Annotated in this window: 102 protein-coding genes and 1 tRNA gene (1 of these 103 running past the window's edge); 46 read left to right on the forward strand and 57 right to left on the reverse strand. The window is 68.3% G+C overall.

What is annotated here, in order from left to right:
* The coding region (locus C1706_RS04780) for a recombinase family protein (RefSeq protein ID WP_206660984.1) at positions 1-441 on the reverse strand (441 nt) is incomplete at its 3' end.
* 106 nt (positions 442-547) lie between these two features.
* On the opposite strand from C1706_RS04780, the gene C1706_RS04785 reads away from it, so the two are divergent.
* Positions 548-1,093: a hypothetical protein gene (locus C1706_RS04785; RefSeq protein WP_129458101.1), complete on the forward strand. Its 546-nt coding sequence runs from the start codon at positions 548-550 to the stop codon at positions 1,091-1,093.
* Positions 1,094-1,114: 21 nt separating this feature from the next.
* Here C1706_RS04785 and C1706_RS04790 read toward each other — a convergent pair whose 3' ends face one another.
* The 5 genes from C1706_RS04790 to C1706_RS04820 form a co-directional block, all read right to left on the reverse strand.
* Complete coding sequence (locus tag C1706_RS04790) at positions 1,115-5,170, reverse strand: Eco57I restriction-modification methylase domain-containing protein (protein WP_129458102.1); 4,056 nt, start codon at positions 5,168-5,170, stop codon at positions 1,115-1,117.
* On the reverse strand, positions 5,171-8,362 hold the full coding sequence (gene drmD / locus C1706_RS04795; protein ID WP_206660985.1) for a DISARM system SNF2-like helicase DrmD: 3,192 nt from the start codon (positions 8,360-8,362) through the stop codon (positions 5,171-5,173).
* Positions 8,363-8,527: 165 nt separating this feature from the next.
* On the reverse strand, positions 8,528-9,583 hold the full coding sequence (locus C1706_RS13970) for a DUF8606 domain-containing protein (RefSeq protein ID WP_164987432.1): 1,056 nt from the start codon (positions 9,581-9,583) through the stop codon (positions 8,528-8,530).
* A 278-nt stretch (positions 9,584-9,861) separates the two neighbouring features.
* Complete coding sequence (locus tag C1706_RS04815; protein WP_129458106.1) at positions 9,862-10,476, reverse strand: response regulator transcription factor; 615 nt, start codon at positions 10,474-10,476, stop codon at positions 9,862-9,864.
* Positions 10,473-11,588: a sensor histidine kinase gene (locus tag C1706_RS04820; protein WP_164987433.1), complete on the reverse strand. Its 1,116-nt coding sequence runs from the start codon at positions 11,586-11,588 to the stop codon at positions 10,473-10,475. Before C1706_RS04820 ends, C1706_RS04815 begins: the two co-directional genes overlap by 4 nt.
* Positions 11,589-11,681: 93 nt before the next feature.
* Here C1706_RS04820 and C1706_RS04825 point away from each other — a divergent pair, with 93 nt between their 5' ends.
* Complete coding sequence (locus tag C1706_RS04825) at positions 11,682-12,158, forward strand: HXXEE domain-containing protein (protein ID WP_129458108.1); 477 nt, start codon at positions 11,682-11,684, stop codon at positions 12,156-12,158.
* A gap of 48 nt (positions 12,159-12,206) precedes the next feature.
* On the opposite strand, the gene helR is transcribed toward C1706_RS04825, so the two are convergent.
* Positions 12,207-13,856, reverse strand: a complete 1,650-nt coding sequence (gene helR, locus C1706_RS04830) for an RNA polymerase recycling motor ATPase HelR (RefSeq protein WP_241653436.1) — start codon at positions 13,854-13,856, stop codon at positions 12,207-12,209.
* Positions 13,843-14,193, reverse strand: a complete 351-nt coding sequence (locus tag C1706_RS14515) for a hypothetical protein (protein WP_241653437.1) — start codon at positions 14,191-14,193, stop codon at positions 13,843-13,845. The genes helR and C1706_RS14515 overlap by 14 nt, the downstream gene beginning before the upstream one ends.
* A gap of 114 nt (positions 14,194-14,307) precedes the next feature.
* Here C1706_RS14515 and C1706_RS04835 point away from each other — a divergent pair, with 114 nt between their 5' ends.
* Positions 14,308-14,694, forward strand: a complete 387-nt coding sequence (locus C1706_RS04835) for a DivIVA domain-containing protein (RefSeq protein WP_129458109.1) — start codon at positions 14,308-14,310, stop codon at positions 14,692-14,694.
* Between the two features lie 23 nt (positions 14,695-14,717).
* Here C1706_RS04835 and C1706_RS04840 read toward each other — a convergent pair whose 3' ends face one another.
* A complete protein-coding gene (locus C1706_RS04840; RefSeq protein WP_129458110.1) occupies positions 14,718-15,266 on the reverse strand; it encodes an MOSC domain-containing protein in 549 nt (182 codons plus the stop codon).
* A 107-nt stretch (positions 15,267-15,373) separates the two neighbouring features.
* Between C1706_RS04840 and galK the strand changes: the two genes are divergently transcribed.
* The 8 genes from galK (at position 15,374) to C1706_RS04880 (ending at position 28,410) form a co-directional block, all read left to right on the forward strand.
* Positions 15,374-16,579 (forward strand): galactokinase, encoded by a 1,206-nt coding sequence (gene galK / locus C1706_RS04845; RefSeq protein WP_180316834.1) that lies wholly within the window; start codon positions 15,374-15,376, stop codon positions 16,577-16,579.
* A 64-nt stretch (positions 16,580-16,643) separates the two neighbouring features.
* A complete protein-coding gene (locus C1706_RS04850) occupies positions 16,644-17,687 on the forward strand; it encodes a LacI family DNA-binding transcriptional regulator (RefSeq protein WP_129458111.1) in 1,044 nt (347 codons plus the stop codon).
* Positions 17,688-17,780: 93 nt separating this feature from the next.
* Positions 17,781-19,913: a beta-galactosidase gene (locus tag C1706_RS04855; protein WP_129458112.1), complete on the forward strand. Its 2,133-nt coding sequence runs from the start codon at positions 17,781-17,783 to the stop codon at positions 19,911-19,913.
* Between the two features lie 7 nt (positions 19,914-19,920).
* Entirely contained in the window at positions 19,921-21,255 is a 1,335-nt protein-coding gene (locus C1706_RS04860) for an ABC transporter substrate-binding protein (protein WP_129458113.1), read from the forward strand.
* The gene (locus C1706_RS04865; protein ID WP_129458114.1) at positions 21,252-22,163 is read left to right on the forward strand and encodes a carbohydrate ABC transporter permease; all 912 of its coding nucleotides are present in this window, start codon (positions 21,252-21,254) and stop codon (positions 22,161-22,163) included. Before C1706_RS04860 ends, C1706_RS04865 begins: the two co-directional genes overlap by 4 nt.
* A complete protein-coding gene (locus C1706_RS04870) occupies positions 22,160-23,050 on the forward strand; it encodes a carbohydrate ABC transporter permease (RefSeq protein WP_129458115.1) in 891 nt (296 codons plus the stop codon). The genes C1706_RS04865 and C1706_RS04870 overlap by 4 nt, the downstream gene beginning before the upstream one ends.
* Before the next feature lie 109 nt (positions 23,051-23,159).
* The gene (locus C1706_RS04875; RefSeq protein ID WP_129458116.1) at positions 23,160-26,150 is read left to right on the forward strand and encodes a glycoside hydrolase family 2 TIM barrel-domain containing protein; all 2,991 of its coding nucleotides are present in this window, start codon (positions 23,160-23,162) and stop codon (positions 26,148-26,150) included.
* 25 nt (positions 26,151-26,175) lie between these two features.
* Positions 26,176-28,410: an alpha-galactosidase gene (locus C1706_RS04880; RefSeq protein WP_129458117.1), complete on the forward strand. Its 2,235-nt coding sequence runs from the start codon at positions 26,176-26,178 to the stop codon at positions 28,408-28,410.
* A 267-nt stretch (positions 28,411-28,677) separates the two neighbouring features.
* Here C1706_RS04880 and C1706_RS04885 read toward each other — a convergent pair whose 3' ends face one another.
* The 6 genes from C1706_RS04885 to C1706_RS04910 all read right to left on the reverse strand — a co-directional run bounded on the left by C1706_RS04885 (position 28,678) and on the right by C1706_RS04910 (position 33,882).
* Positions 28,678-28,881, reverse strand: a complete 204-nt coding sequence (locus C1706_RS04885) for a helix-turn-helix transcriptional regulator (protein ID WP_129458118.1) — start codon at positions 28,879-28,881, stop codon at positions 28,678-28,680.
* A gap of 3 nt (positions 28,882-28,884) precedes the next feature.
* Positions 28,885-29,190 carry a hypothetical protein gene (locus C1706_RS04890; RefSeq protein WP_129458119.1) on the reverse strand — a complete coding sequence of 102 codons (306 nt, stop codon included), beginning with the start codon at positions 29,188-29,190 and terminating at the stop codon, positions 28,885-28,887.
* Positions 29,191-29,509: 319 nt separating this feature from the next.
* Positions 29,510-29,776: an HPr family phosphocarrier protein gene (locus C1706_RS04895; protein ID WP_129458120.1), complete on the reverse strand. Its 267-nt coding sequence runs from the start codon at positions 29,774-29,776 to the stop codon at positions 29,510-29,512.
* 45 nt (positions 29,777-29,821) lie between these two features.
* Complete coding sequence (locus C1706_RS04900; protein ID WP_241653438.1) at positions 29,822-31,870, reverse strand: PTS fructose transporter subunit IIABC; 2,049 nt, start codon at positions 31,868-31,870, stop codon at positions 29,822-29,824.
* Between the two features lie 113 nt (positions 31,871-31,983).
* Positions 31,984-33,003 carry a 1-phosphofructokinase family hexose kinase gene (locus tag C1706_RS04905; protein WP_129458121.1) on the reverse strand — a complete coding sequence of 340 codons (1,020 nt, stop codon included), beginning with the start codon at positions 33,001-33,003 and terminating at the stop codon, positions 31,984-31,986.
* A gap of 111 nt (positions 33,004-33,114) precedes the next feature.
* Positions 33,115-33,882 carry a DeoR/GlpR family DNA-binding transcription regulator gene (locus C1706_RS04910; protein ID WP_129458122.1) on the reverse strand — a complete coding sequence of 256 codons (768 nt, stop codon included), beginning with the start codon at positions 33,880-33,882 and terminating at the stop codon, positions 33,115-33,117.
* 140 nt (positions 33,883-34,022) lie between these two features.
* Here C1706_RS04910 and ptsP point away from each other — a divergent pair, with 140 nt between their 5' ends.
* Positions 34,023-35,687: a phosphoenolpyruvate--protein phosphotransferase gene (gene ptsP, locus C1706_RS04915; protein WP_129458123.1), complete on the forward strand. Its 1,665-nt coding sequence runs from the start codon at positions 34,023-34,025 to the stop codon at positions 35,685-35,687.
* Positions 35,688-35,759: 72 nt separating this feature from the next.
* On the opposite strand, the gene C1706_RS04920 is transcribed toward ptsP, so the two are convergent.
* From C1706_RS04920 to C1706_RS04930, 3 genes are all read right to left on the reverse strand, one after another.
* The gene (locus tag C1706_RS04920; protein ID WP_129458124.1) at positions 35,760-36,806 is read right to left on the reverse strand and encodes a zinc-dependent dehydrogenase; all 1,047 of its coding nucleotides are present in this window, start codon (positions 36,804-36,806) and stop codon (positions 35,760-35,762) included.
* Between the two features lie 9 nt (positions 36,807-36,815).
* Complete coding sequence (locus C1706_RS04925) at positions 36,816-38,819, reverse strand: PTS mannitol transporter subunit IICBA (protein ID WP_129458125.1); 2,004 nt, start codon at positions 38,817-38,819, stop codon at positions 36,816-36,818.
* A gap of 160 nt (positions 38,820-38,979) precedes the next feature.
* Positions 38,980-39,612, reverse strand: a complete 633-nt coding sequence (locus C1706_RS04930; protein ID WP_164987434.1) for a pentapeptide repeat-containing protein — start codon at positions 39,610-39,612, stop codon at positions 38,980-38,982.
* A 169-nt stretch (positions 39,613-39,781) separates the two neighbouring features.
* On the opposite strand from C1706_RS04930, the gene C1706_RS04935 reads away from it, so the two are divergent.
* Entirely contained in the window at positions 39,782-40,501 is a 720-nt protein-coding gene (locus C1706_RS04935; protein WP_129458127.1) for a PadR family transcriptional regulator, read from the forward strand.
* A 111-nt stretch (positions 40,502-40,612) separates the two neighbouring features.
* On the opposite strand, the gene C1706_RS04940 is transcribed toward C1706_RS04935, so the two are convergent.
* From C1706_RS04940 to C1706_RS04965, 6 genes are all read right to left on the reverse strand, one after another.
* Positions 40,613-41,734 carry an ABC transporter ATP-binding protein gene (locus C1706_RS04940; RefSeq protein ID WP_129458128.1) on the reverse strand — a complete coding sequence of 374 codons (1,122 nt, stop codon included), beginning with the start codon at positions 41,732-41,734 and terminating at the stop codon, positions 40,613-40,615.
* Positions 41,731-43,494 carry an ABC transporter permease gene (locus C1706_RS04945; RefSeq protein ID WP_129458129.1) on the reverse strand — a complete coding sequence of 588 codons (1,764 nt, stop codon included), beginning with the start codon at positions 43,492-43,494 and terminating at the stop codon, positions 41,731-41,733. The genes C1706_RS04940 and C1706_RS04945 overlap by 4 nt, the downstream gene beginning before the upstream one ends.
* A 4-nt stretch (positions 43,495-43,498) precedes the next feature.
* Complete coding sequence (locus C1706_RS04950) at positions 43,499-44,569, reverse strand: ABC transporter substrate-binding protein (protein ID WP_129458130.1); 1,071 nt, start codon at positions 44,567-44,569, stop codon at positions 43,499-43,501.
* A 121-nt stretch (positions 44,570-44,690) separates the two neighbouring features.
* Positions 44,691-45,401 (reverse strand): response regulator transcription factor, encoded by a 711-nt coding sequence (locus C1706_RS04955; protein ID WP_129458131.1) that lies wholly within the window; start codon positions 45,399-45,401, stop codon positions 44,691-44,693.
* Positions 45,398-46,258 (reverse strand): sensor histidine kinase, encoded by an 861-nt coding sequence (locus tag C1706_RS04960; protein WP_129458132.1) that lies wholly within the window; start codon positions 46,256-46,258, stop codon positions 45,398-45,400. The genes C1706_RS04955 and C1706_RS04960 overlap by 4 nt, the downstream gene beginning before the upstream one ends.
* 33 nt (positions 46,259-46,291) lie before the next feature.
* Positions 46,292-46,858 carry a hypothetical protein gene (locus tag C1706_RS04965; RefSeq protein ID WP_129458133.1) on the reverse strand — a complete coding sequence of 189 codons (567 nt, stop codon included), beginning with the start codon at positions 46,856-46,858 and terminating at the stop codon, positions 46,292-46,294.
* Positions 46,859-46,918: 60 nt separating this feature from the next.
* On the opposite strand from C1706_RS04965, the gene C1706_RS04970 reads away from it, so the two are divergent.
* Both C1706_RS04970 and C1706_RS04975 read left to right on the forward strand, forming a co-directional pair.
* Positions 46,919-47,722, forward strand: a complete 804-nt coding sequence (locus C1706_RS04970; protein WP_206660986.1) for a TSUP family transporter — start codon at positions 46,919-46,921, stop codon at positions 47,720-47,722.
* Positions 47,719-48,627 carry a DNA-3-methyladenine glycosylase family protein gene (locus C1706_RS04975; RefSeq protein WP_241653439.1) on the forward strand — a complete coding sequence of 303 codons (909 nt, stop codon included), beginning with the start codon at positions 47,719-47,721 and terminating at the stop codon, positions 48,625-48,627. Before C1706_RS04970 ends, C1706_RS04975 begins: the two co-directional genes overlap by 4 nt.
* 121 nt (positions 48,628-48,748) lie before the next feature.
* Here C1706_RS04975 and C1706_RS04980 read toward each other — a convergent pair whose 3' ends face one another.
* From C1706_RS04980 to C1706_RS04990, 3 genes are all read right to left on the reverse strand, one after another.
* A complete protein-coding gene (locus C1706_RS04980; RefSeq protein ID WP_206660987.1) occupies positions 48,749-49,303 on the reverse strand; it encodes a DUF4870 domain-containing protein in 555 nt (184 codons plus the stop codon).
* Between the two features lie 102 nt (positions 49,304-49,405).
* Positions 49,406-50,086 carry a transglycosylase family protein gene (locus C1706_RS14765; protein WP_129458134.1) on the reverse strand — a complete coding sequence of 227 codons (681 nt, stop codon included), beginning with the start codon at positions 50,084-50,086 and terminating at the stop codon, positions 49,406-49,408.
* Positions 50,087-50,263: 177 nt separating this feature from the next.
* A complete protein-coding gene (locus C1706_RS04990) occupies positions 50,264-50,545 on the reverse strand; it encodes a cell division protein SepF (protein ID WP_129458135.1) in 282 nt (93 codons plus the stop codon).
* 128 nt (positions 50,546-50,673) lie between these two features.
* Between C1706_RS04990 and C1706_RS04995 the strand changes: the two genes are divergently transcribed.
* From C1706_RS04995 to C1706_RS05005, 3 genes are all read left to right on the forward strand, one after another.
* Positions 50,674-54,066, forward strand: a complete 3,393-nt coding sequence (locus C1706_RS04995; protein WP_129458136.1) for a PPi-type phosphoenolpyruvate carboxykinase family protein — start codon at positions 50,674-50,676, stop codon at positions 54,064-54,066.
* 256 nt (positions 54,067-54,322) lie between these two features.
* Positions 54,323-56,053 (forward strand): BamB-related PQQ repeat family beta-propellar protein, encoded by a 1,731-nt coding sequence (locus tag C1706_RS05000; RefSeq protein WP_129458137.1) that lies wholly within the window; start codon positions 54,323-54,325, stop codon positions 56,051-56,053.
* A 1-nt stretch (position 56,054) separates the two neighbouring features.
* Positions 56,055-57,248 (forward strand): hypothetical protein, encoded by a 1,194-nt coding sequence (locus C1706_RS05005; RefSeq protein ID WP_164987435.1) that lies wholly within the window; start codon positions 56,055-56,057, stop codon positions 57,246-57,248.
* 49 nt (positions 57,249-57,297) lie between these two features.
* Here C1706_RS05005 and C1706_RS05010 read toward each other — a convergent pair whose 3' ends face one another.
* The 4 genes from C1706_RS05010 to C1706_RS05025 form a co-directional block, all read right to left on the reverse strand.
* Positions 57,298-57,609 (reverse strand): AzlD domain-containing protein, encoded by a 312-nt coding sequence (locus C1706_RS05010; RefSeq protein ID WP_241653440.1) that lies wholly within the window; start codon positions 57,607-57,609, stop codon positions 57,298-57,300.
* A gap of 51 nt (positions 57,610-57,660) precedes the next feature.
* Positions 57,661-58,350, reverse strand: coding sequence for an AzlC family ABC transporter permease (locus C1706_RS05015; protein ID WP_241653441.1), 690 nt, complete (start codon positions 58,348-58,350; stop codon positions 57,661-57,663).
* Between the two features lie 72 nt (positions 58,351-58,422).
* Positions 58,423-58,746: a sulfurtransferase TusA family protein gene (locus C1706_RS05020; RefSeq protein WP_129458139.1), complete on the reverse strand. Its 324-nt coding sequence runs from the start codon at positions 58,744-58,746 to the stop codon at positions 58,423-58,425.
* A gap of 41 nt (positions 58,747-58,787) precedes the next feature.
* Positions 58,788-59,858, reverse strand: coding sequence for a YeeE/YedE family protein (locus C1706_RS05025; RefSeq protein ID WP_129458140.1), 1,071 nt, complete (start codon positions 59,856-59,858; stop codon positions 58,788-58,790).
* A 516-nt stretch (positions 59,859-60,374) separates the two neighbouring features.
* Here C1706_RS05025 and C1706_RS05030 point away from each other — a divergent pair.
* On the forward strand, positions 60,375-62,084 hold the full coding sequence (locus tag C1706_RS05030) for a BamB-related PQQ repeat family beta-propellar protein (protein ID WP_129458141.1): 1,710 nt from the start codon (positions 60,375-60,377) through the stop codon (positions 62,082-62,084).
* 12 nt (positions 62,085-62,096) lie between these two features.
* Here the strand turns inward: C1706_RS05030 and C1706_RS05035 are convergent, their stop codons facing one another.
* The gene (locus C1706_RS05035; protein WP_129458142.1) at positions 62,097-63,308 is read right to left on the reverse strand and encodes a glycosyltransferase; all 1,212 of its coding nucleotides are present in this window, start codon (positions 63,306-63,308) and stop codon (positions 62,097-62,099) included.
* A gap of 62 nt (positions 63,309-63,370) precedes the next feature.
* Here C1706_RS05035 and C1706_RS05040 point away from each other — a divergent pair, with 62 nt between their 5' ends.
* The 18 genes from C1706_RS05040 (at position 63,371) to C1706_RS14940 (ending at position 82,980) form a co-directional block, all read left to right on the forward strand.
* The gene (locus C1706_RS05040; RefSeq protein WP_164987436.1) at positions 63,371-65,257 is read left to right on the forward strand and encodes an NAD-dependent epimerase/dehydratase family protein; all 1,887 of its coding nucleotides are present in this window, start codon (positions 63,371-63,373) and stop codon (positions 65,255-65,257) included.
* The gene (locus C1706_RS05045; protein ID WP_129458144.1) at positions 65,257-66,561 is read left to right on the forward strand and encodes a F390 synthetase-related protein; all 1,305 of its coding nucleotides are present in this window, start codon (positions 65,257-65,259) and stop codon (positions 66,559-66,561) included. Before C1706_RS05040 ends, C1706_RS05045 begins: the two co-directional genes overlap by 1 nt.
* A 72-nt stretch (positions 66,562-66,633) precedes the next feature.
* On the forward strand, positions 66,634-67,014 hold the full coding sequence (locus C1706_RS05050) for a hypothetical protein (protein ID WP_129458145.1): 381 nt from the start codon (positions 66,634-66,636) through the stop codon (positions 67,012-67,014).
* A 181-nt stretch (positions 67,015-67,195) separates the two neighbouring features.
* The gene (locus tag C1706_RS05055; protein WP_129458146.1) at positions 67,196-68,125 is read left to right on the forward strand and encodes a 3-oxoacyl-[acyl-carrier-protein] synthase III C-terminal domain-containing protein; all 930 of its coding nucleotides are present in this window, start codon (positions 67,196-67,198) and stop codon (positions 68,123-68,125) included.
* Positions 68,126-68,332: 207 nt separating this feature from the next.
* Positions 68,333-69,439, forward strand: coding sequence for a PucR family transcriptional regulator (locus tag C1706_RS05060; RefSeq protein ID WP_129458147.1), 1,107 nt, complete (start codon positions 68,333-68,335; stop codon positions 69,437-69,439).
* A gap of 190 nt (positions 69,440-69,629) precedes the next feature.
* Complete coding sequence (locus tag C1706_RS05065; protein WP_129458148.1) at positions 69,630-70,349, forward strand: CoA transferase subunit A; 720 nt, start codon at positions 69,630-69,632, stop codon at positions 70,347-70,349.
* Positions 70,346-70,984, forward strand: coding sequence for a CoA transferase subunit B (locus tag C1706_RS05070; RefSeq protein ID WP_129458149.1), 639 nt, complete (start codon positions 70,346-70,348; stop codon positions 70,982-70,984). The genes C1706_RS05065 and C1706_RS05070 overlap by 4 nt, the downstream gene beginning before the upstream one ends.
* A 13-nt stretch (positions 70,985-70,997) precedes the next feature.
* Complete coding sequence (locus tag C1706_RS05075) at positions 70,998-72,404, forward strand: GntP family permease (protein ID WP_206660988.1); 1,407 nt, start codon at positions 70,998-71,000, stop codon at positions 72,402-72,404.
* A gap of 12 nt (positions 72,405-72,416) precedes the next feature.
* The gene (locus C1706_RS05080) at positions 72,417-73,178 is read left to right on the forward strand and encodes an SDR family NAD(P)-dependent oxidoreductase (RefSeq protein WP_129458150.1); all 762 of its coding nucleotides are present in this window, start codon (positions 72,417-72,419) and stop codon (positions 73,176-73,178) included.
* A gap of 21 nt (positions 73,179-73,199) precedes the next feature.
* A complete protein-coding gene (locus C1706_RS05085) occupies positions 73,200-74,387 on the forward strand; it encodes a thiolase family protein (protein WP_241653442.1) in 1,188 nt (395 codons plus the stop codon).
* Positions 74,388-74,580: 193 nt separating this feature from the next.
* On the forward strand, positions 74,581-75,651 hold the full coding sequence (locus C1706_RS05090; RefSeq protein ID WP_129458151.1) for a lactate/malate family dehydrogenase: 1,071 nt from the start codon (positions 74,581-74,583) through the stop codon (positions 75,649-75,651).
* Positions 75,648-76,127, forward strand: a complete 480-nt coding sequence (locus C1706_RS05095) for an ACT domain-containing protein (RefSeq protein ID WP_129458152.1) — start codon at positions 75,648-75,650, stop codon at positions 76,125-76,127. The genes C1706_RS05090 and C1706_RS05095 overlap by 4 nt, the downstream gene beginning before the upstream one ends.
* A 105-nt stretch (positions 76,128-76,232) precedes the next feature.
* Positions 76,233-77,498, forward strand: a complete 1,266-nt coding sequence (locus C1706_RS05100; RefSeq protein WP_129458153.1) for an MFS transporter — start codon at positions 76,233-76,235, stop codon at positions 77,496-77,498.
* 311 nt (positions 77,499-77,809) lie between these two features.
* A complete protein-coding gene (locus C1706_RS15040; protein WP_489687006.1) occupies positions 77,810-77,992 on the forward strand; it encodes a hypothetical protein in 183 nt (60 codons plus the stop codon).
* 4 nt (positions 77,993-77,996) lie between these two features.
* On the forward strand, positions 77,997-80,141 hold the full coding sequence (locus tag C1706_RS05105) for a glycoside hydrolase domain-containing protein (protein ID WP_129458154.1): 2,145 nt from the start codon (positions 77,997-77,999) through the stop codon (positions 80,139-80,141).
* A 463-nt stretch (positions 80,142-80,604) separates the two neighbouring features.
* Positions 80,605-81,120, forward strand: coding sequence for a hypothetical protein (locus tag C1706_RS05110; RefSeq protein WP_129458155.1), 516 nt, complete (start codon positions 80,605-80,607; stop codon positions 81,118-81,120).
* Positions 81,120-81,674 carry a hypothetical protein gene (locus tag C1706_RS05115; protein WP_129458156.1) on the forward strand — a complete coding sequence of 185 codons (555 nt, stop codon included), beginning with the start codon at positions 81,120-81,122 and terminating at the stop codon, positions 81,672-81,674. Before C1706_RS05110 ends, C1706_RS05115 begins: the two co-directional genes overlap by 1 nt.
* A 1,039-nt stretch (positions 81,675-82,713) precedes the next feature.
* Positions 82,714-82,980, forward strand: coding sequence for a peptidoglycan-binding domain-containing protein (locus C1706_RS14940; protein ID WP_431830687.1), 267 nt, complete (start codon positions 82,714-82,716; stop codon positions 82,978-82,980).
* 56 nt (positions 82,981-83,036) lie between these two features.
* Here the strand turns inward: C1706_RS14940 and C1706_RS14290 are convergent, their stop codons facing one another.
* From C1706_RS14290 to C1706_RS05165, 9 genes are all read right to left on the reverse strand, one after another.
* Complete coding sequence (locus C1706_RS14290; RefSeq protein ID WP_129458158.1) at positions 83,037-83,336, reverse strand: hypothetical protein; 300 nt, start codon at positions 83,334-83,336, stop codon at positions 83,037-83,039.
* A 410-nt stretch (positions 83,337-83,746) separates the two neighbouring features.
* Positions 83,747-86,281: a PEP/pyruvate-binding domain-containing protein gene (locus tag C1706_RS05135; RefSeq protein WP_129458159.1), complete on the reverse strand. Its 2,535-nt coding sequence runs from the start codon at positions 86,279-86,281 to the stop codon at positions 83,747-83,749.
* Positions 86,282-86,342: 61 nt separating this feature from the next.
* Entirely contained in the window at positions 86,343-87,230 is an 888-nt protein-coding gene (locus C1706_RS05140) for an alpha/beta fold hydrolase (protein WP_129458160.1), read from the reverse strand.
* A 61-nt stretch (positions 87,231-87,291) separates the two neighbouring features.
* Complete coding sequence (locus tag C1706_RS13975) at positions 87,292-87,549, reverse strand: hypothetical protein (RefSeq protein WP_164987437.1); 258 nt, start codon at positions 87,547-87,549, stop codon at positions 87,292-87,294.
* Positions 87,491-87,706, reverse strand: coding sequence for a hypothetical protein (locus C1706_RS13980; protein ID WP_164987438.1), 216 nt, complete (start codon positions 87,704-87,706; stop codon positions 87,491-87,493). The genes C1706_RS13975 and C1706_RS13980 overlap by 59 nt, the downstream gene beginning before the upstream one ends.
* Before the next feature lie 68 nt (positions 87,707-87,774).
* A complete protein-coding gene (locus C1706_RS05150; RefSeq protein ID WP_129458162.1) occupies positions 87,775-89,733 on the reverse strand; it encodes an ABC transporter ATP-binding protein in 1,959 nt (652 codons plus the stop codon).
* Positions 89,726-91,570: an ABC transporter transmembrane domain-containing protein gene (locus tag C1706_RS05155; RefSeq protein ID WP_129458163.1), complete on the reverse strand. Its 1,845-nt coding sequence runs from the start codon at positions 91,568-91,570 to the stop codon at positions 89,726-89,728. The genes C1706_RS05150 and C1706_RS05155 overlap by 8 nt, the downstream gene beginning before the upstream one ends.
* Before the next feature lie 474 nt (positions 91,571-92,044).
* Entirely contained in the window at positions 92,045-92,908 is an 864-nt protein-coding gene (locus tag C1706_RS05160) for an HAD-IIB family hydrolase (protein ID WP_129458164.1), read from the reverse strand.
* Positions 92,905-94,533 carry a helicase HerA-like domain-containing protein gene (locus C1706_RS05165; RefSeq protein WP_180316835.1) on the reverse strand — a complete coding sequence of 543 codons (1,629 nt, stop codon included), beginning with the start codon at positions 94,531-94,533 and terminating at the stop codon, positions 92,905-92,907. Before C1706_RS05165 ends, C1706_RS05160 begins: the two co-directional genes overlap by 4 nt.
* A gap of 82 nt (positions 94,534-94,615) precedes the next feature.
* On the opposite strand from C1706_RS05165, the gene C1706_RS05170 reads away from it, so the two are divergent.
* A complete protein-coding gene (locus C1706_RS05170) occupies positions 94,616-95,140 on the forward strand; it encodes a LytR C-terminal domain-containing protein (protein WP_164987439.1) in 525 nt (174 codons plus the stop codon).
* 30 nt (positions 95,141-95,170) lie between these two features.
* Here C1706_RS05170 and C1706_RS05175 read toward each other — a convergent pair whose 3' ends face one another.
* Positions 95,171-96,652, reverse strand: coding sequence for a potassium/proton antiporter (locus tag C1706_RS05175; protein WP_129458167.1), 1,482 nt, complete (start codon positions 96,650-96,652; stop codon positions 95,171-95,173).
* 148 nt (positions 96,653-96,800) lie between these two features.
* Complete coding sequence (locus C1706_RS05180) at positions 96,801-97,118, reverse strand: anion permease (protein ID WP_164987440.1); 318 nt, start codon at positions 97,116-97,118, stop codon at positions 96,801-96,803.
* Positions 97,119-97,234: 116 nt separating this feature from the next.
* Between C1706_RS05180 and C1706_RS05185 the strand changes: the two genes are divergently transcribed.
* Complete coding sequence (locus C1706_RS05185) at positions 97,235-97,909, forward strand: GntR family transcriptional regulator (protein ID WP_129458169.1); 675 nt, start codon at positions 97,235-97,237, stop codon at positions 97,907-97,909.
* 54 nt (positions 97,910-97,963) lie between these two features.
* On the opposite strand, the gene C1706_RS05190 is transcribed toward C1706_RS05185, so the two are convergent.
* Positions 97,964-98,191, reverse strand: coding sequence for an RNA-binding S4 domain-containing protein (locus tag C1706_RS05190; protein WP_129458170.1), 228 nt, complete (start codon positions 98,189-98,191; stop codon positions 97,964-97,966).
* A gap of 139 nt (positions 98,192-98,330) precedes the next feature.
* Here C1706_RS05190 and C1706_RS05195 point away from each other — a divergent pair, with 139 nt between their 5' ends.
* Positions 98,331-99,068: an HAD family hydrolase gene (locus C1706_RS05195; RefSeq protein ID WP_241653443.1), complete on the forward strand. Its 738-nt coding sequence runs from the start codon at positions 98,331-98,333 to the stop codon at positions 99,066-99,068.
* Positions 99,065-101,596, forward strand: coding sequence for a glycoside hydrolase family 65 protein (locus tag C1706_RS05200; protein WP_129458172.1), 2,532 nt, complete (start codon positions 99,065-99,067; stop codon positions 101,594-101,596). The genes C1706_RS05195 and C1706_RS05200 overlap by 4 nt, the downstream gene beginning before the upstream one ends.
* A 191-nt stretch (positions 101,597-101,787) precedes the next feature.
* Here C1706_RS05200 and C1706_RS05205 read toward each other — a convergent pair.
* The 4 genes from C1706_RS05205 to C1706_RS05220 all read right to left on the reverse strand — a co-directional run bounded on the left by C1706_RS05205 (position 101,788) and on the right by C1706_RS05220 (position 103,425).
* A tRNA-Ser gene (locus C1706_RS05205) sits at positions 101,788-101,876 on the reverse strand.
* Positions 101,877-101,939: 63 nt separating this feature from the next.
* Positions 101,940-102,269, reverse strand: coding sequence for an ElyC/SanA/YdcF family protein (locus C1706_RS05210; protein ID WP_129458173.1), 330 nt, complete (start codon positions 102,267-102,269; stop codon positions 101,940-101,942).
* Between the two features lie 10 nt (positions 102,270-102,279).
* Positions 102,280-102,729, reverse strand: coding sequence for a nucleoside deaminase (locus tag C1706_RS05215; RefSeq protein WP_129458174.1), 450 nt, complete (start codon positions 102,727-102,729; stop codon positions 102,280-102,282).
* A gap of 72 nt (positions 102,730-102,801) precedes the next feature.
* Positions 102,802-103,425 (reverse strand): tRNA adenosine deaminase-associated protein, encoded by a 624-nt coding sequence (locus tag C1706_RS05220; RefSeq protein ID WP_129458175.1) that lies wholly within the window; start codon positions 103,423-103,425, stop codon positions 102,802-102,804.
* Between the two features lie 110 nt (positions 103,426-103,535).
* Between C1706_RS05220 and upp the strand changes: the two genes are divergently transcribed.
* Positions 103,536-104,177, forward strand: coding sequence for a uracil phosphoribosyltransferase (upp, locus tag C1706_RS05225; protein ID WP_129458176.1), 642 nt, complete (start codon positions 103,536-103,538; stop codon positions 104,175-104,177).
* A 76-nt stretch (positions 104,178-104,253) separates the two neighbouring features.
* Here the strand turns inward: upp and C1706_RS05230 are convergent, their stop codons facing one another.
* The 6 genes from C1706_RS05230 to C1706_RS05255 form a co-directional block, all read right to left on the reverse strand.
* Positions 104,254-104,781, reverse strand: coding sequence for a prealbumin-like fold domain-containing protein (locus C1706_RS05230; RefSeq protein ID WP_129458177.1), 528 nt, complete (start codon positions 104,779-104,781; stop codon positions 104,254-104,256).
* A gap of 6 nt (positions 104,782-104,787) precedes the next feature.
* A complete protein-coding gene (locus C1706_RS05235; RefSeq protein ID WP_129458178.1) occupies positions 104,788-105,585 on the reverse strand; it encodes a hypothetical protein in 798 nt (265 codons plus the stop codon).
* On the reverse strand, positions 105,582-105,845 hold the full coding sequence (locus C1706_RS05240; protein WP_129458179.1) for a hypothetical protein: 264 nt from the start codon (positions 105,843-105,845) through the stop codon (positions 105,582-105,584). Before C1706_RS05240 ends, C1706_RS05235 begins: the two co-directional genes overlap by 4 nt.
* A 79-nt stretch (positions 105,846-105,924) precedes the next feature.
* Positions 105,925-107,022: a CPBP family intramembrane glutamic endopeptidase gene (locus C1706_RS05245; RefSeq protein ID WP_129458180.1), complete on the reverse strand. Its 1,098-nt coding sequence runs from the start codon at positions 107,020-107,022 to the stop codon at positions 105,925-105,927.
* Positions 107,019-107,918, reverse strand: a complete 900-nt coding sequence (locus C1706_RS05250; protein ID WP_129458181.1) for a DUF5808 domain-containing protein — start codon at positions 107,916-107,918, stop codon at positions 107,019-107,021. Before C1706_RS05250 ends, C1706_RS05245 begins: the two co-directional genes overlap by 4 nt.
* Positions 107,915-108,247, reverse strand: coding sequence for a PadR family transcriptional regulator (locus C1706_RS05255; RefSeq protein ID WP_241653444.1), 333 nt, complete (start codon positions 108,245-108,247; stop codon positions 107,915-107,917). The genes C1706_RS05250 and C1706_RS05255 overlap by 4 nt, the downstream gene beginning before the upstream one ends.
* Before the next feature lie 186 nt (positions 108,248-108,433).
* On the opposite strand from C1706_RS05255, the gene C1706_RS05260 reads away from it, so the two are divergent.
* Positions 108,434-109,108: a GNAT family N-acetyltransferase gene (locus C1706_RS05260; RefSeq protein WP_129458183.1), complete on the forward strand. Its 675-nt coding sequence runs from the start codon at positions 108,434-108,436 to the stop codon at positions 109,106-109,108.
* Positions 109,109-109,153: 45 nt separating this feature from the next.
* Here the strand turns inward: C1706_RS05260 and C1706_RS05265 are convergent, their stop codons facing one another.
* A complete protein-coding gene (locus C1706_RS05265) occupies positions 109,154-109,876 on the reverse strand; it encodes a glycerophosphodiester phosphodiesterase (RefSeq protein ID WP_164987441.1) in 723 nt (240 codons plus the stop codon).
* A 160-nt stretch (positions 109,877-110,036) separates the two neighbouring features.
* Between C1706_RS05265 and C1706_RS05270 the strand changes: the two genes are divergently transcribed.
* Positions 110,037-111,719 (forward strand): DUF885 domain-containing protein, encoded by a 1,683-nt coding sequence (locus C1706_RS05270; protein WP_129458185.1) that lies wholly within the window; start codon positions 110,037-110,039, stop codon positions 111,717-111,719.
* A gap of 2 nt (positions 111,720-111,721) precedes the next feature.
* The gene (locus C1706_RS05275) at positions 111,722-112,684 is read left to right on the forward strand and encodes a Gfo/Idh/MocA family protein (RefSeq protein WP_129458186.1); all 963 of its coding nucleotides are present in this window, start codon (positions 111,722-111,724) and stop codon (positions 112,682-112,684) included.
* Between the two features lie 66 nt (positions 112,685-112,750).
* Here C1706_RS05275 and C1706_RS05280 read toward each other — a convergent pair whose 3' ends face one another.
* Positions 112,751-113,524: a PIG-L family deacetylase gene (locus C1706_RS05280; protein ID WP_129458187.1), complete on the reverse strand. Its 774-nt coding sequence runs from the start codon at positions 113,522-113,524 to the stop codon at positions 112,751-112,753.
* Between the two features lie 55 nt (positions 113,525-113,579).
* Positions 113,580-115,136: an aspartate:alanine exchanger family transporter gene (locus C1706_RS05285; protein WP_129458407.1), complete on the reverse strand. Its 1,557-nt coding sequence runs from the start codon at positions 115,134-115,136 to the stop codon at positions 113,580-113,582.
* A 202-nt stretch (positions 115,137-115,338) separates the two neighbouring features.
* Between C1706_RS05285 and C1706_RS05290 the strand changes: the two genes are divergently transcribed.
* Positions 115,339-115,343, forward strand: the start of a protein-coding gene (locus C1706_RS05290) for a FadR/GntR family transcriptional regulator (protein WP_164987442.1). 691 nt of this gene lie beyond the right edge of the window; only the first 5 of its 696 coding nucleotides appear in the window; the start codon lies at positions 115,339-115,341; its stop codon lies off the right edge, out of view.

Below are 115,343 nucleotides of genomic sequence, written 5' to 3' on the forward strand. Positions count from 1 at the left end.
CGGACGACCTGCTCCGGGGTGTGACGCTTCCTGCTGTTCGTCATGATCTGACCAGTCTCCCTGCCCGCGACCGCGGGCAACAGGACGACTCTCATAACGACTGGACCTACGAAACGGGGTCAGCCCACCCGCGCTGCGCTGCTGCAGGGTCTCGTCGGCGTGGAGGAAGTCGAGCACTCGGCGGGCAAGCCGGTCGACCTTCCAGATGATCACCGCGTCAAAGTCGCGGGCGGCAAGTAATGACTTCCAACCGAGACGCTCCTCAGGGCGGTTCGCCGTCGCCGACACTCCATCGTCAACAAACTCACCGACGACCTCCCAGCCACGAGCTTCCGCATAGCGACGACACGACTGAAGCTGTCTGGCGATCGAGACGGATTCTTCCTTGGTGACACTGAGGCGGGCATAGAGAACGCATCGACGCACTTGCTTGAGGTTCATTCCCTCAGTCCATCGGCTCTCGTTGACCTCGCGCCACATCGCTCGTGTCAGCAAGACTGTGATGCCTCTTCGCGTGCGGACTGGACAGATTGCTAGCGAGGCATGTGTGGTCTTCGCCACTGATGCCTATGGCGACCAAGCCGTGCTCTCATCAAGCTTCCATCAACTCTGGGCAATTACGTATGGGTCGGGGATGCGGAATGATCCTCGCTATACGCCGACCGACGTGTTCGAAACGTTCCCGAGGCCATCGCTCACATCGAGTCTGGATCGCATTGGCCGTCAGCTAGACCACGATCGGCGGGAGATAATGCTCCGCCGAAACCTCGGCCTCACACGCCTGTACAATCTGGTTAACGATCCGACGCTTCGCGCCTCGTTAGACGACGACATCGCCAGGCTTCGTGCTCTCCATGCTGAACTTGATGAGGCAGTACTCGATGCGTACGGCTGGTCAGATCTTGAAATTGAGCACGGGTTTCATACCTATCGGAAGACGGGGCGGTGGACGCTCAGTCCATCGGCTCGCGCCGAGGTACTCGACCGCCTACTCGAAGAGAACCACTCCCGGTCTAGGCCGGAGCCGGACCCCAATGTCAACGCAAGGCCACTCCGACCTGGTGAGACGCAGGCGCAAACGCTGTTCGAGTAAGGGGGCCACCGCCGATCTGAACTAATCGAAAAGCCTGCCTCCGCTATCTTGCTTCACCCCTCGCGGCGAATCAATTCCTGCCTGATTCACGGATCCGGCGCGCCTGAAGTTCTCTTCGAGGAGTCGATCCACGATCTCGATTCGTGCGGCAGCGCCGACAGTCCATCGCTCGTTCTGGCGATAGGTGTGGAAGCCGTAATCGAGCGGAATATCGTCCCAGCCGTATGCCGCGACTGTGGCATCGTCGATCTCAACGTGAATCGTGCGAAGGCGTTCGATGTCCTTGTCGTCCACGATGCGGGAGTCGTGGACAAGGTTGTAGATCTTGGTGAGCCCGAGGTTTCGGCGGAGCATGATCTCTCGACGCTCTTCATCGAGCACAGTACCCACCTGCTCCATCCGTCGCGTCGTTGTCGGTCGAGGAAGTGTCAAGAACACGTCGGATGGCGAGTAGCTGAGGTCGTTCTTCATCGCTCCGGAGTACTTTCGTGCCCAGACGTAGTGTACGGAAGAGGCTAAGCATGCCAAAAGGGCTCGGCTGTCAGATGCAAAGACGACCACCTTGTGACTCGGGACCGACGCATTTGGGATGAACACTGGCTGAGCAGTGTTGCTGACCTGAGCGAGGACCAGCACTTCAGACAAATCTGCAGTCGCCTTACGGAGCGACGGCGCCCACGCCGCGAAGCGCCACCAGTAGTCCCGGCGGTGGGTGATCTTGAGTTTGGCTCGTTCGGGCTTCACCATCGTCAACACCCGCTCGTAGGGAAGTGGGTAGGTCGCCGCCTCATCCTGTTCTCTCGTCCCAAAGTCGATCACCCAACGAGAGGGAGAGTTGTCCGGGCGCGAGTTGAGATCCTCGCCGTTGAGGTACGGGAACAGCACCTCAGCGTTGCGTGCATCGGCGGCAATCCACTCTTGCGCCTCGTCTGGCTCCACGACGAAACCCATGCCCAGGACGTAGCAGCCGATGAAGGCCAGTCCAGCGTTCCCTACGAGACGCTCCGGTATCCCGTTGACTCGCCCAGTGGCCTCAAGGAGGGTACTGATCCGTCGAACGCTGACGTCATCCGCAACGCGAGGCAGTTCGTCGCTCACAGCGCCGCGGGTGCCCCACACTGCCGCGTACTCGAGGTTGGCGCTTGCCGCGGGCCACGACCGGCTCTGGATTGCGCGGGTGATGGTGAACCCGGCCGCAACCATTGCATCGAGGCCGATCTCACGAGAGTCGCCCTGCGCGACTGTATTCGTCGCGATGAGCCCGAGCGTGCCCTTCGCCTGCAAGAGCGAGGTCGCGCGCAAGAAGAAGTAGGCGACCAGGTCGGCACTTCCGCGGCGACCGCCCGCAATGACGTTTACAAACCAGTCGCGGACGTTGGTTCCCATCGCACCGGTCAGCTTTTGCCCGCCAAGGAACGGCGGATTGCCGATGATGGCGTCGAAGCCTCCGTGATCGACCATGACATCGGCTGCCTCGATGATCCAGTGGAGCGGCTTCCATCGGGTGTAGTCGGTCTCGACGGTCGGGGTGAGTCCCTCGTCGATCTTTGAGTCGAGCCAGATAGAGTCAGCTTCGCCACGAGCACCGGGGTATGCCCTGCGTGCCGCTTCGCGCAGATCTTCGTAGGCGGAATCGAGTGCACGTCCGGGCTTGCCGCCGAGCGCGATTCCGGTGGCGACGACGCCGTCGGCGAGCTTGCGAAGGTCGGCCGTGACCGCATGGAGCTGCGCGAGTTGCCGCCGCTTGGCAGCTGCGGATCTGGCCGGGCTGTCGTCCGGCTCGACCGGGGACGCCAGGCTCTCCCGAAGCTCGACAGCACGCTTGATGATCGAGTCGGTGTCGACCTCGAAGATGTCGAGCATGCCCTGCTGGCGGTTGGCCTTGTCCGGGTCGATGTGCATGGCCCGGAGCTGCCTGAGGTCAGTGAGTCCTAGCAGGGAGTTGCCGAGGAACACCTTGTCGTCAACGAAGGAAAACGGCAGGGCGCGGTCGAGGGAGACGAGCCAGAGCGAGAGCTTGCACATCTCGATGGCCATGGCGTTGATGTCGGCCCCGTAGAGGCATGTGGCAACCACCTCGCGGACCGCAAGGGTCCGCAGATCCTTGCGACTGACCCAGGAGGGGTTGTCGGAAACCCACGCCTCAACGAGCCGATCGGCGAGGAACCGAGCAGCAGCCACGAGGAACGCTCCGGAACCGCAGGCGATGTCGGCGACCTTGAGGTTGAGGATGTCAGCGGGCGACTTAAGCTCCCACTCGTCACGGCTCGCCGTCTGATGCGGCCCCGGGGCGTACACAAGCGGCTCGAGCGTGTACTTGACGACGTCTTCTGCGAGCGACTTTGGTGTGTAGTGAGCTCCGGCGTTCTTTCTCGATGGCGTCTCCCTGACTAGAAGCGCACCTTCGAGAACGACGAAAGGTCGCTTGCGCAGGTCGAGTCGTACGAGACCGAGCCAGGGCTTGACGCGTTCACGCAAGTCAAGGTCGTCGCCCACGGCCTGAGTGAGGGCACTGACAATGCCGGGGTCGACTGCCGCGTCGATGGCCTTGGCAATGGCTGCCTCGGAGGAGGGCTTCGCAGAGGGCTGGTCGGTGACAATCCAGGCGCGGATCGCCTTGGCAAGCTTCTTGCGGTCGCTGTTGTTCGCGGCGAGTTCCTCGAGCGTCACCAGCGGGATTTCTGGCTCCTCCCCCCGTGTGCCGAGAATGCCGAGCATCACGTCGGGAGCGACCGTCGCGGTGTAGCCGAGCAGACCCTCGTACATGTAGCCGATCTGTTCGACGTCGATGTCGCGGAACGAGATGCGTCGGGCCTCGCCCTTGATCTCGGCGATCTGCACGGCACGCAGCACGTGCAGCATGACACGGTCTGAGACGGTCACGCCGAGGGTGCCAACGTCGCTCGTCGCGGTCAGGAACGGGAATCGGGCCGGGTCGAACAGCGAGCCGCCGTAGGCTGGCATGCGCAGGTTCTCGAAGGTTGCGCCGCGGTAGAGAGCGTTGCTGGTGGCCAGCAGCCGGTGCCAGGTGAGGGAGGTGGCGTCGAGGGCTTCTTCACTCTCGGCCGACTCGCGGGCGACGAGCTGGTCGAGTTCGCCGGCGATGCCGTAGCCCTGGTCGAACAGCTCACCCTGCGGCAGCAGCCCGCGCTCTTCCGCGAACAGCAGAAAGACGACGCGCATCATCACGGTGACGGCGGCCTCGTAGCTGTCGTGCGGTCTGACCGGGAGCGGGTCAGGCAGACTGCGCCGCTTCGCATCGGCCGCAGACTCAGAGAAGGACTGGATGAGTAACTCGACCGCGCGGCGCACCTGGGCGCCCAGGGCCTCCGTGATCTCCTCGGCGGCAGCGACGGACTCCTCGAAGAGCACGGGGAGCCGTTCACTGGGATCGCCGCCGATGAGGTGTTGGCGTCCGATCAGAGCCAAGAACGCGTCACGAGTGCGAGGTTCCTCGGTCCAGGTGAGTGCGTCGACGACGCCGGAGGCGGCCATCGCGTTCTCGCGTGCGCACACGATCCCCCACCATCGGCCGTCGGTGACGACCCCGATCGGCACCCTGCTTTCGCGCAGCATCGCCTCGACCCGGTCGATGGGGTTCGCCGCCCACAGATCGCTCGGCACCTCGCGGAGGGAGTCGACCGGGTCGATGACGTGAACGATTGCGCCGATCCCTGTGGCTCCGTCGAGGGAAGCTTGCGCGCGGACGGTTACCGCACGGTTGGGCGACTGCGCAGTAACACCGGGGACATCACCCCAGGTAAGCGACTCCGCCCAACCTGCAACGTCGCGCAGCACCGTCTGGACCCACGTGTCGCGGACCGCACGGTAGTTGTCCAATGCGGCGTCGGCCCCTGGGCTGCGGTCATAGCCCTCCCAAGCAGACTCGAAATCCCTGCGAGCGTCGGACAGGGCCGCCTTGCGTGCCTCGGTGAGCTGCGGCATCCCTTCCGGCCAGACGCGCTTCAACGGCGGGATCGCAAGGAAGGGCCCCTCGGTATCCACGAGTTCGAGCCAGGTGCGGTGCAGGTCGGAGGCGCTTGTCGCGGGGCGTCCGCGTGCAGGTCGGCGTGCCATCTAGTCGAGCCACCCGTCTGCATCGTTGCGGGTGAGCGCGAAGACTACAGCGGCGGCAGTCGTGTGCGGTTTCACTTCGGCGTACCTATCTTTGATTGCGGCAATTTCGCGTGCCTCTTCATCACCGAGCTCGTCCAGACGGCGCTGCATCCCCTCACGGTCGCGTCGCCACTGACGTTCCTGGTCTGTGTCGGTGAACAGTTGGCCCTGCGCTTCGTCCTCCTCGGCGCGTAGCCGCGTGAGGGAATCGCGGAGGTTCGCGCGGAAGGCGGAGAAGATCTCCTGAGCGCGTTGCACGTCGGCGGCCTCGCGACGCTGAAGCTGCTCGGTCACCTCGGCCTGTTTACGTTCCGCCCGCGCCCGCATGGACTCCTCCAAACGGAGACGAAGCGGCGAGTCAGGAACGTTCCATAGGTCGCAGAGTTGATCCCGCACGCGGCCGTCGGCGAGGGCCAAGTCGTCATGGTCGAGCGCGGCGTCAAGTGCGGCCTCCGCCCGTTCCTCAGCCATGGCGCGTCGACCACGGAGTCGGACACCTGCCAGGAACACCTCTTCGTGGAGGCGGACGCCGCCTCGTCCGACGAGCACCATGCGCGTAACCGCCGCGACGAAGGACTCCTCAAGGTTATCGACGACGACCGCGCTCACTCGGCGCAGCGTGGAATCGATGCTCCACAGCGAGCGTCGAAGCAGGCGCTGCGCCTTCTGGACGATCGGGTGCCCGAGGTGCACGTACACGAGGTCGGGGCGGCCGTCGGCGAAGGCCGGGTCGAAGGTGATCGGCCGAAGCACACCCGGGTCGAGCCGGGTGTCGAGGCCGCGCAGTGTGTCACGCCAGCCGGCAGTGAGGCTCGGCACGGTGAAAACTTCAGCGTCGGAATCCTGCGCGAAGTCGTAGTTGGGGACGAGCGGCGACTGGTGGTTGATCCGCAGGGCGGTATCGACGACCCGACGCAGATTCGCCGGATCGAGGTGCATCTCCGTTCGAGACGTGGCGTACCCCTGTTCCAATTGAGTCAAGCGCGCGTTGAGTTCCATACCGCCCGCAAGCGCCTGGGTGATCACCTCATTGGTGTCCACCCTCTTCGGCTTCCCTATCGTCGCGGTGCGCCCGCCGAAGTGACCTTGGATCTCCGCGCCCACGACCTGATTGGCCGAGCCCAGGTCGTACTCCACCTGCGCGATCTTGCGAGCGATGATCTCCATGAACCGCAAGTCCGAGCCATACGTCGAAGACGCCCGCCCAGGCACGAAATGGTAGACCTCAGGCTGCTGAGTCTGGCCGTACCGGTCAATACGCCCGATGCGCTGCTCAAGGCGCGACGGGTTGAACGGGATGTCGAAGTTCACCAGCCGATGGCAGTAGGTCTGAAGGTCGATGCCTTCACCCGCAGCGTCAGTGGCGAGAAGCACCCGAACCGGCTCCTTGGACGGGTCGGCGGTGAACTGGGACCGGATGTATTCGCGCTCCTCAGGGGGTGTCGAACCCTGAATGACCGCTAGGCGTTCATCGTTGTATCCCTTCTGCCTCAGCACGCGAGTCAGCCACTCGACGGTATGCGCGTACTCAGTGAACACAACAACGCGCTCGTTCGACCAGAGCTTGCCGTCGGGGCGGCAGACGGCGTCAAGGAACCGGATCAGCTGATCGAGCCGGGAGTCAGCGCGGCTCTCGAAGCCCAAGCCCCAGTTCGCCAAGGTCTCAAGCTGACTCGGCTCGGCAGCGCTGAGGGGATCGGATCCCTTGGACTCGCGGAGCCTCTCCGACTCGTCCTGCTCCCACAACCCTTCCTCCTCGTCAGACTGTCCCTCTCCGAAGATGTCGTCGTACTCATCCTCCGACAATCCGCGACCCGCCTTCGAGGCGAGGTAGTTGGCCAAAGTCATCCCGAACGCGAAGGGACTGGACATAAAGCGCTTCTTCAGCAGCAACGTCACGATGTCGCCGGTCGGCTTGGTGCCGTTGAGCTTTGCGCTCTTCGCGACGACCTGATCCAGCAGAGCGAACATTCTCTGCTCATCATCAGCCGGATCGAAGGGGATGACGCTCACCTTGCGCTTCTTGAAGCCCTTGCCTTCCAAGTCTGTCTTCAGCCGGCGGACGGTCACGTCCCTCAGTGCGGCCGAGTCGAGGTTCGCTCCACGGGCGAAGCGGCGAGGGTCAATCATCTCCATCAGCGCAGTAAACGACTCTGGGTGCCCATTGTGGGGAGTCGCGCTTAGAAACAAGCGATGCTCGCACTTCTCGGCCAGCTGACGCACAGCGACCGTTCGCTGGGTGTCAACGGCGTACCCGCGCCCACCAGCGATCGCCGACGGGCTGGAGGGTGCGACGTGGTGTGCCTCGTCGACAACCAAAACGTCGAACGCGTACCGACTGCCGGTTTTCGGATTGCTCGCCTGCGCATAGACGTCGCGGAGTAGGCGCTGAGCACGCACCTGCGGCAACCAAGCCATGCTCACAATCACTCGCGGGTAGATCTGGAAAGGGTTGGCGTGGAGCCCACGGGTGCGGCGGACCTCAGCCATCAACTCAGAGTTCACAATCGTGAACTCCAGGCCGAACTTCTCGCGCATCTCGTCCTGCCACTTCAAAGACAGGCTAGGCGGGCAAACGATCACAGCTGTGCGGGCGCGATGCCGGAGGAACAACTCCTGGATGACAAGGCCCGCCTCGATCGTCTTACCGAGGCCAACATCGTCAGCGAGTAGCAGGTTCGCGCGCGGCGCTCCGAGCGCACGGCGGAGCGGTTCAAGCTGGTACGCCTCGACACTGGCGCCCGACCAGAATGGAGCCTGGTAGCGATTCGGATCCGCGCTAGTCACAGCCCCCCACCGCATCGCGTCGATGAAGCCTGCAAGGGTCTCCGGGTCATCGAATCCGTCCGCGTGGATCACTTCGGGAAGGCCCTGTGCCGGGGTGAGACTGTGCCCGACCTCGAGTTCCCACACGACACTAAGCTGGGCACCGAGGCTGCCTTCATCGAGCGACTGCAGGTCAACAACATGGCTGAGCTGGGCGACCGACTCGTCGGCCGGGCTCCGGGGCAGCCCCTGGGCCTGGACGTTTGACACCGCCCAGGTCGAACCCCGCACTTCCACAACCTGGCCCGGCTCCGGCAGAGACGGCAGTTCGGGGCGGACTGTCGAGGTGATCCCGACAGGAGGCATGGCCTGATCAACCTGAGTCACGACTCTGACCTTAGCCACAGTAGGCGTCACAACAGCGGGAATGCTCCCGAACTCCAGCGTCTGCACCTAGCCCCGGGTTCGCATACGCACAAGCCTTCGATCGTTATCGACGTGTGGGAGCCAAGCCCCTCGACGCCAGTCGACTCGACGGAGAACCGTCGACTATCAGTCGCCGTAGTTGAAGTGGGCTTCCAGCAGCCGCAGGGTGAACTCTTGGCGGAGTTTGCTGACGCCGCGCTGGCTGGTGAACATGCCCTTGCGCCAGAACGCTTCGTCTTCGGGGAGGGCGTCGAGCCAGGTGACCGGGGCGACCCATTCGGCGTCATCACCGTCGATTTCGCTGCGTCGGAAGCCGCCGCTGCGGGGCTGGTCCGCCAGCGGGACCCACGCTCCGCCGACCAGCACCTTGGCCTCGTCGGCGGGGGACGCCTCGGCAAGGGTGGTGCCGACGGCGACGTAGCCGCTGCCGGGGATGTTGACCCACACCCGGGCTCCCACGGGCAGTGACCTCAGGGCCGCCGCGGCGGACGCCCCTGCGCCCGCGGAGACGAACTGATGGGTTCGGGCGTCCTCCCAGGGGCGGTCGCCGCCGAAGGAGACGTACCAGTCGCGGCCGTTCCAGGGAGCGCGCCTGCCTGTACGACCAGGCTCGGCGGGGTCGTCGTCGTCGCCGAGCCACGACCGGGTGAGGTAGCGGCGCCCGTCGTCCTCGAAGGAGGACAGGAACACCACGGTCACCGGCACGCCGAACGGACGCAGGTAGCGCACGATGCGGTCCAGGTGCGCCTCGGGCTCCCCCGCGACCACGGTCAGGTGGACGTCATGGTTGAGTTCGTCGGGAGGCGTGCCGCCGAAGACGTCCTCGAATGCCGCCTCGAACGGCTGCGCGAGGTGCCGGGTGGCGAGGGCCAGCACGTCCTCGCGCGATAGGCCCGCCGCCCACGCCCCGTGATCCAGTGCCCGCGCCACCGCCTCATGCCCGTCCGATTGGTCGACGAGTTCCACCACATGCAGGCCACCGTCGGCATCCACGGCCAATACGTCCAACGGGACGCCGGACGCGGTGGCGACCTGGCTGCCGATCACCAGCAACCGCTCCCCCAGCAGCGAGGGATCGCGGCGCAGCAAAGCCTGCAGTTCCGTAGCCGCGGGGGCGGTGGCGGTGGACACCGCACGGGGTTCGTCCCCGTCGATGCGCCACATTCTCTTCTCGACGTGCATGAGTGAAGCTCCTTGGAACCTGGGGGTGATTCCTCGTCAGCGGCGAGTGAAGACGAGGGGTCGTGCGAGTGATCCCCAGCCTAAATGACAGGGCGCGGGACGCCGACCCGCGGACAAGGACGTGGGAGCGAGTCCGGCCCGAACCGGACCTGATCCGGGTCTTGATGGCGCCCAGCAGCGCGCGGCACCACGCGGTGACCTCGGCCACCAGATCATCGCGGGTAAGTGCCTCGTGACGAACAGTGCCCGAGAAACCAGATAGCCACGAGGCACCAGCGCTACAGCCACCCTTGCGCCAAGGCGATCCGTACGGCCTCGGCACGATTGCTGGCGCCCGTCTTCCCGATCGCGGAGGACAACCTGTTTCGGATTGTTCCCTCCGACAGGTAGAGACGGTGGGCCAACGTCGCAACCGGGGCGCCATCCCGGGCGGCGCGCAGCACATCGGCTTCCCGCTCCGTCAGCGGAGAGCGTCCGGCGATCATGCTCTCCACCGCCAACTCGGGGTCAATCACGCGCAGACCGGTATGGACGCGACGGACGGCATCAGCGAGTTGGCGCGCCGGGGCGTCCTTGACGACGAACCCGTCCGCTCCGGCCTCCAGAGCCCGACGGACGTAGCCCGGCCTACTGAAGGTGGTCACCATGAGGATGCGCGTCCCCGGCGACGTCTGACGGATGTCTGCTGCGGCGGCGATCCCATCCATGTCGGGCATCTCGACGTCGAGCAGTGCGACATCCGGGTGCAGACGGCGGACAGCAGCGATCGCTTCCTGTCCGGTCGCGGCCTCGGCAACCACTTCCAGGTCGGGCTCCAGCGACAGCAGTGCTGCCAGTGCGCCTCGGACAAGCGCCTGGTCATCGGCCAGCAGCAGGCGAAGGGGATCGGTCATGCGAACTCCACAGTGAGGAGGCATCCGGGGTTCAGCGCGGACACGATGACGCGGGCGCCGTGGGTGTGCGCACGTTCCCGTAGGCCCATCAGGCCGTTGCCTTCGGGCGCTTCCTGGGTGCCGACACCGTCGTCTGCGATCTGGACGCGCCGGGCATCGAGGCTGATCCGACAGGTCATCGCGTGTGCGTGCCGCACGACGTTGGTGACGCCTTCGCGTACCGCCCACGCGAACACCTCGTGCCGATCAGCCGGGATCAGCGGCACCGAGTCGGGGGCGTGCAGGGCCACACCTGCCGCGTCCAACGCGATCTGAGCGCGGCCAAGTTCCGTAGCCAGATCGATACCGCGGTATCCGCCGACGGCATGCCGCACCTCGGCCAAGGCGTCCCGGGCCAGGGACTCCAGGTCGGCCAGCTCCGCTTCCGCACGGGCGGGATCGTGACGCACAACCTTGCCGGCCAGTTCGGCTTTGATGGCGATGACGGTCAGGGAATGCCCCAAAATGTCGTGCAGGTCGCGCGAAAACCGTTCACGTTCCTCGACGACGGCCAAGCGTGCCAACTCTTCGCGCGCTTCGTGCAGGTCATGGTTGCGCGCGACGAGGTGACGCCACCCGAGTAGCACGCTGACTACCGCCGCGATCCCGAAAGACACGGACGCGTCCGAGGTCCACCCTCCGAAAGCACGCGCCGCCTCGTTGCCGACAACCAGTAGAACGCCGACGCCCAGCGCCTGTCCCGGCGGCAGCACCTCCACGGCGGTGGCCGCCGTGAAGATCGCCACCGCACCAGCGGAGGGCCCCACCCACGCGAGGACGGCCACACCAAGCCCCGCCACCGTCGCCCAGCACAGCCAGGCGACCCCCACCCGAACGCTGTCGCCTCGGCGTCGGAGTTCGGCTGATCCCGCCAGCGTCCCGACATAGGCAAGGGAGAAGGCGATCAGGGCCAGGCAACCGCCCCAGCCGCCGCCCGCGACGCCAGTCGCCCACGCTCGCCCAAACGCTGGGACGAGGAAGACCAGCCACACCACGATCAACACCAAGCCGAACCGTGCCGACCACCCCGCGCTGCCGACTGCCCGCTGCTGGGTGGTCGTGTCCGTCGTCACGTCGTGAACGCTAGCCCCTGACAGGCGCGGAAGGCTCATCCGTGAGCGGCGCACACGGCGTCGCCCCGCCACGTTCCCGCCAGGAGGACCTTCATGATCGCTGTGATGCCGCTACTCATCTGGGCAGTGCCGGTGTGCTTCGCCCTGCACGTCGTCGAGGAGTTTTTCCTCCCCGGCGGCTTCATGCCCTGGTATCACCAGTTCCGCCCATGGCGTGCGCAGGCGACGCCCCGCTACTACCTGAAGGTCAACGGGATCGTCTTGTTGATCGCGATCGTCGTGGCCGCGACGGCTGGCACTGACGGCACGGGCAACGAGGGGGTCCTCATCGTGACCGGCGCGTTGACGAGCAACGTCCTGCTCACCCATGTGTGGGGTGCCCTCGCGACCCGGCGATACTCCCCCGGCATGGTCACCGGGCTTGTCCTCATTCTTCCGCTGACCATCGGCGTGTGGGCCCTCACCATCGGGGTCGGTCGAACGGAACCGATCGCTTTCCTGGTGGCCGCGGTCGTGAGCCCGCTGAAGGAGATTCACGCCGCCCGTCCCCCGGCGAAAGATCGCAGCTAAAGGGTGAGCGCCGCCCGCTCCGCGGACAGCACCCCGTCCTGGTCGGTTTCAGGAGGTGAGGACGACCAGATGCTGGGTCGTGCGCGTCATCGCCACATACCGCTCCACCGCACCAGCCACCGGATCACCCAAGCCGAACCGCTCAGGATCCACGAGCACCACCAGATCGAACTCCAGGCCTGCCACCTGGTCAGGGGCCAAGGATCGGACCCGTGGCGTGGACGCGAAGCCTGGGGCTCCGATCACGCATGCGGTCCCCTGCGCATGCTCCCCCAGCCAGCCCTCCACGATGGCCGCCAGATCCTTCGTGTTCCCGTGCTGGACGGGCCGCCCGCTCCTGCGGATGGATTGCGGCACGGACGCGTCTGGCAGGACGGCCCGGATCACCGGTTCGGCCTCGGCCATGACCTCGGCGGGCGTGCGGTAGTTGACGGTGAGCGTGGCGTGACGGAGGCGACCCACTCCGACGCGTGCGAGCCGTTGGGACCAGGACTCGGTGAACCCGGCCCGCGCCTGGGCGCGGTCCCCCACAACGGTCATGCTTCGGCTTGGGCAGCGGCGCAGCAGCATCTGCCACTGGGCATCGGTGAGCTCTTGAGCTTCATCGACGACCAGGTGGGCGAACGGCCCCGCGAGCCGATCGCCGCCTCGTGTCGCGACGGCGTCCTCGTCGACCAGGTCCTCGCGGATGCTGGCGCGCCGCAGCAGTTGCAGCCCGCTGGCAGGATCGTCGTCCGTAGCCAGCAGGTAATCGACGAGATCGTCCATGTAGGCGCGTTGCGCGGCGAGCCCCGACTCCCGGTGGCGGCGGCGTCCCGGCTCAGCGGGATCCCCCACGCGATGTCGCATGGCGTCCAGCAGCGGCAGGTCGGCCCCTGTCCACGCGGAGCCTTCCGGACGCGCCAAGGCGTGCCGCTCGGACGCCGTGAGCCAGGGTGCGCACCGCTTCAAGTAGGCGGGCACATCCCACAGGTCCGAGACGAGGTCAGCGGCGTCCAGGATCGGCCACGCCCTGGAGAAGGTGCGCGCGAACTCCAGGTTGCCCGTTATCGCGCTGCGGATCTCGTCCTCGCTCGCGTCGGTCTGATCGTGGCGGTCCAGCACGATCTCCATGAGCGCCTCCCACACGTCATCGCGTGCCTCGTTGTGGGGCACCCCGGCAGGCGCAGCGGTGAAGGCGTCCGCCCAGTCCTGCGGGGTGATCCTCACCTCGTCCCAGGCGGTCGCGACATCGAAGGGCTCGGTGGGCGGCTCCTCGTACAGTGACACCGCCGGTTCGACCGCGGACGCCATGCGCGCATCGTTCTTCAGCCGCGCGATCTGGGGATCCGGTTCCTCGCCTGCCGTGGCTCCCTCCGGCACGAGGTCCGCGAGGGTGCAGGTCGCGACGCCCTCCTCACCGAGCGCGGGTAAGACGTCGGCGATGTAGTTGAGGTAGGGCCGGTGGGGGCCCACGACGAGCAGGTCGCCGCGTCCACCCTGGAGTCGCGCGTCGGCATACAGAAGGTAGGCGGCACGGTGCAGGCCGACGACCGTCTTTCCCGTTCCGGGGCCGCCATCGACCACCACGACACCTTCTGAGGACGCCCGGATGATCGCGTCCTGGTCGGCCTGGATCGTCCCCACAACGTCGCGCATGTGACCGGTCCGGCTCGCCCCGAGGCTGAGGAGGAAGGCCGAGTCTTCATCCAAGGCCACCGCGTCCGCGTCCTGCAGGGTCGGTGAGCCCGATCCTGCCCAGATAGGTGGGCTCGGATCGTCCTTCCTCGGTCATGCGTCCGATGCAGATGTCGTTGCCGTAGCGCTGCAAAGTGGCGCGTCGGGCGCTGACCCGGTGAATCTCTTCGTCGCGGTCCATCGCCCCGCGTCCACGGCGCCCGGGGGCGCGGCGAAGCTCATCGATGCGATCGCTGAGCGTGACGATCTGCTGATCGAGGCAGGCCGTGATGGACGCGAACCGAGCACGATCTCCGTCGATCAGTGCGGCGGAGGTCTTGGCTGACAGGTGGGCGGGAAGGGCGAAAACGTCGGGCACGAGGCGAGATTCTGCGCCCGAAGGGGGGCCTTGCGGCAAGCCCCCCACCCGGCTATAGATTGAAAGTGCAGAGAGGCACTCCGGGCGAGATCGTTCCCCCGGCACAATGTCCTTGTGGATCCTCAGCAAACTCCCATCGACGTCGGAACCGTGCTGCTGTACCTCGCGATTGCCGCCGGGTGCTGGCTGGTGTTCTGGCTCGTGCGGGGATGGTTGCGTGCGCGCATCCACCGGCCCGTGCCGCCATCGGTTACCGACGACCTCGCTCACGCGACCTTCCCCATCTCCCGACCCGGTTACTCCATGCGCGACGTCGACGAGCTTCTGGATCGAGCCCAGGCGTGGCTGCTACCGCAGCTGTCGGACGCCGACCGTGCGGCAGCGCTGGATCAGGTGTCGAACGCCCGATTCACGACGGCACGCTCCGGATATGACCCGCGCGCCGTCGACACCCACCTCGACGCGCTCATCGCCCGACTCTCGGGAGCCCACCCAGGCTAGACGGGAGGCCTGCGCGAGCATTACTAGGGCCTACGGAAGGCATCCATGACCGTCGGCGCCCCTGCCGGCACCGACACCACCGTGATCGCATCCCCCGCACCGATGGTGCCGTTACGTAGCACACGCAAATACGGGCCGAGACGCCCCGAATCGGCAAACCGCTTCACCCAGCCACGCTCCAAATCAGGACCCATCCAACGAGCGAACGTAGCGCAGGGACGCCGCGGCTTAGTCACCTCGACCTCGACCGTCTCCCCGATCCGCCACACCTCACCGATGCGGGCCGCATTCACATCGATGCCGGAGGTTCGCAGGTTTTCCCCGAAGGCGCCCGGCGGGAGATCGCGTCCCAGTTCGGCCTGCCAGTAGGCGGCGTCCTCCTCGGCATACACGTACAGCGCCTGCTCCAGGCCGCCGTGATGTTTTCGGTCGGCCTGCACATCGGCGTACACGCCATAGGGGCCGACCTTCACGCGTCCGGCGACCGGACGCTTGTCGATGGCCGTCGTACCGATCGTTCCCGCGTCGTCGTGGAGCTGGTGGACGACGCAGACGGCGAGGAGTTCGGGCATAGAGGCCAGACTAGGGGGCGTCCGGACAACGCGTGAGGCCCGCTCGCACCCTGCTGCTGACGCGTGGCGTCGCCGTTGCGATGGGGGGGCGCATTAGGCTGCGGGTCATGTCGAACCACCTTTCGCTCCTGCCCGCCTGGGACGACGCGGAGGGCGTCCGGAGGGCCTCGGAACTCTTCCTCGCCACGTACGGCGGCCGGCCCGACGGCGTGTGGGCCGCACCCGGCCGGGTGAACCTGATCGGCGAGCACCTCGACTACAACGGCGGCTTCAGCCTGCCGTTCGCGCTGCCCCACCGCACGTTCGTGGCGCTGGCGCGCCGCGACGACGAGTTCGTCCGGCTGGTCTCGGACCTCGGCGCGGGCGAGCCGTGGACCGGCTCTCTGGACGACCTCGGCCCGGGCCGGGCGGCCGGCTGGATCGCGTACGCGGGCGGGCCCGCCTGGGTCCTGCGCGACGAGGGCCTCCCCGTGGGCGGGTTCGACGCGGCGATCGCCTCCTGCGTGCCCCTGGGCGCCGGGCTCTCCTCCTCCGCGGCCCTCGAGACCGCGGTCGCCCTGGCCCTCGACGAGCTCTTCCACGACGGGACCCTCGGCGCCGACGACGCGGGCCGCACCCGGCTCGCGGCCGCCTGCGTGCGCGCCGAGAACGAGGTGGCCGGGGCCGCGACCGGCGGCATGGACCAGGCCGCAGCGCTCCGCACCACCGCCGGGCACGCCCTGCTCATCGACAGCCATGACGCCTCCGTCCGGCAGGTCCCGCTCGACCTGGACGCCGCGGGCCTCGCCGTGCTGGTGATCGACACCCGCGCCCCCCATGCCCTCGCCGACGGCCAGTACGCGAGCCGGCGGGCCGCGTGCGAGCGGGCGGCCGCGCGCCTCGCCGTCCCGACGCTGTGCGCGGTGGCCGACCCGGAGGCCGCCCTCGCGCGGCTGGACGACCCGGAGGAGGTTCGCCGCGCGCGGCACGTCTTCACGGAGCAGGAGCGCGTGCGCCGCGTGATCGACCTCGTGTCGGCCTCGCGGCTGTCCGAGATCGGGCCCGATCTGGACGGCTCCCACGCCTCGCTGGCGGGCGACTACGAGGTCAGCTGCCGCGAGCTCGACGTCGCGGTGTCGGCCGCCCGCGACGCCGGGGCCCGGGGTGCCCGGATGACCGGCGGCGGGTTCGGGGGCTCGGCCATCGCGCTCGTCGAGCGGGGGGCCGAGTCGCGGGTGGCGGACGCCGTGGCTTCGGCCTTCGCCGAGCACGGGTTCACCCCCCCGGCGTTCCTCGTTGCCCGCGCGTCCGCGCCCGGCGGCCGGGTGGCCTGAGCCCGTGCGTTACCGCTAACGTTCCGGGTGGGCTGCGGGCGCCCGTGAGGAGGTGACGGCGAGCATGGCGATCGAGGCCTCCGCTCCGGAGGGCGGCCCGCCCGGCCGACCCGCCACGATCTACACCGTCGCGGAGGCGGCGGGCGTGAGCCACCAGACGGTGTCCCGCTACCTCAAGGGCGATTCCCTGCGACCCGGCAACCGCGAGCGGGTGGAGCAGGCGGTGAAGGCCCTGGACTACCAGGTCAACGACGTCGCGCAGGCCCTCTCCACGAAGAAGTCGCACCGGATCGGTGCGTTCGTGTTCGACATCGACGACTGGGCGCCGCAGCGCATCCTGGCCGGGGCGGCCAAGGCCGCGCGCTCCGCGGGCTACATCCTCGACATCCTCCGCGTCGACCCGGAGGACAACGTGTCGTTGCGGAACGCCGTCCGCCTGATGAACCGCACCATGCTGGCGGGGGTCGTGGTCATCTCGCCCTCCGACCCGATCCTGCGGCTGCTGCAGCTCGAACGGCTGAGGGTCCCGTGGGTCGTGGAGGCCGAGCCCGTCCTGGGCCCGGACGACGACCGCGCCCTCCAACACCCCTTCGCCCGAGTCGTGAGCCACCTCGCCGACCTGGGCCACGAACGCTTCTTCCACATCGGGGGCCCAGTCTCCTGGCTGGCGGAACGGAACCGCCGCGAGGCCTACCGGCAGACGCTCGCCCGCCGGGGCCTGACGAACTGCGGCGAGACCCAGGGGCTGTGGGGCGCCGCCGCCGGCTACGAGGCCATGGCGTCCTACCCCCACGCGGACGCCCCCACCGCGATCGTCGCGGCGAGCGACCAACTGGCTCTGGGGGCGCTGTTCTGGCTGCAGGAGCACGGCGTCCGGGTCCCGGACGACGTCAGCGTGTCGGGCTACGACGGCATCGCGGACACGGAGTACTACTGGCCGCCGCTCACCACGGTGGCCGTCGACTTCCCCCGTATGGGATGCAACACGGTGCAGGCGCTCTTGGCGCTGGAGGGCGGCGGCGGGCCGCCCGACTTGGGGATGCCGGTCGGGGAGCTCGTCCCGCGCGCGTCCACGGGCCGCCCGGGCGGGGGCATCCCCGCACCCTGAAAGCCACGGAGCGACTTTTCCGGAACCCTTGCACGTGCGAAATGTTACCGGTAACGTTTGGTCCGTCTCGTAGGCCAGCTCCCGGGAAGTCCCATGACGATCACAGCCCAGCACCCGCACCCCCTGCGGTTCGGCGCTGCCTACTACCCGGAGTACCAGCCGAGCCTCGACCTCGAGCGCGACCTCGACCTGATGCGCGCGGCTCACTTCAACGTGATCCGCGTCGGCGAGTCTGTGTGGTCCACCTGGGAGCCCCGGAACGGGGAGTTCGACCTCGAGTGGCTGCAGCCCGTGCTCGACGGCGCCCACGCCCGGGGAATCGGCGTGATCCTGGGGACGCCCACCTATGCGGTTCCGCCGTGGCTGTGGCGGACCTACCCCGAGATCGCGGGCGACGTCGCCACGGGCCGGCCCCAGGGCTGGGGACGGCGGCAGGAGGTCGACATCACCCACGCCGCCTTCCGGTTCCACGCCGAGCGCGTCATCCGCGCCGTGATGGCCCGGTACGCGGCACACCCGGCCGTCATCGGGGTCCAGGTCGACAACGAGCCGGGCGCGATGCTGCTGCACAACCACAACACCTTCGTCGGGTTCCTCGACTGGCTGCGCGAGCGCTACGGCGACGTCGAGACCCTCAACCGCGCCTGGGGACTCGTGTACTGGTCGCACCGAATCGGCGACTGGTCGGAGCTGTGGTGTCCGGACGGCAACCTGCAACCGCAGTACGCCCTGGCCTGGCGGCGCTACCAGGACGAGCTGGTCACCGGCTTCATCGGCTGGCAGGCCGACCTCGTCCGGCAGTACATGCGCGACGACCAGTTCGTCACCACGTGCGTCGCGCTCGACCGCCCGGCCGTGCACGAGGAGCAGGTGGTCCGCCGTCTCGACGTGCCGGCCCTCAACGCGTACCACGGCGTCGAGGAGCACCTCGACCTGGCCCGGCAGCTGACGCGTCCGGACCACTGGATCCGCACGGGGGTGGCCGGCCTGCTCGAGCTGGGCGACCGCGGCTATGCCCTGCGACAGGAACGGTTCCTCGTGACGGAGACCAACCTGCAGTCGATCAACTGGTGGTGGCAGCACTTCCCGCCCTACCCGGGCCAGATCCGCCAGAGCGCGCTAGCCCTTATCGCCCGCGGCGCCTCCATGATCGAGTACTGGCACTGGCACACCCTGCACTTCGGCACCGAAACCTACTGGGGCGGCGTCCTGCCCCACAGCCAGGTGCCGGGCCGCATCTACGCCGAGGTCTCAGCGCTCGGCGACGTGCTCGCCGGGCTGGGGGACCGCCTCGACGGCTACACCCCGGACGCCGACGTCGCCCTGCTCTACTCCACCGACAGCAAGCAGTCGTTCGAGGACTTCCCGCCGCTCTGCAACGCCGACGGTTCGCCGCGCGCCAGTGCCTACCACGACATCGTGGACGCCTTCCACGCCGCCGTGCTGCACGCCGGCGCCCAGGCACGCTTCCTGCACGCCGAGCAGTGGGACGAACTCACCGCGTCGGACGCCGCGCGCCGGTTCCCCGTCCTCGTGGCCGCCGCCTTCTACGTGGCCACGACCGGGCAACTCGGGAAGCTCCGCGCCTATGCGGCCGCCGGTGGTCACCTCGTCGTCGGTCCGCGCACCGGATACGGCGACGAGGAGTCCCGGGCACGGTTCGCGATCGCGCCCGACGTGGTAGGCCCTGCGGGCGGCGTCCACTACGAGGAATTCACCTCGCTGCGGTCGCCCGTTGCGGTTGTCGGCGAGGGCATGGCGGTGTCCGGGGGCGCCGCCGGGCAGTGGTGGGCCGACCACCTCCTCGTGGACGACGCCGACGTGCTCGCCCGCTACGACCACCCCCAGCTGGGCCGGTTCCCCGCGGTGACCACTCGCGCCCACGGGCGCGGCCGCGTCACGTACGTGGGCACCGTGCCCGACAGGACCCTCGGCGCCGACCTCGTGCGGCACCTGGTCCCCACCCCCGTCGCGGCCGCCTGGCGCCGAGACACCCCGGTCACCGTCCTGTCGGGCGTGGCCAACGGGACGAGGGTCCACTTCGTCCACAACTGGAGCAGGAGTGTCGCGCACGCGGTCACCCCTCATGGCGTCGACGACCTCGTCGGCGGCGTCCCCCTGCCTGCAGGGCACCGGCTCACCCTCGACCCGTGGGACAGCCTGGTCCTCGCCGACACCACACCACCCACCGACCCCGTCCGTCAGTCAGCCACCCAAGGAAAGTAGGCCATAGATGTCCCGTCCGCAGACCGAAGCCGAGTACCTCGCACGCTTCCCCTCCGCCCCCGTGAGCGGTTTCTCCCGTCGCACCCTGCTCGGCGGCGCCCTCGCCCTCGGCGCCCTGGGCCTGTCCGCCTGCGCAAGCGGTGGCACCTCGACCACCCCCGGCGCCGCGGCGTCCGGGGCGGTCACGTTCGGCAACAACCAGGCCGATCCGGTCCCGAAGGCCGCGATCGAGGCCGTGGCCAAGGCGTTCCAGGACGCGAACGCGGGGCTGACCGTCAAGATGAACACCGTTGCCCACACCACGTTCCAGGAGAACATCAACAACTACCTGCAGGGCTCGCCGGACGACGCCTTCGGCTGGTTCGCCGGCTACCGCGCCCGCTTCTTCGCCTCCAAGAACCTCGTCGGCGACCTCTCCGACGTGTACAACGGCATCCAGGGCATTCCCGAGGGCCTGAAGAAGGCGTGCTCCACCGAAGACGGCAAGCAGATCGTCATCCCCGCCACCTACTACCCGTGGGTCGTCCTGTACCGGAAGAGCGTGTGGCAGGAGAACGGCTACACCGTCCCCAAGACCATCGACGAGTTCAAGGCGCTCGGCGACAAGATGAAGGGCAAGGGCCTCGCCCCCCTCGCGTTCGCCGACAAGGACGGCTGGGAGGCGATGGGCACCTTCGACATCCTCAACCTGCGCGTCAACGGGTACGACTACCACATCAACTTGATGGCCGGGAAGGAGGACTGGACCTCCGACAAGGTGGCCAAGGTGTTCGACCTGTGGAAGGGGCTGCTCCCCTACCACCAGGCGGACGCGCTGGGACGCAGCTGGCAGGAGGCCGCCCAGGCCCTGCAGAAGGGCCAGGCGGGCATGTACTACCTCGGCACCTTCGCGGCGCAGCAGTTCGCCAAGGGCGCCGAGCAGGACGACCTCGACTTCTTCGTGTTCCCCGAGGTCGACTCCACCATCGGCACCGGCGCCATCGAGGCACCGACCGACGGCTACATGATGTCCCGGCGGCCCAAGAACGAGGCCGGTGCCAAGAAGTGGCTGGGCTACCTGGGCACCGCCGACGCGCAGAACATCCTGGTGCAGGCCGACCCGTCGGTGATCGCCACGAGCCAGGGGGCGGACGTCACGAAGTACACCGACCTCCAGAAGAAGATGCTGGCCGTGCTGAAGGACGCCAAGGAGGTGGCGCTGTTCCTCGACCGCGACTCGCGGCCCGACTTCGCCTCCACCGTCATGGGGCCGGCGATCCAGAGCTTCATCAAGAACCCTGACGACATCACCTCGATTCTCAAGAACGTCGAGGCCCAGAAGAAGTCGATCTTCGCGTCATGACGGCGGCCACCAAAGCGCCGGTCACGGGCAGGCACCGGAAGGCCCGGCTGTCGACCCGTGACCGAGTCACCGTCGCGCTGATGATCCTCATCCCGACGGCGGTGGCGGCCACGCTGGTGTGGGTGCCGGCCATGGCCACGATCGTGATGTCGTTCTTCGACTGGGACGGGTTCAGCCCGTTCAGCGAAGCCAAGTTCGTCGGCACCCGGTGGTACACCGAGGCGGCGACGATCTACCCCGCGTTCTGGCCGGCCATCCAGCACAACGTGATCTGGCTGCTGGTGCTCTTCGGCATCGCCACGCCGATCGGCCTGCTACTCGCGGTGCTGCTCGATCGCGAGGCCTCGCACACGAAGTTCTACCAGACGTCGCTCTACCTGCCCGTGGTGCTGTCGATGGCCCTCATCGGCTTCATCTGGCAGCTGATGTTCAGCCGCGACCAGGGCCTGCTGAATGCCCTCCTGGGCACGACGATCGACTGGTACGGCGATCCCAACATCAACCTGTGGTCGGCCCTCATCGCCACCTCGTGGCGGCACGTGGGCTACGTCATGCTCCTCTACCTCGCCGGCCTCAAGGGGGTCGACGTGGCCCTGAAGGAGGCCGCGCGGATCGACGGTGCCTCCGAGGTGCAGACGTTCTTCCGGGTGGTGTTCCCGGTCATGTTCCCGATCAACGTGGTCGTGCTCGTCATCACATTCATCGACTCGCTCCGCGCGTTCGACCTCGTGTGGGTCATCAACCGGGGACGCAACGGCCTGGAACTCCTCGCTACCGAGGTCACCCGCAACATCGTGGGCGAGGCGCAACGCATCGGCTTCGGCTCGGCGCTGGCGACGATCATGCTCGTGATCTCGACCGTGTTCATCATCATCTACCTGCGCATCGTCATGAAGGAGGACCGATGACCACGTCCGCCGCACCCCTGCCGAAGCCGCGGCGCCCTTGGACGAGGGGCCGGATCGCGACCCACGCGTTCCTCGCGTTCATGACCATCCTGTGGCTCATCCCGCTCGTGTACGCGGTGCTGGCGTCGCTGCGCGACTACCAGTACACGGCGGAGCACGGCTACCTGAGCTTCGGCGGGTTCACGCTCAACAACTACGTGACCGCGTGGCAGGTCGGCGAGTTCGCCCAGAAGTTCCTCAACTCGGCGATCATCACGATCCCTGCCGTGGTGCTCACCCTGTTCCTGGCGTCGATGGTGGCCTTCGTGCTGGCCCGCTTCAACTGGACCCTCAACATCGTCATGCTTGGCGCCTTCACGGCTGGCAACCTGCTGCCACCCCAGGCCCTGCTGATCCCGGTGTACAAGATGTTCCAGGCGTTCGAGGTGCCGTTCTGGTTCAGCGCATCCGGCACGCTACTCAACTCGTACTGGGGGCTGATCGCGGTCAACGTGGGCTTCCAGATCGGCTTCTGCACCTTCGTCCTGTCGAACTACATGAAGGCCCTGCCGAAGGAGATCTACGAGTCGGCCATGGTCGACGGCGCGAGCATCTGGCAGCAGTACTGGAAGCTCACGCTCCCGCTGTGCCGCCCCTCGCTCGCCGCCCTCGCCACGCTCGAGATCACCTGGATCTACAACGAGTTCTTCTGGGCGACCGTATTGCTGCAGAACGGCGAGCTGTTCCCCATCACGAGCTCGCTGACGAACCTGTCCGGCGCGTTCTTCACCGACAACAACCTGGTGGCAGCGGGGGCGGTGATGATCGCCCTCCCGACGATCATCATCTACTTCGCGCTCCAGAAGCACTTCGTCGCCGGCCTCACCGTCGGGGCGACCAAGGGCTGACCCGCGAACCCGCCCCCGGCGCCGAGCCGGGGGCGGGTTCGCGTCCCACCTCGACCACCACCGGACGCCGCCCGCGTCCGCCACCACCGCCCGCCCGAGCGAGGAACCCATGCCTGCCACCGCCTCCCCCGACATCGCCTACATCGAGGAGATCTCCCCCGGCTCCGGACGCCGTGTGGCGCCACGGGCGCACCTGGACAGCAACTCTCCCGTGCTCGACCTGTGCGGGGACTGGCGGTTCCGCCTCTACCCGAGCGCCGGCGAGGCGGACGCCGCAGCGTCCGACCCGGGCTTCGACGACTCGGGCTGGGACGCCATCGACGTCCCGTCGCACTGGGTGCTGCGCGGCGACGGGCGCTGGGGGCGTCCGGCCTACACGAACGTGAAGTACCCGTTCCCGCTGGACCCGCCGCACGTCCCGGACGCGAACCCGACCGGCGACCACCGGCGGCGCTTCGGGCTGCCGCCCGACTGGCTCGCCGGCGGGCGCGTGTGGCTGCGGTTCGACGGGCTCGAGTCGTTGGGCCGGGTCTGGCTCAACGGCCATGAGGTCGGCGTCGTGCGCGGCAGCCGGCTGCGCCAGGAACTGGACGTGACGGACCAGGTCCGGGCGGGCGAGAACGTGCTGGTGGTCCGCGTGCACCAGTGGTCGGCCATGTCGTACGTCGAGGACCAGGACCAGTGGTGGCTTCCGGGGATCTTCCGCGAGGTCACCCTGCTGCACCGCCCCGACGCGGGCCTCGACGACGTGTGGCTGCGCGCCGACCGCGACCCTGCGACCGGACGCGGCACCCTGACCGTCGAGCTGTCGTGCCCGCCGGAGGCCTACCCCGTGCGGGTGAGGTGCCCCGAGCTGGGTCTGGAGGCCGAGCTTCGGGACGCCGCGGCGGCACACGCCCTCGACGTCGGCCCCGTCGAGCCGTGGAGCGCCGACGTACCCCGGCTGTACGAGGTGGTGGTGGCGAACGCCGCCGAGACGGTCACGGTGCGGACGGGCTTCCGTCGCGTCGAGGTCGTGGGCGACGCCTGGCTGGTGAACGGACGCCGCCTCCGCCTCCGCGGCGTGAACCGTCACGACTTCGACCCGATCGAGGGCCGCGTGTTCGACGCCCCGAAGGTGCGCGAGGCGATGCTGCTCATGAAGCGGCACAACATCAACGCGATCCGCACCAGCCACTACCCGCCCCACCCGGTGCTGCTCGACCTCGCGGACGAGTTGGGCTTCTGGGTCATCGACGAGTGCGACCTCGAGACGCACGGCTTCGAGACGAACGGCTGGGTCGGCAACCCCTCCGACGACCCCGATTGGCGCGAGGTCTACCTCGACCGCGCCCACCGCATGGTCGAGCGCGACAAGAACCATCCCTGCATCATCGCGTGGTCGCTCGGGAACGAGTCCGGGCAGGGGGGCAACCTGGCCGCAATGGCCACGTGGATCCGTCGGCGCGACCCGGGGCGTCCGGTGCACTACGAGAACGACCACACCGACCGCTACGTCGACGTGGTGTCGCGCATGTACGCCACCGTCGAGGAACTCGTCGAGCTCACCCGGACGCGACCGGGTCGCCCGATCATCGAGTGCGAGTACGTCCACGCGATGGGCAACGGCGCCGGCGGGATCGCCACGTACGAGGCCACATTCGACGCGCATCCGGCGCTCCACGGCGGCTTCGTGTGGGAATGGCGCGACCACGGCATCCTCACGGCCACCGCCGACGGCACCCCGTTCCACGCCTACGGCGGCGACTTCGGCGAGGTCTTCCACGACGGGAGCTTCGTGTGCGACGGCATGGTGCTGGCCGACGGGACGCCGACCCCGATGCTCGCCGAGTACGCGGCGGTGGTGACGCCCATCAAGGTGGTCCTGGCGGCCGAAGGGGTGACCGTCGACAACCGGCGCCACGACGGCGACACCGGCGACCTCACCTTCGGGTGGGTGCACGAGGTCGACGGCCACGCGGTGGCGTCCGGGGTCCTGGCCGTACCGCCGGTTGCGGCAGGCGACTCCACGTCCGTGCCCCTACCGACCCTCGACCGCGGCGCGGCGGGTGAGCACTGGCTCACCGTCACCGCGGCCCTGGCCGACCGGACGCCGTGGGCCACGGCCGGGCACGTGGTCACCACCGCACAGCTGCCGCTCGGGGTCGTCGAGCCGGGGGCGTCCGCCGCGCCGGTGGCCGCCCCGGAGCCCGCCGTCCCCAGCGACGACGGGGGGTACGCCCTCGGCGAGGCCCGGTTCGACCGCTGGGGACGCCTGCTGTCGGTGGGCCCGCTCCCCGTCCTCGGCGGGGAGGTCACGTTGTGGCGCGCCCCCACCGAGAACGACTCCCTCGCGACGCGCGGGTCGTATGAGCTGGCCGACCCGGCCGAGACCATGGGGCTCGGCGTCGACGGGCCGTCGTCCGCCGAACGGTGGCGGGAGGCCGGGCTCGACCGGCTGCAGCCGCGGCTCGTGGCGCTGGTGCCAGGGCCCGACGGGCTCACCACGCGGTACCTGCTCGCCGCCGCCAACTCGGCGCAGCACCTGACCGTCGAGCAGCGGTGGCGGTGGTCAGCCGGCGCCCTGCAGCTGGACGTCGACGTCCAGCCGTCGGCGGGCTGGACCGTCACGTGGCCGCGCGTGGGCGTCCACCTGCGGCTGCCCGCCGGGTACGCCGAGGCGTCGTGGTTCGGCACGGGCCCGGGCGAGAACTACGCCGACAGCCGGGTCGCCGCGCGCGTGGGCCGGTTCTCGGCCGCCGTCGACGACCTCACCGTGCGGTACGCCGTCCCGCAGGAGAGCGGGCACCGCGAGGCGCTGCGTGAACTTCGGCTGGCCGGCGAGGGCCTGCCTTCGTTCAGCGTGACCACCACCCCCGTGGCCGGGGCCCGCCCCGGCTTCGTGGTGGCGCGCCACAGCGCCGAGGAGTGGACGTCCGCCCGCCACCCCCACGAGCTTCCCCGCTCCCACGGCGTCCACCTCTACCTCGACCTGGCACAGCACGGCCTCGGCTCCCGCTCGTGCGGGCCGGACGTCCGGCCCGAACACGCGCTCTGGCCGCGTCCGGTGGCGGCGTCCGTCCTGTTCAGGGTCGGCCACGTCGACCGTGCCGACGGCTGACCACCCCCGCCCACCGGAGGACCCGATGACCACGCCCCCCGTCCACGCCTTCGTCCACCTGCGCTCCGAGGGCGTGAGCGTGCTGCTGGACTGCACCCGGGGCCGGCTGCCGGCTCTCGCCCACTGGGGTGCCGACCTCGGGGAGGTGTCCGCCGCGGACGCCCTCCGCCTCGTCGAGGGCGGCGTCCACCCCATCCCCCACAACATCGTGGACGAGCCGGTCCGCGTGGCGCTGCTCCCCGAGTCGTGGACCGGCTGGGCCGGTCGCCCGGGTCTCAGCGGTTCGCGGGGCGGGCGGGACTGGTCACCGAGGTTCACCACCACGGCCCTCACCGTGGCCGGCCGGGCGGTCGAGTCGCCGGGCGGCGACGCGACCGTCGTCGCCGGGGGGTGCGCGCTCGTCGAGGTCGCCGCCGTCGACGACGTGGCCCGCCTGGGGCTGCTGCTGCTTGTCGAACTGCTGCCGGGTGGCGTGCTGCGCTCCCGGGCCCGGGTCACCAACCTGGCCGCCACGGCCTACCAGCTGGACGATCTGGTGCTGGCCTACCCCGTCCCCCCGGTGACGCGGGAGCTCCTCGACCTCTCCGGCCGCTGGGGCCGGGAACGCTCGCCCCAACGGCGCGGCTTCACGGTCGGCGTCCACCTCCGGGAGGGACGCCGCGGCCGGACGGGCGCCGACGCGGCCACCGTGCTGCACGCCGGGACGCCGGGGTTCGGCTTCGCCCACGGGGAGGTGTGGGGGGTGCACACCGGATGGAGCGGCAACCACACCCACTACGCCGAACGCTTGGCCACGGGCGAGCAGGTCGTCGGCGGCGGGGAGCTGCTGCTCCCCGGTGAGGTGGTGCTCACCGAGGGTGAGAGCTACACCTCGCCGTGGGTGTACGGCTCGTACGGGACGGGGCTGGACGCCGTCGCCCGGCGCTTCCACCGCTACCTGCGCTCACGGCCGCAGCACCCCGCCACGCCCCGGCCGGTGACCCTCAACACGTGGGAGGCCGTGTACTTCGACCACCGGCTGGAGCCGCTGGTGGAACTGGCCGAGAAGGCGGCCGCGATCGGCGTCGAACGGTTCGTCCTGGATGACGGCTGGTTCGGATCGCGCCGCGACGACCACGCCGGGCTGGGCGACTGGTGGGTCTCGCCCGAGGTGTGGCCGCAAGGGCTGCACCCGCTGGTCGACAGGGTCACGCAGTTGGGGATGCAGTTCGGCCTGTGGGTCGAGCCGGAGATGGTCAACCTGGACTCCGACATCGCCCGCGCCCATCCGGAGTGGGTCATGGCGACCGGAGGGCGGACCCCCGTCCCGTCGCGCCACCAGCAGGTGCTGAACCTGGGCATTCCGGAGTGCTACGCCCACATCCGCGACGCCCTGTTCGCGATCCTCGCGCAGTACGACATCGCCTACCTGAAATGGGACCACAACCGCGACCTCGTCGACGCGGGCAGCCACCCCGACGGGCGTCCCGGCGTCCACGCGCAGACCCTGGCCGTCTACCGGCTGCTGGACGAGCTCCGCGCGGCCCACCCACGGTTGGAGATCGAGTCGTGTTCCTCGGGCGGGGGGCGGGTGGACCTCGGCATCCTCCAGCGCACCGACCGGGTGTGGGTGTCGGACTGCATCGACCCCCACGAACGCCAGATGATGCAGCGCTGGACGGCGCAACTCCTCCCCCCCGAGTTGCTGGGCTCCCACGTCGCCTCACCCACCTCGCACACCACGGGCCGCACCCACGACCTCGGCTTCCGCGCGGCCACCGCGCTCTTCGGCCACTTCGGGATTGAGTGGGACCTGCGTCGGGCCTCCGAGCGTGACCTGGCCGAGCTGTCCGCGTGGGTCGCGTTCCACAAGCAGCAGCGCGACCTGCTCCACCGTGGCGACCTGGTGCGGCTGGACTTCCCCGACGGCTCGATGACGGCGACCGCCGTCATCGCGCCGGACCGGTCGCGGGCGCTCTACTCCTTCGCCAGCGTGGACCGTGCGGACGTCGTGCTGCTGGGCCGGCTGCGCTTCGCGGGCCTCGACCCCGACCGCCGGTACCGGGCGCGCCCCCTGATGGTGGGCACCCCTCCGTCCGGCCTGTTCCCGCCTCCGTGGTGGGGCGTGGGGACGGCCGTGGGCCAGGCGTCCGGCGGCGGCCCCGAGGGGGCGCACGCCGGGGTCGAGCTCCCCGGAAGGATCCTGACCGAGGTGGGGCTGGCCCACGCGCCGGTCGACCCCGACCATGTGGTGATCTTCGCCGTGGACGCCGTCGGCTGACCGACGGGCCGGCGTCCGCGGAGCCGCCGGGGTCGACGACCTGCCGGCCCCACCGGTCGTGGTGTCGGTGGTGGGCGTCCGGGTCGTGCTCGTGGGTGTGCTCGAAGGGCGGGTGCCGATGCCGATGCCGGGTCCCCGTCGGCACGGCCGTGCCGTGCTCGTGCTGGTGGTGTTCGTCGTGCGTGTGCCAGGGGTCGTGGCTGATCGGCTCGTGCCGATGGGGGGGGAACTCCCACGTTCAGTGGGAGTGCAGGAACAAGGGAGGAACTAGTCGTCGGTCTCTGGTGAGGTGAAGATCTCCTCGATGGCGCGGTCGAAGACGCGGGCGAGCCTGAACGCGAGAGGGAGCGAGGGATCGAACCGCCCGCGCTCGATGGAGATAATTGTCTGCCGAGAAACGCCGACTTGATCCGCAAGGCGCTGTTGCGACCATCCTTTCTGTCGACGTAGCTCGGGCAGCACGTTCTGCATCGCTCAGCCTTGGCGTTGCTGGATGACGTACCGAACAGCACACGATGCCATCGCGATCAGGATGACAGCAGAGAGAGCAACTGTTGCTGAGATGTCGATCCGCGCAAACACGATGGCCGCAGTCCCGAGCCCTGTCGTCATCAAGGTGTCAGAGAAAGCGCCGCTGGCAGCTCGGTCAAACCAGACCGACTCAACCGATTGTTCTGGGTTTTTCATTGCTCCTCGAACGGTGTCGCGGTCAACGATCAGCGCCCAGGCCAGGCCTGTGCACACCCAGACCATCGTGATGGCAATGGCGATGCCACCCACAAGGCTGGGAGTCTCCCGCCGCCAAACCTCACGCGCCCCCACCTGGTTCGAGCATCCGGTGCTAGCGCCGCGTTGCCGATTTCCTCGTTCATGCCCTCTCCTAAGCGTAAAGCGTGCTCGACTCTTCACTCAGCATGGCGCGTCAAGCACGCCTGACGCAGGCATGGGCCAGCCATCGCCATCTAGGCTCCCTGAGGGCTGCACGCCAGATGGTCAAGATGAAGGCCGCGAGGATGCGCCACCGTCTCCCACGACGAATACCTCTGCCCAGGACGACGAACGGCCCGCCCCCGAAGGGACGGGCCGTTTGGTGCGTGGCTCAGGCGTCGAGATCCTTCTCGATGAGCGCGGCGATCGCCTCGACGGCGTCCGCGTTATCGGAGGTCACGACGACCTCCGCGCCCTTCTCAGCGCCGAGCGTCATGATCATCAGGCTGGACGCCGCATCGACGCCGTCCTCGTCGTCCCCACCCACCAGGGTCAGGGTGATCTCGTCGTCGTAGCCGTCGGCGGCTTCGGCGATGATGGCGGCGGGGCGGGCATGGAGGCCGACGGAGGACCCGACGGTGACGGTCTTGCTTGCCATGTTTTTCTCCTTAAGTCACAACGTGGTTGGGGATCAGGCTACTGATCAAGCGGCCTGGATGGGGGTCTTCTTCTGGGTGAACTGCTTCAGCGCGATAACCAAAGCGGCGCTGACCACAACCCCGATCGCAATGGCGATGAGGAAGCCCAGGAAGTTCTGGATGGCGAAGAACACGAACACGCCACCGTGAGGGGCGTAGCTGCCGACACCCAGTGCCATCGTGAGGGCACCGGTGACCGCGCCGCCGACCATCATCGACGGGATGACGCGCAGCGGGTCCGCTGCCGCGAACGGGATGGCACCCTCGGAAATGAAGGCCAGACCCAGCAGCCACGACGACTGACCGTTCTCCCGTTCGGCCTTGTTGAACAGAGCCTTGCGGACGAACGTCGCGACGGACATCGCGATGGGGGGCACCATGCCTGCCGCCATGACGGCCGCCATGATCTGCAGCGAAGCGGGATCATCCGGCATCAGACCGGCAGTAGCGAACAGGTAGGCGGCCTTGTTGACCGGACCGCCCAGGTCGAAGCACATCATCAGACCAAGAACGATGCCCAAGACGATCTTGGAACCACCCGACATGCCCGTGAGCCCAGTCTTCATCGCCAGCGTCAGCGAAGCCAGGGGCGCGCCGATCAGGAAGTACATCAACCCGCCCACGATCAACGTGGTCACCAGAGGAATCACCACCACCGGCATCAACCCGGCGAGCCAGCGAGGCACCTTGCGGTTGGACAGCCACAGCGCCACGACGCCTGCCAGGAGGCCGGTAAAGATGCCACCGAGGAAGCCTGCGCCCAGCGTCGCGGAGATCGCGCCACCGACGAAGCCGGGAGCGATACCCGGGCGTCCGGCGATGCCGTAGGCGATGTAGCCCGACAACGCCGGGACGAGGAAGCCGAACGCAGCCCCACCGATCGTGAACAGCACCGCGCCCAGGTAGTCGACCCCGGCACCCCAGCCGGTATCGATAGCCAGCTTGGCGATGCTCGTCGCCTTGGCGCAGGCGCCGGGATCGGCCCACGTCAACGCCGCACAGGTGCGGGCCGCGGAACTGGAGCCGGGGGCCAACGCGATGTCGAAGCCACCGAACAGGAACCCGAGGGCGATCAGGAGGCCGCCCGCAGCCACGAACGGCAGCATGTAGGAGACGCCCGTCATCAGGGCCTGCATGACCTTCTTGCCGACGCTGAGCTGGGCGCCCTCCCCCGCGGACTCCTCGCTGGCGGCGCCTCCGGCAGCCACCTTCCGGGCCTGCGGGTTGTCCGCAGCGGCCAGCGCTTCGGTGATCATGACGCCAGGCTCATTGATGGCGCGCTTGACGCCCGACTCGATGACCGGCAGCCCCGCGAAGCGCGACATGTCCTTGACGCCGACGTCGGTGGCGAAGATGGCGGCACGAGCGCGGGCGATGGTGGCGGCGGGAAGCGGCGTCACACCGCCGGAGCCCTGGGTCTCCACCTGGACGTCGACGCCCGCCTCTTTTCCTGCCGCGACGAGGGAATCGGCTGCCATGTAGGTGTGCGCGATCCCGGTCGGGCACGCCGTCACCGCGACGATGAGCGGGCGCTCGCTGGCCTGCGCTGCGGCTGGCGCGACCGAGGATGCTACAGGTGCGGCCGGCGCGTCGTCGGCGGGCCGCTCGGGGGGATTCACCACCCCGTCCACGAGGGCGACGATCTCCGCCGGGCTGCTCGCTGCCCGCAGGGAGGCCAAGAAGTCCTTCTTGACCAGGGCACGCGCCAGCTTGGTCAGCAGCTTGAGGTGATCCGCATCCCCGTCTGCTGCCGCGGCGATGAGGAAGACGAGGTCGGCGGGGCCATCTTTGGCCCCGAAGTCGACCGGATGGGACAGGCGAGCGAACGCAAGGGAGGCCTCCTTGACCGCCGCGGAGCGGCAGTGCGGGATGGCGAAGCCTCCGGGCAACCCGGTGGCGGCCTTCGACTCTCGTTCCAGCGCGTCGGCGGTCAGGCCTGCGGCGTCAGCGCGTCCGGCGGCCTGGACGAGCCCGGCCAGGGACGCGATCACGTCTTGTTTGGTGGCGCCCAAGTCGGTATCGAGCGCGACGAGGGATTCGGTGATGAGGGGCACAGCTTGTCCCTTCCAACAGGTGGTGTGCGGATAGTGAGGGATCTGCACCAGCAGACCTTGAGTGCTCACCGAGGCCCGGAAGGGCCGCGAAGGGCGAAAGGAAGCAGCCCGGGTCAGACCCGGTGCGGAAGCGTGACGGCCGTGACGACGGGGGCGCCGGGCAGGTCGGAACGGGTGGGAAGCGTGGTTCCGGGCAGCGAGGCTGCGGCGGTTCCATACGCGATGGCAGAAGCCAGGCAAGCAGGAGCGGACTCTCCCGCCACCTCGGCGAGGATGAAACCCGCAACCGAAGAGTCGCCCGCCCCGACGGTGCTGGCCACGTCGATGCGGGGAGCCTGGCCGTACCAGGCGCCCTCGGCGTTGACGAGGACGGCCCCCGAGCCACCCAAGGTGACCAGGACGTTCGCGATCCCGCGATCCCGCAGGGTCGCAGCCGCGGCGACGATCCCCGACAGGTCACCCTCGGCTGCGGCGCGCTCGAAGGCCGCCGCGTCACCGCCGGTGAGCTGTGCGAGTTCTTCGGAGTTGGGTTTGATGAGGTCGAAGGGCGCATGCGGCAGGGCCGCCAGCACGGCGTCTAAAGCCGCTCCGGAGGTGTCGATCGCCACCAGGGTGTCGTCGGTGCGAACGGCGGCAGCGAGCGTGGCGTACCAGTCGACGGGGGCGCCGGGTGGCAGCGACCCCGACAACACGACCCAGGAGGCGCCGCGGGCCACGTCGGTGAGCGCCTCGGCGGCCAGCGCGACCTGCGCGGAGGTCAGTTCCGGGCCTGCCTCGTTGATCTTCGTCGTGGTGCCGTCCGGCTCGGTGATGGTGGTGTTGACGCGGACGCGCTGCGGCGCCTTGAGGGGGACGCCGACGACGGTGAGCGGCGTCTGGGCTCGATCACTCAACGCGCGATACGGGGCATCGATCGCTGCGGCGACGACGGCGACCGCGACTCCGGCGTTGAACAAGACCTGGGCCACGTTGACGCCCTTGCCCGCGGCCTGCTCGAACACGCCGGTGGCTCGTTGCACTTCGCCGCGTTCCAGGGCCTGCCCCAGGGCGATCGTCCGGTCGATGCTGGGGTTGGCGGTGAAGGTGACGACGGCAGGCGTCGTGGCTTCCCGCGCGAAGCTGCTGTTACCCATGTCCACTCCCTTGGGGCAATGTTGGTATGTCTGTTTCTATCTTGGTTTTGACCGCTTGGCAAGACCAAAACCCAAAAAAGGGTGTGGGATCGCGTGGATTTCGCGTCAGGTTCAGGCGATCTCCACCGTGAGCCCCGCCACGCGCAGTTCCTCAGCTCGCTCCTGCGGGAGACGCGCGTCGGTCACCAGCGCGTCCACCTCATCAACCTCGGCGAACCGGACGAGGTACTCGTTGTCCATCTTGGACGCGTCCCCCAGGACGAAGACCTGCGCCGCACAGCGCGCCATGGCCCGCTTGACCGCACCTTCGTGAGGGTCGGGAGTCGAGAAGCCGTGCTCGGCCGAAATCCCATTCGTGCCCAGGAACGCCACATCCACCCGCAACTGCCGCAAGACACTCAGCGCGGGTTCCCCGACGGTCGCCTGGGTGAGGTTACGCACCTGCCCGCCCAGCATCATGACCTCCAGGTCACCCCGAGCGGCGAGCATCTCCGCGGCCGATACCGAGTTCGTGACCACGAGCGACACCCATTCCGGCAGCAACGAGCACAGGCGTCCCGTCGTCGTACCCGCGTCGATGATGACGGTCAAACCCTCGCGGCGGGGCAACAGACCCATCGCCGCCCGGGCGATGGCCAGCTTCTCCTCAGGGAAGCTGGTCTGCCTACTGTCGAGGGACGCCTCCGCCAAGCGCAGCTTCTCCGCGGGAACCGCACCGCCGTGAACCCTGCTCAGGAGCCCGCGCCCCGAAAGCGCGTCCAGGTCGCGGCGGATCGTTTCGGGAGTGACGTCGAAACGCGTCGCCAGTTCCGCCACCGACACCCGGCCCAGCCCGCGGGCGCGCGTCACGATCTCGTGCTGGCGTTCTTCTGCGTACATCGAGACCCCTTCGTCAACCGACCAAGAGCAGACTCGATCGGACATGATGAACGGTCCCGGTATACCGACTTTATGTTGACCCGGCAAGCCCGGGGCGGGATGATCGGAGGGTTAACGCCCCGCAACGCAGAGGAAAAACAATGGAGAAAAAGACTGTGCGTGGCACCGGAGTGGTCGGCGGGTACGCGTACGCCCCCGCAGCATGGACACGACCGGCCTATGTACCGCCCGCCACGGCATCGCACGTCGCCGAAGACGCCCGACCCGCCGAGGTGGAACGCTTCAAGGCAGCCGCAGACGCCGTAGCCAGCCGCTTCACCGAACGCGCCAGCGCCGCCACCGGCGTCGCCACCGAAGTCCTCGGCGCAACCGCAGCCCTCGCCCGGGATCGTGGCTGGATCCGTGCGGCCACCAAGCTCATCAACGGCGGCGAGCAGGCCGAGCAGGCGACCGCGAAAGCAATTGACCAGTTCGTCGTCCAATTCGAAAAGGTCGGCGGGCTCATGGCCGAGCGCACCACCGACCTGAAGGACATCCGCGATCGCGTCGTGGCCGAACTCATGGGGCTGCCCGAGCCGGGCGTCCCGAAGCCCACCAGCCCCGTCGTGCTGTGCGCCCAGGACTTGGCGCCCGCCGACACCGCCGGGCTCGATCCCACCATGATCAAGGCCCTCGTCACCCGCTTCGGTGGTCCGACGAGCCACACCGCGATCATCGCCCGCCAGCTCGGCATCCCCTGCATCGTGGCCGCGTCCGACCTGGAGAGCGTCGTGGAAGGCGCCCCCATCTTGGTGGATGGCACCAGCGGCATCATCACGCTGTCGCCGGATCCGGCCCAGGCTCAGGAACTCGTGAAGCAGGACGCCGCGCTGCGCGAGGAGATCCGCGGCTGGGCGGGCCCCGCCCAGACCGCCGACGGCGTCCACGTGCAATTGCTCGCGAACGTGTCCGATGGTGCAGCCGCGCGCAAGGCCAGCACGTCCCCCGCCGAAGGTGTGGGCCTCTACCGCACCGAGCTGAGCTTCCTCACCGCCCAAACGGAACCGTCTGTGGCCGAGCAGGCCGCGATCTACAGCGAGGTGTTCTCCGCGTTCCCCGGCCAGAAGGTCGTGGTGCGGACGCTGGACGCCGGTTCCGATAAGCCGGTCCCCTTCGCGAACCACGAAGAGGAGGAGAACCCGGCCCTCGGCGTCCGCGGTATCCGCCTGGGCTGGAAGAACCCGGGCCTGGTGGAGCGCCAACTCGACGCGATCGCCCAGGCCGCCGAAGACAACGGCGTGGAGAAGCCGTGGGTGATGGCGCCCATGGTCGCCACCGTCGATGAGGCGTTCGAGTTCGCGCAGAAGTGCCGTGAGCGCGATCTGACCCCCGGCATCATGGTCGAGGTTCCGGCGGTGGGCATCATGCCGGACGCCTTCCTCAAAGAGGTCGACTTCTTCTCGATCGGCACCAACGACCTGACGCAGTACACGATGGCGTCAGACCGGATGGCCAGCAGCCTCGCGATGCTGACCGACCCCTGGCAGCCCGCCGTGCTGCGGCTGGTGCAAAACGCCGCCGCCGCCGGTCAGCGCGTCAACAAGCCGGTCGGCGTGTGTGGTGAAGCGGCGGCCGATCCGCTGCTGGCCTGCGTCCTGATCGGGTTGGGCATCACGTCCCTGTCGATGGCCGTCAACGCCATCCCGGCGGTCGGCGTCCAACTCGGCAAGGTGAGCCTGCAAAAGTGCCAGCAGGTCGCCGCGCAGGTGGTGGAGTCCCGCAACTCCCGTGACGCCAAGGAGTTGGCGGCGGCACTGCTGAGGTGAGCCCCACCTCGGAGCAACACGAAGGCGGGCGTCCCGGAATCGGGGCGCCCGCCTTCGCGGTCCGGGGACGGGTTACGGCTCGACAGTCACCTTGATGGCCTCACCACGAGCGACAATGTCGAACGCCTCCAAGGCATCCGCCAACGGCACGTGCCGGGTGATGAGGTCCTTCACGGGGATCTGACCGCTCGCGATGTAAGCCAGGGCCCGCTTGTGATGCTCGGGCGCAGAACCGTTGGCCCCATGGATGTGGAGCTGACGGTAGTGGACGAGGTTGCTGTCCAGCGCGATGGTCGGGTTGTTCTTGGGAAGGCCCCCGAAGAACGAGATGCGTCCGTTGCGGGCCGCCATGGCGACGGCCTGCTCCTGGGTGATGTTCGCGGGGGTGGCCGTGATGATCACATCGGCGCCCCGCCCCTTCGTGAGCTTGAGCACCTCTTCGACCACGTTGACGCTCGACCCGTCGATCGTGATGTCGGGGTGCACCGCGTCGGCGGTCATCTTCAGCCGTTCGGCGTTGATGTCGATCAGGATGATCGTGCCCGCCTTGTGGACGCCGCGCGCAATGCGCACGTGCATCGCGCCGATCGGGCCCGCACCGAAGACGACGACGACGTCGCCCTCCTCGATGCCGATCTGCTCCTGGGCGTTGATCGCGCACGCGAAGGGCTCCGCAGCCGAAGCCTCGTCAAAACCCACCCCGTCGGGGATGTGGTTGAGGCCGTCGACCTTGAGCACCGCAGCCGGGACGATCATGTACTCGGCGAAACCGCCGTCGTACTGGTACCCGATGGACGTCTGGTTCTCACAGACCTCCATCCAGCCCTTGCGACACTCGTGGCATTCCCCGCAGGGCACGGCCGCGATGACTTGAACGCGGTCACCGACCTGGAACCCGCCCAGCGCGTCCGCACCCACCTCGACGACCTCACCGGCAATTTCGTGACCCATCGTGGTCACCCGCGTGATGTTGGGGTGGCCGTTGTTGCGAATCTTGACGTCAGTGCCGCAGGTGGAACAGTTCCGGACGCGGATCTTCACCTCGTCGGGGCCCGCCACGGGTTCGGGGACGTCCTCGAGCCGCACGTCACCGGGTGCATAGAACCTCAGTGCCTTCATGGTGATGAATCACTCCTCTTCTTCGGGTGTCAGCAGGTCGAGAACCTCGTCCACGCTCGTGACGGTGCGCAGCTTCGCAGACTTGGTCTTGTCGGCCAGGGTAGACGCGAGAGCGGACAAGACGCCGATGTGCTCGTCGCTGTTAGATGCGATCGGGATGATGACGTAGGCCGTCTGACCGTCCCAATCGATGCCGTCGGGGAACTGCAAGAACCCCAGGGCTGCGGACTTGATGTGCGCACGGGCCTCGTTCGTCCCGTGCGGAATCGCGACACCGGCGCCCAGGAACGTCGACGTCTGCAGCTCACGCGCCAGCATGCCGTCGATGTATCCCGGATCCGCCGCCCCGCCGGAGACCAGCACCGCACCGGCCTGCCGGATCGCGTCCTCCTTATCGCGTGCCGTCAGACCCAGCCGGACGTTGCCCTTCGGCAGGACGCCCGCGTCCAGGGTCTTCTTGCGCTTCTTCGGGGCGGCGGACGCCTCCGGGTCCGCGGAGGTATGGGGGGCGCCGGTAAGTTCGCCGAGGCCGGTCGGCGAGAGCAGTCGGCGCTCCTTGACGGCCTTCTCGACGCGGTCGAAGGCCGGGTCGCCCATGTAGTTGGCGAACGGGACGACGACGGCGTGCGGGGCTGTGGCGACGGCCCGGTTGACGAGGCCGTCCTGGGTGAGGACCACTTGCGCGTCTGCGGGGATCGAGTCGACGGGGGTGTGCGTGACCTCGACACCGTAGGGCGCGAGCCGCTTCTTCATCTGGGATGCAACCATGACGGAGGAGCCCATGCCCGCGTCGCAGGCGATGACCAGGCGCTTCACGTCGCCGCCGTTGATGGTGCGCACACCCGCGGCTGCGGAGGCTCCGGGGGCGGCGAGCAGATCGTTCCCCATGGTCGTCACGGTGTCGTCGGCCACCTCGGTATCGGCATCGTCTTGACCGCGTCCGAACTTCAGCAACGCGGAGGCCACGACGAAGGAGACGACCGTCGCCGTGGTGACCGTGGCGATCATGGCGAGGTGACCGCCGGGAGGCGTCACGAGGAAGTAGGCGATGATCGAGCCCGGCGAGGCGGCCGCGACGAGACCTGCATGGAGCCATGTGGCCACGAACAGACCCGACATGGAGCCCGCAATCGTGGCCAGGATCATGACGGGCTTCATCAGCACATAGGGGAAGTAGATCTCGTGGATACCGCCCAGGAAGTGAATGATGATCGCCCCGGGTGTCGCGGGGCGGAGCTTCTTCGGGCCGAAGAACATGAAGGCGAGCAGCAGGCCCAGCCCGGCTCCAGGGTTCGACTCGACCATGAACAAGATGGACTCGCCGGTGGCCTGAACGTCGATCGCGGCCAACGGGGTGAAGATGCCGTGATTGATGGCGTTGTTGAGGAACAGGACCTTCGCGGGCTCCACGAACAGGGAGGCCAGCGGCAATAACCCGGCCTTGACAAGGAAGTCGACCCCCGCGGCCAGCACCCCGATCAGCACTGACAACACGGGCCCCACACCCAGGACGCCGAGAATGGCGAACAGCAGGCCGAGGATGCCCAAGGAGAAGTTGTCCACCAGCATCTCGAAGCCGGAGGGGATCTTGCCGTCGATGGCCTTGTCCAGCAGCCGCAGCACGAACGCGGCGAGCGGCCCCAGGATCATGGCCCCGAGGAACATGGGCGTGCCGCCGTCAAACGTGGGCAGTTGCGGCAGGCCGCCGACGATGACCCCGGCGGTGGCGATGGCGCCGATGACGGCACCTCGCTGTCCGTGCACCATCCGGCCGCCGGTGTAGCCGATCAGGACCGGCAGCAGGTAGTACAGCATCGGGGCGACGAGTTGAGCCAAGACGGGGTTCGGCAACCAGCCCGTCTTGATGAACAGTGCGGCGATCAGGCCCCAGGCGATGAAAGCGCCGATGTTCGGCATGATCATGCCGGCCAGATACCCGCCGACTCGTTGGACCTGGGCCCGGACGCCGGGGCCCTGCAAATTCTTGTTGACGCGTGCGTCAGGAAGAGTCATCGGTGACCTCCATGTGTGACCGATCGCGGCTCTGCGAGTCGGGCGGGGTGTCACACCCACAGCCGTATATTTCCGGCAAACACAGGAGAAGTCAAGAGATAAACGTATGACCAAAGAGCAATAGTGTGGGATCGTGTTGCTTTATCGCGTCGAAGCGTTTCTACTCCTGGAGCAGAATGCCGAGATGCGCGGCGAGCACCGGGGCCAGTTCGGCGGCCTGCTCCGGGGTGACCACCACCCCAGCCATGGAGGCGACACCACCGATGACCGAGAGGTGCGCACCGCGAAGATCGACCGCCCGCATCCGCGCCCCATCGAAGCGAATGTCGCCCAGGGTGCACCCTGCGAAGCTGACCCGTTCGACCCGCGACTGCCCCAGGTCGATCTCCCCGATGACGCAGTCCTCGAAGGTGACGTCGCGAATCTTCGCCGACCGCAGGTTGACGAAGTCGAGCTTGCTGCGCACGATCCGCACCGAGGCGACGTCAGACTCATACATCTCGGCCGCACCCACCCTCGACCCCTCGATCACGACGTCACGCCAGGACGACCGCGCCACGCGCAGCACGGCGGCATCCAGGCGCTCGATCCTCACCTCGACGAAGCGGGAGCCTCGCATGTTGGCCTCACCCGCGGCTAGCCCGACGAACTCACACCCGTGGAACTCGACGCCGCCGAGGTCACGGTCGCCCAACTGGGCCGCTCTGTAGCGCTGACCCCAGTAATCCAGGCGTGGCTCGATGCTGTCGGCCTCGGCGGCCTCCAGGTCGCCCAAGCGCAGTGGAGCGATCACGGGCGCCGTGTTGACCCTGCGTCGCCCAGCCATCGAGTCCCCTCCCCCACAGGCACCTGTGCGCCCGTTCGCACGGACACCGTAACGCCCACCTGCGACGACCCTTGCGTCTCGACACATTACGATATATCGTTACTGTCATGGTGAGCGACACACGAAAGGAACCACCATGACTCACAACCACGATCATCACTCTTTCCGCAACGAGGACGCCGACCCTCGCTCCCAGCGCGGCCCCCGCGGACGCCGTGGCCCCCGTTTCGACGGCCCCGGCTTCGATCCCGGCATGAGCCGCGAACCGTACGGCGACCCGCGCTCACGCTCCTTCGACGGGCATCCAGGCTTCCCCGGTGACGGCGACGGACCTTTCCGCGGCCCTGAAGGCCCCGGCCCGCGCGGCTCGCGTCACGGTGGCCACCGTGGCCCCCGCGGCGGTCGCGCCGCCCGCGGCGACGTCCGCACCACGATCCTGCGTCTGCTGAGCGAGGAGCCCATGCACGGCTACCAGCTCATGCAGACGATCACCGAACGCTCCGGGGGGCGCTGGACGCCCAGCCCGGGCGCGATCTACCCCACGTTGTCGGCACTGGCCGACGAGGGCCTCATCACTCTCGGGCATGCCGATGGGCGCAAGCTCGCCACGCTCACCGAGGCGGGTGCCGCCTACGTGACCGAACACCAGGCCACCTGGAGCGATCCCTTCGTGGACGCCGACGCGTCCGGGGTTGAACTCCCGGCCTTGATGCATGACCTCCACGGCGCGGTGCGTCACGCTGCCCGGGCAGCCACGCCCGCCCAGTTGCAGCGGATCGCCGCGATCCTCACCCAGGCGCGCAGCGACCTCTACTCGGCGCTCGCCGAGCAGAACCCGGGCCAGGAAACCTCGTAGGCCGCCAGACATCACCCTTATAGGCCACCAGACACAAAGGAGCCCGGCTCGACGTCACGACGTCGAGCCGGGCTTGTTCCCCCCCGTGCTGGCTGGCCCAGAGCACCGCGCTCAAGCGGGCAGCAGCCACCCGCGATCCCGCGGGAAGTCCACCTCCACCAGGTCGTCCTCAGCGAGGATCGCGTCCGGATCGGGATCGGACACCACGGCGATGATGGTGCCGGCGTCCGTGTCAATCTCGTATTCCACGACCGAGCCATAGAACACGGCCCGCAGGACGCGTCCGCGCCCGCCCAGGACCGACTCGCCCTCGGCGACCTCGGCCGCGCTGGGCCGCAGTTGCACCGACTCGGGACGCACCAAGACAACGTGGGCGCTGGCCTCCGCCGCCCCAGGAGCCGCCTTGAGCTCTCGCTGGCTACCCAAGACGTCCACGCGAGCGTGATCGCCCAGCACGGTGACCCCAGTCGGGTCAAGGAAGTTGGCCGACCCGATGAAGTCGGCGACGAACACGGTGGCCGGTCGACGGTAGATCTCATCCGGCGTCCCGACCTGCTCGATCTTGCCCTTGTTCATGACGACGATCCGGTCCGAGAGCGACATCGCCTCGTCCTGATCGTGGGTGACGTAGAGCGCCGTGATGCCCAGCTTCTGCTGCAGGTTGCGAATCTCGGTACGCATCTGGACACGCAGCTTGGCGTCCAGGTTGGACAACGGCTCATCGAACAGCAAGACCTTGGGACGCATGACCATGGCACGAGCCAAGGCGACACGCTGCTGCTGCCCACCGGACAACTGGTTGGGGGCCCGGTTGGCGAGCTTGACCAGATCCATCGAGGTGAGCGCGCTGTCGACGGCGTCGTTGATGGCCTCCTTGCCGAGCTTTTGCAGCTTGAGCCCATAGGCGACGTTGTCGCGCACCGACAGGTGCGGGAACAGTGCGTAGCTTTGGAACACCATCGACATCGGGCGCTTGTCGGGCGTGAGCCGCGTCATGTCGGCCCCATCCAGCAAGATCTCCCCCGACGTGGGCGTCTCGAAGCCTGCGACCATGCGCAGCGTGGTGGTCTTGCCGCAGCCGGACGGCCCCAGCAGCGTCACGAACTCCCCAGGCTGGGTCTCCAGGTGGATGCCGTCCACGGCACGGGTGGCGCCGTCGCGTCCGGAGAACTCCTTGACCAGGTCGGTCAAGACGATCCGCCCGGAATCGTGGTGGCGGTCGGTGAGGGTCATGCTCCAGCTCCATTCTGGGTGCGGACGTCGTTGCGTCCCCGCAACAGCAAGCTCATGGCCCCCATGACCGTGACAACGATCAGCAGCAGCAGGACGCAGAAGGCGAACGCGTTACCGAACCGGCCCGCGTCGACCTCGGCGAGGATCTGCTTGGTCATGATCTTGGTGGAGGGCGTGGTGATGAAGATGATCGGCGACAGGGTCGTCATCGATCGGGCGAACGCGTAGATCAGGCCTGCCAGGAACGCGGGCCGGATCAACGGCAAGGTGATGGTGCGGAAGGTCGTGAAGCTTTCCGCGCCCAGCGAGGCGGCCGCCTCGTCGATCGACGGGTCGATCTGTTGCAGGGCGGCGATGCCGGAGCGCTGCCCTGAGGGCAGGGATCGGATGATGTACACCATCACGATGGCCATCGCGCCACCGAAGATGGCAGCGCCACCGCCCAGGGCAGGAAGCAGTTGGATGGTCGTCCCGCCGATCGTGAACCGCAGCGGCGTGTTGAACGCGATGGCGTAGCCGATGCCGACCACCGTGCCGGGGACGGCCAAGCCGAGCATGCCGAGAAAGTCCAGGAGGCCCGAGCCTCGCTTGACCTTGCGGACGATCAGCCACGCCATCACCATGCCAAGCACACCGGCGATGGGCGTCGCGATGATCGCCAGCAGGGTCGTGTCCAGAATCGACTCGTTCCCGATGCCGCTGAGCACGTAGCGGAAGTTGTCGAGGGTGAACTCGTTGTTGACGCCGAGGATCTTGGTGAAGGCGCCGATGATCACGGTGAGGTAGATGCCCACCACCACCGCGAGGATCGTCACGCCGACGACGAGCAGCGGGATGCGTCCGCGCGGGTCGTGGATCAGGCGTGGCTTGCCAGCGGGCTTGCCGGTGACCGTGACGGTGCTCGTCCGACTGACCCAGTACTGCTGCACCACGAACACCAACACGGCGGGCATCAGCAGCACCAGCGAGTAGGCGGCACCCGCCGCCACGTCGTATTCGCCGGTGATCGCGATGTAGGCCCGCGAGGCGAGCACGGTGAAGTCGCCGCCGATGACCAGCGGGTTGGCCAAGTCGGCGATGGCTTCCACGAACAACAGCAGGAAGGATGCTGCGAAGCCGGGCACCAGCATCGGAAGGGTGACCTTCCAAAACGTCTGCCAGCCGGACGCCCCCAGGTTGGCCGACGCGTCGTCCAGGGCCGGATCGAGGTTCTCGAGCATGCCCTTGAAGTTCATGTAGGCCACGGGGAAGAACGACAGCACCAACACCAGCGTCAGGCCGGGAAGGCCGTAAATGCTGGTCTCCAGCCCGAGGAGGCCGTGGGTGATGATGCCGCGGCGCCCCAGCAAGGTGATGATGGCCGTGGCGACCGCGAACGGCGGCGACACCACGGGCAGCAGGCACAAGATGTGGAACAGGCGCTTGTTCTTGAAAGCCACCTTGACCTGCACGTACGCCAGCAGGAAGCCCAGCACCGTACCCAAGACGCCGACCAGGACGCCCAGGATGAAGGTGTTCATCACGATCTGACGGTTGACCGCCGACGTGAGGACGGTGGCGATGACCGACGTGCCTTCAGGGCTGAACGCCTGACCGAAGATGGCTGCCAGGGGATACAGGATCAGGATCGCCAGCAGCACCACGACCACGGCAACCACGACGACCGTGGATACGTCCAGGGCCTTGCGGCGCCCGCGGGCGCGGGGCGTCTGGGCGGAAGGTACCGCGGCGGCGACGGCCGCCGGGTTGCTCGTGGTCATCGGGTTACGACTTCGGCTGCGCGGCAACCTCGGCGTCGAAGCGAGCGGTGAGCTGCTTCTTGGCCGCGGCCGCCTTCGCGAAGTCGTAGTCGACCAGCTTGATGGAGTTCAGATCCACCATGCGGGGGTCGTTCTTCGCGTTCGGGTTGGTGTGGAGCTGGTAGGAACCCACCGTCGGGCCGATCTCCTGCGCCTCAGCCGACAGCGCCCAGTTGGCGTACGCCTTGGCCGCGGCCGTGTTCGGGCCGTTCTTGACGACGGCGACGCCGCCGATCTCGTACCCGGTGCCCTCGGCGGGGAACGACACTTCCAGGTCGCTCATGCCCCGCTCCTTGTAGAGCACGCAGTCATGGCTGAACACCAGGCCGACGGCGACCTCGCCGCGGCCCGCGATCTGGCCGGGGGCCGTCCCGGACTTGGTGTACTGCAGAACGTTGGAGTGAAGCTTCTTCATGTAGTCCAGAGCCTGATCCTCGCCGCCACGCAGGACGACCTGGGTCCACAGCGTCGTGAACGCGGTGCCCGAGGTGGACGGGTGTGCGGTGGAGATCTGGGACTTCAGCTTGGGGTCGAGCAGCGCGTCCCAGGAGGTCGGGAGTTCAACGCCCTTCTCCTTCAGGACCTTCGCGTTGGAGCAGAACCCGAGGGCGCCGACGTAGACGCCGTTCCAGTACCCGTTGGGATCCTTGTACTTGTCGGGGATCTGGGAGGCGTTCTCGGGGGTGTACTTCTCCAGCAGATCCTGGCCCGCGGCGGCGCCGTAGCCGTCGGCGGGGCCGCCATGCCACACGTCGAACTCGGGGGCGGCCTTCGAGGCGGCCAGACGGGCGACGGTCTCACCGGAGCTGAGCCGGACGAACGAGGTCTGGACGCCGGTCTTGGCGGTGAAGGCCTTGGTCCAGGCGTCACACACCTCTTCCATGGCACCGCAGGCAACCGTGAGCTTGCCGCTCAACGCGGTGCCCTCCCCGCCGGCGCCCGGGCTGGCGGTGGGGTTGTTGCTCACGACACAGCCACCGAGGCTGAGGGCGAGGGCCGCGGCTCCCGCGACGACACCCCATGCACGCTTGATCATGTGTTCGACTCCCTTGACGATAGGGGCCCGACACTGGGCCCTGCGGCCTCAGTGTAGGAAGCCGGTCAGGGGGGCCACCATGCCTCTGATCAGGGGCAACGTCACGGTTTTGTGATACTCGTCACGCTCCGCGCCGCGGGGTGACAAAACGATAACCGCGGCCGTGTTCGGTGACGATGCACGGCTCGCCGGGGCCGTCCTCAATCTTGCCGCGCAGCCGGTAGATGGCTGTCCGGAGCGCGGCACGCCCACCCCAGCGGTCGCTGTCGTGGCCGATCGCCTCCAGGAGTTGCTCGGTGCTCACCAGCGTCCCCACCTCCTCGGTCAGGAGCCACAGCAGGCGGAACTCCGAGGGGGTCAGGTGGAGGTCGCGTGACCCCCGACGGGCAAGCGTGAGCGCCGCGTCCAGGTTGAGATCGCCGATGGCTCGCCGCGTCCCGACGACCCGCTGCGGCTGACGCCCTGAGGTGCGACGCAGGATGGCGCCCACGCGCAGGACCAACTCGCGCGGGCTGAACGGCTTCGCCAGGTAGTCGTCGGCGCCCGCCTCCAGACCTTCGACGCGGTCGGCGGCAGCATCACGGGCGGTGAGCAGGATCACGGGCACGCTGGCGTGCTCGCGGATCCGCTGGCACAGTTCCAGCCCGCTCACCCCGGGCATCATCACATCCAGCACCACCAGCGCGATGCTCTCCTCTTGCAGCAGCCGCCACGCTGCGGTGGCATCGGGCGCGGTCCGCACCCCATAGCCCGCAGCGCTCAGCGCAAGATCCAGCATCGTCCGCATGCGGGGCTCGTCGTCGACGACGAGCACGGTGGCGGCCGCAGTCATGCGACCGGCTCGGCGGTGAGTTCGTCGCGTTCGGGGCTGTGCCGAGGCAGGCTGCACAAGATCGTCGTGCCGACGTTGACGGCCGAATCCACCAGGCACCGGCCCCCATGGAGTTCGACGATGCGCCGCGTGATCAGCATGCCCAGACCATTTCCGGTTTCGCTCTTGCCCGCAAGTCCTCGCCGAAACAGCTCCGAGGTCTGTTCGGGGCTCATCCCCGTCCCGTCGTCGGAGACGACGATCAGCACGCCGTCCTCATTCGGCCGCACGGTGACGCCGATCCGCGCCTCTTCTCCCGCATGCCGGGCCGCGTTGGTAATCAGGTTGGTGAGTGCTTGGCGGATGAGGTCCGGATCACCCGTGATCCGCGGGGACGCTCCCCGCGCCGAGAGCGTGATCCGGTTGGGATACAGGTGGCGCAGATCGCGCACGATCCCGGTCGTCACTCGCCGCACGTCGACGGTCGTCGCCCGGAACTGGAACAGCGCCGCGTCGATCTTCGCGTCGGTGAGCAGGTCGGCTGCCAGCGCCAAGACCTCGGACGCCTTGACGTCGATGGTGTCGACGAGGTCGTGCTGCGTGGCGGTCAGGTCACCTGCCGCGCCGTCGAGCAGCAGTTCGGCGGCCCCACTGATCAACGCGATGGGGGTGCGCAGTTCGTGGCTGACGATCGCCACTCGATCCGCCCGGTCCATGGCGAGGGCGCGCCAACGGCGATTCTCGGCGGCCAGTTCAGCGGCACGGCGCCGGGCCTGACGCAGCGCCCCGGCGACGAAAGCCACGGCGATGAGCGCCACGACGAACGCACCGCACAGCAGCGACTCCTCGACCGCCGTGCCGCCGAACGCCTCCGCCATGCGGTGAGGGTAGCGTGCCAGGAGGCGTCCGGCTCAGTCGTGAGTGGGCAGGACGGCGAAGCGGCTGCGCTGCAGCAGCGGCAGATCGGGGACGATCACCGCGAGGCGTTCGCAGAGTTCCCCGGCGTCCGGGCCGTAGAAATAGAACGCCGTTTCCGCCGGGCCCATCCAGTGCGACCACAACGCCCCGGCATCCCCGGCCGCTTCGGCCAGCGCGTCCGCGGTCGCCTGCAGATCGCCGTGGGCGTAGGCGTCCTCGCCCAACTGGGTGCCGTTGAGGTAGAGCCCCAGGCCCTGCAGGCGCCCGAACGGCGCGGTGGCACCGTTGATCTCGATCTGGGATCCGGCAGGCAGTACCCCGTCGAGATCCAGGATCGCCGCGACGACGCGTTCGGCGTCCTCGGGGAGCACGTCGAGGTGAGCGAGCACGGCGCGCGGTTCGCGGTGCACCCCGACCACCGGCTCGGACCCGAGCACTCGAGACCCCGGGGAAACCGTCTCCAGGAGTGCGGCGAACAACGCGTCGATGACCTCGGCTCGTTGCTCATCCTGCAATCGCGCCCAGACCCGCACCGTGACCGGCACCCCACGTTCTGCCATGCCCCCATCCGACCACATGCCACCGACCGGGTCGAGCCGGGCGGCCTAGGATGGGAAACCGTGAGCCTCATTGAGCCCATTCTCATCGGCCTGCTGGTCGGCCTGGTGGTGGGCGCCCTGGGTGCAGGCGGCGGCATCTTGTCCGTCCCGATCCTCGTCTATGCGCTCCACCAATCGCCCCACAGCGCGGCGGCTAGTTCCCTCGTCATCGTCGGATTCACCGCGATGACCGGGCTCATCTTCCCTATCCGGGAGCGACTCGTCCCGTGGGGCAGGGCACTGGCGTTCGGTGCCGTCACCGTCGCCGGATCCCTGCTCGGCTCCCGGCTCTCCCTCCTCGTCGACGGTGCCTCGCTGATGGGGTCGTTCGGCGTCCTGCTGGCTGTCGTCGCCGCGGCCATGCTGGGCCAAGGCGTCGTCGATCGCCGGGCCGAGGATCGCGGCGATGCCAGCGACGCCGGTCTGACACTGCCTGCCGCCTCGACGCGCCTGTGGGTCAGCACGGTGGCCGCGGGCCTGCTCACCGGCCTGCTGACCGGTTTCTTCGGCGTGGGCGGCGGCTTCTTGATGGTGCCCCTGCTGGTGCTGGTCCTGCGCGTCCCCCTGCGGCGGGCGACGGCCATGTCGCTGGTCGCGATGGTGCTCGCCTCCCTGGCGGGCCTTCTGGGACGCCTGGGCACGGGCCTCACCCTGGACTGGACCGTGACCGTGTTGTTCACCGCAGGCAGTGCGCTCGGGGGCCTGGCAGGCGGGCCGCTGGCCGCTCGGGTCCGCCCGTCGACGCTGACGTTCCTCTTCGCCGGACTGCTGATCGCGGTCGCCGTCGTGACGCTGGTCAACACCGTCAGCGGAGTGAGTGCGTGAGCGCGCAGCGCCGCATATGGCGGGCAGGGCGGCCGGTGAACCTCATGCAGTCCTGGTCGACGTGGCGCCGGGGGACGGGCGACCCGTCCTATCGCGTCGACGCCGGGGCACACTGGCGCGCGCTGGGGACCCCTACTGGTGCGGCAACCCTGCGCGCTCAGGTCGTCGGGGAGGAGGTCGTCGCCGACGCCTGGGGGCCGGGCGCGGAGTGGGCCTTGGCGGAGCTACCGCGCATGTTGGGGGCCGAGGACGACCCGAGCGATTTCGCGCCGCAGCACCCGGTGCTCGCGGCCGCCTGGCGAGCCCACCAGCATGCGAGGATCGGGCGCGGCGGGGTGGTGTGGGCGGCGGCCGTCCCCGCGGTACTGGAGCAGAAGGTCACCGGGCAGGAGGCGTTCACCGGCTACCGGCGTCTCCTGCGCCGCTTCGGGGAACCCGCCCCGGGGCCTGGCGCTGACCACGATCTGCGCCTTCCACCGACCCCTGAACAGATCCGGGCCATCGCCTCGTGGGAGTGGCTGCGCTTGCCCGTGGACGCTGCCCGCTCGGACACCATCCAGCGGATCGCGCGCGTCGCCCCCTCTCTCGAACGCACGCTCGAGGAGCCTGCCACGACCGCCGATCAGCGGCTTCGCAGCATTCCTGGGGTGGGCGCCTGGACGTCGGCGGAGATCCGTCAGCGGTCGCACGGCGATCCGGACGCCGTGAGCGTGGGTGACTTCCACGTCGCCCGCTCCATCACCTACGCCCTGATCGGCGAGGAGCGCGACGACGCCGTCATGCTGGAGATCCTGGCCCCCTATGCGGGACACCGGTATCGCGTCCAGCGACTGCTGGAACTGGCCCGGGTCGGGCACCCGCGTCGCGGCGCTCGCATGGCGCCGCGACGGCACCTGCCCGGCTAACGACGACCCTCCTTCGCGCATCACGCCGGCATGGAACCTCCGCAGCGAAAACACCCGGGAACGGGGAGGCGGCCCGCCGGATCAGGTGATCCGGCGGGCCGCCTCCGCTCAGGTGAGCGGCTCAGCTCAGGATGCGGAACTGCCAGGGGTAGGAGTAGGGGACGCCGTTCCAGGCCTTCACCGCGCCATAGACGCCCAAGACGATCGCGCCCAGGGCGCCAAGGATCACCATGGGGATACCGATGATGGCGAGCACAACGGTGAAGTTCAAGATCCAGCCGACGACGCTGAAGATGGCCATCGTGAGCGAGAAGTTGAAGGCGCCCGCCGCCGCGTTACGCACGAACGGGGAGGAGTCCTTCTTCACCAGCCACACGATGAGCGGGCCCAGGAAGGTGAGCCACCCGGCGGACACGATCGCGGCGATCGGGGCCGACAGGTGGGCCAGCATCGCCCAGAGCCGGTCGTCGCCATCAGGCGCCTGCGCGTAAGGGCTGCGGCCACTCTGGGAGGCGTACTGGTTGAGCGGGGCCGCGGCGTACGGGTTGGTGTAGGGATTGTCAGAGCGGGAACCGACCCCGGCATCGGGGAACGGCGGGGGCGCGTCCATCGGGTTCGCCCATGGAGTGCTGCCCTGCGGAGTGGTGGGCTGGTTGTGGGCATTCGGATCGGTCATGACTCCAGCATGCGTGGTAACCAGGCCGCTGCCTAGGGGATTCGGGGCGATGTCAGGGGACGGTGGGGGCGAACCCGGCGCCCGGCGCACACCCCGTGAGGGTCAGCCGCGCTGAGCGAGATAGGCCTGAAGCGCACGCGTCGTCTTGGCGCCCCAGATGCCGTCGGCGTCAGCCCCGATCACGGCTTGGGTTTTGCGCGTCGTTTCGGGCCCGCGGACGCCGTCCACGTTGGCGCCGACCTTCGCTTGAAGCGCGCTGGTGGTCTTGCGGCCCCACACCCCGTCGGCGGTCGTTCCGACCCACTTCTGCAGGGCAACGATGGTGCTGCGATCCAGCGTCCCACTCACCTGCACGGGGCCGCTGCTGGCCGGGGAGCCCGACCCGCCGGAGCCTCCGCCGGGCTGCGCGCCCGCGTCCGCCCCGCCGTTGGCCTTGGTCAGGCCCGCCTTCTTGGAGCAGACAGGCCACGCGCCCGGACCCTGAGCGTTCAGGGTCCGGCGCGCGACGGCGATCTGTTGAGCCTTGGTCGCCTGGTGAGCGTAGGGGGCATAGCTGGCGCCGCCGTACGCGCGCCACGTGGACGCGTTGAACTGCAGGCCGCCGTAGTAGCCGTTGCCCGTGTTGATCGACCAGTTTCCGCTGGACTCGCACTGTGCCACCCGATCCCAGACAGCCTCATCGAACGCCTGCGCTTGGCCGGACATGACCAAGCCGGTGAACATGACGGCTCCCGTCAGCGCGCTGGTGACCGCCGTCCGCAATGCGATACGAGAACCGAGCATGGCTGGGATCCTTCCTCAGGTGACGCACCGCACGTTGCCAGTGATCCTGAGAGGACGTCAAAGGAAACCTGATGAATCCTCATGTAGAACTTGAGACTCTCCGCCTCCGTTGAGGCTGCGGCGAGACGCCGCGCGAGACCGCTCACAGCCACCGTTGCGGAACCCGGGCCAGACCGCTCAGCTCTGGTTGTAGAAGGAGCCCGTCAGATGCTCCACGTCATCGATCGCCGTCACGCCAGGGGGCGCGAGGACGAGGACGTAGGCGCTGACCCGGTCGATGTTGCCCTGCAGCCCGAAGACCAACCCGGAGACGAAGTCGACCAGCCGGTGCATGGGCTCGGCGTCCATCGCGGTCAAGTCCAGCACCACGACGTCACCTGCGCGGAAGTGCTCACCGACCGCCCGGGACTCGCGATAGGACGTCGGATGGAACACGACGATGTTGCGGGGCTGCGTCATCACGGGCCTCCTCTCCTGGTGCAGTCTCCCAGATCGGCCACGCCGACGGAGGGTAACCACACCCGGCGTGGGGCGCCAACGTCGTGAAATGCGCGCCACTGACGGCCCCGAGGAGGGAAAATGGTCACATGGAAGCTCCCTCTACGGCCGCCATCAACCTTCGACTCGCTCTGCTCGGGCAGCCCCTCGTGGATGCCGACGACTTGGCTAACGACCGCACGATCGCGCCGCTGCTAGCGCGCCAACGTGAGATGTCGCGCCGCCTGTCGGAGCGCCTCAGCCCCGTCGATCAACGGATTCAGTCGTTCCTCGACGACTTCCTGGCGGGCACGTCGGCCTCCCCGCAGCTCCCCCGCCGCACTCTGGTGCTGGATCAGCCCGGCATGGCCCGCGAACTGTCCCTCCCGGTCCACGGGGACGCCTTCAGTTCCGAACTGCTCTCCAGCTACCGCCTGCTCAACGGCGTCCTGCACAACCCCGCGAACGACCGGCGCACCACCGCGGGTGTCTTCCACCTCGCCGAGGGTGGCCTCCCGATCCCCGACGAGAAGATCGCCGTCGACCGCGACGTAGCCGCCCGCATCTTCGCCGCCGCCTTCGAGGCGCCCGCCGACGCGCTGCGCCTGCCGTGGTCCTCCGACGCCGAACACCCCGCGGAGTGTTTTGTTTCGCTGTTGCTGCGCCCGACCGTCGTTCCCGACGTCGCTGGCGTCACCACGGAGAAGAGCCTGGAGGTCCGCTTCATCGTGCCGGGCGGCATGGTGGCCAACCTCGACTTCGTCGAGTCGATCTTCGGCAACGCGGGCGACCCGTACCTTCCCGAGAACGACTCCTCGCTGGACCCGGAGCACTGGACGGGTCACACCGGCCTGGTCGTCTTGGCCCCGCACCTGACCAAGCTCACCAAGAAGGCGCTGGGCATGCCCCACGTCAGCGAGGCCACCGAGCGGCAGAAGCGCGACGGGCAGTGCTGGACGACCGAGGACGAGCGCTACAACGGCGGCCAGGCGTTCAAGCTGTGCCTGCGCGACGCCCGGGGCGTCATCGCAACCGTCATCGCCGACAACTACTTCGGCTACTGCAAGAAGGAGGTCAAGACCCAGATCTCCTACGCGGCGAACCTGTACGGCAACGCCGAGGAGGAGCACGCCGGTGGTGCCGTCGTGTTCCCCGCCTACAACCTGGGAACCGATTGGGTCGATGACCGGACGCCGGAGGGCTACGACGTCGCCGACGTGGTGGCGCGCGACCCCGAGGCCTTCGACCTGCAGCCGCAGGGTCATGCCATCGTGCGCGCCTGGCCGCACATCACGATCGTCCCGCGTGGGGCGTCCTTCTCGATGCGTGAGCAGACCATCACCTGGGCGACCACCGAAGGCACCGCCAGCATCACGCTGCTGGCCGACCACACCTACATGCTGCCCAACGGGTACCGCGTCCACGCCAAGCACCGCGAGACCGACCGCCGCCAGTGGCACCTCATCGGCACCACGCCGACGCCGACGCACTGCCACAAGCCCGCGACGGTGTCCGGCGGCGGCAAGTCCGAGATCAGCAAGTCGATCCTGGACGCCTTCGTGTTCGGGACGGTCTACACCGCCGACTTCGAGGCGGACATGGATCAGGTCCAGTCCCTCATCGACGGCGACTACTCCCACCGCTTCGCCAAGGCGGAGCGCAACGGCGTCGACCACCGCGGCATCTTGTCCCCGGAGCGTTCGCTGGGGTCGGTCATCAAGCTGTTCACCCCGTCCAGCCGCTTCAGCGAAGGCCACAACGCCTACCTGGCGACGCTGCCCGAACACATCAAGGAACTGCTGTTCACCGTGAAGCGGTTCTACAAGCCGGAGTGGGGCACCCAGTGGCGTGAGCACTTCAGCGTCATGATGCTGAATGGCCGCGAAGGCAACGAGGTGCGCCTCGACGGCGCTGAGATCGTCGCCAACTATCTGCGCGTCGGGTTCGAGGCCGATGGCTCCTGGCGTCTGTTCAGCCTGCGCCCCGACTTCTCTGCCGCCGCGAAGGTCCAGTCGGAGGACGACATCACTGCGTCCACGGTCGTTCCCGGCGGGGATCTGCCCGAGGCGGACGTGCCGCGCGACCTGTCGCGCAAGGTCGTGGCCAACTGCGAACGCCTGCTGTTCCAGCGTCCTGACGACGCCATTCACCGCGGCTACGACAAGCAGACCGAGAAGGACATGGCCCGTCCGGGCACGTTCATCTCGAACTTCGAGCCGCTGACGCACGCCGACGCGCGCGCCATGGTCGAGGACGTGCAGGCCCAGTCGGAGTTCACCGAGCCGATGGCCGACCTCATCGAGCGCGCGGCGTCGCTGCCCGATGGCACCTCCCCGGAATACTTCGCCTGCTCGGCCGAGCCGCGGATCGTCAACGGCAAGCGGTCGAAGAACCCGCGCTACCTGCAGGTACGCCCCGACCTGTCGAACCCCGAAGCCACCGCGGCAGCCGACGTCGCCTTGCACCTGCTGCGTCGGGTGCCCCTGTCGGAGCAGTGCCTGGCACCCGTCGACATCGTGGCGGCCGGGCGACGCAACAACGCCGCCGAGCCGGGCGTCCCACCGCTGTGCACCTACAACCCGCTGCACTACATGGAACTGCCGGAACTGTTCATGGAGTTCATCAGTTCCATGACCGGGAAGTCCCCCTCGACGACGGGCGCCGGATCCGAGGGCGCCATGACGAAGGGGCCGTTCAACGCGCTGCCGGCGATCTACGACCTCAACGCCGCGTTCCTCAGCTTCGCGCTGACCGGCTACGACGGCTGGCTGTCCTCCGCGGGCACCATCGGGCCGACGATGCGGATCGACCACGACTTCTCGTTGCTGGTCCCCGAAATCTTCTCCCGCATGTCCCCGGCCGAGCGTGACGCCCGTTCCCTCATCGAGAACGGGTACCTGGAGCGGATGGTCGACTTCGAGCACAACGGTGAAACCGTGCTGGCCAGCCGGCTCGGCTACCGCATGAACGAGGCCTTCACGACGCAGTTCTTCGGCCGGATCTTCCTCCACCCCGACGTCGTGTTCACCGCGCCGATGCTCAAGCCGGAACTGCAAGACATGGACACGTTCGCCGAGTCGATGGCCGTCATCGTGAAGACTCACCAGCGCGTCGCCCAGGCCTACTTCGACGACGGCACCATCTCGGCGGCCATCCCGCCGCTGAAGGGCCTGCTGGAGATCATGGCCACCGGCTCGACTGCCGAGGGGCTCACCCTCGACGACGCCGCGTTCCGTGACCAGTTCACGCGCGAATCGGTCCTCGCTTCCGACTGGTATGCCGCCCGCCTCGACGCCAAGCGCGACGAGGATCTGGCCCACCAGGAGCGCAGCGCGCACGACCTGCGGCATTTCCTGGGCCAGGACGCCAACTGTGAGGCCGCCAAACGCCTCGGCCTGGCCGAGCGGCTCTCCGAACTGGATGCGTCCATCGAGGCGTTGGGCAGCCCGGAGTACCGCGCCTCGCTGGTCGGCACGATCGGACGCCAGCCCTTGACACACTGACGCACGGCGGGGCTCGCACGCGAGCCGTTCCCCCGCGTCCCGTGTTTCCCCTCGTCGCCCGCGGTGCTGGAGCCTCCCTCCGGCCCGCGGGCGTCGGCGTCCCCGACCCTGCGCCCGCGCTCCTTGGCCGGGCGGCGGGGCTCGCTGCCCGGATCAGACGTTCCCTGGCCGGGCCCTCCCCCTCCCCTTGACCGCCATGACGGCTGAGTAGGCTGGCCGTGGCGACCCCGGGATCTCCCGGGGAGAGGAATGTGGCATGGATCGGTTCGGGAAACGTTCGACGCGAGCACTCGCAGGCGTCATCGTCATCGGTGTGCTGGCCCTCACCGGATGCGGGTCCGACCCCATCACCACGGGCACGCGACCACACGCGGGAGAAGCCCCCGCAGGGGCCACCTTCGACCGGACACCGATCCCGCTCACCCAGATCCCCGGCTACACCCCACCGGGACGCACCGACGACGGACGCGCGACGCGTCCGCTGCTGGGCACCTCCGGGGAGATCTCCTGGCAGGTGTTCAACCAGGATTCCATCCCTCTCACCGACTACAGCGCCCCGCAGCCCGTCTCATGGGGTGACCCGTCGGATTACACCTCGATCCCCGGCGTCTTGGCGTGGCGCGGCAACAACGCCCGCACTGCCCCGACCTACGGCCAGGCAAACCTCACCGAGAAGAAGATGAGCATCGCCTGGACGCACGACATCGGCGCGGTGGCAGCCGAGGGCAGCTACTTCCCCGGTGCCGGGTGGACCGGCCAACCCCTGCTGGTGAACTGGCCCCAGGCCACGAAGGCCGCGATGGGCCTCAGCGCCGCCCAGACCGCCGACCCGTCCTTCACCGAGGTGATCTACCCGGTATTCGACGGCCACGTCTACCGACTTGATCTGGCGACCGGGCAGGAGACGAAGCCGCCCATGGAGGGCCAGTGGGGGTTCAAGGGCACCGGCTCGATCGATCCCCGCGGTTATCCGCTGCTGTACGCCGGTCAGGGTCTCAACCAGGACGGCGCCCGCAGCGGCCCCTTCGAGTACCGGATCTTTGACCTGATCCAGAACAAGCAGGTCGCCCACATCAGCGGCACCGACGAGGTTTCTGGACGCAAGGATCCGACCGGCTGGGGCGCGTTCGACTCCTCCGCGCTCGTGGACGCCCACACCGACACGCTCGTGGAGCCCGGCGAGAACGGGGTCATCTACCAGGCCAAGCTGAACGCGTCCTTCGACCCGGCTGCAAAGACGGTGAGCGTCGACCCGTCCATCACCAAGATGACCTACCGGCACCCGTATGCGTTCCAGTACGGCATCGAGAGTTCCACCTCCGCGTGGAAGAACCTGATGTACGCCGGGGACAACGACGGGAACCTCATCTGCTGGGACGCCACCACCTTGCAGATCGTGTGGGCCCGTCAACTCTCGTTCGGCAACGACTCCGACACCACGCCGACCCTCGGCGTCGAGAACGGCCGCCCGTACTTGTACACGGGCACATCCGTGGCGGAGTCCGGCGTCCAGAGGCAAGGGCAAGTCGCGCACCTGGTGAAGGTGGACGGCTTGACCGGCGATGTCGTCTGGGACCACACCGTCCCGACCATGTTCGACTTCCACGTCAAGGGCGGCGTGCTGGCCACGTCGTTGCTCGGCAAGGGCGAGGTCGGCGATCTCGTGTTCTACAACGTTGGCCGCACCACGGCTCCCTCCGAGGGCACGCTGCTGGCCTTGGATCGGGTCACCGGGGCGGTGGCCTGGTCGCGCAGCCTCAGCAAATACTCGTGGAGTTCACCGGTGCTCGTCTCGGGGACCGATGGCCACCAGTACGGCGTCTTCGGGGATTCCGACGGGGTGCTGCATCTGTTCAATCCGGTCGACGGGCGCGACTACTCGACGCTGTCGCTGGGCAAGAACATCGAGGCGTCGGTGGCGGTCTACAACAACATGCTGGTCGTCGCCTCGTACAACCAGAAGATCTACGGCATCAAGCTGAGCTGAGATGGATACCACGATGATCGGAACGCTCCTGGCTGGCGTCGTCGCGCTGCTCGTCAGCGCACTGTGCGCCGCGCTGCTCCCCCGCGCTGGGGCCTTCGGGCGGCGCATCGCCGGCGCCTGCCTCCCCCTGGGGCTCGCGTGCGGGCTCGCGACGCTGGCGGCGTCCGGGGCTGCCACCACCTTGTCGCTGATCCTGCCGGGGCTCACGGTGATCGCCGCGCTCATCGAGATCCTCGGATCGTTGCTGGGGGTGCACCGCTTCTGGCGGCTGCTGGGCAGCGGCATGGTTCTGGTGGGCGGCATGGTGGCCGAGTGGCGTCGCGGCGACATGTTCGCGACGCAAGCCCTCTTGGTGGGGGTCACCGCCGTCGCCGCCTTCGCCATCATCGTGTTCGCCACGCGGGCGGGGCAACGCTCCGGCGCCCCTCGGACGCCCTCCGCAGTGGCCCTGCTCGGCGCTTTCGTCATCCTCGTGATCGCGGCGGGGATCCCCAACCCCGGCCTGAGTTCGCTGACCGTGGTTGCTGCGGCGGCGATCCTTCCGGCCCTGGTGTGGCCCCCGTCCGACCCTGACGAGCACGTGCTGGCCCCCTCCCTCGCCGCGGTCGCCGTCGCGATCGGGATCTACGGGTGGATCACCAACGCGTCCCCGGCCATGGTCTTGGCCCCGCTGGCCGTCATCGCCCTGGATGTCATCTGGACTCTGGTCCGGCGCCTCGCTACACCCTCGGGGCGGGCCCGCCTGGGCGCCGCGGGTAGCCGGTGGCGTGGGGCGGACGCCTGGGGCGTGCCCGCCGACGACCTGGTCGTCCAGCGTGCCGCGGCGGCCACGTCCGGGGTGGAGGCCACCGCGTGGCTGCTGGGGGCCAGCGCTGTCGCGAGCATCGTCTCCCTGGCGGCCTGGCGGCTGACGCTGCCATGGGTCATGGCCGCGTTGGCGGTCGGTGTCGTGGCGGCTGGCTGGCTGGTGTTCCAACTCGCTTTGGCCGGGTTGTCGCGAGGCACCACGATGGCGTGGCTCTGCGGGCTGACCGCGCTGGGGTTGCTTATCGCGGCCCTCACCCATCTGGTGGATGGACGCCTCATCGCCGTCTCGGTTCCCCTCGGCGCGCTCGCCGCTGTCTGGCTGGCCTCGCTGGGTGTGTGGTCCCGGTTGCCGCGCACCCCACGCGTTGCGTCCTCGTCGGTGGCCTGAGGTGGCCGAGGGGTCTGCGGCCTGAACCGGACGGCCCCGCGGCTGCCGTCTACCAGCCCGCCAGCCGGGTAAGGGCCGCGGCGACCGCCCCCACCAGCACGACGACCACATACGGGGCCTTCAGCCACAGGGCGATCCCGGCGGCGAGCAGGGCTGCCAGGCGCGCGTCCACCACAAGCGTGGTTCCGGTCACCGCCGTGTTGACCACCACGAGCGAGGTCAGCAGGCCCACGGTCATGCCTGCGCTGACCGTGCTCACCCACGGCTGCTCCAGCACGGTCTCCGGCACCAGGTGACCCGACAGTTTGGTCAGGTAGGCGATCGCGCAAGCGCCCAGCACCCACAGCCACATCTCACTCATGGTCGCTCCCCACGGCCTGCAATGGGCGGACGCCGCGCGTCGATGCGGCGCTCATCGGGCGCTACGATGCTGGAGGACGGCGAGTGCCCCGGACACCCCTGCGGCGATGATGATCGGGATACCCGCCGGGACGACGGGGGCCGCGATCAGGGTCACAAAAGCGGAGGCGACGGCAATGGTCCGCGCATCACGCCCGACCAGGCGGGGCCACAACAGCCCCAGGAAGGCCGCCACTGCGGCGCCGTCGAGCCCCCAGGCGGTCGGCTCGCCGATCCGTTCTCCCAGCATCGCGCCGACCAACGTGAACAGGTTCCACAACAGCCACACCCCCACCCCGGCCGTCCAGAACCCGCGACGTTGCTCCTGGGCGTCGGGCTGGGCGAGGGCTGTGGCGGTGGATTCGTCGATGGTGAGGTGGGCCATCAGCGGGCGAGTTGTCCGCGACGGCCGCAGCAGCGCGGTGATCTGGACCCCGTAGACGGCGTTGCGGACGCCGAGCAGGCTGGCCGCCAGGGTCGCCGCGCCCAGCGTCCCGCCGCCGGACATAACCCCGATGAACGCGAACTGTGAGCCGCCGGTGAACATGAGCGCGCTCAGCGCGCAGGCCTGCCAGACGCTGAGACCGGCAGCAACCCCCAGCGCACCGAACGAGATGCCGTACAGCCCGACGGCGACCGCGATCGAGACGCCCATTTTGACCGCAGGCGTCCACCAGGAGCGGTACGCGCGCGGTAAGGACACCTGGGGATGCCAGGGGTTACGACGACGAAGGGGCGCGCCGGTCCGGGAGGTGACCGGCGCGCCCGGGGTGGGTCAGGCCTTCTTGACGGTGATCGTCCAGGAGGCGTCCCCCGTCGCGTTGAACTCGGTCACCTCATGCCCAGCGGAGGCCGCCCAGTTGGGGATCGAGTCCGTGGCCTGGGTGCAGTCGAAGTCGATGACCAGTTCGTCGCCCGAGTCGATCTGGGCGATGGCCTGCTTGGCCTCCACGAGCGGGAACGGGCACACCTGCCCGAGGGTATCGAGCCGGTAGCGGCGCGGCTCGGCGGTGGCGACGGCGGTCGGAGCCGAGGCGGCGAGGTGCGGCAGGTCAGGACGGTCGACGAGCGGCTTGATGAAACGGTCAAACAGGGACATGAGAGAACTCCTTCGCGGATGGTGTCGCGGGTGGTGAGGGATCAGCGGGCGCCGACGAGGTCGTCGTCGCGGGTGAGCAGCACCGGCTGGGCGCCAGCGCGGCGGTGCGTGGTGATGAAGAACCGGGCCCCGACACCGACGCCGAGGAGGGTGAACACGAAGGCCACCCACCCCTGGTAGCTGAACAGGGCCGTCTGGACGAGCGAGTTGCCGATGGTGCAGCCGCCCGCCAGTGCCGCGCCGACACCCATCGCCGTGCCGCCGATGACGGCGCGGACCGCGGTGCGGGCGTCCGGGGCCCGAAGCCGGAACTCCCCTGCCAGCTTCGCGGCGATGTAGGAGCCGGGGATCAGGCCGAGCACGAAGAACACACCCCAGTCGAGGCTGGCCGGATCCCCGGTCGTCAAGAACTGGACGATGTTCGCGGAGGGTGTCGTGATGCCGAGCCCGGAGTTGCGCCCGGTGGCGTTCGACAGCGGGTAGGCCGCGGCGGCGAGGACGCCAACGACCACGGCGGTGGCGTTGGGGCTCCATGGGCGGTCGAACAGGAGCTTGGCCAGCCCGGTGCGGTGCGAGGTGGGGGCGAGGACAGCGACGTGACGGTTGCGCTGGCGGACCAGCGCCCAGGCGACGACGCCCACCAGGAGCGCGACGAGGAACCACACGCTGATGCCGAGCGAGCCCTGCACCGTGGTGAGGTCGGACTTTTGCGACAAGACCGCATCGTTGAACGGTTTGAGTGCCCCGTACTTCATGACGCTGGCGAACAGCGCGTAGAAGATGAGGGCGATCCAGGAGCCGATCAGCCCTTCGCCGGAGCGGTAGTAGGTGCCGGTGGCGCAGCCGCCCGCGAGCACGATGCCGATCCCGAACAGGAACGATCCACCGATGACGCCCAGCCAGGCGATGTGCGGCACGCTGGCCTTGATCAGCCCGGCGGCGAGCAGCGATTGGACGAGGACCGCCTGGACGGCGATCGCGAGCCCAAAAGCGGTCAGCCAGCGGGTCGAGCGGCTGAGCCACACGTCGCGGAAGGCTCCGGTCACACAGAACCGGCCCCGCTGGAACACGAAGCCCAGCACGACGCCGAGCACCAATCCGGTTGCCACCATGATTCATCTCCTCAAAGGGTGTGGGTAGTAAAGAATGCGCACGCAGGGGTCGCTCATTGCTGTGCGGGCGCGCAAAAGAAAGGGAATAACAATGGGGTGTGGATCAGGCGCAGTGGGGTGTCGCCAGGATCCTCTGCAGGGGTGAAGGGGTAAGCCAGGGCGCCGTCATGCGGCTCAAAGCCGCAGAGAAGACCTCGTCAGGCCTGACAACACGGACACGCAGCCATGCACACGCCGGAGGTGGCGTGGGGCTGAACGGCGTCCATGGTGTGGAGCATGAGGGGATTCCTTTGCTTCAGGCCCGGCATTTGGCCGGTTCGTCACTAACGATAAACGCATCGCGGCGATTTTGCCAAGAGTCTCACCGGGCAAGATTCTCTGCACCGCAAACCCCTGCGTTGCTGACACCGGGGCACCCGGCCAGCCTGCGCGACACCGCAGCCCGTTCCGCGGGCGGGGCGGGAGTAGCCGCGCCGGTAGGCTGGGCGCCAGTGTGACCCGATCGAGGAGACGAACATGGTGAAGGCCCGGCGCGTGGTCGCCACGGGGATCGCGTTCGCGACGGCGCTGAGCCTGGCGGCATGCTCGACCGAAACCGTCCAGGTCGGGCAGCGCCCCAACAAGCCGACGTCCACCGCGGCACCGACGCCGTCCACCGGCCAACCGTCGGCGATCCGGCTCTCCAGCTTGCCGGGGTGGACCGACCCCACCAAGGACGGCGCCACCTACACGCGTCCGATCACCGATTCTGATGGCACGTTCTCCTGGTCGGTGGTGGATGCCAACGGCATCCCGATCTCGTACACCTCCCGCGAGCAGGTCGTCTTTGGCACGCCCGATCGGTACAACCAGATCCCTGGCGTGCTCACCTTCCGCGGCAACAATCACCGCACGGGCGGCACCTACGGCACGCCCACCGTCACCCAGGAGAAGCTCAGCGTCGCCTGGACCAAGCGGATCGGCGAGATCCGCGGCGAGGGCTCCTACTGGCCTGGCGCCGGGTGGACGGGGCAGCCGCTGCTGGTGCAGTGGCCGCGCGAGACGAAGGTCGCGATGGGTCTGGCGGACAAGTTCGTCAACGACGACAGCTTCGTCGAGGTCATCTACCCCGTCTTCGAGGGCAAGATCTATCGGCTGGATTTGGCGACCGGGGAGGAGACCAAACCCCCGATCGAGGTCGGCTGGGGGTTCAAGGGCACGGCGTCCATCGACCCGCGCGGCTTCCCGATGCTGTACGCCGGGCAGGGCCTCAACGACACCAACGGCACCTACGGGCCGTGGCGCTACCGCGCGTTCGACCTGATCCAGAACAAGGAGGTGTGGCACATCTCCGGGCTTGACCCGGCCGCGCCGCGCCACGAGTGGGGAGCCTTCGACTCCTCGGCGCTCATCGACGCCGAGACCGACACACTCATCGAGCCCGCCGAAAACGGCCTCATCTACAAGGTGAAGCTCAACAGCGTCTATGATCCGGCCGCGAAGAAGGTCTCGATCAACCCGCAAGTGACCCGCCTGCGCTACACCGCGCCGGGCAACGTGCGCTACGGCGTCGAGAACTCGGCGGTCGCCTACCGCAACCTGATGTTCGCCGCCGACAACTCCGGCAAGCTGTTCGGCTGGGACGCCACCTCCTTGCAGATGCTGTGGATGCGCGACGTTTCCGACGACACCGATGCCTCGTTGGTGCTGTCGGAGGAGGGCGATGGCGTGTTCCTCTACACGGGCAACGAGGTCGACAACCGCATCGCTGACGGCGGCAAGGACGCGATCACCAACATTCGCAAGATCGATGCGCTGACCGGTAAGCAGGTGTGGCAATACGACATTCCCGCCTATTACACCGGTATCAACGGCGGCGTCTTGTCGACCCCAGCCCTCGGCACGGGCCCCTCCGCCGACATGGTGTTCTTCAACATCTCCCGGACGACCGCCCCGCGCGAAGGCGACATGGTGGCCCTGGACAAGAAGACCGGCGGGGTGATCTGGCGTCGTCATTTGGGCAACTACTCGTGGAGTTCCCCCACGATCGTCACCACGTCGTCGGGTAAGCAGTACGGCATCCTGAGCGACTCCGATGGCGTCATGCACCTGTTCGACCCGCAGACCGGTCAGGACATTCACACGATCAGCCTGGGTAAGAACGTCGAGGCGACCCCGTCGATGTTCGGCGACACCTTGGTGGTGGCCTCCTACGATCGCAACATTTACGCGATCAAGCTGAGCTGACGCCCGGACGGATCACCGCGCTGGGTGGCAGCGGATCGCTGCCGCGTAGGCGTCCAGCAGGCCCGCAAGGTGCCGCCCCTGGGCGGCGGCACCACGCCCGTCCACGAGCACCTGGCTCATCGCCGTGACTCGCGCGGGGGCGTCCCGTAGCCCGGCGAGCGTCGCGGCGAGCCCGGCAGCATCGGGGGATGCGGTGAGCAGGCCGCCACCCTCGGGAACCACCTCGGCCAGGTCCGGATCCAGGTGGACGACCGGCAGACCGGACGCGACGGCCTCCAGCATCACCATGGGCTGGTTGTCGAAGTCGTACGAACTGGACACGAACATATCGTGGGCGCGCATCCCGGCCAGCACGTCAGCCTGCGGGACGCTGCCCCGCAGCACGATCCGCCCGTTCGCGCGCGCCGCGCGCCTGCGGACGCGGCGTAGCGCCATGCCGTCGCCGTACAGGGTCGCCCTCACCCCGGGCGTCGCCGCGACGGCGTCCACGAACACCTCGGGGCGTTTCTCCGGGGACATCCGGCCGCACCACATCACGCGCAGGTCACCGTGCGGAACGCGGGGTGCGGGCGTCCCCACGGCGTCCAGCACGGACGCCTCCAGCCCGTTCGACAGCACGCTGACCGGCGTGGTGACGCCTTGGTCGAGGAGCTTCGCGGCGAAGTGGCGCGACGGCACGATGACGCGGTCGGCGGCATTGGCTTGGCTGACCATGAGGCGCCACATCCGCCGGGCCAACCGGGTGCGGGTGTAGGGAGTCCCGCCGCGGACCGGCGGCCCGTGCGGGAGCCGCTTCGCGTGCAGGGCGGCGAGCAGCAGGGTGGTCAGCGCGGGCGCGGGGAGCACGTTTCGGGTGTAGACGTCGATGCGGCCGTGCATGGTCTGGACGACGGGCAGGCCTAGCGTCCGTGCCGCCCCGAAGCCGCCCAGGGCTGCGAACATTTCGCTGTGGACGTGCACCACCTCGACGCGGCGGGCCGCGAACTCGGTGCGCAGCGCGTCCTCCACGGCGCCGGGCGGCCAGGCGAACGGAAAGCCGTCGGGCCGAAACACCCCAGACACGGGCAGCGCCACCACCCCGGGATCGGCGGACGGCTCGGCGAGCGGGGCAAACACGGTCACTTCGTGCCCAGCTTCGGTGAGGGCTTCGCGGTGAGCCTTCACGACCGTTTGTACCCCGCCGAGGGTGGGCAGGTAGTAGTCACTCACCAATGCGATCCGCACGCCGGACACTGTACGGGGAGGGCCGCGACGCGGCTGAGGAGGCGTTGACTAGCATGAGCGGCATGCCCCACCCCTCACGCGTCCTGGTCACCGGAGCCAGCGGCTTCCTCGGCGGGTACGTGGTCCGCGATCTGGCCGAGCACGGCCACACGGTGGTGGCCACCGGCCGCAACCTGACCGCGCTCCGCGACCTGGGCGACGCCGCCGCCGACCTCATCGTCGGCGACCTCAGCGTCCTGCCCGAGCACCGCACCGAGGTGGACGCCGTGATCCACGCCGCCGCCCTCTCGACGCCCTGGGGCCGTCGAGCAGACTTCGAGCGCGCCAACGTGGCGGGCACCCGGGCGGCGATCGAGTTCGCGCGCCGCAACGGGGCGCGCCGGTTCGTGCTGGTCTCCTCCCCCAGCGTGTACGCCGCGCCACGGGACCACCTCGGCCTGCGCGAGGGCGACGCGGATCCGCGCAACCGGCTCAACGAGTACATCCGCACCAAGCTCGCCGCCGAGCGGCTGGTGATCGACGCGCAGGCCCGCGGGGTGGTCCCCGAGGCGGTCATCCTGCGCCCGCGGGGGCTGATCGGCGTCGGCGACCCGAGTCTGGTACCGCGTCTGCTGCGCGTTTACGAGCGGATCGGCGTCCCTGTGTTCGGTGACGGCTCCCAACTCATCGACGTGACGGCCGTGGAGAACGTCGCCGCCGCCCTGCGGCTCAGCCTGGATCACGGCGACCCGCGGGCGGGCACCTACAACGTCACCAACGGCGACCCGCGCCCGTTCGGGGCCCTGCTGGATCAACTGCTGGACGCCTGCGGGCTGCCCCCGCGTCACCGGCGGCTGAACCGCCGAGTCGCCTATGCGGCGGCGGGCGTCCTGGAGGGGGTGTGTGGCGTCTTGCCGACGCGTCCCGAGCCGCCGCTGACCCGTTACACCGTGACGACGATCGCCTACGCCCAGACCCTCGACATCTCCGCGGCCCGCGCCGACTTGGGTTACGAGCCGCTGATCAGCCTGGACGCCGCCCTGGAGCGCATCGGCGCCGCCTACCGGGCTACCTCGGCGTGCGCGGGGCATCCGGCGGCGGGCGCTCCTGTGCAGCAGTCCGCGCCAGCTGCGGCTTCACCCCGGGCGGTCGGCGCACCGCGGCACGGCGACCCGCCCGCCCGGCTGACCCGCTACGTGTGCGGCTCGACGCATCACGACCTGGCGGCGATGTTCAGGGGAGCCCCCCGGGAGCGACGCGTGTTCCCCTCGGCCTGCTACTTGTTCGACGACGGTGCCGGACGCCGCGTCTTGTTCGACACCGGTTACGCCGCCCTGCCGTGGGACACCGGCACCTCCGGCGCGCTGTACCGACGGCTCCTGCCGCCGGTCATCGAGCCCCACCAGACCATCGCCGCCCAACTGCTCGCCGACGGGATCGACCCGGGCAGCGTCAGCCACGTCGTCCTTTCCCATGCGCACCCTGACCACATCGGCGGGCTGGGGGCGTTCCCGGACGCCGAACTGTTGCTGTCCGAGGGCGTCGCGATGAGCCTGCACGCCCCCAAGATCCGCGAGGGCGTCCTCGGCGGGCTGCTGCCTGACGGCTGGGAGGCGCGGCTGCAGATCGTCTGTGACGCCTCCTTCGCGCCGGCCGAGGTCGCCCCCGGCGTCACGCTGGACGCCTTCGATCCGTGGGGGGACGGCGCCTACCGGCTGGTTCACCTGCCCGGGCATGCGCGCGGCCACCTGGGGGCGCTCGTCGACGACGCGGTGCTGCTTGCCGGGGACGCCTCCTGGGGTGCGGAGTTCGTCCCGCACGCCCGTGAGCTGCGGCTGGTGCCCCGGCTGATCCAGCACCAGCCCCACGCCTACGCCCGGACGGCGGCCCTGCTGGGCGACGCCGCGGGCGCCGGGCTGCGGGTGCTGTTCAGCCACGACACCGACGACACCCGCGTCGTGCTGCCCTGATGGGCAAGCCACGCATCGTCGCCGAGTTCGCGGCGACCCGCTGGTTGCGTCGCTGGCGCGACCGCGACGCCCTGGAAGCCCATCAGCTGCGCCTGCTACGCCGCCAAATCCGCTTCTGGAGGCGGCATTCGCGGCGGTTCGCCGACGTGCCCGCCGATGCGGGCCTGGCCGACCTGCCGACGATGGACAAGGCGTCCATGATGGCGGGGTTCGACGACCTGGTGACCGTCCCGCTCACCCGGGCCCAGGCCGAGGAATTGGCGTTGAGCGGTGAGCGCAGCCGCGACTTCACCGGCGACCTGGCGGGCTGTTCGGTGGGGCTGTCGTCGGGCACCACCGGGCATCGTGGCCTGTTCGTCGTCTCCCCGGCCGAGCGGGACGCCTGGGCGGGCACCGTGCTCGCCCGCACCCTGCCGCCGCACCGGCTGTGGGGGCATCGGATCGCCCTGTTCCTGCGCGCCGACAACACCTTGTACGAGTCGGTCGGGTCGAGAGCGGTCACGTTCTCCTACTTCGACCTGTACGCCCCCGAGGCCGAGAACCTGGCGCGGCTGGGCGCCTTCGCGCCGACGATCCTGGTCGCGCCGCCGTCCATGCTGCGCCGGATCGCGGACGCCGTCGCACGGGGCGACCTGACCCTCGCACCGGAGCGGGTGTATGCGGTCGCCGAGGTGCTGGACCCGCGCGACGCCGCCCACATTCGAGCCGCGATGAACCTGCCGGTCCTGCACCAGCTCTACCAATGCACCGAGGGATTCCTGGCGCACACCTGCGCCCACGGCGTCCTGCACCTCAACGAGGACCACGTGATCATCGAGCGGGAGCCGCTGGATGAGCGTCGCTTCGTGCCGGTCGTCACCGACCTGCGACGGCGCGCCCAACCGATCGTCCGGTACCGGCTGGGCGACGTGCTGGTCGCCCGCGAGACGCCCTGCCTGTGTGGCAGCGTGCTGAGCGCGTTGGAGCGGATCGAGGGCCGCGAGGACGACACGTTGCTGCTCCCGTCCGCTGACGGGACGCCGACGCCGGTGTTCGCCGACCTGGTGAGCCGGGCGCTCGTGCACGCCGACGGGTTCGAGGAGTACCGCGTCCGGCAGGTCGGGCGTGAGGCGCTCGACGTGGAGATCTCTCCGTATTCGGCGCAGGCGGAGGCGTCCGTGCGCACGGAACTGGCGACCCTGTGGCGGCAGCTCGGTGTCCGCCCGCCGGCCACGGCGTTCCTGCCCTACCGTTCGGTCGTGGGAACGAAGCTGCGGCGCGTGGAACGCGCCTGGAGGGGAGACGACGCCGACGCTGCGCTCTGACATCCTCGACCCAGGCGAGCACCGGATCAGAGCAGCCCCGGTGCGGACGAGACGAGCACCGGAGGCCAGGACATGGACGACACTCTTTCCCGAGAGGCCTTCCTTGAATCGCTGACGGCACGGGGGTACGTCGTGCGGCGCGTCGCTGCAGGCCGCTACGAACTCACCAGCGTCCCCCAGGCGAGTGTGAACGCCGAGGCGATCCCCCCGGGAGCGAGCGTCACGACCCTCGAACTCGACAGCGCGGACTGGAGCGACTTCATCTCGGCATTCAGTTCCCCGCAGGAGGGGCACGCCTTCGCCGACGAGGTGGCGCACGAACTCGAAACCTCGGTGAGGCCCATCGCCCGGATGGGTGTGAATCGAGAAGACGGGTTCGTTGCCTGGTTCACCGAACGCGTGCCGCAGGAGCCTCGAACCTCGTTTCCTGGCCCCGGCTGGTACGCCTACTAGGAACCCAAGACCTGAAAAGAGGGCACCGCCCACGGCCCAGCGTGGCAGCCAACTCGTCAACCTCATTGCGCGTCGGCGTCCACCGCGGCAGGTGTGTCGGGATTCTCGACACCGCAATGCCCTACCGTTCGGGGTTGAGACCAGTGGCGCGTGGCACGTGCCTGGAGGGGAGACGGCGCTGATGCGTCACTGTGAGATCGCCGGGACCGGCACCTGGCTGCCGGCCGCGACGGTGACGTTCGGCACGCACACCCGCTACCGGATCGCCCCAGACGAGTCCCACCTGGACGCCCTGGCGACTGCGGCCCGACGAGCGCTGGCTGCCGCGGGAATCACCGCCGAGGATGTCGATTGCCTGATCGGGGCGAGTGCTGCGGGGGTGCAGCCGATCCCCTGCACGGCGGCGCTGGTGCTGGAACAACTCACCACCGGCGGGCACGCGGCCGCGTTCGACGTGAACTCGACCTGCACCAGCTTCATCACCGCCCTCGACGTGGCCTCCCGCTACCTGGAGGCGGGCGACTACGAGACCGTCCTGATCGTCAGCGGGGACGTGGGCACCAGGTTCCTCAATCCCGATCAGCCCGAGAGCTTCTCGTTGTTCTCCGACGCGGCCGCCGCCGTGGTGCTGCGCCGCACCGACCGGCACGCCGGGGTCCTCGCTAGCGCGCAGCGCACCTGGCCCGAGCACGCTCACGACACCGAGCTGCGGGGCGGGCTGTCGGCGCATCCGGCGTCCGCCTACGCCACCGGCGACCCGGCCGACTACCTGTTCGACATGGACGGCCGCGCCGCCCTGTTGGGCATGATGCGCAAGCTCCCCGACTTCTTCGACGGCTTCTTCGCCCGCTCAGGGCTGAACGTCACCGACTGTGATCTGGTGGTGCCGCACCAGGCCAGCCCCGCCATGGCCCCCACGATGCTCCGACTCGGATTCGCCGAAGGACAGTTCATCGACGAGGTGGAGACCTACGGAAACATGGTGTCCGCGTCGGTGCCTTTCGCGTTCATTCGTGCGCTCGAACAAGGCCGCGTCGGCCCCGGCGACACCGTCCTGCTCTGTGGCACGGCCGCAGGTCTCACCGCGAACGCCCTCGCCCTGCGCCTGTAGGGCCCAGGCAGCCGCACCCGTCTGCTTGGCCGGCTGGCCTGAACGCCTGCTGCGGCGCACACCGGAACGGGGGCAGTCACGACAAGCCCTGAGGTTGCCCGTAGCATGGGCCGGAACGGTCGCTGACGAGCTGCTGCCCACCGGTGGGCGCGCCGGGGCGGCACAGGGGGTGGCATGGGCGCAGGGCAGCGCGAGCAGACAACCACGATGACCGACGTCGTTGCACGGCTCGGCGAGTCGCTGGCCGACCTCACCGGGCCCACCTGTGACCGGATCTACGCCCAACTCGACAGCTATGCCGCTATCGAGCCGACTGCCCTGGCCTCCGCGGTCGCCCGGAATCTCCGCACCGCACTGACCGCACTGCGGGAAGGACGCGTCCCCGAGCCGACCAGCCTCGATGGTGCCGCCACGACCGCGCGGGAACGCTACGAGTCGGGAGTTCCGGTGGAGGAGATCGTGCGCGGCTTCCGCATCTCCATCGCCCTCATTCAAGAAGAGTTCCTCGACATCGCCTCCTCGACGCGCCTCTCGGTCGAGGACACCGTTGCCGGGTCGCGCATCATGTGGGGCCTCGGCGACGCCTTCAGCACCCGGATCATCACCGAGTACCACCAACTCGCCCTGAACGCCGCCCTTCGCGATGCCCGCCTGCGTACCGCTGCCGTGCACCGCCTCCTCGCCGGGGAAGGACCCGACGCGTCCGCCCTGGTCCCCATCGACGCCCACGCCCCTTACGCCGCGGTCCGCTGCGCGGTAGCCAACCCCGCCGACGTGGAACGCGTCCGCGCCCACCTGGAGGCCACCGGCTCAACGACCAGCACCCGCGCCCTCGTCGCCGCCGACGGCGGGGTGTGTCTCGGCATCGTCGCCACCGAACCGACCGACCCCGGGGTCGCCGTCGGCATCGGCCCCTTCGTCCCGCCCAAAGAGCTGCCCCGTTCCGACCGGGTCGCCCGCCAGGCGCTGCAACTCGCGGCCCGGCTCGGGCGCGACGGCGTCCAGGGCATCACGACGCTCGGCTGGCGGATGGCGGCCGCGTCACGGCCCGACGTGTGGCGGATGTACGCCGACCGGTTCCGTACCCCGCTGGAGGCCGAAGGCGAGTTCGGGGCCGAACTGCGCGCCGCCGTCCTGGCCTGGCTGGAGCACCAGCACAGCGTCAACAAGGCCGCCGCCGCGATCAACGTCCACGCCAACACGCTGCGCTACCGACTGCGCCGCTACGCCGACATCACCGGCTGCGATCTCGGTGATGTGGACGACCTGATGGGCGTCACCTGGGCGCTCGAACTGGACCACCCCGACCATTAGGACACCCCAGCACTACACGTTGTAGTTTCGTACAATCGCACGACGTAGAACGCTGGAGTTCCGTCCGTAGCCACGCGATCACCCGTTGTCTAGCGTGGACGCCAACACCGAAGTTGGAGATCCGAACGAAGACGTTCCGGCCAGCCTCGGCGTGATCCCACGTGTATCACTCGCCAGAAAGGGCCATGTGATGACCAAAGTCATCGATGACATCGCGCCCGCACTGAACGAGCACCTGCGTGATGGCATGACCATCGCTGTCGGTGGATTCGGGCTGTGCGGCATCCCCTCCGACCTGATTCGCGTCGTCCGCGACTCCGGCGTCAAGGACCTCACCATCGTGTCCAACAACCTGGGCGTCGACGGCAAGGGGCTGGGCCTCCTACTGGAGAACGATCAGATCACCAAGGTGCTGTCCAGCTACGTCGGTGAGAACAAGTTCTTCATGCAGCAGTACATCGACGGCGCCATCGACGTCGAGTTCGTCCCGCAGGGCACCCTGGCCGAGCGGATGCGCGCGGGCGGGTCGGGTATCCCCGGCTTCTACACCCGCACCGGCGTCGGGACGCTGGTCGCCGAGGGCAAGCCGACCATGGACTTCGACGGGGAGACCTACATCCTCGAACGGGGCATCGTCGCCGACCTTGCCCTGGTGCACGCGCACACCGCCGACACCGACGGCAACCTCGTCTACCGGCTGACCGCGCGGAACTTCAACCCGCTGGCCGCCATGTGCGGCCAGGTGACCTTCGCCCAAGCCGAGCACATCGTCGCGCTCGGGGACATCAACCCCGACCACATCGTGACGCCGGGGGTTTACATCCACGCGGTGGCCCAGGCGGTCACCCCGACCGACATCGAACAGCACACCGTCCGCCCGCGGCCGGTCACCGAGGAGGCCCTGGCATGAGCTGGACGCGCGACGAGATGGCCGCGATCGCGGCCTCCGAACTCCACGACGGCGACTACGTCAACCTCGGCATCGGCATGCCGACCCTGGTCGCCAACAACCTGCCCGAGGGCGTCCGGGTCGTGCTGCAAAGCGAGAACGGCATCCTCGGCATGGGCCCCTTCCCCTACGAGGGCGATGAGGACGCCGACCTGATCAACGCTGGCAAGCAGACCGTCACCTTGCTGCCGGGAGCGGTGATCTTCGATTCGGCCACCTCCTTCGGCATGATCCGCGGCGGCAAGATGGCTGCCGCCATCCTGGGCGCCATGCAGGTCGCGGGCAACGGCGACCTTGCCAACTGGCAGATCCCCGGCAAGCTCGTCAAGGGCATGGGCGGCGCCATGGATCTGGTTGCCGGCACCCGACGCGTCATCGTGATGACCGAGCACGTCGCCAAGGACGGCACACCCAAGATCGTCCACGAGTGCACCCTGCCGCTGACCGGCGTCGGTGTCGTGGACCGCATCATCACCGACCTGGCCGTGTTCGACGTCACACAGGACGGCCTCGTCCTGCGCGAACTGGCCCCCGGCGTCACCGAGGACGAGGTCCGAGCCAAGACGGAGCCGGCGTTCACCGCCGCGCTCGACTGAAAGGCCACCACTGATGGAATGGCTGTCCCTCATCATCGTGGTCGGTGCGCTGGCCTTCTTGATGTTCATGGCCTACAAGGGCCACAGCGTCATCTTGTTCGCCCCGATCGCCGCCATGGGCGCGGTCCTGCTCACCGACCCGGCGCTAGTCGCGCCCATGTTCTCCGGCCTGTTCATGAGCAAGATGGTCGGGTTCATCCAAAGCTACTTCCCGGTGTTCCTGCTGGGTGCCATCTTCGGCAAGCTCATGGAGATCTCCGGCTTTGCCAAGTCGATCGTCAGCGCCGTCATCAAGGTCGTCGGTGCCCGTAACGCCATGCTCACCATCGTGCTGGTGGGTGCGCTGCTCACCTACGGCGGCGTCTCGCTGTTCGTGGTGGTCTTCGCGGTCTACCCGTTCGCTGCGGAGATGTTCAAGCAAGGCGACATCCCCAAGCGACTGATCCCCGGCACGATTGCCCTGGGCGCGTTCACCTTCACCATGGACGCCATCCCGGGCACCCCGCAGATCCAGAACATCATCCCGACGACGTTCTTCAACACCACCGGGTATGCGGCCCCCATTCTGGGCCTGGTCGGCGGCGTCTTCGTGTTCATCGTCGGCATGTCCTACCTGGAATGGCAGCGCCGTAAGGCTTTGGCCAACGGCGAAGGCTACGGTGAGGGCCACATCAACGAGCCGACGACCCACGCCACCGACAAACTCCCGCACCCGCTGCTGGCGCTGACGCCTCTCGTGCTGGTGGGCGTCATCAACCTGGTGATGACCCGCGTCATCCCCACATCGTTCGGCAAGGAGATCGTCTTCGACTCCACCGTGGTGGGTAAGCCGGTTCCGATCACCGTCGCCACTTCGGCCAACGTCGCGATCTGGGCCGTGCTGGCAGCCCTGCTGGTGGGCATCGTCTTCGTCGTCGTGACCGCCTTCGGCACGATCCGCAAGCACTTCACCGAGGACGTGAAGCCCGCCATCGCCGGCGCGCTGCTCGCCACGATGAACACCGCATCCGAGTACGGTTTCGGCGCTGTCATCGCGTCCCTGGTCGGCTTCAAGATCGTCGCCAACGCCCTCACCGCGATCCCCGACCCGCTGGTGCGGGAAGCCGTCACGGTCACCTCGCTGGCAGGCATCACCGGTTCCGCGTCCGGCGGCATGAGCATCGCCCTGGGCGCCATGTCGCAGTCCTTCATCGAGTCGGCCAACGCGGTCGGCATCCCGATGGAGGTGCTGCACCGGGTGGCGTCGATGGCCTCAGGCGGCATGGACACCCTGCCGCACAACGGTGCCGTCATCACGCTGCTGGCCGTCACCGGCCTCACGCATAAGACGTCCTACAAGGACATCTTCGCCATGACGATCATCAAGACGCTCGCCGTCTTCGTGATCATCACCCTCTACTACACAACCCACCTGGTCTAGGAGATTCACCACATGAGCACCTACCCGCACTTCCACGACGGACGTCGCGCGCTGGTCACCGGGGCTGCATCGGGCATTGGCCGCGCCGCCGCCATCAAGCTCGCCGAGGCGGGCGCCCACGTGCTGGCCGTCGACCTCAACGCTGAGGGCCTGGACGCGCTAGCCGCCGAAGTTCCCGGCATCGAGGCTGTCCCGTTCGACCTGTCCAACCTCGACGCGATCAGCACCCTGCCCACCGATGTCGACATCCTCGTCAACAACGCTGGCATCCAGACCGTCGCGCCGATCCAGGACTTCCCGGTGGAGCGCTTCGAACTGATCATGAAGGTCATGTTGCACGCGCCCTGGTACCTGATCCGGCAAAGCGTCCCGCACATGTACGCCCAGGGCTGGGGCCGGGTCGTGAACCTGTCCAGCGCCCACGGCCTGCGCGCCTCCGAGTTCAAGTCGGCCTACGTCACGGCCAAGCACGGCCTGGAGGGTTTGTCGAAGGTCGTCGCGCTCGAGGGGGGCCCCTACGGTGTCACCTCGGTGACGGTCAACCCGGCCTACGTGCGGACGCCGCTGGTGGAGAAGCAGATCGCCGAGCAGGCAGCCGCGCACAACATGGGCGAGGACGAAGTCGTCCAGAAGATCATGCTCGACCGCGTCCACGTGAAGCGCCTCATCGAGCCTGAGGAAGTCGGCGAGTTGGTCCTGTTCCTGACCGGGCCCGCGTCGGCGTCCATGAGCGGAACGTCCTACCCCATCGACGGCGCCTGGTCGGCGTACTGAGACTGACAAGGAGAAATGACGATGATGAAGAGTGACGATCCCGTCGTTGTGCTGGGCTACGCCCGCACTCCTGTGGGGAGTTTCGGCAAGTCGCTGGCGAAGGTGCCCGCACACGTGCTGGGGGCGACCGCCGCGAAGGCCGCCCTGGAGCGTTCCGGCGTGAGCGCCGCCGACATCGATGAGTGGATCATCGGCTGTGTCGGGAGCACTGGTACGGACGCCTACATCAGCCGCCGTGTATCCATCGAGGCGGGCGCCGCAGTCGAGTCGACCGCCATGACCGTCAACCGTCTGTGCGGGTCGGCGATGCAGGCGATCGGCCTGGCCGCCCAAGAGCTCATGGTCGGCGAATCGGATCTCGTCGTGGCGGGCGGCACCGAGAACATGTCGGCGCAGCCGTTCATGGACTTTTCGGGGCGCCAAGGCGTCACGCTGGGCAACCGGACGGTTCTCGACGGCACCAATTCGATGATCACCGACCCGTTCACCATGGAGCCGATGGGGATCACCGCAGAGAATGTGGCGCAGCGCTTCGGCGTCACCCGCGAGGAGCAGGACGCCTTCGCACTGGAGTCTCAGCGCCGCGCCCAAGAAGCCCTCGCCAACGGGGCGGTCGCGGACGAGATCACGCCGGTCGTCATCAAGACGCGGCGAGGCGAGGAGGTCATCGATACCGATGAGCACCCGCGCGCCGGTCTGACCTTGGAGAAGCTGGCGGGCATGCGTCCGGCCTTCGATGCTGCGGGCACGGTGACGGCAGGCAACTCGTCCGGTATCAACGATGGCGCCTGCATGCTGGTCCTGACGCGGGCGTCCGTCGCAGCCGAGCGTGGGCTGACGCCGAAGGCGGAACTGGTCGACTTCACGAAGGTCGGCATCGAGCCAGAGATCATGGGGTACGCCCCCAAGCCCGCGATCGAGAAGATCCTCGAACGCAACGGGCTGAGCGCCGACCAGATCGGCTGGTTCGAGATCAACGAGGCGTTCGCCGCGCAGGCGATCCCGGTCATTCGTGATCTCGAACTGGACGAGGCGAAGGTCAACCCGCTCGGCGGCGCGATCGCGTGGGGTCACCCCATCGGCGCGACGGGCGCGATCATCACGGCTCGCCTGATCGAGAACATGGTCAAGGGCGGCCACGAGTACGGCCTGGCATCGATGTGCATCGGCGGCGGCCAGGCCGTCGCCAGCTTGTGGCGCTTGGTGTGAGCGTGAACGTGCGCGCGGGAATCGAGACCGTCCTCACGCGCTGACTCCGGCGCTCGTTCACACGACAGCACGACCGGGAGGGGAGGTCTTTGGCCCTCCCCTCTGTCCGTGACTCGCACGTCCACGCCGCGATCGGCCGGGACGAGCCCGGCGTCGCAACCCGCATGAAACCTCACCCCGCTACCGTGCTCGCATGGATGTGGCGGTGATCGGGGCAGCCGGAGCGATCGGGCGACAGATCTGCGTGCAGTTGATCGAGCGCCGGGTGGTTCCCGTCTCGTCGCGGCTGCAGTTGGTGGCCCGCGAGGGCAGCGCGTCGGCGTCCGCCGTTCACGGGCTGCGCGCCGACCTGATCGACGCCTACGCCGAGCATGCCCCCCTTATCGATGTGGCACTGCACCCCCACGATGTCGTCGCGGACGTCATCGTGATGGCTGCCGGGCGTACTCCGCCCAGCCGGCCCGGGGTCCCGGTCGACCGTCACGCGCTCGCCGCCGACAACCGTGCCCTCTTTCATTCCTACGCCCACGCCATCGCACGGCACGGCAGCGGTCATGAGGTCGTCATCGTCGTGTCCAACCCGGTGGAGCTGGCCGTGTCGGTGTTCGCCGAGGCGCTCGGACGCCATCGCGTCGTCGGCATGGGCGCCTGGCTCGACACGCTGCGCTTCCGGCACGAGATCGCCGGATCGCTGGGCGTCCGCCGCCAAGGCGTTGGCGGGTTCATCGTCGGGCAGCACGGCGACGGCCTGGTGCCACTGTGGTCCAGCGTCCGGTTTACGGGTCTCACGGTGGACGAACGCGTCGAGGCCGTTGCCCGGCTGCGCGGTGAGCGCACCCTCGACGCCTTCCCCGCCGAAGTCGCAGACGCCAAGCTCGCGCTCATGGAACTCGCCCAAACAGACATGCAGGCAGCGTTTGCGCTCATCGACACCTGGCCCCCGGATCTGCGAGCCCTCGCCCGGCCGTGGCTCACGCATCAAAGCGGCGCCAAGACAGCCTCCGGGACGGCGGGCGCCACCGTCGACTTGGTCGACACGGTCTTCGACGGCCGCGAGATCGTCGTCGCAGGCCAAGTTTCCCTGGCCGGGGAGATCACGCTGGCCGGGCGCGAGGTCTATTCGGTGACGGGCGTCCCGATCATCCTGGGCCCCGAAGGGTGGACGCGCGTCGTCTTGGATCCCCTCGCCCCCGACGAAGAACGCCGCCTCGTCAGCGTCATCGGCGACATCACCGCGTCGCTCCACCCGGGGGAGGCCGCATGAACCAGAACGCCGCACCACTGCATCTGGGGCGCTACGTCGCCTATGTGCGCGCTCAGGATCGCCCCGGCTCCCTGACCGCGTTAGCGGAGGTGGTCAGCAGCCGGGGCCTCAGCATGGATTCCTTGGCGACCGGCGATGTGCGCGACGGTACCGCCGTCGTGATCCTCAGCTTCACCGCCAGCGAGCGGCTAGCACGCCTCGTCGAACGCACGCTCAACCGGCTCGCGGTGGCGAGCAGCGTCACCGTCCTGCCCGCCGACGACCCGGCCGTGCGCGCGTCCGGCGTCGTGGAAACCCACGGACTTCCCTTTCAGCCACCCGCTGACGCCGTCGTCACCTGGTCACGCGACCCGGACGCCCAGCCGCTGCTGCTGATCGGCCAACTCCTCGAGGTGGAGAAGGTGATGCGCGCCGCCCGCACTGCAGGCATCACCGCGGCCAGCTACGCCCTCCTGCCGCCGCCACGGCACCCATGAGTGCTCCTCTCTCGTTCCATGATCTGAGCGTTTCGCTCGTGCTCGCCAGGGCCAGATCGCCCCGACCGCCACGGGCGTCGGTGAGCTTCGCTAGCGTCGCTGTCCATGAGGGACGCGTCCGACGAGGGACAGGCACCCGGCACCGGGGCCGAGGCTCCGCGACGTCCGCTGCCCTCGGCGTACCGCTGGTGGCTGGCATCTGATTCCTCGGCTGCGGCAGCCGTGGGGTTGCGCGAGTTCACGCTGCCGCTACTGGCCCTCCTGGTGACGGGGTCGGCGGCCCAGGCAGGGCTGGTGGGCACCGTGCAAGCCGTCCTCACCCAGGTGTGCCTGATCCCCGGCGGGCTGCTCATCGACCGCTTCGACCGCAGACGCCTGATCATGCTGCACGGCGTCATCCAGGCCGTGACGCTGCTGGCGCTGGCCGCCCTCGCCTGGAGCGGCCAGCTCACCCTGGCCCTCCTGGTGGTGGGCGCGGCCCTCGTCGGCATGGCCGGCGGCTGTCTCGGTGAGGCCAGCGACGCCCTGCTGCGCAGCATCGTCCCGGTGGAGCGCTACCCGCAGGCGATCACCCTCAACGAGGGGCGCGACGCCGCCCTGAGGTTGGCGTCCGCGCCCGTCGGCGGCCTGCTGATGGGGATCGCGTCCGGGGCAAGCCTCGCCCTCGCGGGTGTACTGAACGCGCTGTCGGTGGCGCTCATCCAGCCGCTGCGCACCCGCCGCACCGCCGCCACCGACGCACGCGGGGCGTGGTCCCTCTTCGTCGAAGCGGCCCGCTGGCTGCGTCGGCGCCGACGGGCTCACCTGCTGGCGGTGCTGGTGGGGGCGGTGAACTTCAGCGTCAGCGGCGTGATGACCACGACGCAGTTCACCGTGTTCGCCCGCACCGGCCAGGCCCTCGACGCGGGGCTGATCACCACCGCCGCCGGGGTCTCCGTCGTCGTCGGGGCCCTCGTCGCGGGCCTGGTGGTCTCCCGGGTGCGCACCGGGGTGCTGATCCCCGCCACCTTCGCCTGGCTCGCGCTCGGAATGACCGGCGTCGCGCTGTTCCCTAGCGGGCCGACGCTGGTCGTCTTGCTGATGCTCACCTTCCTGGGGGTGCCCGCCGTCAACGCGGGCCTCGCCGGGTTCTTCTTCGGCGCTACCCCCGAGGCCATGCAGGGACGCGTGCAGGCGCTCGTCGGGACGGTGACGGTCGGATTCGGCGCGCTCGCACCGGTCATCGTCGGCGTCGCCCTGCAGGCGTTCGGCACGTCCGTCGCCTACACAATCGCGCTCGGCCCGGTGGTCGTGGCCCTGATCGTGTCCTGCATTGCCCGGCCGATCACCGAGATCCCGCGCCCCGACCGATGGGCAGAACTGGAGCTCTGAGCTGCAGCCAGTCATGCGCGAGGTCGGTGCGGGAGCAGGTTGGCACTTGAGCGGTCAGCCACGCTCGCCTGCGGCCGCGGCGTCCACAAATAATGGCTGATCCGTCAATCAGAACCACCCCCGCCATGTGGATCGATCCATACCGGATGCGCTCCTACTAAAGGACCATTGACCACACCGGCGAGCCGTGCCAACATTGGCCCGGTTGCCATCAAGAAAAATCAAAACGCGCCACTTGACATGCACCCCCGCTCCGGAGTCGGCTGAGCGGCCTGGCCAGTGACAAGTCTGGCCTTTTGAGGAGGATTCGTATGGATCAAGCGGTTTTGGTTGCGCAGCAGTGGGCGAATCGAACTTATGTGGGCAGGGCGGGTTATGTCGCGTGTCCGGAGTCGGGTGTTACTGGTTGGCCCACGATGACATCCCTGACGAGAGCATTGCAGATCGAACTCAAGGTGGGGGTCGACGGTTCGTTTGGCCCAGGTACTTGCTAGTGCGATGGCGGCGTTCGGCGTCGTTACCGCGTCGACGCAGAACAAGAATGTGCTCACCATCGTCCAGTGCGCGATGTATGCAAAGGGGTACGACGGCGGAGGAGCGGATGGCGTCTGGGGTCCACGCACGCTGGCTGGCCTTGAGAAGCTGAAGGGCCACATGGGATTGGCCTCGACCACTGCCACTGTGGACATGAAGGTGATGCGGAGTCTGCTGAATATGGACGCCTACGTGATCATTTGGGATGGAGATCCAGTCGTCCGGGATGTGCAGCGGTGGATGAACGCCACGTTCGTCTCGCGTCGCGACTTCCCGATCATCCCCTGCGATGGATTGTTTAGCCGTGGCGTCCAGAAGGGCCTGGTCTACGCGTTGCAGTACTCACTCGGCCAGGCCGATGGGGCAGCCGATGGGGTGTTCGGCCCAACAACGCGCAATCTCTTGCGTTCAGGCGGTCAGGTATCCAGCGGCTCCAAGGATGTCGGGACGAAGCACTTGGTTCGTCTCTTCAAAGCAGGGTTGATCTTCAACAGCTACGTCAACGTCGATTGGGACTCCACGACCTTTACTGGCACCACGGCAAGTGTAACCAAGGGGTTTCAGTCTTTTTGCCATCTGCCCACGACGGGCCAGGGCGACTATGCGACGTGGTGCAGCCTCCTCTCCTCCACAGGCGATCCTCAGCGGCCAGCGTCTGGAGCTGACTGCATGACCCCACTCAACCAAGATCGGATCAACACTCTGAAGAGCAACTCTGTTGAGATCGTGGGACGCTACATCGCGGGCGGAGTGAACAAACGGATGACGAAGATGGAGGCATCACTCATCGTCCAGAACGGACTCCGGTTCTTTCCTATCTACCAAGAGAACAATGACGCACCGCAGTACTTCACGTACGCCTCTGGGGTGCAGCAAGGCACGGCCGCGATCCAGAACGCTCAGGCCTTGACGATTCCCTTAGGGGCCATCATCTATTTCTGCTGCGACTGGGATCCGAACACTGACGAGATCGACTCCATCATCCTCCCCTTCTTCAGGGGCGTCAGCAGTGCTATCACTTCAGCCGGGAGCCCTTACCGTATTGGAGTCTACGGCACAAGGAATCTGTGCCAAAGAATTTCCTCAGCTGGAATCGGAGTGACCAGTTTCGTTGGGGGGATGTCCTCTGGATGGAGTGGAAATCTGGGGTTCCCGCTCCCAAGCAATTGGGCGTTCGACCAGATCGCGGGAGCCACACTGGGGTCGGGAGCGGGGCGACTCGAAATCGACAGGGACGTGGTTTCCAGCCGGGACAAGGGTGTTGCAGCCCTAGAGGTACCGATCGACCCTGTCAAAGACTACTTCGACTGGCTCCTTCTCCTCGAGGACCGAGCCAGCCAGTGGCGCGCCACCGGAGCCACAACCAAGCCCGCACCATGGCTAGCAGCCGAGTACATCCGGAGTTTACGGACTGCATACACCTCTCCCACATTTAACGCGCTCTGCGGTTTTATTGATGAGGGTTTCATTGGCTTCGCGAACGTCCCGAACGTTCCCAGCGTGGTAGACCCGATCCTAGCTCGGACCGGGGACATTCCTCATTTCGGAGCCGTTCTATGTGCTTGTTTCAATCAGCCGCTCCCTCAATTCAGGATTGCACCCGGGCCCCACGACTTCGGGGGCTGGGCGGGTGATCTGATTTCACTGTCGGCGGAGGTCTTCTTCCAGTTGACCGACAGATCTGAGGGCGCTGGCTATGAGAAGGCAATGACCATGTTGGGGCAGGACCATGGATCCTTCTCGGGCCAGGACTTGATCGCTGACGTAGACGCGGAGGTGGCCTACTGGACGATCCAGACGAACCCAACTCGTCCTCTAGCAGAGTGCCTGCGGGCCTCATACCAGAATGCCGCGGCCGGCGCGGGAAAATACCGTGCGTTTATTGACTTGCGCTTCGGATCGAGGGCTACCCTGCAACGTTCCGCTGAGGCGGTCTTCGGAGCCGGCGGAGATGCCCAATTCGAGGTTTGGAGGGACGGGTGGTGGGGCCTAAACGCTGGCGGTATCTGGGAGAAGGGGTTCGATCTGGCAGTCGCATCAGCTCCCGGGATGTTCCTGGGTGTGGCGAGGGCTTTCAGCGACAAGATGCTCCAGTTGGCGAGGTACTGACATGTCTTCACTGCGCGGGGTCTCCAGACGGGTGCTCCTGGCGGGCACTGGAGGTGTGTTGCTGGCATCATTCACGTGGCAAGAAGGGTGGGCCGCCCCCTCGGAGGGTGTAGAGCCGATCGCCGACTTCGTGGATGTCTTTGTGTCACCCACGTCAGTTCAGCCGGTCCCCCGCGCGCTGGGTTTCGTCGTCCGCGATCCGAGGACCAAAGTTGAGCGCTACGAGGTATCAGGGGATGCAAGTTCCTACGACGTTGCCCCTGAGGCAACCGTGGATGCTGCAGGCACACTGACAAAGGCAAAGATCCGCCGTGCTGCTCCCCGCACACCAAACCAACCGACCCTCCGCGTGGACCTCGCTGACCGGGCAGCAGTCACCGAGATCCTAGTGGGCGTGCTCCCCACGGAGCAGCCGAACTGGGCCATCTCGTCTGCGGTCACACCAACGCAGCAATTCGCTGTGATGAGCGATGGCACTCGCGCGAGCTTGGCACCGCCGCCCGCAGTTGCTGTGGAAGCATGGGGTCTGCGGGTGGTCACCCAATGGGAACGGATCTCCTGGAGCGGTAGGTACCGCAGCTACATTCCCACTCAAGTCATCGTGACGTCCCAAGGGCCCTTCAGCACCCCACCACGGCTCGCCCTCCACCTTCAACTAGACCCCCGACTCGTTGTCAAAATCAACTCCGCCACCCACCTGGAGGGCAGCAAGAAGGTCAGACTCGGGGCACCCCGTCAGATCGCGGCCGGGGAGTGGGCGGTCGATCTGCACGGGTCAATTCCGGCAGGGGAGTCCGCACGAATCGCCGTCAGGATAGATGCCAAGGCACCAACCGGACCACTCCCAGGCTTCCGCACGCCGGTGGTGGATGCTCGGGCCCTTACCGCTGATCGAGCACAGTGGGTCACCGGTGGCGAGTCCTCGACCCGCATCGACAGCATCATCGATGACGCGTCGGCCCGGGAGTGGGGTATGTGATGCCGCGGATAGCGAACTCGTACGACGCGCTGATCTTCGTCGCTCTGGCGACGCCGGTGTGGGTGACCGTCGTGGTGGCATTGATGGTGGTGACCACATCAGGGCGGCCCCGCGTCATCCTCCATCGCCTGCTGCTGACGAGCCCCCTGTGGACCTGGTTCCCGGTGTTGCTGGTGCTGGCGATCACGTATTCGGGTTGGGTGCCCGACACTGAGGCGATCGTGTCCTCCGAGTATGCAGGTATGGACTGGATAATCGTCTTGGTGTTCGGGGGGGCGGCCGGGCTCCTAGCGTGGCTGGTGTGCTTGATCTGGGTACTAGCCAGCACCTACAGCGCCCGCTGGGGTCGCATCCTGATGGGGTGGCCGTTCTGGTTGCTGTCACCGGTGGTGCTGGCGATGGCGTGGTGGGCCGTAGCTCAACGACTGGAAGCGCTCTCGCCGTACGCGTTCTGCCTAGCCTTCGGAGGGTCCGGAGCATGGGTGCTATCCGCCGCCTGGCTGATCGCCCTCCGGCTTCGATCCGGCCAAGAGAAGCCAGCCCATCGTGAATAGATCACGCCGATCGGCTCGGCACTGTCGCGGAGCTGGTGGGAATATGGGGCATCCGCGCAGTGGTGCCGCCGCAACCGGAGTGAGGCCCCACTTTCGACCATCCAATGTCTCGGGGAGTCGGCGTTGATCTACACGGTTCAATACCAGCGGGGTAGTCAACACGGATCGCCGTGAAGGTAGATACCAAACATCAACCGGGCCACTTCCAGGATTCCACACACCGGCGGTGGATGCTCGAGGGCCACCCCCACGACTACGACAGACACGACACCACCAGCCTGTTCGCGGCGATGAACGTCACCGAAGGGACCGTAATCGCTCGCACGCACCGCAGGCACCGGGACGTGAAGCTCAAGAAGTTCATGCAGAAGCACGACTGCGACAAACTGCTCCACCCACAAGCACTCACCCGTGACCTCCTCCAACGCTCAGACCACGACAGCGTCCAAGCGCTGGAGCAGGATCTCCCCGAATGGGTCGCCGCGTGGACGAGAACCCCAAACCCTTCATCAGAACCAAGGCCGTCGACGACATCCTCACTTCCATCGACAGATACCTGAAACGAATTGGCTGCTAGGACGCTAGGTCGCGAAGCAGCACCATCGCCTGGCCGAACGCTCAACCGGGTCAGTGGCACGTCTCCGTTTGGGAGGTGAAGTGTCTGAACTCTCGCCTGAACGGGATCAACCTAAGGACTCATCACCCGCTTCTTGGTAGGCAATCAGCCCCGATTCTCGATATGCTAATGCGGCAGCCACTGAAGACTTGCGCCCCGGCGGCCCGCGGGCCAACACGGCGACCGCGTGCAACGTTTTCCCGCGCAACATGGGGATTTCCTTTCCTCCGGCCAATGTCTAGGCTGGCGCGCAATCGTCCCCATTGGGGCAATAAATGGACTACAGAGGAAAGAACTATGGCATCCGAATGGGAGAACGTCCGTCCGTACCGGCTCCGATGGGTAGGGCAGAACGAGACAGGGTACGTCGGCGAGGCCGCGGGGGGATGGAGCGTGAACGTATCGAAGGACACCTTCACCCCCATGTCACCCGGCACGTGGATTTCTGGGGCGTACGCAGGACCGGCATCCACCACTTGGTGCTCGTGGGTCCGGTCCCGCAACAGCGCGTATAGCGCGATCAAGGTGATCCAATCGAAGGTGGGAGCCGCCGTGGACGGCGTCTTCGGCCCCGCGACGAAAGCTAAGGTGATCGCCTGGCAGCGGGCGCGTGGCCTCAGTCACGACGGCATTGTCGGCCGGAGCACTTGGAATGCCATGTTCCCCAGCGGAGGGACCCAGCCCGTCTAGCTCGAACGGAATAACATCCGCCCTTCACGCCAGGAGGATGCTCCATCCTCACAAGCTCAGGCTCGATATGCCTTACCGTCCTTTGCGCATCGCTCGACAAGCTCGATGGCGTCATATCCCCCCACGATGACCGTCCTGCCAATCCGAGTATTGAAGTCCACTTTGTGTGGCGATGACCGACCGTGCCCGTAGTTGACAGGTTCACCGTTCGAAACGTAGGTCGAGATGGTGTCACCCTCGTCGACCGCGAGCATCTTCCATCCCTCAGCCACCTCCACAACCCAGCCGATGGCTCCCACTGGAGCTATCTCTTCCCGTGTCGCTCGCCGGCACGCGAGCGATGTGGGCGCGGTCACTGTCGGATTCGGAGTTGGGGTGGCCGTCACATTCGGCGACCTGACGAAGTCGGACTCGCTGATACCACCCTCGGGGTCGGCTTAGTTGTGGACTCCGTAGGAGATTCAGTACATCCGGTTACAGCGATAGCAACCACGGCAACCAACAGAGGAACGCAGTACATGCCCTCCTCCATGACTCATCCCTCCGACGTTTACCAGCAGATGGGCCATTCTCTCCGCGTCCGACAGTGCGGCGCTGATCTGGGGACGAGCCGCCTCAGGGTCAACGCTCAACAAATGGGGGCAGCGACGCGGCGAACACCCGCAGCCCGATTCATAGTGTCTCCAAGGCTTCGGAGAGAAACCGGGAGCGTGGATGACAGCCCCCACGCTCCTGGGTGCCCGCAAGACGGCAGCGCGACGTGGGCTCACTCCGTGTCCGGGCCGTCTGCCAGCAGGACACGCCCGGCGTCCCCGTCGACGGTGATCACGTCGCCGTCGTGGATGCGGGCGGTCGCCGATCCGGTGCCCAGCACCGCCGGGATGCCGTATTCGCGGGCCACGATGGAACTGTGCGACAACGGGCCGCCGACGTCGGTGACGACCGCCTTCGCCAGCGCAAACAAGGGCGTGTAGGCGGGCGTCGTGATCGGTGCGACCAGCACATCACCTGGTTGCATGCGCGCGAAGTCTTCCGGGCCACGGAGCAGTCGGGCCGGCCCGGTGGCACGCCCCGCTGAGGCTCCCAGGCCCGTGAGCGTTGGGCCGCTTTGCACCGCCTCGTTACTCGGCATGAATCCCTTGAACAGGCGATACATCAGGCCCTTCGCAGGTAGCCAGCCGGGCGGGGTGACCTGACGGCGGCCCCGCCACTCGGCCTTCCGGGCAGCGACCGCGACCGACGCCGAGGGCCCCACCGGACGCCCCCCATCCCAGGCGGACGCCGCCCGGTCGGCTTCCTCGCCGGTCAACCAGAACACATCATCGGCCACATCCAGGAGGCCGCCGGAGGCAAGCCGCGCCCCCAGTTCCCGCAGCAGCCTGCGCGCGGCAGGCCAGCCCACACCGATGGCCGCCAGGGCGTCCTCACGTAACGGGCCCAGCGCCCGCGCGTTGCCGAGGGCCTTCTCAAGGACGCGGCGCCGCACCGGATCCACGTGAGCGACCAGCCACGCCTGCGCCCGGGCGCGATCCTCTGCCTGGCGAGCCTGACGAGCATCGGGATCGACGGCCTGCCCGCCCAGGGCAAACCGCAGCGCAGCCAGGACAGGTGCCGGATCGTCGGCAGCGACCGGTTGCATGACGTCCAGGTTGTAGGTCGCGTGGCCGTAGCGTGCCAGATGCTCGGCCAGCCGCCCCTCGAATGCGGCCTGCTGAGCCTCGGGGAGAGCATCGCCTGCTACCACGGCGTCCGCGACCCCCGGCGTCTCCCGGCACCATCGCGCCAGCGCGAACAAGGAGCGTTCGGCCCGGATCGGTTCGGAGTCCTCCCCCACCAGGAAGGTGAGCGCCGGGGGACGCCCAGCCCCGTGCACCAGGAGGTCGTACAGCCTGGTGAAGGTGATCTCGGCGGTCGCCGCCTGCGGGATGACGGCCTGCACGTAGGTGTAATAGTCGGCCCCGGCGGCGATCAACTCGGTGGCTCCCCGCAACAGGTCCCGGGCCGACATGGTGGCCGCGTCGACGTCGTTCCACACCCCAGCGATCCGCTGATAGTCGGGCAGGCCGTGCTCGCGCCACTGCGGCACGCCGTTGAGGTCGCTGTGTCGGCCGAACGCGACGCGCATCCCTCGCGGGGTGGCGGCGAGCAGCCGACGCATGCCCGCATTGGAGTAGAAGTAGTAGGCGAACCCATTGAGGGTCACGAAGTCGGTGTCGTCTGGGCTGATCGGGTCGGGCCCGAAGAACCGCCGCAGCACGTGATGCAGGGATTCGGCCACGGCCGGGCGGATCAGGTCGGCGAACAGAGGCGACAACGGATCGGGCATCTGCTCCACAATGGAGGCACGCATGTACATGCCGTCATCGCGCGGGAGCGGCCACGCCGTCGGGGCGGGAGCGACCGGCGGGCGCAGCGCGGTGATGGGCCGGCTCTGGACGAGGAGGAACTCCCCCTGCGCCAACGTCCATTCGATGTCTTGGGGGACACCGAAATGCGCGGCGACGCGGACGCCCAGGGCTGCCAGAGCCACAGCTTGGGCGTCGGTGAGGACGCAGCTGCCGCGCTCCTCTGGCGGCACGTCGGCGGTGGCCGTCCCCGACGAGGTGACGACGGTGCGCACGCGCTTGTCGGCGGTCGTCCGGGAGAGCACCGCATCATCGGCGACGATGATTTCGTCGGGGGTGACCTCACCGCTGACGACCGCCTCCCCCAGGCCGAAGGCCGCGTTGATGACGGCTTCGTCGCGGCGTCCGTTGGCGGGGTTGGCGGTGAACAGGACGCCTGCCGCGTCCGCCACGACGAGACGCTGGACGACCACCGCCAGGCTCACCTCGGCCGAGTCCACCCCTGCGCGGGCACGGTAGGCGACGGCGCGATCCGTCCACAGGGATGCCCAGCAGCGGCGCACTGCATCGAGCAGATCGGGGACACCGTCGATGTTGAGGTAGGTGTCTTGCTGCCCGGCGAAGGACGCCTCGGGCAGATCTTCGGCCGTCGCCGAACTGCGCACCGCAACGGGCCCCTGCCCGAGCGCACGGTAGGCGTCCGTGATCGCCTCGGCCAACGCTTCGGGGATCGGGGCGTCGAACAGGGCACGGGCTGCGGCGGCGTCGGGGGCGTGAGGCAGGGTCCGCCCGATACCTGTCGTAGCCACATAGTCGCGGTAGGCCTCAGTGGTGATGACGAACCCGGGCGGGACAGGGAACCCCGCCTGCACGAGTTCGCCCAGGTTGGCACCCTTGCCACCGGCCAGGGAAAGATCGTCGCGTCCCAGCGCGCCGAGCGGGGCTGTACGAGCCATGTCGTTCTCCTTCGACGCAGGAAGGTTAGGCCTCCCCGCGTCATTCCACCATGCCCGCGCGCTAGGTGAGCCGGGCGAGGAACCCCAAGACGGCGGCGTCCACGACACCGGGAGCGTCGCGCTGCACCCAGTGACGCCCACCCGGAACCACCACCAGTTCGGCGCCTGGGATCTCCGCGGCGGCCGCGCGCGCCGCCTCGACGGGGACGCCCTGGTCGGATTCACCGTGGACGATGAGCGTCGGGACGCGGATCTCGTGAAGCCGCGGCAGATAGTTGCTGCGCAAACCGTCCGGCAGCATCTCGCTGCGCTGCCACTGCTCGAACGCCTCGAAGGCGTGCGGGCTGGCTCCCTCGCGGGCGATCTCGTCGCGCATCGCCGCATCCAGCCGGGCAGGATCACGGACCAGTGAGCCGCTGTCGACGCTCCAGCGCAGCAGCAGACGATTGCGCGCCACCCCACGCTCCAGGCGTCCCAGCCACCCGGAATGGATGGCCCACGCCGTCACACGGTTCCACACCGAAGCGCCGCGTCCGGGGATGATCTGGTCGGTCATCCCGTAGCTGCCCAGAACCATGAGCGCACGCAGGCTCGCACCGGGGCTCAGCGCATACCCCAGCGCCATCCCGCCACCCATCGACAGCCCCCCCACCACAGGACGCTTCAACCCGGACGCCGCGATGACATCGCCGACGAAATCGACGAGGCGTTCTTGGGTGACCGACCACGGCGGCAGCGGGGTGGCGCCGTAGCCGGGAGCGTCCGGGGTGAGGACCCCGTAGCCGGAGGCTGCCAGCACCGGGGCGAGCCCACCCCACGACAGGGAGGCGTTGTCGAGGCCGCCGCCGTGCAGCAGCAGGACATCACCGCGCGGACGCCCCTGCGGCGGGTACCACCACGCCGACACGTGCCCCCAGGGCACCTCCAGATCACGACGTTCGGCGTCCATGCCCGTGCCTTTCCCCCATGCTGGCGAGTCTTCCCTCCATCCTGCCAGGGGCGCGGAAGCGTTACGCCGGATAGCCCCCGGCGCCAGCCTCGCGCAAGGCTTGGTGCAGCCGCGCTTGGACGGCGTCCACCCACGCTTGCCCAGGACGCCACCGCAGCTTGAGCGGCACGCGGACGACGAGCGGATCTGCGGGCGCGGCCCGCCGGGTCACGGTGACCAGCACGAACCCGAACAGCGAGGACTCACCGTTGGAGTCCGCATCAAAAAGGCTGATCGCGGCGATGAACTTCTCCCCCAGGCTCGAACCGATCAGTTCCACCCGAACGTCGGCCAATTCCTGCCAGGCGTACCCTGCGTTGCACGATGAGTTGCCGTTTGCCGTGCAGGTAGACCGACCCGTCCAGTTCGATCCCGTCGCGGCGGACGAGGACGCGTTCGTCGAAGCCCACCCCGATCGCGAATTCATCCGCGCGCACGTCGCCCCCTTGCTGTTGACTGCCTCACGGCGCTTCGCCGTGTATCCAACCAGATCCTTGCGGTGACGTCAGCTACGCCAGGTGCGCCACAGATGCGCATACTCACCATCGGCGGCGAGGAGATCGTCGTGGGATCCCAGTTCGGCGATGCGCCCGTCGATCACGACGGCGATCCGGTCGGCGTCGTGGGCGGTGTGCAGCCGGTGCGCGATCGCGACGACGGTCCGGTCGGTGAGCAGCGCCGTCATCGAGCCCTCCAGGTGGCGGGCCGTGTCCGGATCGATGAGGGACGTCGCCTCGTCCAGCACCAGCGTGTGCGGGTCGGCGATCACCAGCCGAGCCAACGCCACCTGCTGGGCTTGGGCGGGGGTGAGTTCGGTGCGGCCACGTCCCAGCGGGGTATCCAGGCCCAGCGGCAGCCGGTCGACCCAGTCGCCCGCGTCGACGGCGACCAGGGCATCGCGGACCTGCGCGTCGGTGGCGTCACCTTCGCGGGCCAGCACGACGTTGTCGCGCAGCGATCCCATGAACACGTGATGCTCCTGGGTGACCAGGCACACCTGGGTGCGCAGCACCGGCAGCGGCAGATCCATCACGTCGACGTCGCCGACGGTCACCTCACCGGTCCTCGGCCGGTTGATGCCCGCCACCAGGCGTCCCAGCGTCGACTTGCCCGAGCCGGACGGCCCGACGATCGCGAGCCGTTCACCGGGGCGCAGGTGCAGGTCGATGCCGTGCAGGACGTCGTGGCCGGACCGGTAGGCGAAGCGCAGATCGCGCCCCACCACGTCCGCGCCCACCGGGACGAGGTCACGCGGCGTCCGGTCATCGGGCAGTTCCGCGACGCCGAGCAGGCGCGTGGTTGCGGCCACCCCGACTTGGAGATGGTCGAGCACCTGAATGAGCCGGTCCAGCGGGGTGACGAGTTGCTGGAGGTAGATCGCCGCGGTGGTCACCTGGCCGATGGTGACCAGACCCGCGTCGTAGCCCCAGGTGCCCAGCAGGACGACGAGCACCAGCGGCAACTGGAAGGCCAAGTCGAGCCACATGAACAGCAGGTTCCGCAGCGACATGGTGTAACGCTCGGCTTGCGCGGATTCGGCAGTGTCGTCGTCTAGGCGCGCTTGGCGGATGTCGTGCAATCCCAGCGCCTCGACGGTGCGCGTCCCCTCCACCGTCTCGGTGATGGTGGAGTTGATCTTGCTGTAGGTGGCCGATTCGGCGATGTAGCCGGGGGCCGCGTTGCGCAGGTAGTGGCGCACCGCGAAGAACAGCATCACCCCGGACACGATCAGCGGCAGCGTCAGCAACGGCGAGTTGAGCAGCAAAGCCACGACCGTCAGCGCCACCATCGACAAGGAGGTGACCAGGGCCGGGAGCGACCAGCGCACCGCCGTGCTCATCTTGGACACGTCGGAGGTGATCCGGGTGACCAGGTCGCCGCTGGACGCCGCTTCCACATGCCCCAACGGCAGGCGCAGCACGGTGCCGACGACGTACTCGCGCGCCGAGGCGAGCAGGTCGTAGCCGACCACGGCGGACGCCCGCTTCGCGAGAGCGGCGAGGACCGCCTGCACGAGAACGACGCCGATGACGATCATCAGGACCTGATCGGTCTGGGTGAGCGACGCGCCTTGCGCGGCATCGTCGACGAGGTTGCCCAGCAGGCGCGGGACGACGAGTGCAGCGATCGCGGCGCCCACGTTCAGGCCGATCATCGCCACCGCGCCGGCCTTCCGCGTCGAGGCGAGTTCTCGCACGAACGCGAACGCACGCCGGGCGGGTGCCACCGGCAGGCCCCGTTCGGGGTTGCGGGACGCGTCGAACGCGCTGCGGGCACGCGTCCGGCGCAAGGCATGCCGGGCTTTCCAGCGGGCGAGTCGCTCGCGGGGCGGCAGGGTTGTGTCGACGTGCAGGTCGGCCGGGATGCGTGGTTCGGGGGCCGTCACGCGCCACGTAGACGCCGATCCGGGCAGCCGTTCCTCTGGCGCCGGGTTGGCGACGGCTGAGGTGTGCGTGCTAGTCATCGCCCTCTTCCATTCCTCGGGCCACGACCCGTCGGTAGTCGGGGCGGGTCAGCAAGTCGGTGTGGGTGCCGCGGGCCACCAGGACGCCGTCCTGAAGGAAGGCCACCTCGTCGGCTTGGTGCAGGATCAGCGGTGACGCGGTGGTGACCACGGTGGTGCGGCCTTCTCGGTAGGCGGCCAGGCGGGGCGCGATGCGCGCCTCGGTGTGCGCGTCCACGGCCGAGGTGGGCTCGACGAGGCACAGCACGTCGGCGTCGGCGAGCAGCGCGCGGGCGAGGATGAGCCGCTGGCGTTGCCCGCCGGACAGCCCGCGTCCCTTCTCGTCGATGGTGCCCTGCCAGCCGCCGGGCAGGGCGTCGAACACGTCTTCGGCGGACGCGGCGATCAGCGCCTCCTCGGCGCGGTCGCGGGTGGCGCGCCCCCACGGGTCGATGGCCTCTTGTAGGGTGCCCGCGAACAGCATGGACGCGGTATCGCTGACGACCACCCGCTTCCGCAGGGAGGCCAGGTCGACGTCGCGCAGGTCGACGCCGTCCGCAGTCACGCCCCAGCGCTGCTGGGCGGCCTCCTCGTCGCGGGCCGCTTGTACGGCGCGGCGGGCTGCCCGCTCCGAGCGGGCCTGCCGCAGCGCCTTGCCCCGCAAGCCTTCTTCGTCGTCGTCCTCCTCGTGACGACCGGCCAGGGAGGGAAGGTAACGGCCCAGCCGGTCCACGAGCGCCGCGGAGGCGTCCGGGTCGGCGCTGGCGACGGCCAGGAACCGGCCGGGGATCACCTCGACCCCGGACGCCTCATCGACGAGCCGCGGCGAGGGGCCCACGGGCGCGCCGCCGGAACGCCACGGCGACTGAGCGCCCAACAGCGCCGAGGTTTTCGCGGCGGCGACCAGCCCGGCGATCCACTTTTGGGAGAAGTCGAAGAACGTTTGCAGCGGGGACAGCATGTAGAGGGCGTAGCCCACGAACGAGATGAGTTGGCCGACGGTCAAGCGTCCGGCGCTGAGCTCATGCGTGCCCAAGTAGACCAAGGCGACGAGCAGCACCCCCGAAACGAGCACCGAGATCGCCTCGACGACGCCCTGCCACGTCCCGACGCGGACGCCGAGAAACCGCACCTTCTGCGACTGCGTGGCGTAGTTGGCGCCAAAAGTCGCCTCCCCGCCAATACCGCGCAGGATGCGCAGCCCGGCGACGATGTCGGTGGCCAGGGATGTCAGTTCGGAGTTCTGCGTCCGCTCGTCGCGTTGGGCGGCGCTCAGGGGGCGCAGCACCGGGGTGGACGCGGCCAGCAGCAGCGGGCTGACAACGATGACGACCAGGGCCAGCATCGGCGACGTCGTGAACATCAGCACGCACACCAAAGCAAAGGAGATCAGCGCGCCGATGAAGCGCGACGCAACCTCGAGCGTGGCCCCGAACGTGTCGGAGTCGGAACTGGCGACGCTGAGAACCTCGCCGGTGGGCACGCGGCGTCCCAGGACATGCCCGAGGCGTCCACTCGTGTGCCCCACCCGCCTTTGGGTCTCATAGATCGCGATCACCCAGGAGCGCACCACATAGGTGTGCTGCAGGATCCCGCCCGCCGCGCCGACCACGACAGCGAGCAGCAGCAACCCGGACCATCCGGCTGTGGCAAGCGGATCGCGGGCGATCATGCCCGCGTCGATGGCACGACCCAGCAACAGCGGGCTGAGCACGCTGGGGAGTTGCCACACCACGACCAGGACCGTCATGAGCGTGACCAGGCCCGCCTGACCGCGCACCAGCCAGGTCAGGAAGGAGAGAGGGCTCCGCCACGTCGGCGTATCGCCGGGCAGAACCTCGGGAGGGAAATCACGCATAGCCGCCCAACGCTAGACGTGTAGCCGCAGCGGGTCAATCCCCCGCGCCCGGGTCGGCTTCGTGCCTTAAGCGTGGTCCTGAGCCTGGAAGAACCGATACAGCCCCCCGAGCGACCGGCTCTGACAGCCGCCCCCCACAGCGGCGAGCGGCCACGTGGCATACGTCAGCCACCCCGTTGCCTGCGTGAGGCACCACAAAGCCAACCCCATGCTGAGGCACCCAACGAGAAACAACACGATCCAACGGGACAAAGAGTCCTTTTCCATGTTCACTCCTCGTCGAGATTTCCGTCAGTGAAGCCTTCACCACTCATGCCCAGCAGAGCGACGCGCGCCTCACCAGGAGCCTCAGCCTGCCGGAAGATGACCATGCGTCATGAATCTCTTCCTCCTTCAGTGTGGAACAGATTCCCTCTCTTGTATATCCATAAAATGAGGCATGGGGCACCCCGGAGGTGAATTCTTTTGCGGCGCCTAAGACGCCGCCAGCGCACGCTCCAGGTGCTCCACCACGACGCTGAGGTCATCGGCCTCGACGCGGACGCCCGCACCACGCCCCTCGGGGCTCAGGTCCGCCACGCGCAGGGGCGGCATCAGGAACGACACCCCGGTCGCGCCGAGCATGCCCAGGTCGTTTTGGCCATCGCCCGCCGCCCACACGTCCGCCCAGGCGACACCCAGATCGGCCACGATCGCCTCGGCACCCTTGAACCGCAGCGCGCTGGTGGGCACCAGATCGAGGATGCGCGGGTGAGCCCGGGCGACTTCCACGCCGGAAATGGGCAGCTCATAGGCCAGGGCACGCTGCGCGTCGTCGTGCGGGACGACCGCCATTTTCACCACGTCGGTGACCTCGTCCAGGCCGCCCACGCGGTAGCGCGACCCGGTGACCGAGGCGTCCCACACGACCGTTTCGGACTCCTGCGACACGATCCATTCGGTGCGGGTGAACATCCACGTCTCCAGGCCGCGAGACTGCGTCCAGTCCAGCGTCGCGGCGACCGTGTCGGCGTCCAACCCATGGCTGGCAAGCGGACGCCAACCCTGCGGCCCGCGGGCCTCGATCAGAGTCCCGCCGTTGCCCGCCAGGTGTCCGATCTCGGGCAGGTCCTCCACGAGCACCTTCAAGGAGGCGAGGGTCCGCCCCGAGCAGAAGGCGATCGGGACACCAGCCGCGGTCAGCAGGTCGAGCACCGTCCGAGCGCCGGGCAGCCACTCGGTTTCGTGCAGCAGCGTGCCGTCCAGGTCGAACAGCGCCAGCGCCGGACGCGGAAGGCGAGCCGGGTCGCCCTGTGTGCCGCCGACGGGGTGCGAGGAGGCGTCCGACCCTGCGCTCAACGCCGCCGACCCGTGCCGAAGATGGAGCGGGTGATCTCCCGGGCGGCCGAACGGGCCATCTGGCGCACCATCGTGTTCTCGGTGATCTGCTCGATGAACGACTTCTCCCGAGGCGCCCGGCCCTGGGGACGTTGGGCGCGCTCAGCTTCGCGCTGCGCCCGGTCGGCCTCGCGTTGCGCGGCGGCCTCAGCCTTGGCCTGGGCGGCGGCTACCTTCGCCTGTTCCGCGTCGGCCTTCGCCTGATCCTTCGCGGCCTGCTCGGCCGCCGCCGCTTCCGCCCCGGCTTGCAGCTTGGCGTTGAGAATCTCGTAGGCGGACTCGCGATCCACCGGGGTGCCGTACTTGGCCTGCATCGAACTGGTGGCCACTCCCCCGGCCATCGCCCCGGGATCGAGCGGATCCATGGACGACTCGGGTGCGCGCATCCGCGTCCAGGCCACGGGTGTGGGTGCACCCTTCGGGTTCAAGACGGTGACGATCGCCTCGCCGATGCCGAGTTGCTGGAGCCGTTCCGCCAGGTCGTAGTCGACCTTCGGGTAGGTCGCCACCGTCGCCTTGAGCGCCTTCGCGTCGTTGGGGGTGTGCGCCCGGAGTTGGTGCTGGACGCGCGACCCGAGTTGGGCGAGCACGTCCTCGGGGAGATCCTTGGGCGTCTGCGTCACAAAGAACACCCCAACCCCCTTGGAACGGATGAGCCGCACCGTTTGCTCGATCGCGTCGTTGAACGCCTTCGAGGCGCCATCGAAGAGGAGGTGGGCTTCGTCGAAGAAGAACACCAGCTTGGGCTTGTCGAGGTCGCCCGCCTCGGGGAGGTGGGCGTACAGGTCGGCCAGCAGCCACATGAGGAACGTCGAGAACAAGGCGGGACGATCCGCCAGGTTGGGCAATTCCAGCAGCGAGATGACGCCCCTGCCGTCCCCAGTCACCTTCAGCAGGTCGGAGGTGTCGAACTCTGGCTCGCCGAAGAACTGGTCCCCGCCCTGAGCGGCCAGAGCCGAGAGTTGCCGCTGGATGACGCCCACGGTCGCCTTCGCCAGACCGCCGATGTTGGCCAGTTCCGGCTTGCCGTCCTCGGAGACGAGGAACTTCAGCAGTTCGTTGAGGTCTTTGAGGTCGAGCAGCAGCAGGTTGTGCTGGTCGGCGTAGGAGAACACCAGCGACAAGGACGACTCCTGCGTCGCATTCAAGCCGAGCACCTTGCTCAGGAGGAGGGGGCCGAACGAGCTGATCGTGGCGCGCAGCGGAACCCCCATGCCTTGGCCGCCGAGCGCGTAGAACTCGACCGGGTTGCCTGAGGGAACGTAGTCCTGACCGATCGCCTTGGTGCGAGCCACCAGCTTTTCGCTGGACTGCCCCGGGATCGCGAGCCCCGACAGGTCACCCTTGATGTCGGCGGCGAACACCGGGACGCCTGCCTTGCTGATCTGTTCGGTCATGAGCTGCAACGTCTTGGTCTTGCCGGTGCCGGTGGCGCCCGCCACGAGGCCGTGCCGGTTGAGCATCGACAAGCTGATCCGGATCTTCACCTCGGGGACGGGCTGACCGTCCTCCACGAGGGCACCGAGTTCGATGGAGTCTGCGTCGAACGTGTAGCCGTCCTTGATGACCTGCGTCGCGTCACTCATGAGCGACAGGTTAGCGGCACGGTGCGCGACTGAATCGACGCAACGAAGTAGGCTGGCCGCGCAACGCTGGGAAAGGCAAGGCATGGACACGAATCAGGTCGTGCGGACGTTCAAGACGCCCGTCACGCTGGTGCTGCTACTCGCCTTGGTGCTGATCGCCGCCAACTGGGGTTGGGCTGCGGTGCGCGAGCCGGTCCCGCCGCGTCCCCCGGAGCCGTGCGTCGTTCAGCAGATCGGGCCCACATTGACGCCTGAACACGTGTACGTGCAGGTCTTCAACGGGTCCGCGACCAACGGTCTGGCCAAGCGTCTGGGCTCCATTTTGTCGGCCGACGGCTTCAAGGTGGTGCGCCGCGTCAATGCCGACCGCAACGACTACCCGCGCTCCCTTGTCGTGGGGCACTCCGAGGACAGCCCCGAGGTGGTGCTGGTCCGTAAGTCGCTGACCAACGTTGATTTCAAGGCCGACGGTCGGATCGACCGCACGGTGGACGTCATCATCGGTAACGAACAACCCTCCGCAGTAGAGCAGCCCAATCTGTCGGTGCCGTTGCCCGACGGCACGGCGTGCATCCCGCAGATTAAGACCGTTGACATCGGCGAGTAACGCGCCGCTGTCGCGTCGGCCCAGAGCCTGTCACTGACGCAGCCACCGGGCCAGGCGTCCGTAGCGCCCCACCTCCCGGAAGCGCTTCTCGGTGACGGCGCGGGACGCCGACGGCACCACGACCATCAGTTCGTCGCCCGCCTGAATGCGGTCCAGGGCGGAGGGGACGAGCGGGTGCCCGTCCCGCAAGATGACCGAGATCACGGTGAAGCGCGGGAGGCGTAGTTCCCCGACCGTGACCCCGTGCAGTTTGGATCCGTCGGGGACCTTCACCTGCATGAAGTCGGCTTGGATCCGATCCAACGGTGCCACCTCGACCTCAATGTCGAGGGCGGCCGCGTCGTCAACGATGCCGAGCTTGCGTGCCACCCAGGGCAGGCTCGGGCCCTGCATGAGGGTGAACACGACCACGAAGACCAGCACTTCCTCGCTGATCCGTTCCGCGGAGGGGGCTCCTGCCGCCAGCGGCACCGTCGCCATGATGATGGGAACGGCGCCCCGCAATCCGGCCCACGAGATGAAGGCCTGTTCACGCCAGGGAACCTTGAACCACACCGAACACAGCGCCACGGACACCGGCCGCGCGACGAACGTCAAGAAGGTGCCGATGACGAGGGATTCGATCACCATCTGCCCGGTCAGCAGTTCTGGCCGCGCCATCATGCCGAGCATGACGAACAGCCCGATCTGGGAGATCCAGCCGATGCCCTCGGCGAACGAGCGGGTGGCGTTGCGGTGCGGCAAGGCGCTGTTGCCCAAAATGACGGCGGCAACGTAGACGGCCGCGAACCCGGACAGGTGCAACACGACCCCGCTGCCGTAGGCGATCACCACCACCGCGAGCGCCGATAGGGGGTAAAGCCCGGACGCGGGCAGCGCGACGGCTTTGAGGATCCGGGCCCCTAGGTACCCCAAGACGGCGCCCAGGATGATGCCGCCGACGAGTTCGACCAGGATCATGCTCGCGACGCCCGCGACCCCACCTTCGGGGAGATCCCCCATCGTCCAGGCTGTCGCCGCGGACACCAGCAACACCACGGGGGCGTCATTGAGGCCGGATTCGCCCTCCAGAACCGAGCGGACGCGCGCGGGCAAGGGCAGCCCGCGCAGCACGGAGAACACGGCGGCAGAGTCGGTGGGGGCCATGATGGCCCCGATCAAGACGGCCTGGGGTAGGTCGTAGTCGAGCACGACGTAGCACAGGGTCGCGACCAGGCCGATGGAGATGACGACGCCGACCGTCGCCAGCAGCCCGGCAACGCTGAGTGAGCCTTTGATGTCGGCCCACCGTGTGGTGAAGCCGCCCTCGGCGAGGATGAACACCAACGCGATGAAGCCGAGCGAATGGGCCAGCGAGGCGTCGGTCATCTTGATGCCCGCAACCTCCAGGGCCAGCCCGAGCCCGAGGAACAGCAACAGTGAGGGGAGCCCGAGCCGGGAACCGAGTCGGGCGGCGAGTGCTGCTGCGAGCACCACGACGGCTCCGAACAGCAGCATCACGTCCAGGCTCATCGGCACCCCCGCACGATTTTATCGTTTCGAGTGGGCCCTACGCTCAGGTTCCATCCGTGGTTGCCGAATCCGCCCACGTCAGAGGGCGGGGTACCCGAGCCTCAGGTACCCCGCCCCCGCCGCATCCACCCCGTACGCGGCGCGCCGGTCAGAACAGTCCCAGCAGTCCCCACCATGGGATGCCGACCACGAAGCTGATCACGGCCCAGATCAAAGCCATGGCCAGGCTCATGGCCCACCATTTGTTCTGACTCACGTAGCCCACGCCGAACAGCACCGGGCTGAGCGTCCCCGAGTAGTGCGTCACCTGCCCGCCGTAGATCGACACCATGGCCAGCAGCATGAGCGCCGGGTAGGGAGGAAAACCCGCTGCTGCCGCGATAGCGACCAGGATCGGCAAGACGGTGCCCGCATAGACCACCCCGGAGGCGAACAGGTAGTGACATGTGTACCTCCTGCCCTCCACCATAGATTGTTAACAATCTCGCGCGCAACTTCGTGCGCGTTTTAGTCACAACTTGGATTGGCAGGATCACCAACGGATAATCGGACGGGCGGAACGAGGAACCAGGAGGTGGAGTCATGTCGGTGTCGGGAGACGAAGGCCGCAGGAAGGCTGAGGCTGCCCTGCGCGAGGGGCTACGCCGGGGCGAGTTCGCGCCGGGGCAACGCCTGACCGAAGCAGAGTTGGCGGAACGCTTCGGCGTCACGCGCGGTTCCGTCCGCAGCGCCCTGGTCGACCTGACCAACGCCGGACTGGTCGAGCGCATCCCCCATCGGGGGGCCCGCATTCGCGAGGTGAGCTTCGACGAAGCCATCCAGATCACCGAATGCCGCGCCGTTCTGGAGGCACTGTGCGCCGCTCATGCCACCCGGCGAGCCACCGACGCCGAGGTCGCGGAACTGCGCCAGATCGGCGTCGATATGGAAGCGGCCGTCGCGGCGGGTGACCACTTGGGCTATTCGACACTCAACCGGTCCCTGCACGACTGGCTCACGCGATGCAGCGGTCAACTCCCCGCAGCCAAGCTCCTCGAGACGCTCAACGCCCAGATCGTCCGCTACCAGTTCCGGCTCGCGCTCATGCCCGGGCGCCCAGCGGAGTCGGTCAAACAGCATCTGGCGATCATCGACGCGGTGGAGTCACGCGATCCCGACGCGGCCGCCAACGCGGCCCGAGCGCACATCGCCAGCGTCATGCGCGCCATGGCCTCCGTCGCACACGAGGACACCGCGCTTCCCTGGGTGTCGATCTAGCCCGTTCCCGCAGGGCGTGACCTCACCGGCCCGTGCCGGTGAGCCTTCTGCACCTCAAGGCTGGATGCGCACCGACACTCCGCCCAGCGAGACCACGTCCCCGTGGTGGAGTTGACGGCCGCGGTGCGTCTCGGTCTCACCGTTGACGCGGACTTCGCCGTCGGCGATCACCTGCTTGGCCTGCCCTCCCGTGTCGAGAAGGCCCGCCACTTGGAGGAACTGTCCTAGCCGGATCATGTCCCCGCCGATCGCCACGTCCTCAGTGCCTGCCGGATGCCCCATGCCCGCATGCTAGCCGCACCGCCGCACACCACCGGGAGGGGACAAGCGATGCACGTCTGTAACGTCGACGCTCCCGCTCCGGGGTGGGGGCTGGCAGAATCGGTGAGGCATTCTGCCGCGCGTTTTCCTGGGGGCCCCGTTGACCACGTTTGATCCGCTGGACGCTGTCTTGTTCGACCTGGACGGCGTCCTGACGCCGACCGCCGAGGTGCACAGGCGCGCCTGGGCGCGCCTGTTCGAACCGTTCCTCGCCGAGCGAGGGGCCACCGCGTACACAGCGCAGGACTACTTCGATTACATCGATGGCAAGCCCCGTTATGAGGGGGTGGCGGCGCTGCTGACGTCCCGCGGCATCGACCTGCCCTACGGCGAGCCGGACGACTCCCCCGACGCCGACACGGTCTGCGGGCTCGGGAACCGGAAGAACGCCGTGTTCACCGCCGTGCTCGATGCCGACGGTGTCGCGCCTTATCCGGGCAGCGTCGCCTTCTTGGACGCCCTCGCGCGGCGCGGCGGCGTCCAAGTGGCGGTGGTGTCGTCCTCCAAGAACGCCCGCCCCGTCTTGAGGGCCGCCGGATTGATGGATCGCTTCACGGTGATCGTCGACGGCGTGGTGGCAGCCGAGCATGGCATCCCCGGCAAGCCTGCCCCCGACACCTACCTGTACGCCGCGGAACAGCTCGGCGTCCCTGCCTCGCGCGCGGTCGTGGTGGAGGACGCCCACTCCGGCGTCGAAGCCGGGCACGCGGGCCACTTCGGGCATGTGCTCGGGGTGGACCGTGGCGCGGGCCGGGAGTCGCTGCTGGCCAAGGGTGCCGACACGGTAGTCGAAGACCTCGCTGAACTCGTCGACGACGTGAACGGAGCACACGCATGACCGCCACCCTGTCGGGGGATCCGCTCGACCGGTCCCGCTACCCCGTGGATCCGTGGGCCCTGCGCGAAACGCGTTACGAGCCGGGGGATCTGGGCAAGAACGAGACGCTGTTTGCTGTCGGCAACGGCTATCTGGGGTTGCGTGGCAACGTCGAAGACGGGCGGGACGCGCACACCCATGGCACGTTCATCAACGGCTTCCATGAGGTGTGGCCGATCCGCCACGCCGAGGACGCCTACGGGTTCGCGAAGGTCGGCCAGTCGATCGTCAACGTGCCCGACGCGAAGATCATGCGGCTCTACGTCGACGACGAGCCCCTGCTCATCAGCGTGGCCGACCTCCAGTCCTACGAGCGGTCCCTGTCGTTCCGCGACGGCGTCCTGACCCGCGAACTGTTGTGGCGTACCCCCTCCGGCAAGCATGTTCACGTGAAGTCGCGGCGCCTGGTGTCGTTCGCGGAGCGGCATCTGGCCGTCCTGGATCTGGAGGTGACACTCCTGGACGCCGACGCGCCCGTGGTCGTCAGCGCGCAGATCCTGAACCGGCAAGACGGCTTCGACGAGTACCACATGAGTTCGACGGCGATGGGGAGCGGGTTTGATCCGCGACGCGGCGCCAGCCTGACCGGACGCGTCCTGCAGCCGGTCCTCCACGACGAGGCGGGCAACCGCGTGGTGCTCGGCTACCGGGTCACCGAGTCGGGCATGACGCTGGCGGTGGCCGCCGATCACCGCATCGAGACGACCGACGCCTACGAGGTGAAGACGCAGGTCGAGCAGGACCTCGCCAAGCGGGTGTTTCGCGTCCAGGCCACCCAGGGCACCACGCTGCGGATCACGAAGACGGTCAGCTATCACACGTCGCGCCGCATCCCGCCGGTCGAACTGGTGGATCGTTGCCGCCGGACGCTGGATCGTGTCGCCGCGGACGGCGTCGAGACAATTTTCACCAAACAGCGCGCCTGGCTGGACGATTTCTGGGAGCGCAGCGACGTCGAGATCGAGGGCCAGCCCGCCCTGCAGCAGGCGGTGCGCTGGAACCTGTTCCAGTTGATCCAAGCCTCAGCGCGGGCGGAGGGGACGGGCGTCCCGGCGAAGGGCGTCACCGGTTCTGGCTACGACGGGCACTACTTCTGGGACACCGAGGTGTACGTCCTGCCGTTCCTGACCTACACGTCGCCGAGTTACGCCCGTAATGCGCTGCGGTTCCGGTACACGATGCTGGACGCCGCACGCCGCCGGGCCGTCGAGTTGAACCAGCGCGGTGCGCTGTATCCGTGGCGGACGATCAACGGTGAGGAGGCGTCCGCCTACTATGCGGCGGGCACCGCGCAGTACCACATCGACGCCGACATCTCCCATGCGGTGTCGCAGTATGTGGCGGCGACCGGGGATCGGTCGTTCCTCAAACGTGAGGCGATCGACATTCTGGTGGAGACTGCCCGACTGTGGGCTGACCTGGGCTTTTGGCGCAAGACCGCGGGCACCGATGAGGACGCCTTCCACATTTACGGGGTGACGGGTCCCGACGAGTACACCACCGTCGTCAACGACAACCTGTTCACGAACGTGATGGCACGCGCCAACTTGCGTGCGGCGGCGCGGAACCTGCGCTGGCTCGCCCACACGGATGAGGCTGCTTACCGGCAGGTGCTGAATCGGCTGGCGCTCACCGAGGAAGAGATCGATACGTTCGAGCGGGTCGCCGAAGGCATGCATGTGCCCTTCGACAAGCGCTTGGGCATCCATCCGCAAGACGACGACTTCCTGTCCAAGGAGATGTGGGATCTGCCCAACACTCCCGCGGACAAGCTGCCCCTCCTGCTGCACTATCACCCGCTGGTGATCTACCGTCACCAGGTCCTCAAGCAGGCCGACGTCGTGCTGGCCCTCCACCTGCAAGGCGACGAGTTTTCCCCGGAGGAGAAGCGGGCCGACTTCGAGTATTACGACCCGCTGACCACCGGCGACTCGACGCTGTCGGCGGTCGTCCAGTCGATCATCGCCGCCGAGGTCGGGTACGCGGACCTGGCCGAGACCTACTTTGCGTCCGCCGTCTACGTCGACCTGGCCGACCTGCACCACAACGCGGACGCGGGCGTCCACGTCGCGTCGGTAGGCGGGGTGTGGAACGCGCTGGTCGCCGGGTTCGGCGGCATGCGCGACTACCTGGGCGTGTGGTCGTTCGATCCGCGCCTGCCGCGGGACTGGGAGTCCTTGACGTACCGCATGACGCTGCACGGCAACCGGATCCGCGTGCACGTGCTGCACGATTCGATCACCTTTACTCTCGAGACGGGCGACGCACCCGAGATCGACCTCGTGGTGCAGGGTCGTCCGGTGACCGTGACGCGGGACGCGCCGCTACGGGTCACGCTCGATCCGATTCGGAACCTGACCGGGCGTCCGCTGCTGCGCGACATTGCCGGATCGGTACGCCAGGACGGATCGATCATCCGCACGACCGTGCCCGATCACCCATCGTTGGGCGACAACTTCGACGTCGACCTGGGGCCGCTGCAGCCCTGACGTGACGACGCCCCGGCCTTGACGTACAGGCCGGGGCGTCGCCGTTCCCGCCGGACGCATCGGCCGAACATCACACCCACGTTGTGGGTGACGATGAGTATCAGCCCCCACAACGAAGAACGCTGCCCCGCACGCGGGACGACGTTCCTGACTTTCGTGAAGACGGGCCGATCACTTTCGTGAACAGCCCGTGGCGGTGGCGGTGGGATTTGAACCCACGGATGGGAGACCCATCACGCGCTTTCGAGGCGCGCTCCTTCGGCCGCTCGGACACGCCACCGTCGAAGACCTTATCGTTTCGGCCCGCCCCGGCGCCAATCCGACACCGGGCCCCACCCGCGGCTCACCGGCGTCGCGGACGCGTCAGCCTGCCCCGCACCGGACGCACCAGCCTCGCATAGACCAGCGCCCCCGTCGCCAACAGGGGGTGCTCCCCGAACCGACCGGAGGCGCCGGGGCGCAACTCACCCGCACGGTCCGGGAACCGTCGCGCCCAGTACTGGCTGGCGCGCGGCACGTGGTACGGATCGGAGACGATCCTGACGACGCCACCAGCCGGAATCAGATCGGCGGCATACCCAACGTTCTCCCAAGTGGTGGTGGCCTGCGGTTCCAGCACAACCTGAACTGACGCTGACGCCTCCGGGTAGCGGGCCGCGAAGTCGGCGGCCATCGTGGCGGCCTCATCGCTGCCCCCGGAAGAAGGCCTGCAACAGGGCGCTGGACTCCTGGGCCAGCACCCCGGAGATCACCTCGACGCGATGGTTCAACCGCGGGTCGCGGACGATGTCGAAGAGGGACGTGACCGCGCCGGCCTTGGGGTCGTGGGCGCCGTAGACGAGCCGATCCACTCGGGCATTCACGAGGGCTCCGGCGCACATGGCGCACGGCTCCAACGTCACCACCAACGTGCAGCCCGCAAGATCCCAGCCGCGCTCCCCGTGACGCTCCCCCAGAGCCGCGGACGCCCGGCGTAGGGCCAGCACCTCCGCGTGAGCGGTCGGATCACCGGTCAGTTCGCGTTCGTTCGCTGCCGTGGCGACCACGGCACCCGAGGCGTCCAGGACGAGCGCCCCGATCGGCACGTCCCCCCAGGCGCCAGCCCGCCGCGCACAGTCGAGTGCCTCGCGCATGGCGGGCTGCCAGCGCGATGCGCCCGCCGCGGACGCCGACCCATCCGGCTGTAGCGCGCCCGGCATGGGTGCCTACAGGTCGAGGGCGGCGACGATCTTCGACAGCGCCGACCCGAACCCGAGCTTCTCGCCGATCTCCTCCAGCGCCTCCAGCGAGTCGTCGGACTCCTCGCAGATGGCTTCCATCTCCATCTCGGGAAGCCCGGCGTCGGCGAACAGATCCAGATCGCCGACCGGCTCGGAATCGTCCTCCTCGTCCGGGACGTCCACACCGAGGTAGTCGACGGCGTCACGCGCGATGGGCCAATCCTGTGCGGCGATCGAATCCGACAGCATCAACTGGACGATCCGCCCGCGCACGCGCACGATCACGAACACATCCTGATCGATGCTGACCATGCCGACCGCGCCCGCGTCGCCGGGCATACGCCGTAGCGCCTCGATCAGCGCATCCAGGTCATTGGCCAACTCCAACTCCAAGGACTGGACGACAGGCGTCCCGTCCTCGCGGTACAGGGCGGCGACCAGGTCGATTTCGTCCTCCGCCGCATCGTCGGGGTAGTCCTCGTCATCGTCATCGTCAAAGTCGTCGTCGAGCCCCAACGCGGAGAAATCGTCGTCGTTCGCCTCGTCCACACCTGGCCGGTCGTCGCCGCGGTCAGCGAGGTCGGCGTCGTAGTCGTCGTCTCCGGCCATGGTGGCTCCTTTCGTCGGGTTCCATCGTCTCAGACTCCACCCGGTTCGGCACGCCGTGGACAACCTTGATCCGCGGCACTCATCGACGCCGTGGCTGCCACAATGGGGGCGTGGAACTCATCGCCGTTGACCATCCGCTCGTCGCTCACAAGGTCCGCCTACTGCGGGACGTGACCACTGATTCGCCGACGTTCCGGCGCCTGGTCGACGAGTTGATGACGCTGCTCGCCTACGAAGCCACCCGCGAAGTCCGTGTCGAGGACGTCGAGGTGCGCACCCCCATCACGACCACGATCGGCCCGCGGCTGTCGCATCCGCTTCCGCTGGTGGTGCCGATCCTGCGCGCCGGGCTGGGCATGCTGGAAGGCATGATGCGGGTCATGCCGACCGCGGAGGTCGGGTTCGTGGGCATGGTCCGCGACGAAGAGACGCTGCAGCCCTTCACCTACGCCGAGCGCCTCCCGCATGACCTGTCCGGACGCCAGTGCTACGTGCTCGACCCGATGCTCGCCACGGGCGGCTCCCTCGGCGGCACCGTGAAGTTCCTGGTCGACCGGGGCGCCGACCACATCACCTGTATCTGCCTGCTCGCCGCCCCCGAGGGCATCGAGAACATGCGGCGCCTCGTCGACCCGATCGACGTCCCTTGCACGCTCGTGGTCGCCGCCGTCGATGACCACCTCAACGAGCACGGCTACATCGTCCCCGGGCTGGGCGACGCTGGCGATCGCCTCTACGGCCTCGCCGAGTAACCCTTCCCGACAACGCAACGCGGCCGGATCCTGAAGAAGGATCCGGCCGCGTTGTCATGCGGAGCCCGTGTGAGCGTCAGTCGCGCACACGCCTGCGAGCCGCAACCACCAGCGCAACACCAGCCGCCACCACGAGCGCACCGCCACCGGCGAGCATCAGCACCTGGCCGTCAGCACCCGTCCTCGGCAGTTGCCCACCGGGGGTCGCCGTCGCAGACGGGGACGCCGACGGCACCGGGGAGCCGCTCGTCGGGGTCGGCGTAGGAACCACCGTGGGCGTCTCGGTCGGAGTCGGGGTGGGCGTCGGCGTCGGCGTCGGCGTCGGCGAGGGCACCGTCTTCGCGTTCGTGACGTCGCCCAGCACCGCGTTCGGGACGTCCGCCGTTACCGAGAACCGGCGAGCCGCGTCGCCGCGCAGATAGCCCTGCGGCGCGGTCAGTTCGGTCAAGGTGTAGTCCCCCACATTGAGGCCCTCCACGAGGAACCGTCCGGGCGTCGTCGCAGTGTTGGGGGCGACGCCGTCCGCCACGGTCACCGCGTAGCCGTCCGGGCCCTCGATCTTCCAGGTCGAACCGGTCAGCAGCGTCTGATCGGAGGCATCCACCTTGGATCAGGAGACCGACCCGTGAATGACCGGGGTGAGGTAGAGCTTGGCGACGTCGTAAGTGGCCTTGTCACCGTTGGTGTTATTCGCCAATGTGACCGACTGCTCCCACCAACCGCTGAACCCCGAGGGACGAGTGTCCACGGCGGTGTACGAAACGGGTTCGATCGCCGATGGCATCTCAGTGGACGTGATCGAATAGGTGACCTTGGAGCCATCCGACACCCAGGTGCCGATCTGCGTGCGCGCACCGGCGACGGTGCCATACAGGGCCACGGCGGTGCCAGTCGGCACGATCTGCCCGTCGGCGTCCACCAGCGAGAGGGTGAAGCCAGCGCAGGCCTTGAACATCGTCTCAGCGGAACTCGACGGCCCCTGGAGAATGCAGGAGCCCGGCGTGACGGCGCCCGTGAACGTGCCGGTCGTCGGCTCCGTCTCGATCGTTTGGTGCTGATCCTTCGCCGTGGCCAGCGTCAAACCGTAGAACGTCGAGATCGCGCTGTTCTGATTGAGTACCCACAGGTTGACCGGCGTCAACGCCGAGCGAGGGGCCAACGACACCTTCAACGGGCGGACGACGCCCGCGAACGAGGGATCATCCAGTCGCAGAGTCACCGCAGCCTTGCTGCTGGTCGACCACACCTTGCCCTGGGGGAGGACCCAGGAACCGATCCGCGTCGCCGAACCATCAGCGGCGTAGGCAGGTAGTTCACTCGGGCCATCGACCGACGACGCGTACACCGCGTTGGCCGCCGCATCGTTGACGACCGTCCCAGCCGTGCCGGGCTGCGTCCAGAACGTCATGTTTCCGTCGTAGTGTACCCCGGGGAGGATCCCGACGCCGCGCCCCGCCAGAACGGGCCGTTGTTCGTGGTGCCCGCGTCCGGGGAGAGCGGGAAGACCGCAGTCCCCGTGTCGGACACGTACTGGAAAATGTTGGCCGTGCGCTGCACCTCGTTGTCGGGCGGGGCCGCCGCCGCCGAGGTCGGGACGCCGACGAGCGCCACGATCATCGCCAGCACCGACGCGCACGCGAGCGCAAGGGTCTGGATTCTTCGCTTCATTGGATTACCCCCGAGAGATGTTCAAGCTGCGTCCGGGTGGGGACGGACGCCGAAACGACTCCACGCCGTGCCTCGGGCCTCACGTGGAAGCCGCGGGAGTAGGGCACGTCCCGCCGGGAGGCGGGGACAGGAATCGTCGGCGAGCAAGGGTAGCCGCCGCATCCAACTGCGGCGAAACCCTGCCCCCAGAGAAACCTCGGCGATCCGTTGACGCCCGCACGGGCAGGGGCTGCCGCGGGCGCAGGCCGGGAACCAGCCACAACACCAGCGCGACAAGGCTGAGCGCCACACCGGCCAAGACCCCGACCGGAAGGGCGATCAACCGATCGGCCCCCACCAGCAGCAACACGAAAACCGACGCAAATCCATTGAATGCGCCATGCACCACGGCAGGAGCGACGACGGAGCCGGATCGCTGCCGCGCCCACCACAAGATGAACGACAACGGGGTGGTGATCACGACGAACAGCCAGATGCCGATGGCCCACTGGTCGCCATAGTTGTGCCCCAGCGCGATGAGCGGCGCATGCCACAGCCCCCACACAACGCCGGTGAGGAGATTGGCGCGCACCACCCCGAGCGGGGCGAGTTGGTCAGCGAGGACACCGCGCCAGCCGTACTCCTCCCCGAAAGCGAAGATCCCGTTGATGGTGAACCCCGCCACGAGAGCCTGGATGAACCCCGACCCGACGACCAGCCCGATAGGAACGCTGCGGCCCGCCAAGATGGGCTGCGCGGCGGTCAGGATCTGATCGAACTGCGCTTGCGTGGCCCAGGTTCCGGCGCCGGGCACGCGCCCGGAGGCCAGCGCTGCGACGGCGAACATGCCAGCCACCACGGCCACGTAGCCGACAGCACCCCAGGCGGCGATCCGGCCGATGGTGCGCAGCTTCGCGGCCAGGAAGGATGCCCACCCGCGGCTGAGCAGGGTCCGGCGGCGCAGGACGAAGCGTTCCACGATCAGCCCCGCGATCAGCGGGGCGAGCATGGCTGCGGCACCCGCGACGATCCCCGTCGCGCCGCTTCCCATGCGCGATCCGACCAGGACCAACACCCCCGCAGCAAGAGAGCATCCCGCCACGGCGATGAGGTAGAAGAGGCCAACGGCCCGCCAGTTGACGGTGGCCCTGCCGGGGGACGCCTGCCCAGGCGTCGGACCTGTGGTTGCGTCGTTCATGCGCGTGCCTTCCCGGTGAGGTCGCGTTCCTGTTCGCCGCGGCGTCCGGCCAACGCCAGACCCAACAGGCTTACCCCTGCGCCGCCAGCCAGGGAGGCGATGGTCAGCGGACCAACCCACCACCCCCCGTGCGGGACGGATCGGGCGACCGTGATGGCCGCGGCACCCCCCGCCGCACCGGTGGCGACAGCCAGACGCCCGGCTCGCTCGGCGCCCGGACGCCGCGGCGACAAGGCCGTCAAGCCGAATGCTCCGGCACCCGCCGCGACGAGCAGGTCTGTGCAGGCTGCGGCGCGCTTCGACGTCCACGCGTCAGGACGACCTGCGGCGCTCCAGTGGCGCGGCAGCGGGTCGGCGAGGCTGCGCCCCCGGACGACGTAGTGGGCGACGACGGCGGCGCTCAATGCCAGCGGCGGAGCCGCCGCGACGCGGTAGGCCTGCGGGGGGACCGAGGTGAAGGGGACGTCCTCGGCGTCCGGTTCGATCAAGCCGAGGCGGACAGCCAGGGCGCCGACGTTGAGATCCCAGCCCACCCCGAAGGCGCGCGGCCGCAACAGATGCGGGTCGGCGGGATTCCACATGCTGCGCCGGATGCGCTCGCCGGTGGGCGGACGCAGATCGTAAGGGATGCCCCACCACGTGCCGACCAGGCGCGAGCCGTCCGTTCGTTCGCCAGCCTCCTCGTCGCTGGGCACGGTCGCGGCAGCCAGTGGGGCGACCGCAGCGGCCAGTTCCTGCGGCGTCATGCCCGCCTCAACCACAGCGAACATCGCGCCCAGCAGGTCGTCGCGCACCACGTCCCGGTAATCCTGCGGCAGGTGCGCCACGCTGGCCTCGAGCCAGCGGCGAGCCGTATCGGCAGTAGCTGGGCTGAGATCGTCTAGGGAACGGATCATGAGTTCTCCTTCACCACAGTGTCGACGGCGGCGCGGACGGATCGCCAGGCCTCGTGCAGGTCGGCGTAGGCGACGCGCCCTTCGGCCGTCAGCGCGTAGTACTTGCGGGGCGGCCCGACCGGCGACTCGCGCCAGGTCGAGGCGATCAGCCCCGCCTTCAGCAGGCGGGCCAGCAGCGGATAGACCGTCCCTGAGGTGAGCGCCAGCGCGGGACGGGCCGCCAGTTCGTCCACGATCTGCGAGCCGTAGCGCTCCCCGCTGGCCAACAACGCCAACACGGCAAGTTCGACGACGCCCTTGCGGATCTGGGCCGTGCGTTGCTCGTTCACCAGTTCAGGGTACCGCCAGGTACCTTGCATTACACGCATCCCGGTGTGACCAGCCGCCCGTCGTCCGTTGGCAGGCACGCCCCCGAGTTACCCCCACCCCGCGGAACGCCCCCACCCGGGATGCCGCCTGGCCTACCCTGGCAACGACACCTGCTCGACCGCGACAGGCGGGAAGGATCCACGCCCATGAGCACAGCGGAGCAACGACTGGCCCAGGCCTTCCCGCCGCTCGGTGTCCGCGTCACCGCGGGCCCTCTCGAGCTGCGCAGCATCAGCGCCGAGGATGTCCTCGCCCTGATCGACGTGGTCCGCGACGGCGTCCACGCCGATGAGGTCATGCCGTTCTCGTTCCCCTGGACGGACGTCACCGACGAGGATCTCCCCTCCCACTACCTGCAATGGTGGTGGCGAACGCTAGCCACCTTCAGTACGGACGCCTGGGAACTCAACCTGTCCGCCGTGTGGGAGGGCGAGGTCGTCGGCGTCCAAGGGGTGACCACCCAGGACTTTCCCACGCTGCGCTTCGGAGAGACCGGCTCCTGGCTCGGCCGCCGCTATCAAGGACGCGGCATCGGGACAGCCATGCGTCGGGCGTTCTGCACCCTGCTCTTCGACGAGTTGGGCTTCGAGTTCGTGACGTCGGCAGCCTTCACCGACAACCCGGCCTCCATCCGCGTTTCCCAGAAAGTGGGCTACAAGGAGAACGGGCTGGACTGGAAGCACCCCCGCGATGAGCGCGGCACCCTCCAGCGCATGCTGCTGTTGCCAGAAGACCTGATCCGAGGCGAGCCGATCACCGTGTCCGGGGCGGCAGCCCTGCGCCGCTTCGTCGGCATCGAGCCCTCCCCGTCGCAGCCCTGACCGTCGCTGCGCCCGGCGACGGTCACCGCCACCGGGCGCGAGGAGTCAGCGCGCGTCCAGGACGCTGCGCGCCAACTCGGGATGGTTCGTGATCAGCGCGTCCACGCCGCACTCGGCGACACGCTCCATGTCTTCGGCCTCGTTGACCGTCCACACGTTGACCTCGAGGCCGTTCTCGTGGCTGCGCTCCACCGTCTTGTGGCGGGTGGCCGCCAGCGACGGGTGCAGCGCGGACGCACCGAGCTTGACGGCGTAGTTCCACGGCCGCCACAAGGGCTCGGAGTACAAGACACCGAGCGGCATCCCGACTCCGGCCTCGGCGAGGCCCCGCAGGGAGTTGTGGTCGAACGACGACAGGATCACGCGTTCGCGCAGGCCAAACTGGTCGATGAGCGCGATGACACGCTCCTCCATGCCCTGGTAGGGGATGCGTGAGTTCTTCAGTTCGACGTTGAGCCGCACGTCCGCGCTCGCAACCAGGGTGAACAGTTCTTCCAGCGTGGGGATGGTGACCCCGGCGAAGCCGTCATGCCCGGCGCTCGCGTCGAGGCGCTTGAGGTCGTCGAGGCTGTGGTCGGCGACCCAGCCGTTGCCGTTCGTCGTCCGCTCCAGCGTCTCATCGTGGATCACGACGACGAAGTCGTCGCGCGTGAGCTGGACGTCGAACTCCAGCCCATCCGCACCCTGCTCGATTGCCAACTCGAACGCCGGGAGGGTGTTCTCCGGCGCCGATCCGCTCGCGCCCCGATGGGCCCAGACCTTGGTCACGACACCATCGTGGCACGCGCGCCGACCCCCTCCATTCCGGTGTTCACGTCGGGCCCGGAGATTCCGAGCCGTTGGCGCCGCAGCGTCGCTGGTGCTCGTCGGGGTTGCCAGTTCGGGGCGCCCTCTGCCGTGCGCGCGCGTGGGTCGCTACGGTGATTTGGTGAGAGAAACCACCGCCATCGATCAACTGGCCGACGACTACACCCGCGCCCTCCTGGAACACAGCCCGCTCCTGGCGACTGAGCTTGGCGTCCCAGGCAGCGACCACCTGCTGGACGACTTCTCGCCCGAAGGCGCCGCAGCGCTGGCCGATCTGGACCGCCGCACCCTGGCCGCCTTGGACGAACTCACCCCCGCCGATGACACCGATGTCGTCACCGCCGCATCCCTGCGCGACCGGCTCGGGCTCAGCCTCGAAAGCTACGAGGCGGGCGACCACGAGCGCGACCTCAACAACATCGCCTCCCCGCTCCAAACGCTGCGCAACGTGTTCGACCTGATGGGTCAGGACACTGCAGAGCAGTGGAACACGATCGCCGGACGCATGGCCGCGATGGCGGGTGCGCTGGCCGGGTACACGGAAACGTTGCGCGCGGGCATCCGGGCAGGTCACGTCCCGGCACGTCGTCAGGTCGACCTGGCGATCACCGAGGCAGCCGAACTGGCCGACGCCGAGGGTTCCTTCTTCACGACGCTCGTGGCGAACGCCGTCGTCGATGGTCAGCCTGCGTCCGGGGAACTCGCGGCCGCTCTCGCGAATGGGGCAGCCGTGGCCCGCGAGGCCTACGGCACCCTCGCCACCTTCCTCAGCGAGGAGCTTTTGGAGCACGCGCCCGCAGCGGATGCGGTCGGGCGCGACGCCTACCAGCGGGCTTCGCGGCAGTTCCTCGGCACCAGCATCGACCTCGACGAGACCTACGCCTGGGGCGTGGAGGAACTGGCTCGGGTCACCGCCGAACAGGAGGCCCTCGCCCAGGAGATCGCTGGCCCTGGCGCCAGCGTCGCTGACGCGGTCGCCGCCTTGGACGCCGACCCGGCCCGCCAGATCCACGGCACGGACGCGCTGCGCACCTGGATGCAGACGAAGGCCGACGAGGCGATCGCCGAACTCAACGGCGTCCACTTCGACATCCCCGAGCCGCTGCGGCGCATTGAGGCCATGATCGCCCCCACGCAGTCCGGGGGCATTTACTACACCCCGCCGACCGACGACTTCTCGCGTCCGGGGCGCATGTGGTGGAGCGTCCCCGCTGGCGTCACCACCTTCAACACGTGGCGTGAACTGACGACCGTCTACCACGAGGGCGTCCCCGGGCATCACCTGCAGTTCGGGCAGGCGGTCTACAACTCGGCCGAGTTGAACCGCTGGCGCCGGGGCGTGCTGTGGCTCTCGGGCCACGGCGAAGGCTGGGCCTTGTACGCCGAACGTCTCATGGACGAGTTCGGCTATCTCGCCGACGCGGGCGACCGGTTCGGCATGCTCGACTCGCAGCGGCTGCGGGCTGCCCGTGTCGTCGTCGACCTCGGCGTCCACCTGGGCAAGCCCGCCTTCGAGCAGTACGGCGGCGTCGTGTGGGATTACGACAAGGCGTGGGCGCTGTTGAAGGACAACGTCAACATGGACGAGGCCTCCCTGCGGTTCGAACTCAACCGCTACATGGGCTGGCCCGGGCAGGCGATCAGCTACAAGGTGGGCCAGCGGCTGTGGGAGCAGATTCGCGCCGAAGCCACGGCTCAGGCGCAGGCCCGGGGCGAGGAGTTCTCGCTGCGTGACTTCCACTCCCGGGCGCTCAAGCTGGGGTCGGTGCCGCTGTCGGTCCTGCGGGACGCCCTGAACGGGTGAGCATGCTGCGCTTTGGCATCGTCGGCACCAACGTCATCAGCGACTGGTTCGCCGAGGCGGTGGCGTCCCGCGCGGACGCCACCGTCGCCGCGGTGTACTCGCGTGCGACCGCGTCCGGCGACGCCTTCGCGCAACGTCACGGCATCGCTTCGGCGACCACCCACTATGAGGCGATGCTGGATGCCGTGGACGCGGTCTACATCGCCAGCCCGATCATCGCGCACCATCCCCAGGCCATGACGGCGCTCGCGGCTGGCCGTCACGTTCTGGTGGAGAAGACGATGGCGGGCTCGGCACCGCAGATCGCCCAGATCCAGTCGGCTGCGGCGGCGTCCGGGCTGATCGCCATGGAGGCGGTCCGCAGCCTCTACACGCCCGCTTATGCGGCGATCCGGGCCGGGTTGGATCGTCTCGGCACCCTGCGGCAGGCGTCCTTGAGTAAGCAGCAGTATTCGTCCCGCTACGACGCGTTCCGGGCCGGGGAGATCCTGCGCGCCTTCGACCCGGCCCTGGAGAATTCGGCGCTGGACGACATCGGCGTGTACGTCCTCCAGCCCGCCCTGGACCTGTTCGGCCTGCACCCCGACACCGCCGACGGCGCCTCGGCGTACCTGCACAACGGTTTCGAAGGGGCAGGGACGCTGACCCTCGGCTACCCCGGCACCATCGTGAGCGTGACCTGGTCCAAGATCACCCATGGCGTGACCCCGAGCGTCATCACCGGCGAGGACGCCTCCCTCGTCATCGACGACCTCGCCGAGACCGGGTCCGTCATCCTGCGTCCACGAGGCGGCACGCCGGAAACCCTGTTCGCGCAGACCCCGCCCGCACCCGGGAACACCATGTCCGGTGAGATCGACGCCTTCCTCGCTCAGGTGGCCTCCGGTGTTCCCGATCCCCACCGCACCGAGGTGACCCTGGCCGCCCGGCGACTGATGGACGCCCACCTGGCGCGTCCGCGCTAGGGAGCCACGCCTCGCGGCCCTAGTCCGGGTGGCTTCTCAGGGGCGGTGGCGTGCCGGGCGAAGCGTTCAGGCGCGACGCAGGGTGAAGCGGGTGGCAATGGGTTGGCGCTGCCCGCCAACGTGCACGACCTCGTCGCCGTCGACGGTGACCTGGGTCGCGTGGTGGGCCAGCGCGGCCTTGACCTGATCCAGGTAGGCGGTGGCGTCCACGTGCTCGCCGGGGCCCTCAGGGTCGGAGGCCACCTCCCAGAACGGGATCCCGAGCAGCCGTGCCGCCTCCACCGTGGGGGTGTGGAGGGCGATGTGGTCGGGGTGTCCGTAGCCGCCGTGGTCGTCGTAGCTGACGAGAGCCTCCGCCTCGCACGCGGTGGCGAAGGTGGCGATGTCGTGGGCGATCTCGGCGGGTTCGGCGCGGCTCAGCGCATCGGGTCCGGCGTCGGGGCCTGGCCCTGCCAGCGTTTCGGCGGCGTCCAACCACACCATGCCCGAGTCGGTGTAGCGGCGGGGGGTCAACCCGGCCGCTCGCGCCCCCTCCTCGCCCAGGAACGCGACGCGGCACACCCCCAGCGTCCGCGCCGCCGCCCGGACCTCCGCGATGCGATGCTGGGCGAGCGCCTCGGCCTGCTCCGCGCTCAGCGTCCCCGCGCTGACGGCGCCGGGAACGGTGAAACTGCCGGGCACGATCTCGCCCTGCTCGCCACGCGTCCCCGTCAGCAGGAACACCTCCACGCCCGCGTCAGCCAAGGCGGCGATCAGGCCGCCGGTGGCCAGCGTCTCGTCGTCAGGATGGGCGTGCACGAACAGGACGCGGCGAGCGCCCCCCAGCAGTTCCGAACTCATAACGCCCCACACTAGGCCCTGCGCTGAAGGCAGGGCTCCCGGCATCCCGCTGGCGTCAGGCCAACGCGATGACTTGGACCAGCAGGATCTTCACCACGGTCCCGAGCGCGAACAGTGCCCCGTAGGCCGAGTCGATCCGCTCGTCGTTGACGCGCCCGTTGGCGTAGGCGAGGATCGCGGGCTGGCCCACGAACCCGGCCAGGGCCCCTGCCGTTCGCGGGGCCGACAGTTTCACCGCGCGGGCGGCGACGATGAGGACGGCGCAGCCCAGCAGCAGAATGAGCGCCGACATCGCCACGACGGACAGGCCCTCCCACGTGAACGCCTTGGCCACGAACGAGGGACCCGAGGCGAGGCCGACGCAGGCCAGGAAGATCATCAGCCCTAGTTGGCGCAACGTCGCCCCGACGGGCTGCGGCAGATCCCACCGGAACGGACCCACCCGGTGCAAACCGCCCAAGATCATGCCGACGACCAGCGGACCAGCGGCGGCGCCCAGCCCGAACCGGATCCCGCCCGGAAGCGGGATCGACACGAACCCGGCCACCAAGCCGAGCAGGATGCCGAGGCCCAGCGTGAGGGCGTCCACCTGAGAGACGCGTCGCTCCGAGTCGCCGAAGAACTCCCCCGCGCCTTCGAGATCATCGCTGGGGACCACGGCCAGGACGCGATCGCCGGGCTGAAGGACCAGATCGTCGCGGGCCAGCATGTCGATGTCGCCACGCCGGACCCGGGTGACGATGCCGTGGAGGCGTCCGCTCACGTTCAGCTCGGCAATGCTGCGCCCGACCAGCGACGGGTTGGACACCAGGAACCGCCGGAAATCGACCTCGCGACGGTCGTGGGTGAGCGTGCGCTCACTGTCATGGCCGAGGAAATCGACCGCCATCGCAACATCGTCGGGGTTGCCGACAGCCAGCACCCGGTCGCCCGGTTCGAACGGTTCAGTGGGGTTGAGGACGCGCATGGCGCCGTCGCGTTCCAGGTAGGAGAACTTGACGGCCTGCTCGCTCCAGCCCGGCACGTCGTGGCACATCACCTGCTTGGACACCACGACGCTACGGGCCGTCAGCCCAGCCTCAGCCAGCGACGGCGAGTCACCGGTCCCCGGCCAGCGGCGCGCGACGATGAACGCCACCACGGCCATACCGACGATGACCCCCGTCGGATACGCCAGGGCATAGCCGACCAGAGTGTCGGGGGCACCGCCCGTCGCCGTGATCGCCGCATCAATCGCCGGTGAGGTGAGGACGCCCGCGTACGCGCCCGCCGCGATGTTGCGGGTCAAGCCCAGGGCGGACGCCAACCCGACACCAGCCCCCGCCATCGCCACCAAGCCGAGGATGCCCGCGAGCATCAGCCCCCACTGGCGGCGCAGGTCGGAGCGGAACGTCGTACCCGCGACCAGCCCCACCGTGTAACAGAACAAGACGACACCCAGCGACTTCACCAGGCCCAAGCCTTGCCCGAAACGGGGATCCAGGGCACCGACGACCAGCCCCATGAACAGCGCCCCGGCTGCACCGAAGCGGATGGGCCCGAACGGGATCTGGCCAAACAGGCCCCCCAGCGCGAGCACGATCATGAGCGTGAGCAACGGGTTCGCCGCCATCACGTCGAGCACACCGACCTACCTTCTGCGCGGGGTCGCCCCGCGGCGTCAAGGCCAGTGTCTCGCGCCGGGCGCGGACCCTTCGCAGGCGGTCATCTGGCGGATTCGGCAACACCCCGGCACGACAGGCAGCCCCGCGGCAACGAGGCGCTGCTGGGCGGCACTTGGCTTGGGCGCGCAGCGGATCGGTCACAATGGGGCTATGAC

Source organism: Propioniciclava flava, assembly GCF_004126535.1.
In the GTDB taxonomy this organism is placed as follows: Bacteria; Actinomycetota; Actinomycetes; order Propionibacteriales; family Propionibacteriaceae; genus Propioniciclava; species Propioniciclava flava.

Bases quoted from the DNA above. Each gene is read 5' to 3' on its own strand.
- C1706_RS04940 (WP_129458128.1), bottom strand. From the start codon at position 41,734: ATGACCCTCACCGACCGCCACCACGATTCCGGGCGGATCGTCTTGACC.
- C1706_RS05190 (WP_129458170.1), bottom strand. From the start codon at position 98,191: ATGGGGCATCCGGCAGGCACTGAGGACGTGGCGATCGGCGGGGACATG.
- galK (WP_180316834.1), top strand. From the start codon at position 15,374: ATGTCGAACCACCTTTCGCTCCTGCCCGCCTGGGACGACGCGGAGGGC.
- C1706_RS05045 (WP_129458144.1), top strand. From the start codon at position 65,257: ATGGGCAAGCCACGCATCGTCGCCGAGTTCGCGGCGACCCGCTGGTTG.
- C1706_RS04905 (WP_129458121.1), bottom strand. From the start codon at position 33,003: ATGGGTAACAGCAGCTTCGCGCGGGAAGCCACGACGCCTGCCGTCGTC.
- C1706_RS05110 (WP_129458155.1), top strand. From the start codon at position 80,605: ATGAGCGATGGCACTCGCGCGAGCTTGGCACCGCCGCCCGCAGTTGCT.
- C1706_RS04945 (WP_129458129.1), bottom strand. From the start codon at position 43,494: ATGACCACGAGCAACCCGGCGGCCGTCGCCGCCGCGGTACCTTCCGCC.
- C1706_RS14765 (WP_129458134.1), bottom strand. From the start codon at position 50,086: ATGCTCGGTTCTCGTATCGCATTGCGGACGGCGGTCACCAGCGCGCTG.
- C1706_RS05000 (WP_129458137.1), top strand. From the start codon at position 54,323: ATGGATCGGTTCGGGAAACGTTCGACGCGAGCACTCGCAGGCGTCATC.
- C1706_RS05025 (WP_129458140.1), bottom strand. From the start codon at position 59,858: ATGGTGGCAACCGGATTGGTGCTCGGCGTCGTGCTGGGCTTCGTGTTC.
- C1706_RS05280 (WP_129458187.1), bottom strand. From the start codon at position 113,524: ATGAGTTCGGAACTGCTGGGGGGCGCTCGCCGCGTCCTGTTCGTGCAC.
- C1706_RS14940 (WP_431830687.1), top strand. From the start codon at position 82,714: ATGTCACCCGGCACGTGGATTTCTGGGGCGTACGCAGGACCGGCATCC.
- C1706_RS05260 (WP_129458183.1), top strand. From the start codon at position 108,434: ATGAGCACAGCGGAGCAACGACTGGCCCAGGCCTTCCCGCCGCTCGGT.
- C1706_RS04950 (WP_129458130.1), bottom strand. From the start codon at position 44,569: ATGATCAAGCGTGCATGGGGTGTCGTCGCGGGAGCCGCGGCCCTCGCC.
- C1706_RS05100 (WP_129458153.1), top strand. From the start codon at position 76,233: ATGAGGGACGCGTCCGACGAGGGACAGGCACCCGGCACCGGGGCCGAG.
- C1706_RS05240 (WP_129458179.1), bottom strand. From the start codon at position 105,845: ATGAAGCGAAGAATCCAGACCCTTGCGCTCGCGTGCGCGTCGGTGCTG.
- C1706_RS05210 (WP_129458173.1), bottom strand. From the start codon at position 102,269: ATGGCCGCCGACTTCGCGGCCCGCTACCCGGAGGCGTCAGCGTCAGTT.
- ptsP (WP_129458123.1), top strand. From the start codon at position 34,023: ATGGAGAAAAAGACTGTGCGTGGCACCGGAGTGGTCGGCGGGTACGCG.
- C1706_RS04935 (WP_129458127.1), top strand. From the start codon at position 39,782: ATGACTCACAACCACGATCATCACTCTTTCCGCAACGAGGACGCCGAC.
- C1706_RS15040 (WP_489687006.1), top strand. From the start codon at position 77,810: ATGGATCAAGCGGTTTTGGTTGCGCAGCAGTGGGCGAATCGAACTTAT.
- C1706_RS05055 (WP_129458146.1), top strand. From the start codon at position 67,196: ATGCGTCACTGTGAGATCGCCGGGACCGGCACCTGGCTGCCGGCCGCG.
- C1706_RS05085 (WP_241653442.1), top strand. From the start codon at position 73,200: ATGATGAAGAGTGACGATCCCGTCGTTGTGCTGGGCTACGCCCGCACT.
- C1706_RS05155 (WP_129458163.1), bottom strand. From the start codon at position 91,570: ATGCGTGATTTCCCTCCCGAGGTTCTGCCCGGCGATACGCCGACGTGG.
- C1706_RS05030 (WP_129458141.1), top strand. From the start codon at position 60,375: ATGGTGAAGGCCCGGCGCGTGGTCGCCACGGGGATCGCGTTCGCGACG.
- C1706_RS04840 (WP_129458110.1), bottom strand. From the start codon at position 15,266: ATGCCCGAACTCCTCGCCGTCTGCGTCGTCCACCAGCTCCACGACGAC.
- C1706_RS13970 (WP_164987432.1), bottom strand. From the start codon at position 9,583: ATGCACGTCGAGAAGAGAATGTGGCGCATCGACGGGGACGAACCCCGT.
- C1706_RS04995 (WP_129458136.1), top strand. From the start codon at position 50,674: ATGGAAGCTCCCTCTACGGCCGCCATCAACCTTCGACTCGCTCTGCTC.
- C1706_RS05275 (WP_129458186.1), top strand. From the start codon at position 111,722: ATGCTGCGCTTTGGCATCGTCGGCACCAACGTCATCAGCGACTGGTTC.
- C1706_RS04955 (WP_129458131.1), bottom strand. From the start codon at position 45,401: ATGACTGCGGCCGCCACCGTGCTCGTCGTCGACGACGAGCCCCGCATG.
- C1706_RS05095 (WP_129458152.1), top strand. From the start codon at position 75,648: ATGAACCAGAACGCCGCACCACTGCATCTGGGGCGCTACGTCGCCTAT.
- C1706_RS05050 (WP_129458145.1), top strand. From the start codon at position 66,634: ATGGACGACACTCTTTCCCGAGAGGCCTTCCTTGAATCGCTGACGGCA.
- C1706_RS04990 (WP_129458135.1), bottom strand. From the start codon at position 50,545: ATGACGCAGCCCCGCAACATCGTCGTGTTCCATCCGACGTCCTATCGC.
- C1706_RS04815 (WP_129458106.1), bottom strand. From the start codon at position 10,476: ATGACCGATCCCCTTCGCCTGCTGCTGGCCGATGACCAGGCGCTTGTC.
- C1706_RS04870 (WP_129458115.1), top strand. From the start codon at position 22,160: ATGACCACGTCCGCCGCACCCCTGCCGAAGCCGCGGCGCCCTTGGACG.
- C1706_RS04925 (WP_129458125.1), bottom strand. From the start codon at position 38,819: ATGACTCTTCCTGACGCACGCGTCAACAAGAATTTGCAGGGCCCCGGC.
- C1706_RS04965 (WP_129458133.1), bottom strand. From the start codon at position 46,858: ATGGCAGAACGTGGGGTGCCGGTCACGGTGCGGGTCTGGGCGCGATTG.
- C1706_RS05285 (WP_129458407.1), bottom strand. From the start codon at position 115,136: ATGGCGGCGAACCCGTTGCTCACGCTCATGATCGTGCTCGCGCTGGGG.
- C1706_RS05010 (WP_241653440.1), bottom strand. From the start codon at position 57,609: ATGAGTGAGATGTGGCTGTGGGTGCTGGGCGCTTGCGCGATCGCCTAC.
- C1706_RS05215 (WP_129458174.1), bottom strand. From the start codon at position 102,729: ATGCGCGAGGCACTCGACTGTGCGCGGCGGGCTGGCGCCTGGGGGGAC.
- C1706_RS04875 (WP_129458116.1), top strand. From the start codon at position 23,160: ATGCCTGCCACCGCCTCCCCCGACATCGCCTACATCGAGGAGATCTCC.
- C1706_RS04880 (WP_129458117.1), top strand. From the start codon at position 26,176: ATGACCACGCCCCCCGTCCACGCCTTCGTCCACCTGCGCTCCGAGGGC.
- C1706_RS04920 (WP_129458124.1), bottom strand. From the start codon at position 36,806: ATGAAGGCACTGAGGTTCTATGCACCCGGTGACGTGCGGCTCGAGGAC.
- C1706_RS04865 (WP_129458114.1), top strand. From the start codon at position 21,252: ATGACGGCGGCCACCAAAGCGCCGGTCACGGGCAGGCACCGGAAGGCC.
- C1706_RS05200 (WP_129458172.1), top strand. From the start codon at position 99,065: ATGACCGCCACCCTGTCGGGGGATCCGCTCGACCGGTCCCGCTACCCC.
- C1706_RS05115 (WP_129458156.1), top strand. From the start codon at position 81,120: ATGCCGCGGATAGCGAACTCGTACGACGCGCTGATCTTCGTCGCTCTG.
- C1706_RS04980 (WP_206660987.1), bottom strand. From the start codon at position 49,303: ATGACCGATCCGAATGCCCACAACCAGCCCACCACTCCGCAGGGCAGC.
- C1706_RS04960 (WP_129458132.1), bottom strand. From the start codon at position 46,258: ATGGCGGAGGCGTTCGGCGGCACGGCGGTCGAGGAGTCGCTGCTGTGC.
- C1706_RS05165 (WP_180316835.1), bottom strand. From the start codon at position 94,533: ATGAGTGACGCGACGCAGGTCATCAAGGACGGCTACACGTTCGACGCA.
- C1706_RS04860 (WP_129458113.1), top strand. From the start codon at position 19,921: ATGTCCCGTCCGCAGACCGAAGCCGAGTACCTCGCACGCTTCCCCTCC.
- C1706_RS04895 (WP_129458120.1), bottom strand. From the start codon at position 29,776: ATGGCAAGCAAGACCGTCACCGTCGGGTCCTCCGTCGGCCTCCATGCC.
- C1706_RS05060 (WP_129458147.1), top strand. From the start codon at position 68,333: ATGACCGACGTCGTTGCACGGCTCGGCGAGTCGCTGGCCGACCTCACC.
- C1706_RS04855 (WP_129458112.1), top strand. From the start codon at position 17,781: ATGACGATCACAGCCCAGCACCCGCACCCCCTGCGGTTCGGCGCTGCC.
- C1706_RS05080 (WP_129458150.1), top strand. From the start codon at position 72,417: ATGAGCACCTACCCGCACTTCCACGACGGACGTCGCGCGCTGGTCACC.
- C1706_RS04885 (WP_129458118.1), bottom strand. From the start codon at position 28,881: ATGCAGAACGTGCTGCCCGAGCTACGTCGACAGAAAGGATGGTCGCAA.
- C1706_RS04910 (WP_129458122.1), bottom strand. From the start codon at position 33,882: ATGTACGCAGAAGAACGCCAGCACGAGATCGTGACGCGCGCCCGCGGG.
- C1706_RS05245 (WP_129458180.1), bottom strand. From the start codon at position 107,022: ATGAACGACGCAACCACAGGTCCGACGCCTGGGCAGGCGTCCCCCGGC.
- C1706_RS05250 (WP_129458181.1), bottom strand. From the start codon at position 107,918: ATGATCCGTTCCCTAGACGATCTCAGCCCAGCTACTGCCGATACGGCT.
- C1706_RS05135 (WP_129458159.1), bottom strand. From the start codon at position 86,281: ATGGCTCGTACAGCCCCGCTCGGCGCGCTGGGACGCGACGATCTTTCC.
- C1706_RS05070 (WP_129458149.1), top strand. From the start codon at position 70,346: ATGAGCTGGACGCGCGACGAGATGGCCGCGATCGCGGCCTCCGAACTC.
- C1706_RS04850 (WP_129458111.1), top strand. From the start codon at position 16,644: ATGGCGATCGAGGCCTCCGCTCCGGAGGGCGGCCCGCCCGGCCGACCC.
- C1706_RS05220 (WP_129458175.1), bottom strand. From the start codon at position 103,425: ATGGCCGGAGACGACGACTACGACGCCGACCTCGCTGACCGCGGCGAC.
- C1706_RS05020 (WP_129458139.1), bottom strand. From the start codon at position 58,746: ATGTCCCTGTTTGACCGTTTCATCAAGCCGCTCGTCGACCGTCCTGAC.
- C1706_RS05140 (WP_129458160.1), bottom strand. From the start codon at position 87,230: ATGGACGCCGAACGTCGTGATCTGGAGGTGCCCTGGGGGCACGTGTCG.
- C1706_RS05065 (WP_129458148.1), top strand. From the start codon at position 69,630: ATGACCAAAGTCATCGATGACATCGCGCCCGCACTGAACGAGCACCTG.
- C1706_RS04790 (WP_129458102.1), bottom strand. From the start codon at position 5,170: ATGGCACGCCGACCTGCACGCGGACGCCCCGCGACAAGCGCCTCCGAC.
- C1706_RS04825 (WP_129458108.1), top strand. From the start codon at position 11,682: ATGATCGCTGTGATGCCGCTACTCATCTGGGCAGTGCCGGTGTGCTTC.
- C1706_RS05150 (WP_129458162.1), bottom strand. From the start codon at position 89,733: ATGACTAGCACGCACACCTCAGCCGTCGCCAACCCGGCGCCAGAGGAA.
- C1706_RS05185 (WP_129458169.1), top strand. From the start codon at position 97,235: ATGTCGGTGTCGGGAGACGAAGGCCGCAGGAAGGCTGAGGCTGCCCTG.
- C1706_RS05105 (WP_129458154.1), top strand. From the start codon at position 77,997: ATGGCGGCGTTCGGCGTCGTTACCGCGTCGACGCAGAACAAGAATGTG.
- C1706_RS05040 (WP_164987436.1), top strand. From the start codon at position 63,371: ATGCCCCACCCCTCACGCGTCCTGGTCACCGGAGCCAGCGGCTTCCTC.
- C1706_RS05170 (WP_164987439.1), top strand. From the start codon at position 94,616: ATGGACACGAATCAGGTCGTGCGGACGTTCAAGACGCCCGTCACGCTG.
- C1706_RS05235 (WP_129458178.1), bottom strand. From the start codon at position 105,585: ATGACGTTCTGGACGCAGCCCGGCACGGCTGGGACGGTCGTCAACGAT.
- C1706_RS05090 (WP_129458151.1), top strand. From the start codon at position 74,581: ATGGATGTGGCGGTGATCGGGGCAGCCGGAGCGATCGGGCGACAGATC.
- C1706_RS05005 (WP_164987435.1), top strand. From the start codon at position 56,055: ATGGATACCACGATGATCGGAACGCTCCTGGCTGGCGTCGTCGCGCTG.
- C1706_RS05075 (WP_206660988.1), top strand. From the start codon at position 70,998: ATGGAATGGCTGTCCCTCATCATCGTGGTCGGTGCGCTGGCCTTCTTG.
- C1706_RS05175 (WP_129458167.1), bottom strand. From the start codon at position 96,652: ATGAGCCTGGACGTGATGCTGCTGTTCGGAGCCGTCGTGGTGCTCGCA.